The organism is Sneathiella chinensis (assembly GCF_012720115.1).
In the GTDB taxonomy this organism is placed as follows: domain Bacteria; phylum Pseudomonadota; class Alphaproteobacteria; order Sneathiellales; family Sneathiellaceae; genus Sneathiella; species Sneathiella chinensis.
The window spans coordinates 1-111321 of the sequence record NZ_VNWN01000007.1 but is presented as its reverse complement, the minus strand read 5'-3'; the positions used below and the strand labels follow the sequence as shown (position 1 = coordinate 111321).

At 56.7% G+C, this 111321-nt stretch carries 115 protein-coding genes, 1 tRNA gene and 1 pseudogene (1 of these 117 only partly in view); 54 read left to right on the top strand and 63 right to left on the bottom strand.

Features of this window, described 5'->3' with window-relative positions; translation table 11 throughout:
- Nucleotides 1–1086: the 5' portion of a sensor histidine kinase gene (locus FQB27_RS12995; protein WP_169561492.1), read on the bottom strand. Its footprint begins 531 nt before the window's first position; the window shows 1086 of its 1617 coding nt (coding positions 1–1086); its start codon is at nucleotides 1084–1086; its stop codon lies off the left edge, out of view.
- Between the two features lie 56 nt (nucleotides 1087–1142).
- The gene (locus tag FQB27_RS12990; protein WP_169561491.1) at nucleotides 1143–2252 is read right to left on the bottom strand and encodes a DUF2336 domain-containing protein; all 1110 of its coding nucleotides are present in this window, start codon (nucleotides 2250–2252) and stop codon (nucleotides 1143–1145) included.
- 264 nt (nucleotides 2253–2516) lie between these two features.
- Here FQB27_RS12990 and FQB27_RS12985 point away from each other — a divergent pair, with 264 nt between their 5' ends.
- The 3 genes from FQB27_RS12985 to FQB27_RS12975 all read left to right on the top strand — a co-directional run bounded on the left by FQB27_RS12985 (nucleotide 2517) and on the right by FQB27_RS12975 (nucleotide 4305).
- Nucleotides 2517–2747, top strand: a complete 231-nt coding sequence (locus FQB27_RS12985; RefSeq protein WP_169561490.1) for a hypothetical protein — start codon at nucleotides 2517–2519, stop codon at nucleotides 2745–2747.
- 35 nt (nucleotides 2748–2782) lie between these two features.
- Nucleotides 2783–3235, top strand: a complete 453-nt coding sequence (locus tag FQB27_RS12980; RefSeq protein ID WP_206374649.1) for a MarR family winged helix-turn-helix transcriptional regulator — start codon at nucleotides 2783–2785, stop codon at nucleotides 3233–3235.
- A 707-nt stretch (nucleotides 3236–3942) separates the two neighbouring features.
- A complete protein-coding gene (locus tag FQB27_RS12975) occupies nucleotides 3943–4305 on the top strand; it encodes a flagellar protein FlaG (RefSeq protein ID WP_169561489.1) in 363 nt (120 codons plus the stop codon).
- Between the two features lie 179 nt (nucleotides 4306–4484).
- On the opposite strand, the gene FQB27_RS12970 is transcribed toward FQB27_RS12975, so the two are convergent.
- The 4 genes from FQB27_RS12970 to FQB27_RS12955 all read right to left on the bottom strand — a co-directional run bounded on the left by FQB27_RS12970 (nucleotide 4485) and on the right by FQB27_RS12955 (nucleotide 6702).
- Nucleotides 4485–4952, bottom strand: a complete 468-nt coding sequence (locus tag FQB27_RS12970) for a hypothetical protein (RefSeq protein WP_169561488.1) — start codon at nucleotides 4950–4952, stop codon at nucleotides 4485–4487.
- A gap of 5 nt (nucleotides 4953–4957) precedes the next feature.
- Nucleotides 4958–5269: a rod-binding protein gene (locus FQB27_RS12965; RefSeq protein WP_169561487.1), complete on the bottom strand. Its 312-nt coding sequence runs from the start codon at nucleotides 5267–5269 to the stop codon at nucleotides 4958–4960.
- Nucleotides 5269–6429 (bottom strand): flagellar basal body P-ring protein FlgI, encoded by a 1161-nt coding sequence (locus FQB27_RS12960; protein WP_380683348.1) that lies wholly within the window; start codon nucleotides 6427–6429, stop codon nucleotides 5269–5271. Before FQB27_RS12960 ends, FQB27_RS12965 begins: the two co-directional genes overlap by 1 nt.
- A gap of 63 nt (nucleotides 6430–6492) precedes the next feature.
- Nucleotides 6493–6702: a hypothetical protein gene (locus FQB27_RS12955; RefSeq protein ID WP_169561485.1), complete on the bottom strand. Its 210-nt coding sequence runs from the start codon at nucleotides 6700–6702 to the stop codon at nucleotides 6493–6495.
- On the opposite strand from FQB27_RS12955, the gene FQB27_RS12950 reads away from it, so the two are divergent.
- Nucleotides 6701–7117: a flagellar assembly protein FliX gene (locus tag FQB27_RS12950; protein ID WP_169561484.1), complete on the top strand. Its 417-nt coding sequence runs from the start codon at nucleotides 6701–6703 to the stop codon at nucleotides 7115–7117. The two genes, FQB27_RS12955 and FQB27_RS12950, sit on opposite strands and share 2 nt — an antisense overlap.
- Nucleotides 7118–7315: 198 nt before the next feature.
- On the top strand, nucleotides 7316–7732 hold the full coding sequence (dksA, locus tag FQB27_RS12945; protein ID WP_169561483.1) for an RNA polymerase-binding protein DksA: 417 nt from the start codon (nucleotides 7316–7318) through the stop codon (nucleotides 7730–7732).
- Nucleotides 7733–7787: 55 nt separating this feature from the next.
- Here dksA and queF read toward each other — a convergent pair whose 3' ends face one another.
- The 8 genes from queF to flgF all read right to left on the bottom strand — a co-directional run bounded on the left by queF (nucleotide 7788) and on the right by flgF (nucleotide 13571).
- Nucleotides 7788–8249, bottom strand: a complete 462-nt coding sequence (queF, locus tag FQB27_RS12940; protein ID WP_169561482.1) for a preQ(1) synthase — start codon at nucleotides 8247–8249, stop codon at nucleotides 7788–7790.
- Nucleotides 8246–8632: a 6-pyruvoyl trahydropterin synthase family protein gene (locus tag FQB27_RS12935; protein ID WP_169561481.1), complete on the bottom strand. Its 387-nt coding sequence runs from the start codon at nucleotides 8630–8632 to the stop codon at nucleotides 8246–8248. The genes queF and FQB27_RS12935 overlap by 4 nt, the downstream gene beginning before the upstream one ends.
- Before the next feature lie 48 nt (nucleotides 8633–8680).
- Complete coding sequence (gene queE, locus FQB27_RS12930; RefSeq protein ID WP_169561480.1) at nucleotides 8681–9328, bottom strand: 7-carboxy-7-deazaguanine synthase; 648 nt, start codon at nucleotides 9326–9328, stop codon at nucleotides 8681–8683.
- Nucleotides 9325–10035: a 7-cyano-7-deazaguanine synthase QueC gene (queC, locus tag FQB27_RS12925; protein ID WP_169561479.1), complete on the bottom strand. Its 711-nt coding sequence runs from the start codon at nucleotides 10033–10035 to the stop codon at nucleotides 9325–9327. Before queC ends, queE begins: the two co-directional genes overlap by 4 nt.
- 225 nt (nucleotides 10036–10260) lie before the next feature.
- A complete protein-coding gene (gene flgH / locus FQB27_RS12920; protein WP_206374647.1) occupies nucleotides 10261–11022 on the bottom strand; it encodes a flagellar basal body L-ring protein FlgH in 762 nt (253 codons plus the stop codon).
- A 21-nt stretch (nucleotides 11023–11043) separates the two neighbouring features.
- A complete protein-coding gene (flgA, locus tag FQB27_RS12915; protein WP_169561478.1) occupies nucleotides 11044–11997 on the bottom strand; it encodes a flagellar basal body P-ring formation chaperone FlgA in 954 nt (317 codons plus the stop codon).
- Between the two features lie 47 nt (nucleotides 11998–12044).
- Nucleotides 12045–12830: a flagellar basal-body rod protein FlgG gene (gene flgG / locus FQB27_RS12910; protein WP_169561477.1), complete on the bottom strand. Its 786-nt coding sequence runs from the start codon at nucleotides 12828–12830 to the stop codon at nucleotides 12045–12047.
- A gap of 15 nt (nucleotides 12831–12845) precedes the next feature.
- Nucleotides 12846–13571, bottom strand: coding sequence for a flagellar basal-body rod protein FlgF (gene flgF / locus FQB27_RS12905; RefSeq protein WP_169561476.1), 726 nt, complete (start codon nucleotides 13569–13571; stop codon nucleotides 12846–12848).
- Between the two features lie 314 nt (nucleotides 13572–13885).
- Here flgF and FQB27_RS12900 point away from each other — a divergent pair, with 314 nt between their 5' ends.
- From FQB27_RS12900 to FQB27_RS12860, 9 genes are all read left to right on the top strand, one after another.
- Nucleotides 13886–14410 carry a flagellar basal body-associated FliL family protein gene (locus FQB27_RS12900; protein ID WP_169561475.1) on the top strand — a complete coding sequence of 175 codons (525 nt, stop codon included), beginning with the start codon at nucleotides 13886–13888 and terminating at the stop codon, nucleotides 14408–14410.
- Nucleotides 14411–14418: 8 nt separating this feature from the next.
- The gene (fliM, locus tag FQB27_RS12895) at nucleotides 14419–15558 is read left to right on the top strand and encodes a flagellar motor switch protein FliM (protein ID WP_169561474.1); all 1140 of its coding nucleotides are present in this window, start codon (nucleotides 14419–14421) and stop codon (nucleotides 15556–15558) included.
- A 4-nt stretch (nucleotides 15559–15562) separates the two neighbouring features.
- On the top strand, nucleotides 15563–16102 hold the full coding sequence (locus tag FQB27_RS12890) for a DUF6468 domain-containing protein (RefSeq protein ID WP_169561473.1): 540 nt from the start codon (nucleotides 15563–15565) through the stop codon (nucleotides 16100–16102).
- Nucleotides 16103–16108: 6 nt separating this feature from the next.
- Nucleotides 16109–16810 (top strand): MotE family protein, encoded by a 702-nt coding sequence (locus FQB27_RS12885; RefSeq protein ID WP_169561472.1) that lies wholly within the window; start codon nucleotides 16109–16111, stop codon nucleotides 16808–16810.
- Between the two features lie 108 nt (nucleotides 16811–16918).
- On the top strand, nucleotides 16919–17581 hold the full coding sequence (locus tag FQB27_RS12880) for a protein phosphatase CheZ (RefSeq protein WP_169561471.1): 663 nt from the start codon (nucleotides 16919–16921) through the stop codon (nucleotides 17579–17581).
- A 20-nt stretch (nucleotides 17582–17601) separates the two neighbouring features.
- Nucleotides 17602–18279 carry a flagellar motor protein MotB gene (locus tag FQB27_RS12875; protein ID WP_169561470.1) on the top strand — a complete coding sequence of 226 codons (678 nt, stop codon included), beginning with the start codon at nucleotides 17602–17604 and terminating at the stop codon, nucleotides 18277–18279.
- Complete coding sequence (locus tag FQB27_RS12870) at nucleotides 18276–19010, top strand: OmpA/MotB family protein (RefSeq protein ID WP_169561469.1); 735 nt, start codon at nucleotides 18276–18278, stop codon at nucleotides 19008–19010. Before FQB27_RS12875 ends, FQB27_RS12870 begins: the two co-directional genes overlap by 4 nt.
- Nucleotides 19007–22369, top strand: coding sequence for a hypothetical protein (locus tag FQB27_RS12865; RefSeq protein ID WP_169561468.1), 3363 nt, complete (start codon nucleotides 19007–19009; stop codon nucleotides 22367–22369). The genes FQB27_RS12870 and FQB27_RS12865 overlap by 4 nt, the downstream gene beginning before the upstream one ends.
- Nucleotides 22370–22491: 122 nt before the next feature.
- Entirely contained in the window at nucleotides 22492–23619 is a 1128-nt protein-coding gene (locus tag FQB27_RS12860) for an aminotransferase class V-fold PLP-dependent enzyme (RefSeq protein WP_169561467.1), read from the top strand.
- Between the two features lie 34 nt (nucleotides 23620–23653).
- Here FQB27_RS12860 and FQB27_RS12855 read toward each other — a convergent pair whose 3' ends face one another.
- The 10 genes from FQB27_RS12855 to FQB27_RS12810 form a co-directional block, all read right to left on the bottom strand.
- Nucleotides 23654–24463, bottom strand: a complete 810-nt coding sequence (locus FQB27_RS12855) for a DUF6065 family protein (protein ID WP_169561466.1) — start codon at nucleotides 24461–24463, stop codon at nucleotides 23654–23656.
- A 43-nt stretch (nucleotides 24464–24506) separates the two neighbouring features.
- On the bottom strand, nucleotides 24507–25082 hold the full coding sequence (locus FQB27_RS12850) for a hypothetical protein (RefSeq protein WP_169561465.1): 576 nt from the start codon (nucleotides 25080–25082) through the stop codon (nucleotides 24507–24509).
- 648 nt (nucleotides 25083–25730) lie between these two features.
- Entirely contained in the window at nucleotides 25731–26732 is a 1002-nt protein-coding gene (locus tag FQB27_RS12845) for a threonine ammonia-lyase (protein ID WP_169561464.1), read from the bottom strand.
- The gene (locus FQB27_RS12840; protein ID WP_169561463.1) at nucleotides 26710–27567 is read right to left on the bottom strand and encodes an alpha/beta fold hydrolase; all 858 of its coding nucleotides are present in this window, start codon (nucleotides 27565–27567) and stop codon (nucleotides 26710–26712) included. Before FQB27_RS12840 ends, FQB27_RS12845 begins: the two co-directional genes overlap by 23 nt.
- Nucleotides 27568–27622: 55 nt before the next feature.
- Entirely contained in the window at nucleotides 27623–28309 is a 687-nt protein-coding gene (locus FQB27_RS12835) for a haloacid dehalogenase type II (protein ID WP_169561462.1), read from the bottom strand.
- A 133-nt stretch (nucleotides 28310–28442) separates the two neighbouring features.
- Nucleotides 28443–30629, bottom strand: coding sequence for a lytic transglycosylase domain-containing protein (locus FQB27_RS12830; RefSeq protein ID WP_169561461.1), 2187 nt, complete (start codon nucleotides 30627–30629; stop codon nucleotides 28443–28445).
- Nucleotides 30630–30734: 105 nt separating this feature from the next.
- Entirely contained in the window at nucleotides 30735–33332 is a 2598-nt protein-coding gene (gene pepN, locus FQB27_RS12825; RefSeq protein WP_169561460.1) for an aminopeptidase N, read from the bottom strand.
- A gap of 91 nt (nucleotides 33333–33423) precedes the next feature.
- Nucleotides 33424–33933: a TadE/TadG family type IV pilus assembly protein gene (locus tag FQB27_RS12820; RefSeq protein ID WP_169561459.1), complete on the bottom strand. Its 510-nt coding sequence runs from the start codon at nucleotides 33931–33933 to the stop codon at nucleotides 33424–33426.
- Complete coding sequence (locus FQB27_RS12815) at nucleotides 33926–34411, bottom strand: TadE/TadG family type IV pilus assembly protein (RefSeq protein WP_169561458.1); 486 nt, start codon at nucleotides 34409–34411, stop codon at nucleotides 33926–33928. Before FQB27_RS12815 ends, FQB27_RS12820 begins: the two co-directional genes overlap by 8 nt.
- On the bottom strand, nucleotides 34395–35768 hold the full coding sequence (locus FQB27_RS12810) for a pilus assembly protein TadG-related protein (protein ID WP_169561457.1): 1374 nt from the start codon (nucleotides 35766–35768) through the stop codon (nucleotides 34395–34397). The genes FQB27_RS12815 and FQB27_RS12810 overlap by 17 nt, the downstream gene beginning before the upstream one ends.
- A gap of 381 nt (nucleotides 35769–36149) precedes the next feature.
- Here FQB27_RS12810 and FQB27_RS12805 point away from each other — a divergent pair, with 381 nt between their 5' ends.
- Entirely contained in the window at nucleotides 36150–37895 is a 1746-nt protein-coding gene (locus FQB27_RS12805) for a hypothetical protein (protein WP_169561456.1), read from the top strand.
- Between the two features lie 91 nt (nucleotides 37896–37986).
- Nucleotides 37987–39948 (top strand): hypothetical protein, encoded by a 1962-nt coding sequence (locus FQB27_RS12800; protein WP_169561455.1) that lies wholly within the window; start codon nucleotides 37987–37989, stop codon nucleotides 39946–39948.
- A 73-nt stretch (nucleotides 39949–40021) separates the two neighbouring features.
- On the opposite strand, the gene FQB27_RS12795 is transcribed toward FQB27_RS12800, so the two are convergent.
- The 6 genes from FQB27_RS12795 to FQB27_RS12770 form a co-directional block, all read right to left on the bottom strand.
- Complete coding sequence (locus tag FQB27_RS12795) at nucleotides 40022–41539, bottom strand: M81 family metallopeptidase (protein WP_169561454.1); 1518 nt, start codon at nucleotides 41537–41539, stop codon at nucleotides 40022–40024.
- Nucleotides 41536–42531: an ABC transporter ATP-binding protein gene (locus FQB27_RS12790; protein WP_169561453.1), complete on the bottom strand. Its 996-nt coding sequence runs from the start codon at nucleotides 42529–42531 to the stop codon at nucleotides 41536–41538. Before FQB27_RS12790 ends, FQB27_RS12795 begins: the two co-directional genes overlap by 4 nt.
- Nucleotides 42524–43519, bottom strand: a complete 996-nt coding sequence (locus FQB27_RS12785) for an ABC transporter ATP-binding protein (RefSeq protein WP_206374644.1) — start codon at nucleotides 43517–43519, stop codon at nucleotides 42524–42526. Before FQB27_RS12785 ends, FQB27_RS12790 begins: the two co-directional genes overlap by 8 nt.
- A gap of 5 nt (nucleotides 43520–43524) precedes the next feature.
- Nucleotides 43525–44454 (bottom strand): ABC transporter permease, encoded by a 930-nt coding sequence (locus tag FQB27_RS12780; RefSeq protein WP_169561452.1) that lies wholly within the window; start codon nucleotides 44452–44454, stop codon nucleotides 43525–43527.
- A gap of 10 nt (nucleotides 44455–44464) precedes the next feature.
- The gene (locus FQB27_RS12775; protein WP_169561451.1) at nucleotides 44465–45442 is read right to left on the bottom strand and encodes an ABC transporter permease; all 978 of its coding nucleotides are present in this window, start codon (nucleotides 45440–45442) and stop codon (nucleotides 44465–44467) included.
- A 69-nt stretch (nucleotides 45443–45511) separates the two neighbouring features.
- Nucleotides 45512–47101, bottom strand: a complete 1590-nt coding sequence (locus FQB27_RS12770; RefSeq protein WP_169561450.1) for an ABC transporter substrate-binding protein — start codon at nucleotides 47099–47101, stop codon at nucleotides 45512–45514.
- Nucleotides 47102–47281: 180 nt separating this feature from the next.
- Between FQB27_RS12770 and FQB27_RS12765 the strand changes: the two genes are divergently transcribed.
- From FQB27_RS12765 to smpB, 3 genes are all read left to right on the top strand, one after another.
- A complete protein-coding gene (locus FQB27_RS12765) occupies nucleotides 47282–48208 on the top strand; it encodes a LysR family transcriptional regulator (protein ID WP_169561449.1) in 927 nt (308 codons plus the stop codon).
- 203 nt (nucleotides 48209–48411) lie between these two features.
- Nucleotides 48412–49287, top strand: coding sequence for a 4-hydroxy-tetrahydrodipicolinate synthase (gene dapA / locus FQB27_RS12760; protein WP_169561448.1), 876 nt, complete (start codon nucleotides 48412–48414; stop codon nucleotides 49285–49287).
- Nucleotides 49288–49305: 18 nt separating this feature from the next.
- Nucleotides 49306–49764: an SsrA-binding protein SmpB gene (smpB, locus tag FQB27_RS12755; protein WP_169561835.1), complete on the top strand. Its 459-nt coding sequence runs from the start codon at nucleotides 49306–49308 to the stop codon at nucleotides 49762–49764.
- A 63-nt stretch (nucleotides 49765–49827) separates the two neighbouring features.
- Here the strand turns inward: smpB and FQB27_RS12750 are convergent, their stop codons facing one another.
- Together FQB27_RS12750 and FQB27_RS12745 are read right to left on the bottom strand one after the other, a co-directional pair.
- The gene (locus tag FQB27_RS12750; protein WP_169561447.1) at nucleotides 49828–51213 is read right to left on the bottom strand and encodes a phospholipase effector Tle1 domain-containing protein; all 1386 of its coding nucleotides are present in this window, start codon (nucleotides 51211–51213) and stop codon (nucleotides 49828–49830) included.
- A gap of 267 nt (nucleotides 51214–51480) precedes the next feature.
- The gene (locus FQB27_RS12745) at nucleotides 51481–52098 is read right to left on the bottom strand and encodes a LabA-like NYN domain-containing protein (RefSeq protein WP_169561446.1); all 618 of its coding nucleotides are present in this window, start codon (nucleotides 52096–52098) and stop codon (nucleotides 51481–51483) included.
- A 200-nt stretch (nucleotides 52099–52298) separates the two neighbouring features.
- Between FQB27_RS12745 and folK the strand changes: the two genes are divergently transcribed.
- From folK to FQB27_RS12675, 14 genes are all read left to right on the top strand, one after another.
- The gene (gene folK / locus FQB27_RS12740) at nucleotides 52299–52832 is read left to right on the top strand and encodes a 2-amino-4-hydroxy-6-hydroxymethyldihydropteridine diphosphokinase (RefSeq protein WP_169561445.1); all 534 of its coding nucleotides are present in this window, start codon (nucleotides 52299–52301) and stop codon (nucleotides 52830–52832) included.
- 100 nt (nucleotides 52833–52932) lie between these two features.
- On the top strand, nucleotides 52933–53340 hold the full coding sequence (gene rpoZ / locus FQB27_RS12735) for a DNA-directed RNA polymerase subunit omega (protein WP_169561444.1): 408 nt from the start codon (nucleotides 52933–52935) through the stop codon (nucleotides 53338–53340).
- Between the two features lie 109 nt (nucleotides 53341–53449).
- Nucleotides 53450–55603, top strand: coding sequence for a RelA/SpoT family protein (locus tag FQB27_RS12730; protein WP_169561443.1), 2154 nt, complete (start codon nucleotides 53450–53452; stop codon nucleotides 55601–55603).
- Nucleotides 55604–55615: 12 nt separating this feature from the next.
- The gene (gene pyrE, locus FQB27_RS12725; protein ID WP_169561442.1) at nucleotides 55616–56203 is read left to right on the top strand and encodes an orotate phosphoribosyltransferase; all 588 of its coding nucleotides are present in this window, start codon (nucleotides 55616–55618) and stop codon (nucleotides 56201–56203) included.
- Nucleotides 56204–56224: 21 nt separating this feature from the next.
- Nucleotides 56225–56845 (top strand): DUF2062 domain-containing protein, encoded by a 621-nt coding sequence (locus FQB27_RS12720; protein ID WP_169561441.1) that lies wholly within the window; start codon nucleotides 56225–56227, stop codon nucleotides 56843–56845.
- The gene (locus FQB27_RS12715) at nucleotides 56842–57573 is read left to right on the top strand and encodes a pyridoxine 5'-phosphate synthase (protein WP_169561440.1); all 732 of its coding nucleotides are present in this window, start codon (nucleotides 56842–56844) and stop codon (nucleotides 57571–57573) included. Before FQB27_RS12720 ends, FQB27_RS12715 begins: the two co-directional genes overlap by 4 nt.
- A gap of 46 nt (nucleotides 57574–57619) precedes the next feature.
- On the top strand, nucleotides 57620–58021 hold the full coding sequence (gene acpS / locus FQB27_RS12710; RefSeq protein ID WP_169561439.1) for a holo-ACP synthase: 402 nt from the start codon (nucleotides 57620–57622) through the stop codon (nucleotides 58019–58021).
- 79 nt (nucleotides 58022–58100) lie between these two features.
- On the top strand, nucleotides 58101–58850 hold the full coding sequence (lepB, locus tag FQB27_RS12705) for a signal peptidase I (RefSeq protein WP_169561438.1): 750 nt from the start codon (nucleotides 58101–58103) through the stop codon (nucleotides 58848–58850).
- Nucleotides 58850–59554, top strand: coding sequence for a ribonuclease III (gene rnc, locus FQB27_RS12700; protein ID WP_169561437.1), 705 nt, complete (start codon nucleotides 58850–58852; stop codon nucleotides 59552–59554). The genes lepB and rnc overlap by 1 nt, the downstream gene beginning before the upstream one ends.
- Nucleotides 59547–60467: a GTPase Era gene (gene era, locus FQB27_RS12695; protein ID WP_169561436.1), complete on the top strand. Its 921-nt coding sequence runs from the start codon at nucleotides 59547–59549 to the stop codon at nucleotides 60465–60467. Before rnc ends, era begins: the two co-directional genes overlap by 8 nt.
- 104 nt (nucleotides 60468–60571) lie before the next feature.
- Nucleotides 60572–61264: a glutathione S-transferase N-terminal domain-containing protein gene (locus FQB27_RS12690; protein ID WP_169561435.1), complete on the top strand. Its 693-nt coding sequence runs from the start codon at nucleotides 60572–60574 to the stop codon at nucleotides 61262–61264.
- 70 nt (nucleotides 61265–61334) lie between these two features.
- A complete protein-coding gene (locus FQB27_RS12685; RefSeq protein WP_169561434.1) occupies nucleotides 61335–61823 on the top strand; it encodes a YbaK/EbsC family protein in 489 nt (162 codons plus the stop codon).
- A gap of 106 nt (nucleotides 61824–61929) precedes the next feature.
- The gene (locus FQB27_RS12680) at nucleotides 61930–62199 is read left to right on the top strand and encodes an SEL1-like repeat protein (RefSeq protein WP_206374641.1); all 270 of its coding nucleotides are present in this window, start codon (nucleotides 61930–61932) and stop codon (nucleotides 62197–62199) included.
- Nucleotides 62200–62317: 118 nt separating this feature from the next.
- Entirely contained in the window at nucleotides 62318–63145 is an 828-nt protein-coding gene (locus FQB27_RS12675) for a DUF2189 domain-containing protein (protein WP_169561433.1), read from the top strand.
- Between the two features lie 64 nt (nucleotides 63146–63209).
- On the opposite strand, the gene FQB27_RS12670 is transcribed toward FQB27_RS12675, so the two are convergent.
- Complete coding sequence (locus tag FQB27_RS12670; protein ID WP_169561432.1) at nucleotides 63210–64385, bottom strand: sensor histidine kinase; 1176 nt, start codon at nucleotides 64383–64385, stop codon at nucleotides 63210–63212.
- A 388-nt stretch (nucleotides 64386–64773) separates the two neighbouring features.
- On the opposite strand from FQB27_RS12670, the gene FQB27_RS12665 reads away from it, so the two are divergent.
- Nucleotides 64774–64866, top strand: a tRNA-Ser gene (locus FQB27_RS12665).
- A gap of 277 nt (nucleotides 64867–65143) precedes the next feature.
- Complete coding sequence (locus FQB27_RS12660; protein ID WP_169561431.1) at nucleotides 65144–66079, top strand: hypothetical protein; 936 nt, start codon at nucleotides 65144–65146, stop codon at nucleotides 66077–66079.
- Nucleotides 66080–66141: 62 nt separating this feature from the next.
- Here the strand turns inward: FQB27_RS12660 and FQB27_RS12655 are convergent, their stop codons facing one another.
- Complete coding sequence (locus FQB27_RS12655) at nucleotides 66142–67413, bottom strand: hypothetical protein (RefSeq protein WP_169561430.1); 1272 nt, start codon at nucleotides 67411–67413, stop codon at nucleotides 66142–66144.
- Nucleotides 67414–67535: 122 nt separating this feature from the next.
- Here FQB27_RS12655 and FQB27_RS12650 point away from each other — a divergent pair, with 122 nt between their 5' ends.
- Complete coding sequence (locus FQB27_RS12650; protein ID WP_169561429.1) at nucleotides 67536–68306, top strand: alpha/beta fold hydrolase; 771 nt, start codon at nucleotides 67536–67538, stop codon at nucleotides 68304–68306.
- A gap of 35 nt (nucleotides 68307–68341) precedes the next feature.
- On the opposite strand, the gene FQB27_RS12645 is transcribed toward FQB27_RS12650, so the two are convergent.
- Nucleotides 68342–69661: a methyl-accepting chemotaxis protein gene (locus FQB27_RS12645; RefSeq protein WP_169561428.1), complete on the bottom strand. Its 1320-nt coding sequence runs from the start codon at nucleotides 69659–69661 to the stop codon at nucleotides 68342–68344.
- A 283-nt stretch (nucleotides 69662–69944) separates the two neighbouring features.
- Between FQB27_RS12645 and FQB27_RS12640 the strand changes: the two genes are divergently transcribed.
- Nucleotides 69945–70322 (top strand): hypothetical protein, encoded by a 378-nt coding sequence (locus FQB27_RS12640; RefSeq protein WP_169561427.1) that lies wholly within the window; start codon nucleotides 69945–69947, stop codon nucleotides 70320–70322.
- Between the two features lie 43 nt (nucleotides 70323–70365).
- Here FQB27_RS12640 and FQB27_RS12635 read toward each other — a convergent pair whose 3' ends face one another.
- The 3 genes from FQB27_RS12635 to FQB27_RS12625 all read right to left on the bottom strand — a co-directional run bounded on the left by FQB27_RS12635 (nucleotide 70366) and on the right by FQB27_RS12625 (nucleotide 72434).
- Nucleotides 70366–71148, bottom strand: coding sequence for a VOC family protein (locus tag FQB27_RS12635; RefSeq protein ID WP_169561426.1), 783 nt, complete (start codon nucleotides 71146–71148; stop codon nucleotides 70366–70368).
- Complete coding sequence (locus tag FQB27_RS12630) at nucleotides 71145–71768, bottom strand: 2-hydroxychromene-2-carboxylate isomerase (protein ID WP_169561425.1); 624 nt, start codon at nucleotides 71766–71768, stop codon at nucleotides 71145–71147. The genes FQB27_RS12635 and FQB27_RS12630 overlap by 4 nt, the downstream gene beginning before the upstream one ends.
- A 78-nt stretch (nucleotides 71769–71846) precedes the next feature.
- Entirely contained in the window at nucleotides 71847–72434 is a 588-nt protein-coding gene (locus FQB27_RS12625) for a TetR/AcrR family transcriptional regulator (RefSeq protein ID WP_169561424.1), read from the bottom strand.
- Between the two features lie 151 nt (nucleotides 72435–72585).
- Here FQB27_RS12625 and FQB27_RS12620 point away from each other — a divergent pair, with 151 nt between their 5' ends.
- Entirely contained in the window at nucleotides 72586–73551 is a 966-nt protein-coding gene (locus FQB27_RS12620) for an NAD(P)H-dependent flavin oxidoreductase (protein WP_169561423.1), read from the top strand.
- Between the two features lie 47 nt (nucleotides 73552–73598).
- Here the strand turns inward: FQB27_RS12620 and FQB27_RS12615 are convergent, their stop codons facing one another.
- From FQB27_RS12615 to FQB27_RS12580, 8 genes are all read right to left on the bottom strand, one after another.
- Nucleotides 73599–73991 (bottom strand): flagellar basal body rod protein FlgC, encoded by a 393-nt coding sequence (locus FQB27_RS12615; RefSeq protein WP_169561422.1) that lies wholly within the window; start codon nucleotides 73989–73991, stop codon nucleotides 73599–73601.
- Between the two features lie 127 nt (nucleotides 73992–74118).
- On the bottom strand, nucleotides 74119–74712 hold the full coding sequence (locus FQB27_RS12610) for a LysE family translocator (RefSeq protein WP_169561421.1): 594 nt from the start codon (nucleotides 74710–74712) through the stop codon (nucleotides 74119–74121).
- An 82-nt stretch (nucleotides 74713–74794) separates the two neighbouring features.
- The gene (locus FQB27_RS12605; RefSeq protein ID WP_169561420.1) at nucleotides 74795–75124 is read right to left on the bottom strand and encodes a hypothetical protein; all 330 of its coding nucleotides are present in this window, start codon (nucleotides 75122–75124) and stop codon (nucleotides 74795–74797) included.
- An 8-nt stretch (nucleotides 75125–75132) separates the two neighbouring features.
- Nucleotides 75133–75687, bottom strand: coding sequence for an EndoU domain-containing protein (locus FQB27_RS12600; RefSeq protein ID WP_169561419.1), 555 nt, complete (start codon nucleotides 75685–75687; stop codon nucleotides 75133–75135).
- The gene (fliP, locus tag FQB27_RS12595) at nucleotides 75665–76474 is read right to left on the bottom strand and encodes a flagellar type III secretion system pore protein FliP (protein WP_169561418.1); all 810 of its coding nucleotides are present in this window, start codon (nucleotides 76472–76474) and stop codon (nucleotides 75665–75667) included. The genes FQB27_RS12600 and fliP overlap by 23 nt, the downstream gene beginning before the upstream one ends.
- Nucleotides 76471–76881, bottom strand: coding sequence for a FliO/MopB family protein (locus tag FQB27_RS12590; RefSeq protein ID WP_169561417.1), 411 nt, complete (start codon nucleotides 76879–76881; stop codon nucleotides 76471–76473). Before FQB27_RS12590 ends, fliP begins: the two co-directional genes overlap by 4 nt.
- 82 nt (nucleotides 76882–76963) lie before the next feature.
- Nucleotides 76964–77251, bottom strand: a complete 288-nt coding sequence (locus FQB27_RS12585; protein ID WP_169561416.1) for a hypothetical protein — start codon at nucleotides 77249–77251, stop codon at nucleotides 76964–76966.
- Nucleotides 77248–77592 (bottom strand): EscU/YscU/HrcU family type III secretion system export apparatus switch protein, encoded by a 345-nt coding sequence (locus tag FQB27_RS12580; protein WP_169561415.1) that lies wholly within the window; start codon nucleotides 77590–77592, stop codon nucleotides 77248–77250. The genes FQB27_RS12585 and FQB27_RS12580 overlap by 4 nt, the downstream gene beginning before the upstream one ends.
- Nucleotides 77593–78071: 479 nt before the next feature.
- Between FQB27_RS12580 and FQB27_RS12575 the strand changes: the two genes are divergently transcribed.
- From FQB27_RS12575 to FQB27_RS12540, 8 genes are all read left to right on the top strand, one after another.
- The gene (locus tag FQB27_RS12575; protein WP_277346072.1) at nucleotides 78072–78638 is read left to right on the top strand and encodes a DJ-1/PfpI family protein; all 567 of its coding nucleotides are present in this window, start codon (nucleotides 78072–78074) and stop codon (nucleotides 78636–78638) included.
- A 153-nt stretch (nucleotides 78639–78791) separates the two neighbouring features.
- Nucleotides 78792–79193: a flagellar basal body rod protein FlgB gene (flgB, locus tag FQB27_RS12570; protein ID WP_169561413.1), complete on the top strand. Its 402-nt coding sequence runs from the start codon at nucleotides 78792–78794 to the stop codon at nucleotides 79191–79193.
- Between the two features lie 15 nt (nucleotides 79194–79208).
- Nucleotides 79209–79616, top strand: coding sequence for a flagellar basal body rod protein FlgC (gene flgC, locus FQB27_RS12565; protein ID WP_169561412.1), 408 nt, complete (start codon nucleotides 79209–79211; stop codon nucleotides 79614–79616).
- Between the two features lie 28 nt (nucleotides 79617–79644).
- Nucleotides 79645–79974 (top strand): flagellar hook-basal body complex protein FliE, encoded by a 330-nt coding sequence (fliE, locus tag FQB27_RS12560; RefSeq protein WP_169561411.1) that lies wholly within the window; start codon nucleotides 79645–79647, stop codon nucleotides 79972–79974.
- Nucleotides 79975–80011: 37 nt separating this feature from the next.
- Nucleotides 80012–80275 carry a flagellar biosynthesis protein FliQ gene (gene fliQ, locus FQB27_RS12555; RefSeq protein WP_169561410.1) on the top strand — a complete coding sequence of 88 codons (264 nt, stop codon included), beginning with the start codon at nucleotides 80012–80014 and terminating at the stop codon, nucleotides 80273–80275.
- A 12-nt stretch (nucleotides 80276–80287) separates the two neighbouring features.
- Entirely contained in the window at nucleotides 80288–81049 is a 762-nt protein-coding gene (gene fliR, locus FQB27_RS12550) for a flagellar biosynthetic protein FliR (protein ID WP_169561409.1), read from the top strand.
- A gap of 3 nt (nucleotides 81050–81052) precedes the next feature.
- Nucleotides 81053–82126, top strand: a complete 1074-nt coding sequence (flhB, locus tag FQB27_RS12545; protein ID WP_169561408.1) for a flagellar biosynthesis protein FlhB — start codon at nucleotides 81053–81055, stop codon at nucleotides 82124–82126.
- A gap of 3 nt (nucleotides 82127–82129) precedes the next feature.
- Nucleotides 82130–84634, top strand: coding sequence for a hybrid sensor histidine kinase/response regulator (locus FQB27_RS12540; RefSeq protein WP_169561407.1), 2505 nt, complete (start codon nucleotides 82130–82132; stop codon nucleotides 84632–84634).
- Here FQB27_RS12540 and FQB27_RS12535 read toward each other — a convergent pair.
- Nucleotides 84600–85295 (bottom strand): cupin domain-containing protein, encoded by a 696-nt coding sequence (locus FQB27_RS12535; protein ID WP_169561406.1) that lies wholly within the window; start codon nucleotides 85293–85295, stop codon nucleotides 84600–84602. The two genes, FQB27_RS12540 and FQB27_RS12535, sit on opposite strands and share 35 nt — an antisense overlap.
- Before the next feature lie 199 nt (nucleotides 85296–85494).
- On the opposite strand from FQB27_RS12535, the gene def reads away from it, so the two are divergent.
- Nucleotides 85495–85995: a peptide deformylase gene (def, locus tag FQB27_RS12530; protein ID WP_169561405.1), complete on the top strand. Its 501-nt coding sequence runs from the start codon at nucleotides 85495–85497 to the stop codon at nucleotides 85993–85995.
- Nucleotides 85996–86235: 240 nt separating this feature from the next.
- On the opposite strand, the gene FQB27_RS12525 is transcribed toward def, so the two are convergent.
- Nucleotides 86236–86505, bottom strand: coding sequence for a hypothetical protein (locus FQB27_RS12525; protein WP_169561404.1), 270 nt, complete (start codon nucleotides 86503–86505; stop codon nucleotides 86236–86238).
- A 28-nt stretch (nucleotides 86506–86533) separates the two neighbouring features.
- Here FQB27_RS12525 and FQB27_RS12520 point away from each other — a divergent pair, with 28 nt between their 5' ends.
- Nucleotides 86534–89359, top strand: a complete 2826-nt coding sequence (locus FQB27_RS12520) for an autotransporter family protein (protein WP_169561403.1) — start codon at nucleotides 86534–86536, stop codon at nucleotides 89357–89359.
- 92 nt (nucleotides 89360–89451) lie between these two features.
- Here the strand turns inward: FQB27_RS12520 and argE are convergent, their stop codons facing one another.
- The 5 genes from argE to FQB27_RS12495 form a co-directional block, all read right to left on the bottom strand.
- On the bottom strand, nucleotides 89452–90624 hold the full coding sequence (gene argE, locus FQB27_RS12515; protein WP_169561402.1) for an acetylornithine deacetylase: 1173 nt from the start codon (nucleotides 90622–90624) through the stop codon (nucleotides 89452–89454).
- Between the two features lie 233 nt (nucleotides 90625–90857).
- Nucleotides 90858–92138, bottom strand: a complete 1281-nt coding sequence (locus FQB27_RS12510) for a TRAP transporter large permease (protein ID WP_206374637.1) — start codon at nucleotides 92136–92138, stop codon at nucleotides 90858–90860.
- Nucleotides 92139–92166: 28 nt separating this feature from the next.
- Nucleotides 92167–92691, bottom strand: coding sequence for a TRAP transporter small permease (locus FQB27_RS12505; RefSeq protein WP_169561401.1), 525 nt, complete (start codon nucleotides 92689–92691; stop codon nucleotides 92167–92169).
- A gap of 71 nt (nucleotides 92692–92762) precedes the next feature.
- Nucleotides 92763–93794, bottom strand: a complete 1032-nt coding sequence (gene dctP / locus FQB27_RS12500) for a TRAP transporter substrate-binding protein DctP (protein ID WP_169561400.1) — start codon at nucleotides 93792–93794, stop codon at nucleotides 92763–92765.
- 65 nt (nucleotides 93795–93859) lie between these two features.
- Nucleotides 93860–95230, bottom strand: a complete 1371-nt coding sequence (locus FQB27_RS12495; RefSeq protein ID WP_169561399.1) for an MmgE/PrpD family protein — start codon at nucleotides 95228–95230, stop codon at nucleotides 93860–93862.
- 378 nt (nucleotides 95231–95608) lie between these two features.
- Between FQB27_RS12495 and FQB27_RS12490 the strand changes: the two genes are divergently transcribed.
- The 4 genes from FQB27_RS12490 to FQB27_RS12475 all read left to right on the top strand — a co-directional run bounded on the left by FQB27_RS12490 (nucleotide 95609) and on the right by FQB27_RS12475 (nucleotide 99799).
- Nucleotides 95609–96529, top strand: coding sequence for a LysR substrate-binding domain-containing protein (locus FQB27_RS12490; RefSeq protein WP_169561398.1), 921 nt, complete (start codon nucleotides 95609–95611; stop codon nucleotides 96527–96529).
- 194 nt (nucleotides 96530–96723) lie between these two features.
- Nucleotides 96724–97821, top strand: coding sequence for a type I restriction enzyme HsdR N-terminal domain-containing protein (locus tag FQB27_RS12485; protein ID WP_169561397.1), 1098 nt, complete (start codon nucleotides 96724–96726; stop codon nucleotides 97819–97821).
- Between the two features lie 274 nt (nucleotides 97822–98095).
- Nucleotides 98096–99169, top strand: a complete 1074-nt coding sequence (gene recA / locus FQB27_RS12480) for a recombinase RecA (RefSeq protein WP_169561396.1) — start codon at nucleotides 98096–98098, stop codon at nucleotides 99167–99169.
- Nucleotides 99170–99385: 216 nt separating this feature from the next.
- A complete protein-coding gene (locus FQB27_RS12475) occupies nucleotides 99386–99799 on the top strand; it encodes a lipocalin-like domain-containing protein (RefSeq protein ID WP_169561395.1) in 414 nt (137 codons plus the stop codon).
- Between the two features lie 277 nt (nucleotides 99800–100076).
- Here FQB27_RS12475 and FQB27_RS12470 read toward each other — a convergent pair whose 3' ends face one another.
- The 10 genes from FQB27_RS12470 to purC all read right to left on the bottom strand — a co-directional run bounded on the left by FQB27_RS12470 (nucleotide 100077) and on the right by purC (nucleotide 109019).
- Nucleotides 100077–101291 carry an MFS transporter gene (locus FQB27_RS12470; RefSeq protein WP_169561394.1) on the bottom strand — a complete coding sequence of 405 codons (1215 nt, stop codon included), beginning with the start codon at nucleotides 101289–101291 and terminating at the stop codon, nucleotides 100077–100079.
- Nucleotide 101292: 1 nt separating this feature from the next.
- Nucleotides 101293–102297, bottom strand: a complete 1005-nt coding sequence (locus FQB27_RS16900; RefSeq protein WP_169561393.1) for a nucleoside recognition domain-containing protein — start codon at nucleotides 102295–102297, stop codon at nucleotides 101293–101295.
- A 5-nt stretch (nucleotides 102298–102302) separates the two neighbouring features.
- Entirely contained in the window at nucleotides 102303–103334 is a 1032-nt protein-coding gene (locus FQB27_RS12460) for an alpha/beta hydrolase (protein WP_169561392.1), read from the bottom strand.
- A gap of 60 nt (nucleotides 103335–103394) precedes the next feature.
- Nucleotides 103395–104270: an NAD(P)-dependent oxidoreductase gene (locus tag FQB27_RS12455; protein WP_169561391.1), complete on the bottom strand. Its 876-nt coding sequence runs from the start codon at nucleotides 104268–104270 to the stop codon at nucleotides 103395–103397.
- Nucleotides 104271–104407: 137 nt separating this feature from the next.
- On the bottom strand, nucleotides 104408–104746 hold the full coding sequence (grxD, locus tag FQB27_RS12450; RefSeq protein WP_169561390.1) for a Grx4 family monothiol glutaredoxin: 339 nt from the start codon (nucleotides 104744–104746) through the stop codon (nucleotides 104408–104410).
- 31 nt (nucleotides 104747–104777) lie between these two features.
- A complete protein-coding gene (locus tag FQB27_RS12445; protein ID WP_169561389.1) occupies nucleotides 104778–105014 on the bottom strand; it encodes a BolA family protein in 237 nt (78 codons plus the stop codon).
- 16 nt (nucleotides 105015–105030) lie between these two features.
- Entirely contained in the window at nucleotides 105031–107229 is a 2199-nt protein-coding gene (gene purL, locus FQB27_RS12440; RefSeq protein ID WP_169561388.1) for a phosphoribosylformylglycinamidine synthase subunit PurL, read from the bottom strand.
- An 8-nt stretch (nucleotides 107230–107237) separates the two neighbouring features.
- Nucleotides 107238–107927, bottom strand: coding sequence for a phosphoribosylformylglycinamidine synthase subunit PurQ (gene purQ, locus FQB27_RS12435; RefSeq protein WP_169561387.1), 690 nt, complete (start codon nucleotides 107925–107927; stop codon nucleotides 107238–107240).
- A gap of 26 nt (nucleotides 107928–107953) precedes the next feature.
- Nucleotides 107954–108196: a phosphoribosylformylglycinamidine synthase subunit PurS gene (gene purS / locus FQB27_RS12430; protein ID WP_169561386.1), complete on the bottom strand. Its 243-nt coding sequence runs from the start codon at nucleotides 108194–108196 to the stop codon at nucleotides 107954–107956.
- 58 nt (nucleotides 108197–108254) lie between these two features.
- Nucleotides 108255–109019: a phosphoribosylaminoimidazolesuccinocarboxamide synthase gene (gene purC / locus FQB27_RS12425; RefSeq protein WP_169561385.1), complete on the bottom strand. Its 765-nt coding sequence runs from the start codon at nucleotides 109017–109019 to the stop codon at nucleotides 108255–108257.
- Nucleotides 109020–109357: 338 nt separating this feature from the next.
- Between purC and FQB27_RS12420 the strand changes: the two genes are divergently transcribed.
- Nucleotides 109358–109681, top strand: coding sequence for a DUF1476 domain-containing protein (locus FQB27_RS12420; RefSeq protein WP_169561384.1), 324 nt, complete (start codon nucleotides 109358–109360; stop codon nucleotides 109679–109681).
- 411 nt (nucleotides 109682–110092) lie between these two features.
- Nucleotides 110093–111321, top strand: a pseudogene (locus FQB27_RS12415) (hypothetical protein); the annotation flags it as partial.

The window sequence follows — 111321 nt, the reverse complement described above, 5'->3', positions numbered from 1 at the left end:
AAGATGCCGCCCGGAATTCAGGATATCGGTTACATATTCCTGATATTTCTCGCTGAGCGGGCCGAAGGTCTCAAGGCCCATTACTTCGGCAAAGCCGATAATCGCGTTCAGCGGGGTGCGGAGCTCATGGCTCATAGTGGCCAGAAACTCGTCCTTGGCGCGGGCGGCGGCCACCGCCTTCTTGGCGGTCATTTCCAGTTGCAGGTTCTTGTGGGAAATTTCGCGCACCGCCTTTTCCAGATCAGCGCGCGAGGAGGACGCCTCGTTTTCCGCGGCAAGGCGGGCGGTAATATCATCGCTGGTACCGCGATAGCCGACAAAGCGGCCTTTCTCGTTGAAGACCGGGACGCCGCTCAGGTTATAAACCTTGGTTTCCCCATCGATGCTTTCGATGGTCATGGGGACAGAGCGGAACGGCACATGGTTTTCCATGGCGGTTTCGGCCTTGCTGCTGCCGGAGCCTTCTTTTCGGAAGGTGCCAAGGTCGGTCAGGGCGCGCCCTCTCAAAAGCAGGGGCGGCTGGCCCACGGCCTGAACGACCCGGTCCGAAATAAAGGTGATGTTGCCATTGACATCGGTTTCCCAGATCCAGTCAGAGGCTGCTCGGGTAATGTCAAGGAAGCGGCGCTTCTCAAGGCGCAGCTTGCTTTCGGCGTTGACCTGCCGGGTGGAGTTGATGAAGCTGCCGCAAATGGCAATAAAGCCGTCATTCTGGTCATGGATGGGAAAGTGCCGGGACAGATAGTATTCCGTGCCCCGTGCGGTCTCGACCGAGACCTGCCGGGTTTCCACATCCCGCGTTCTGGCAATGCGGGTGACAATGTCCCGATGATCGCTTCGCAGGGCAGGGAGGATCTGACTGCCGGTTCGCTGCGACCGGCCGGTGCCGAAAAGGGAGGCATAGCCGTTATTCGCATAGATAACGGTGCCATCGGGACGGGCGACATACATGGGATGGGATTGTTCGAATATGGCATCGAAAAAATCCCGGCTCACGATGCCCTGAAGGGCGGGTATGGCTGCCGCTGCGCCGCTTTTTACGCCGCTGTGCAAAGATATAACGCTCCCCTGCGATCTATCTGTCATCGTCTGTTCCCCCAACATGCTTTTAGCACGTCGCTGTAATGTAATTCCCGTATCGGCTACAGGGATGCCAGTTGGCTATCCAGTTCCTCCACGGCGTTTGAGTAACCAGCATCCAGTTTCCAGTAATCCAGAACCTTTCCTGCTGTTTCCCCGCTCAAACGGTCATAAAATTTCATGACGGCCTCAAACTCGGCCGGATCAATGGTGTGTTTGCGGTCGCTTCCGGTTGTCTCACGGCGGGTGAGCAGGAAAACGGCCGAAAAACTGTTTCTGTCAAAACCAAGGGTCTTGCAGGTAATGGCCAACGCTTCTGCGTTGTGATCATGGATCAGGCGACTGATGGTCAGGATGTCCAGCCCTGATTTCAGGGACAGACCCGCCACGAACAACCTTATACGTTTGCTTTTCAGGGTCTGGATCAGGAACTTTTCCGTCAATTCATTGCGGCTGGCCATTTGGGCCACCAACCTGTCCGCGTGGGTCTCGCCAAAGTCGGCGATGCTCTGTTCCTTGCGATAGTCGTGGGTCGCGGCCACAATCTGCTGGTCCAGAAGGGTGGTATCGATCTCGAAATTGTTGATGATATGGCGCCGCAGGGCCGCCGAAACCCACCAGAACATCTTGTGGGCCAGATCGGTGGGTATGTCATGCCGGGCCAGCAGGGGCTCCTGAAAGCGGTCCACCCGGCGGGACTCTTCAACCAGAAAGTTCATGGCCTCTTGCGAGAGTTCGGCGTCGTCATTGCGGATCAGGGCCTCGATCACATCCTCTTCCCCAAGGTCGATCAGAAGATCGGTCAGGGTGGCGTCAAGATCATCCCGTTCCGCGATCACCAACAGGTGCTCGTTACTGCGATTGGCGATAATTTCCATCAGGTCCGATTGCAGGACCAGCCGGCTTTGCACCAGAAGGGGGCGGGCCACCTCGATTTCATCATTGGCAAGCAGCAGGACAAGATCGTGAGGGGCATCACCAGAGACGGCGAGCCGTTCCGACAGGGCCTGCCGAATTGATTTTTCAACGGATGAGGTCAGTTTTGTCAGGATATCGCCGATCTGCGCCCGTTCCCGTTCGCTGAGCTTTTCCTTCTCGTCCAGATACAGGTTGCTGATATTTTCAAACAACTGACGACGACCAGCGGCGGACCGATCCCTTGATAGATCCATTAGTTTTTTCTGATCAATCTGGTCAGTATTGTCGTCAATCATGGTTTGGTCCTGTATAGAGGCCTTTTTGAACCTGATAGATAAATACAGCGACTTCTGTTCCAACCCGGCTTTTCGGGCATATGGGCCAAAACAGCGGTACCCGTAGAATTTTTACTATGGAATCAATTACCTGCACTTGGGCAAAGTTATGCAACAAGATTGTATGAAATGATAAATTTTCGGTAAACTGCTTGCTAAAATGTCACACAAATTTTCCTAAAAATGTATTTTCAGTTGTATTTGGGGCGATTCGGCCTCAAAAAATTACTCTTTAAAGTTGAGCTTTTAAGCCCGGTTCCCGAACCGGTCGGCAAGGCTCCTTCGGAATATGAGGCAGGGAGCCCCTTTTCAGGGGGCGGACAGGGCAAAAAGTTGAATGAAATGGAATTGCTTTACATTTCTTTAAGTTTGTTTGGGCACTGTTGCCCGCAAATTGTTTTGGAATTCGTTTAAGGAATGGGCGTTATTTGCGCCGAAAAGGGGAACCTGTGACCGAAAACTATCACGAATTGACCCGGTTGATCGAACGCTTGCATCGTCGGTTTCTGGACGTGTTGCGTGCCGAACTGACGGCAATGGGCATTACGGATATCAATGCAGTTCAGGCCTTGTTGCTGGCCAATATCGGCGATGAGGAAATCAATGTTCGGGAACTGATGACACGGGGGTATTATCAGGGGTCAAACGCGTCCTATAACCTGAAGAAACTTGTGGAGATGGGGTATCTTCTGCAGGGGAAATCAGAACGGGACCGCCGGGCGACCATGATCCGCCTGTCTGATAAAGGGCTTGATCTGGTTCAGAAAATCGCTGAAACCGAGGAAAAGCAGGCTGTCATGCTCAGCCGTTCCGATCCGGCCCCGGATCTGGAGACAACCCGCAAGGCCCTGCGCCAGGTAGAGCGGGTGTGGACCGATTATATCCAGTATGGCACCCGCTAGCGGGCCCGGTCGCTGCCGGTAAAGTAAGCCCTTCCATCAAGAGGGGCGACCCGTCCGGCGGCGTCTTTTCGGGGATCTGTTCAGAACGATCCCCCCTTTCCAAATCATCCAATTCATCCAGATTTCACTGTTTCGGGTCTTGCGGTCTTGTCTTGCCAGAAGATGCTGAAATGGCCGAGGGTGGGCAAATTTTGCCTGTTAGAGGCCGTTTTGGTGGGTAAAATTTGCCGAGGCGGAAAAAAGTGCCTGCCTGTTCTCGCTACCACTTTTTTGCCTTTTCCCCGTTAAAACAATGGATTAGTGCCTTCTTGTGTGCTGGCATGATGCTTGCTTGATCTTTTTGTGGGGTAGAATGCCTCGCTGACATGCCCGGACCCAGAAGGGGCTCCTGCGGAGTGTGTATTTGCCAGACCGGCACCCGATCGGTGCCGCCGTGCAAGATCTCTCCCCGCGTTGTTCGTTGCCGGTGTCCGGGAAGTCGTGCAAGATGTTCCCTGATATTGTTTTATTCTGTATATATTTGCCTTGATTGTTGCTTGATGGTCGTCTGTTGACGCCTGATCCCGATGTCCGGTTGATGTTTGCGGGGCCTGTTTCGCCAAAAACGACAGTCGCGATTTAGAAGTTTACGAATTGGTAATGATTTGTTCGTATTCTTGGGAAGTTTTGAAAGGAAAAGAGGAGTTGCGAAAATGGACGTAACCCTTATGCCACGTATAAATATGCCCGGCGCTGAGAAGCGGCCAGAGGGAACCCCCGCCGGTGCCGGAGATTTCGGCGCTACCAGAGGGGCGTCCGCTGGCAATGTGGACGGTGCGGTCACGCCGACAACGGAAATTCATGATCCGGTACGGCGGGCCGAGCAGACCATTGGGGCGTTCTTCGAGGATGAAGAGACCCCGAATGCCCGTTTCTCCATCGACAGGGACAGGGATAGCGGCCGGTTCGTCTATCGACTGGTTGACTCTTCCACCGGTGAGGTGGTCAAGCAGTTCCCCGGTGACTATGTCCTTCGCCGTGTGGCCTATTACCGCGAGCTGGAAGGGCTGGCGGTCGATAACGAAGTCTGATCAACAGGCGCATTCCCGGTTTTTATGCGCCTGTTTGTGCCTGTGTGCCTTTAAGGCTGGACGCCAGCCTGTATTCCTTCCGCTATTCTCCTTGTTCCATATCTCCTGACCCTTGACCGTCGGTCTTTTTCGGACTTTCGCCAGTCTGGCAGGGCCGGGATGGTTTTCCGCCTTCCGGGTCAGATTACCTGATTGACCGCAATCGCGCTGCTGAGGGCTGAATTGTTGCGGGTTGTGTGGCCTGCGGCAAAACCGGCGGCTGCATTATAGGTCTTGGGCGGGGCTTTCTTGCGCGCGGCCTCGTCCGCGACGGCCTTGACCAGCCCTTCGGTGACGGTTTTTGCCGTGGACAGTTTCCGGAAATGGGCATCCAGAATGTCATAAAACCGCGTGCTGCTGGCCCGAAGGGCGTCGATATCCGCCTGAGGGAACATCTTGAAACGGTCCGGGTCGGCCTTGATCAGGGTCATTTGCTGATTATAGATGGCGACCAGCCGGGATTTTTCCGATTGCTGGTCAGACATGCCTTGCGGATTGCCGTTAGCGATCAGTTCGTTCTCGAATTCCAGAATTTGGGACAGGCGATCGATCTTTCCGGCCAGTTCGACCGGGGAGAGAAGGGCGGGACCTGATTTTTGCTCTGTCATTGTACTTATACCTCCTGCAAGGCCAGAATTTCCCGGTAAACAGCATCGGCAATGCCAACGCCGCCCTGCCGGCTCATGGATTTTGCGTATTCATCGTTCAGCATGGAGCGGAAAATCTTTTCAGACTCGCCGCCGCCAAAGGTGCTGTCGGTCTCGATCCCGGCGGACATATGGTTCAGGAACTGGCTCAGGAAAAAGGCCTCGAATTCCTGTGCGGCAAGGCTTGCGGCCTCCTGCCGGGGGGAGGATTTCGCCTGTCCCTGGGCAGAGGCGTTCTGAACAAGGAAGTTGCCGGATGTGCTGTGAATGTTGCTCATTACATCAACTCGATTTCTGCCTGAAGGGCGCCGGCGGCCTTGATGGCCTGAAGAATGGAAATCATGTCGCGGGGGCCGATACCAAGGGCGTTCAGCCCGTCCACCAGTTCCTGCAACCGTACGCCGGAATTCAGGACGGTCAGTTTCTTGTCGCCATCCTCGGTCACCTGAATGTCGGTGCGCGGAACCACGACGGTCTGTCCCTGCTCGGCAAACGGGGAAGGTTGCGAGACCTGCGGGGTTTCCGTAATGCGAACGGTCAGGTTCCCTTGCGCGATGGCAACGGTATCCACCTTCACATCCTTGCCGATGACAATGATGCCGGATTGTTCGTCAATGACCACGCGGGCGATCTGGTCCGGTTCGACCATCAATTGCTCGATATCTGTCAGCAGGTCGACCATGTCATCCCGCTTGCTGCCATCCAGGTTCAGGACAACGGTGGACGGGTCCGTCGATTTGGCGACCCGGTTGCCGATAAAGTCGTTGATGGCCTTGGCAATGCGGCGTGAGGTGGTCAGGTCGGGGTTGCGAAGGGAAATGCGAAGCGATGTCAGGGTTGCCAGATCAAAGCCAAGTTCCCGTTCCACAATGGCGCCATTGGCGATGCGTCCGGCGGTCGGGACCCCCTTGGTGATAGAGGCCGCTTCCCCGCCAGCGGCAAAACCGGCAACCGTGATGGAGCCTTGGGCAACCGCGTAAACCTCGCCATCGGCAGCCATCAGCGGGGTAACCACAAGGGTGCCGCCCAGCAGGCTTTCCGCATCCCCGATGGAACTGATGGTAACGTCAACCTTGGTTCCCTGACGGGCAAAGGCGGGCAGGGTGGCGGTGACCACAACAGCGGCCACGTTATCGGTTTTCAGGTCCGTATCGCGGGTGTTAACGCCCAGCCGTTCCAGCATGGCTTCGAGGCTCTGTTCCGTGAAAGGAGAGTTGTTGAGGGAGTCGCCGGTGCCGTTCAGGCCGACCACCAGTCCGTATCCGACCAGAATATTTTCGCGGATGCCTTCAAAATCGGCGATATCCTTGACCCGGGATGCGCCAGACGCGGCCTGCATCATGACCGTGGCGGACAGGGCAAGCGCGAGCAGGGTCGTCGCCGCTGCTTTCACGAGGGTAAATTGCTTTGCAATATTCTGAGCCGTTTTCAACGTCATCATTCCTTATTCCATCTCTGGCCCCGGAATTCGCCGGGGCGCTGAAATCGCTGTTGCAACTGGTTATGCGAAAAGTGTGCCAAGATTTTTCATCGGCAAGTCGTTGAATTTGCTGGGCTTTGTCTGAAGCTGTGCGGCAGGAAGGGCGGGGCGCGGGCAAATTTTTCCGGGCGAGAGGGCAAGATTGGCCGCCGCAAAAATGGGAAAAACTTGCAAAATGGCCCAAACAAACCTAAAACAAATGGAAATACAAACCTTTACGGGATATGTCATGAGAGTTTCAGGTCCAGGCCGTTTGGGATCAACCCAGAAGTCGCGAAGCGGTAAGGCTACCTCCGGCACCGGTGAGAAATTCTCCATACCGTCGGGCGGACAGGACACCCTTCCAGCCAGCAATGTCGCTTCTGCATCCCCGATTGCATCCATTGATGCGATCATGGCCTTGCAGGGCGTGGACGATTCAACCACCGGGAACAAGAAAGCCCTGATGCTGGGGCAGGATCTTCTGGCGCGACTGGAAGAGGTCCGGCATGGCCTTCTGTTGGGGTCCATTCCGGTTGAGCGGTTGAAAAGGCTGCAATCCGCACTGGAGGGAATGGATGTGGCCGGGGCCGACCCGAAGCTGGCGGAAATTGTCCGCGATATTGAGGTTCGGGCAGCGGTTGAGCTTGCAAAACTTGGATTCTGATCAGGCTGTTTTCGGCATGGGTTCAGGCCTGAAACGAAGCCTTCCAGCAATCGTTTGCGTTGATCAGGAGACAATTTGAGGGGAATTTCATAAAATTTTACGGTTCTCATTATATTTTTGTCATAGGGGTGTTGCAGAGTGTCCATCACACTCATATAATGCAGCCCGTTGAAAAAGTGTGCTATCCGGAGTAGCTTAATGAACGTTCAACTTCCAAGTGATTATCGCCCGTCTGAGGACGAGCCATTTATGAACCCTCGGCAGCAGGAATATTTCCGCGAAAAGCTGCTGAAATGGCGTAGCGATATTCTGGCAGATGCCAACCAGACTCTGGCCAACCTACAGGAAGAAACTGTCAAGGAGCCAGACATTGCCGATCGTGCCTCCACTGAATCAGAACGTGCTCTGGAACTCAGAACGCGGGACCGTCAGCGCAAGCTGATTGGCAAGATTGATTCCGCGTTGCGTCGCATCGATGAAGGCAGTTATGGATATTGTGACGAGACGGGAGAGCCTATCTCCCTGAAACGGTTGGAAGCCCGGCCGGTCGCAACCCTGAGCCTTGAGGCGCAGGAACGTCATGAACGGCGTGAAAAAATCTACCGGGACGATTGATCCGGGGGAGAGAATAAAAAAAGCCGGCACGCGCCGGCTTTTTTTATGGGGATTTTTATCCGCGGCCCCGATAGGGGGCAACGCCCTGATCAGGCAGCCAGACGCCTTCGGGCGGCGTGCCTGTCTGCCAGAAAACATCAATGGGAATACCGCCGCGCGGATACCAGTATCCACCGATCCGAAGCCAGATGGGCTTGGTCGCCTCGGCGATGCGCTTGCCCACATTGATGGTGCAATCCTCGTGAAAGGCGCCGTGGTTACGGAAACTTTGCAGGAACAGTTTCAGAGACTTGGATTCAACCAGCCTCTGGTCGGGTATATAGTCCACCACCAGATGGCCAAAGTCGGGCTGGCCGGTCACTGGACAGATGGAGGTGAATTCCGGGCAGGTAAAGCGGACAACCGCAAGGGTGCCTGCCTGCGGATTTGGAACCGCGTCAAGAACGGCCTCTTCCGGGGATTGGGGGGCTTTCACATCCTGACCAAGGGTGGTCTGGAATTCCGTGTAATCAGTCATGGTTTGGTATCCTCGGTTTCAAATTCACCGTTATAGTCACATCCTTCCCCGCAGCTGTCGCGATAGACACCCACCTGATACAGACCGGGAAGGGCCGGGGCCAGTTTTCGCCAGATCCATTGGGAAAGGTTTTCAAGGGTGGGCTTTTCCAGCCCCTCGATATCGTTCAGGTAATGATGGTCCAGTTGCTCCCGAACCTCGGCGGCAATTTCCATCATTCGGCCAAGATCCTCGATCAGGCCGGTTTCCGGTGACGGTGCCCCGGACAGGGTGATCCGCACCCGAAAGCTGTGCCCGTGCAGGCGCTGATTGACATGGCCATCGGGAAAGGCATGGGGCAGGTGGTGGGCTGCCTCGAAGTGGAAATCGCGAAAAATTCTCATAGGGGTCACGGGTTCGGTTACTAAAATATACTTGGGGCGGAGGGGTGCTCAGGGAAAGCCGACCAGTTTGTGGGTCTGGACGCTCAGCTTCCACCGCGGATGGGACAGGCAGTATTTCTCTGTCATCCGGGTATGTTCAAGGGCTTGCTCCGGGCGGGACGGGATATCCTTGGGTTGCAGGTAAAAATGGGTGAAGTCCAGTCCGGCAAATCTTTCCGGGTCCGCTTCCGGCTCTGCTTGCGGAAAGACCAGCTTCAATTCGTCCCCAAAGGTCTGCTTCAGGGGCGTTGCCCCTTTCGGTGAAACACAGATCCAGTCGATGCTGTCCGGGACAGGCAGGCTGCCATTGGTTTCCACGGCGACCTCAAACCCCCGCTGGTGCAGGGCGTCGATCAGGGGCGCGTCCAGTTGCAACAGGGGTTCCCCGCCGGTGCAAACCACATACGGCTTGCCGCCGCCCGGCCATTTTTCAAGCACGGCATCGGCCAACAGGTCGGCGGTTTTGAACTTACCGCCGCCCACACCATCCGTACCGACAAAGTCGGTGTCGCAGAACCGGCAGGCGGCTGTTTCGCGGTCCTGTTCCCGTCCGGTCCACAGGTTGCAGCCGGAAAAGCGCAGGAAAACGGCGGCGCGGCCGGATTGCGCGCCTTCCCCCTGAAGGGTCAGGAACATTTCTTTCACGCTGTAGGTCATTGGGGCGACTTCCGATAGGCAGCCCAGCCAGCGGCCCGCAATTGGCAGGCGGGGCAGGTGCCGCAGCCATATCCCCAGTCATGCCGCTGTGTGCGGTCACCAAGGTAACAGGTGTGGGTTTCCTCCACGATCAGTTGTACCAGTGTCTCGCCGCCAAGGGTTTCGGCAAGGGCAAAAGTGGCCGCCTTGTCCAGCCACATCAGCGGCGTTTCCACGGTGCATTTGCGGTCCAGCCCAAGGGACAGGGTAACCTGCTGGGCTTTCAGGGTATCATCCCGGCAATCAGGGTATCCGGAATAGTCGGTTTCGCACATGCCGCCCACAAGGGTTCTGAGGTCCCGCCGATAGGCAAGCGCCCCGGCCAGCGTGAAAAACAGCAGGTTGCGCCCCGGCACAAAGGTATTGGGAAGGCCCGCATCGGTCATTTCGATGGCAATTGTGTCGGTCATGGCAGAGGCTCCGATCTGCTTGATCACCGTGGCATCCAGCATGTGATCGTCCCCAAGGCGATCCCGCCAGTCGGGGAAGCTGTCTTTCAGCCGGTTGCGGAAGGTCTCGCGAACCTCCAGTTCGACCTTGTGGCGCTGACCGTAATCGAAGCCAACGGTTTCCACCCTGTCAAACCGGGACAGGGCCCAGGCAAGGCAGGTGGCGGAATCCTGACCGCCTGAAAAAAGGACGAGGGCGCCGCCGCGTCGTGGGGGCATGGGGTACTTCCTTACTGTCTGTGTCGTGAATGCGGGGGGCCGTCCTGAACCGGGAACGATCCTGCAATATTAGGGTGGCTTCATATCCCAATACCGTAGCGGAAATCAAACATTTAACGGTGTTTCTGCATCATTTTACCCTATGCGTGTGCCGGGCCGGGGGCGGTTCAACAAAAAAGGGCGGCCCGCATGGACCGCCCCTGTTTTTCATCCGGTTCCGAAGGATCAGAACGGGAAGATGATATCGAAAAGCTGCTGGCCATACCGGGCCTGCTGAACATCGGTCAGGTGACCGCGCCCGCCATAGGCGACACGGGCCTCGGCGATCTTGGAGCTTTTGATGGTGTTGTCAGAGGAAATATCTTCCGGGCGGACCACACCGGTCACATAAAGGTCGCGGCTTTCAAAGTTGACGCGGACTTCCTGACGGCCGGAAATGACCATATTTCCGTTCGGCAAAATCTGCATCACAATGGCGGCGATCTCCATCTCGATGGTTTCGGTCCGGTCCACGGCGCCGCTGCCAGAAACCGTGTGGCTGCTGTCGAGATCGGCAAGGGAGCCGGGATCAACGGCTTCGGGCAGCACTTTCGAGAGCTGGGATTCCAGTCCCAACAGGCTGCCAGCCGAGGCCGCCTCGGACGCGGAGCGGGAGGTGGAGGTGGTGTTGCTGAGCTTGGCCTTGTCGGAAATTTCCACAACCACGGTCAGGATATCGCCGATCTGGTTGGCCCGCTGGTCCTTGAAAAAGGCGCGGGAGCCGGGCCGCCACAGGGAGTTGGCCTGCTGAACGGCGGGTTCAGGGCGGGGCATGGGCAGGGCCACCGGGCGGTAATCCTTTGAGGCCATGGGGTTTTCAATCCCGGAAAGCGGGGGTTCGGAACCGATGGAGGCGATCCGGCTGTAAGCGTTGCATCCGGTCAGCAGGGCCCCCAGTCCGAGAACCAGCGTTGCCTTGGCAAGTGTATTTGTCAGTGTGCGGGTCATGATACAGTCTCCACTTCGAGATTACTGAAGGTTGGCCAGGCGCTGCTGGGCGGTGATGATGCGGACTTCTTGTGAGTTGATGACTTCCGCCTGAATGATTTTACGGCTGGCGATATTCTCAACACGAATGATCTCGCCTTCGCCGCCATTTTCAAGGGTGCGGCCGGTGACGGAGAGGGCAATCCCCCCCTGACGGAACAGCACCGCAACCAGTTTCCCTTTTTCCACGGTCACCGGATCCCCAAGGTTGCGGATATTGATCGGTGTGTCCGGGCGAATATTGCGGATTGGGCTTTTGCCGATCAGGACGCTGGCGTCGGCCACGGTGGCCCGGCCAAGCTGGTCCTTGCGAATGGTCTTGTAGGTGATGTCCGCTTCGGTGATTTTGGCGCCGGTCGGCAGGTGACGGGACAGAACCGGAACCTCGATCAGGGCGTGGACATTGCCGCTGATCTTGTACCGGCGTCCGGTTTCGGCATTGGCCGGGGCCAGAACCGTGGCGACAAAGCTCCCCTTCTGACGGCTGTAGGACAGGCTTTCCACGGCAACGGAAGTGGCCTCGCTGGGGGATACGTTGATGTTCGGGTGTTGTGTGGACAGGGCCATGTCAAACATGTCCGTCCCCAGTTCTTCCTGCAGGGTGAAGCGGATTTCCTCGGCAATCAGTTGCTGGGGAACGGCAACACCGGCGCGGGAGACCGTGACACGCTGGATCGGGCGGGTCGGGCGCCAGTCCAGGCCGTGCTTGCGGGCCACAAATGCCACAGAGGTTGCCTTGAAGGTCGTGCTTTTCCCCGGTGCGGGGGCATTGGCAATCACATAGTCCGTTTTGTCGCCAGCGCCTTCGAAAATATCGCCAAAGGTGACGGTGTCGCCATCGATTGTAATATCGGTGCGCAGGTTGACCACATTGGCGGCGGCAAAATCTGCCGACAGGGTGATCAGGGTGACAAGGAATGCTGCAATGTATTTCATAACACGACCTCTTCTGTTCTAGAGAGTTTTATTCCGCCGGACCGGGGTTACTTCAACTGGTTGGTGACGGACATCATCTCGTCAGCGGTGGTGATGACCTTGGAGTTCATCTCGTATGCCCGCTGGGCGCTGATCAGGGAGGTGATCTCGGATACGGAATTCACGTTCGATGTTTCCAGATACCCTTGCCGGATAGAGCCAAAACCAACGGAACCCGGCACACCCACTGTCGGCGCGCCAGAGGCGGGGCTTTCCTTGAACAGGTTGTCGCCCATGGGCTGCAGGCCTGCTTCGTTAAAGAAGATGGCCAGATCGAACTGACCCACGGTCTGCAGGTTCACCTGACCGTCAAGCTGGACCTGAACCTCGCCGCTGGTGTTGATGGTGACGCTGATGGCGTCCTGCGGAACGGTGATGGAGGGAACCACGGTAAAGCCGTCCTGCGTTACGATTTCGCCGGTGGGGCTGACCTGAAAGGAGCCGGCGCGGGTGTAGGCTTCCTCGCCGCTTGGCAGAAGAACGCGGAAGAAACCGTCGCCCTGAATGGCCATGTCATAGGTGTTTTCCGTATTTTCCATGCCGCCCTGATCCATGATCCGGTAGACGGATGCGGTTTTCACACCGATACCGACCTGAATGCCGGACGGGACAACTGTTCCCGCATCGGAAGAGGCCGCACCGGCGCGCCGCAGATCCTGATAGAGAAGGTCCTGGAATTCCGCCCGCTGGCGTTTGAAGCCGGTGGTGGTCATGTTGGCAATGTTGTTGGAAATGACGTCAACATTAAGCTGCTGCGCCAACATTCCCGTTGCTGCTGTTCCAAGTGCACGCATGATTACATTCCTCTCTTACTGAATCGCGGGAAGTTCTTCGATACTTTTCATCTGCAGATCATGCTCCGCATCCAGCAGCTTCTGGGCTGCCTGATAGGAACGCATGACCTCGATCATCGAAGTCATTTCCAGAATTGGATTGACGTTTGATTTTTCCAGAGACCCCTGAAGCAGGCGGGCATCCTGTGTGGGCAGGGGCGCCTCGTCGCCAGCGTTGTAATAGCCGTTCCCGACGGCCTTCAGGTTCTGTTGGTTTTCGAAGGTGATCATTTCAAGTTTCTGGGTCTGTCCGGGGGCGGTGGTGATGGTGCCGTCCGGGGCGATTTCCAGTTCCTTGAATTCAAGGTTCACCTGGATCGGCTGGCCGTCCTCATCCACCAGAAGGTCGCCCGCGGTGGTGACAATGTTGCCATCCGGGTCCAGCTTGAAGTTACCGTTCCGGGTATAGCGAAGGCCGGCGTCTGTCTCGATGGTGAAGTAACCGTCGCCGTTGATGGCAACGTCCAGCGTGCGGCCCGTATTCTGGATCACGCCCTGCCGGACATCGGTATACAGGCCGAAGTCTTGAACATAGGACATTTTGGTATGTGCAGTTTGTTCCTTGATCAGAAATTCCTCGAACAGGGGCTGGGAGCCTTTGAACCCGGTGGTGTTCTGGTTGGCAAGGTTGTTCGCAACGATATCCAGCTGGCGCCGAAGGGCAACCTGTTGTGACAAACCGATGTAAACTGCATTTTCCATTTCTGGCTCCGCCCTTTTGGCAAAAACGTTATCTGCCCCTTACTAAGCAAGAGCCGTGCCAGAAATAAAAGGCAGGTAAATCAAGGGGTTGGTTTTCTTCCGGGGCGGGGAAGGGGCGTTTGGGGGAACAATTGGCCGGGAGGGACGGCAATATTTTCCGGCACCCTTCGGATGTCTAAAATTTTCTGAAAAAGAGTTGAAAAAAATTTCAAAAAAGGAGATGCAAAAGGAGAATTTCAACCTCTTGTTAACCAAGCATCTCTAGTGTCCTAATCTGGAGCAGAATTGATTCTTGATTAAGGGCCCGGTCAGTTATGGCAGATGTAAACGGAGAAGGTGCGAGCGACCTCAACGCGGATGGCACGGAAAAGGTCAAGAAAAAGGGCTTGAGTGGCAAGGTCCTCGTCCTTTTCATCCTGTTGCCGCTTCTTCTTGTGGGCGGCGGCGTCGGCGGGGCGTTCGTTGCGGGTGTGTTCGACGGGGAGGCCCCGGACGAGGAAGTGGTTGAGGAAGAGGAGCCGAAAGCACCGGAGGTTGTGGTCTTTTATGACTTGCCGGAAATGCTGGTCAATCTGGATACCAATGGCGCAGGCAACAGCTTCCTGAAGATTTCGGTCTCGCTGGAGCTGAACGATCAACTTGCACTCCCGGAACTTGAAAAGCTGATGCCGCGTGTTATGGATAATTTTCAGGTCTATCTGCGTCAATTGCGGGCAGAGGATCTGAAAGGGGCAGGCGGGATTTACCGTCTGAAGGAAGAACTGCTGTATCGGATCAACAGTTCTGTCAAACCGATTCAGGTCAAGGATGTCCTGTTCAAGGAAATGCTGGTTCAATAAGGTTTTCTATGGCTGATCTCGACGACGAAATGGATATGGCTGCGGCGATGGCCGCAGAAGCCGGCGACGATGAAATGGACATGGCCGCGGCCATGGGCATGAGCGATGACGACATGGATATGGCAGCCGCCATGGGCATGGAGGACGAGCCGTCCGGCACCAGTATCGAAGAGGCCGCCAGCGGCCAGTCCACCCGTGTCCTGAACCAGGATGAAATCGACAGCCTGCTCGGTTTCGACATGGATGCGGACGGCGGCGGGGACAAGTCCGGTATCAAGGCGATCATCAATTCGGCACTGGTCAACTATGAACGTCTTCCCATGTTGGAAGTGGTGTTCGACCGGCTTGTGCGCATGATGACAACCTCGCTGCGCAATTTCACGTCCGACAATGTGGAAGTCAGCCTCGACAATATCACCTCCATCCGGTTTGGTGACTATCTGAACTCCATTCCGCTTCCGGCGATCCTCAGCGTTTTCCGGGCCGAGGAATGGGATAACTATGGCCTGATCATGGTCGATAGTTCGCTGATCTATTCCATTGTGGACGTTCTGCTGGGCGGACGGCGCGGCACTGCGGCCATGCGGATTGAGGGGCGGCCCTATACCACCATTGAACGGAACCTTGTGGAACGGATGGTGAGCGTCATTCTGGCGGATATGTCCGCGGCGTTCGAGCCGCTCAGCCCGGTCAGTTTCAATCAGGAACGGGTCGAGACCAACCCCCGCTTTGCCACCATTGCCCGTCCGGCCAACGCGGCCATCCTGATCAAGCTGCGGATTGATATGGAGGACCGGGGCGGCCGTCTGGAACTTCTTCTGCCCTATGCCACGCTGGAGCCGGTTCGTGAATTGCTGCTGCAGATGTTCATGGGTGAAAAATTCGGCCGCGACAGCATCTGGGAAAACCACCTTGCCACCGAACTCTGGTCCACCGAGGTGGATATCATGGCCGTTCTGGACGAGCAGCAGATGTCCCTCAACGAAATCCTGTCGCTGGAAATCGGGGATACCATCATGCTGAATGCCTCGCCGAACAGTCCGGTGGTCCTGAACTGCGGCGGGATGAAGATGGTTTCCGGCAAGATGGGCCGGTCCGGACAGAATATTGCCGTCAAGGTGGACAAGACCTTGCGGCATTTAGGGTAAGGGTATGATGGATATGATTTCTGTTCCGCTGATACTGGATGTGCTGTTGATCTGCCTGCTGGGGGCGACCATTGGATATTGCGCCCGGCTGCACAAGAAACTGTCCGTGATGCGCGATGCGCAAAGCGAGCTTCACAAGGTGGCGCGGGAATTTGATCAGGCCACAACCCGGTCCCGTCTCGCCGTTGAGGAAATGAAGATCGCCAGCAAGGAAGCGGGCAAGGACCTTCAGGGCGAACTGGATGCGGCCCGCACCCTGATTGAGGAACTGAAACTGATCAATGCGTCCGGGCAGCGTATTGCGGACCGCCTGCAAGAGGGGGTTGGCGTGGCATCGCAAACCCTGAAAGCAGACGAGGACGAACTGGTTCTTGATCCGTCAGCCGAACTTGTCCGGGACAAGCGGATGGAAAAACAGGCCCGGAAAATGGCGGAAACACTGGCCGAGAAGCGGGAAACCCCGTTCTCTGACGGGTCCGCCAAACGATCCGAGGCGGAAAAGGAATTGCTTCAGATGTTGTCCAGAAAGAATGGGAACGGGTAAGTCGTCATGAAAAACCTCCGTATTCTGCCGGTCACCTTGATTGCCATGGTTTTGGTCTTCGGATTGAAGATCGGGACCGTCTGGACCGATGCGCAAGGGCTGTTTCTGGACCTGAAAGTCCCGGAAGTGCAGGCGCAGGCCGCCAATGACACCACCAGCGACCAGGCCGAAAAGGCCGAGGGGGCGAACCGGGCTGCCGATACGGCCGCAAAGCCTGCCGGGAGCGGGCAGGATGCTGCTGCTGCCCCGTCCGGGCAGCCACAGCCGGTCAGTGCCGCCGACCTGTCCGCCAGTGAAATCGAGGTGTTGCAGCGTCTGGTTGAGCGCCGGGACGAACTGGACCGCCGGGACAAGGAACTGGACATGCGCGACAACCTTCTGAAGGCGACCGAGGCGCGGATTGACGACAAGATTGCCCGCCTGAAGGAAATCGAGGCGACCATTCAGGACCTGCTGAAAAAGCATGACGAGCAGGAAGAACAGAAACTGCTCAGTCTGGTCAGCATCTACGAGAAAATGAAGCCGAAGGATGCCGCCCGGATTTTCAACACGCTTGATATGAGTGTGCTGCTGGATGTGTCCGCCATGATGAAGGAAGCCAAGTTGGCCGGTATTCTTGCCAAGATGGATGACGAGCGGGCCAAGATGCTGACTGTTGAGTTGGCAACCCGCAAACAGTTGCCGCAAGTGGACAGCAAGGAAGGGTAAGGGACGTGGCAAGGGGGGAAGACCCCCTGTCCTTTACGGCGGATTAACCATTGACGGGTAAGTTGAATTAAAACGACCTGAGTAATTATTGGACGGACAGGTGTGGTCATGAATCCAGAAGCTTTCTCAAAACATCTTTCTGACAGGGTGGCCGATATCAAGGCGGCGCAGGGCGATACGGTTGAAATCACCGAGGTTGCCGCCCTAGTTGAAGGACTGATGGGGGGGATCGAAGGGGATATTTCCGCGCCGGAAATCCACATCCAGAACCAGATCCTTGAACTGGTGGATTATATCCGCCGCGCCCGCGAGGAAATCCGGTCCCTGCAACCGCAGGAAATCAGCGAGCAGCATATTCCCGCCGCCGCCGATGAACTGACCGCGATTGTGGAAGCCACCGAGGAGGCCACCAATACCTTTCTTGATGCCGCCGACAAGCTGGGCGAAATCGGAAGCCGCCTTGGCGGGGATGATGAAACGGAAATTACCGACATCATCACCCAGATTTACGAGGCGTCCAACTTTCAGGATATCACCGGTCAGCGGATCAACAAGGTTGTGACCACGCTGCAATATATTGAAGGTAACATCAACAAGCTGGCGGAATCCCTTGGCACCCCGGTCAACAAGGGCGAGACGCGGCGCGATACCCCCGCCGGGATCAAGGAGATGGACACCCGTCCGGATGCAGATCTTTTGAACGGTCCGCAACTGGAAGGCAATGGCAATTCGCAGGATGATATTGACGCCCTTCTGGCCAGTTTCGACTGAGCCGGTGCAGATGGTGTGCAATGACTGATTTTCCCGATATCAAGGAGAAGGAAAGTAAATCCGCAAACGCCACGGCCATGGTGTATGCGTCACTGTATTTCCTGCTGCTGGCCTTTTTTATCTATTTGTATTCCGTGTCCGTCCCACGGGAGGACCGGGTCAAGCAGGTGATCGGCAGTATTGATATCGCGTTCAAGGGCGACCCCAAGCCCAGTTCGAACGAACGGGCACTGGTTGGCGACGAACTGGGCCTGTCCAGCTTCCACGAAGAGGTGCGGCGGGTGTTTGATGCGGAAATCCCGCTGGTGGAAAGTGAACTTTCCGATACCGGGGACTCGCTTCGTTTCCGGGTGCCGGTCAGTCAGATTTTCGCCGATCAGGAACAGAATATCCGGCTGGCCCGGGCAGGCCTGTTCACCGAAACCGCCCGCCTGCTGGTCAAACGGGTTGGTGTGGCACCTACGGACCTTGAAATCCTGATGGACACGGGAAGTGCCTTGCCGACAGCCGATAACATTGCCGAAAACCTGACCGCGCGGCGCCTGAATGCACTGGTCAGCCGTTTTCTGGAGCAGGGGGTTCCATCCCGCAATATTTTCATTGGCCTGACCCAGGAGGGGAACAACCAGATCAGTTTCCGGTTCTATGACCGGGATACGTCGGCCCCGCAGTTCCGCCCGAAAGGAGAGGATGAATGATCCCCTCCGATTTGTATCAACCGCCAGCGCCCAAGCGGCGGAACTCCATGTGGTTGACCTCGCTTGCAGATCTTCTGGCCTTGCTGCTGGTTTTCTTTGTCCTGCTGTTTTCCATGAGCGAGGTGAAGCAGGAAAGCTGGGAAAAAATACTGGATACGCTGGGATACAAGCTGAACGAACAGGTAACCGAGACAGAGGATGGGCCCACGGCTGAAAAGACGGTGGAACTGTTTTCCGAACGGCGGGCCTTTGATCTGGATTATCTGGCCAATATTCTGGGCGAAAAATTCGCCGCCAGCCCGGAAATGGCGGATATCGAGATGTTCAAGGCTTCGGGCCGGTTGGTCATCTCGTTTATCGGGGATTCCTATTTCGAGCGGGGCGGCAACCGGGCAACGGATACCCTGACCGAGATCATGGGCCAGTTGGGCGAGAGTTTGCGCTATATGGAGAACCGGGTCGAGATTTACGGGCATACGGACCCGAAACCCTTCCTCAGCGAGTCTTCGCGTTTTATCAATAACTGGGGCCTGTCTCTGGCGCGGGCTTTGGCCGTGGCGGAACAGTTGGAGCAGGCGGGATATGGCTATCCCATCCGGGTTTTCGGTATGGCGGATTCCCGGTTTTACGAATTGGGTGACATTCCGGACCGGGAAAAAAGATTTTCGCGTGCAAGGAGAGTTGATATTGTCATCCGCGAAGCGGCAGGATGGAAACGGAACCGGTTATGAGTTGGCAGACAGTCAGGAAAAACATGATGATGGGGGCGGCCTTCTGGGGCCTGATGACCCTGTCTGCGCCGGTGCTGTCCGCCGAGAAAGTTGACATTCGCGCCGGTGAACATCCGACTTATGGTCGTCTTGTGTTCGATTGGGGGCGCGCCGTCAAGGCAGCGGCCACGGTGGATGGCGGCTATCTGGTGGTCCGCTTTGAAAAGCCGTTCAGCGCCGATCTGGCCAAGGTGAGCCGGGATCTGGACGGGTATGTCGGGGCCGGTGAATTTCAGGATGATGGTCGTACAGCCCGCTTTCCGTTGAAGGGTAATTTTGATTTAAAAACATCCTCTTACGGAACAGTGTTTGTTGTTGATCTGAAGAAGGGTGCGGGGGCGAAAGCGGCCCCTGCCGTCAAGGTCAGAAGCGGTAATCACGCATCGTTTAGCCGACTGGTGTTCGATTGGCCCACGCAAACCGGCTTTAGCGTTCAGGAAAGCGGAAACGGTTTTGTCCTGTCCTTTGACAAGGCAGGCAGCCTTGATACGGCAGCGGTGAGCCGACGTCTTCCCGATCGCCTGACAGGGCTGAAGGCGTCAACGGCGGACGGACGGACAGAGGTTACCGTTCAGACACGGGGACCGGTTGAGGTGAAATCCTTCCGAAGTGGCAACAGCATCGCCTTTGATTTCAGCGATGAAGTCCCCCGCGCTGAAAACACGCCCAGCGCGAAAGTGATAGCAAGCAAGCCGGCTAAGGACGCGGGGGTTCAGGAGACTGGATCGGCCGCCAGTGCAGGCCAGACGACCGCAAATGCCGCAAATACCGCAGCGGCGGAAAAGCCGATGCCTGCCGTGACGGCCGCCCCGGTGGCCCCGGTCAAGGCCCAACCGGTCGCGCCGCGATCCCTTGTACCCGCACAGACGGCAAAACCCGCCGCACAACAGGCTGTGACACCCCAAGGGGCCGGAGCGGACGTTTTGACGGTGTCCGTTGGCAAGTTGAAGGATGGTTTCCGCCTGATCTTTCCGTGGCAGCAATCCACCGGTATGGCCCTGTTCGAGCGGGCCGGTGCCTATTGGCTGATTTTCGATCAGAAAATTACCCTTGATTTTGATGCCCTTGAAGGGCCGTACAAACTTCTGGTGATGCGGCGCAAGCAACTGCCGCACGCAACGGCGACGCTTGCCAGACTGGATATCCGGGACGGATATGCCCCCGCCGTGGCGCGGGTCGGCAATGAATGGCAGATTGATTTCCGTCTGGGAGAGGCCCCGGTGATCGAGCATCTGGTGGATGTACAGCGCCAGCCTGCCTCCCGCGGCGGTGCCCGTGTTTTCATCCCGGCGGTGAATAATGGTGATCGGATCACCTTTGAGGACCCCGAGGCTGGCGACGAACTGGTGGCGATCCCGCTGTATTCGCCCAGTTGGGGGCTGGATAAAATCCGCCTGTTCTCGCAGTTTCAGGTTCTGCCGTCCGTGCAGGGCATTGCCCTTGACCCGAAAGACCCGTCCGTTGTGGTCGAGGTTGAACGGAACGGTGTTGTGATCAGCGCGGATGGGGGGTTGCAGCTTTCCCGCACCATCTCGCGAGAGGACCTGTTTGCGGACGGCGACCAGACGGATCGGTTCTCGCAGCAGCCCGATCAGGCGCAACTGGTTCGCCTGAACGAATGGGCGCAGGTGTCGAGCCGGGATTTTTGGGACCGCAAGCAACTGTTACAGCGCAAGGTCGCACGGTCACCGGGGCCGGGGCGGAATGCCGCCCGTATGGAGCTGGCAAAATTCCTGGTTGCCCATGATTTCCATGCCGATGCCCTTGGGGTTCTGGCCCGGATACAGGCCGATGATCCGCGGGCGGACGAGGATTCTGTCTATCGTTTGCTGCGGGGTCTCTCCAATCTGGGGATGAACCATACGGAAAAGGCCCGCGAAGACCTGTTCCACCCGGCTTTTAACGGCATCAGCGAGGTGGCCCCGTGGCGGGCGATTGCTGCGGGACAGCAAGAGGACTGGAAAACCGCCCGGCGCGAGATTCTGGACGGGAAGCCGGCCTTTGGGGTCTATAATCAGGATCGTCAGAACCGCTTCCACCTGCTGGAGGCCGAGGCCGCGTTGGCGGACTATGATATCGAGAGGGCGATGGCCGCGCTCGCCAGCCTGAAGGTGGGGATCGAGGGGAAAACCGATCCGGCCTTGCTTGCAAAACGGGAATATCTGGAAGGGGTTGCGGCGGTTCGTGCCGGTAATCTGGAGGAGGGTATCCTGAAATTTGAACAGGCCATGTCCTATAACATTCCCCCGATTGAGGCACGGGCACGCTTTGAAAAGGTCAATGCCGAACTGGCGCAGGGCGTTCTGACAACCGACGAGGCGATTGACGCGTTCAAGCAGATGGATTTCTCCTGGCGCGGCGATGGTCTGGAGTTGGAGATCCGCAAGCGGATCGGCGATTTGCTGATTGCAACAGGACGCTATAGCGAAGGGTTAGAGGTATTCCGCTCTATCGTTTCCACCTTCCCGGAGTCGCCCCGTGCGCGGGATATTGCCCGCGAAATGAACGACCTGTTCAATCGCCTGTTCCTGGAAGGGGAGGCAGACAGCCTGCCACCCATCAAGGCACTGGCTTTGTATTATGAATATCGGGAACTGACCCCGCTGGGTCGGAAGGGCGACGAGATGATCCGCAAGCTGTCGGATCGGCTGGTTGAGATTGACCTTCTGGAACAGGCCGCGCAATTGTTGGACCATCAGGTCAATTTCCGCCTGAAAGGGGAGCAAAAGGCCCTGACCGGGACCAAGCTGGCCGCCATCCATTTGTGGGATGGTCAGCCGCAAGAGGCCCTGAATGTCCTGAAAAAGACCCGCTGGCGATTGCTGAAGGACAGCGTCAAACAGGAACGGCTGCATATCCAGTCCCGCGCCTATGCGGAACTTGCCGATTATGAAGAGGCGCTGGCCCTGCTGACCGAGGATAAAAGCGAGAAGGCGGACAGGCTGCGTCTTGAAATCCACTGGCAGGCAAAGGACTGGCCCAACACGATCAAGGCTCTTGAGGCCCTGTTGTCCCGGCATGGGGCAACCGGAAATGCGGCGCTGTCCAATGAGGACCGGCAACTGGTGATGCAACTGGCCGTGGCCCGCAGCCTTGCCAATGACGCCGCCGGGTTGGCCGCCATGCGCAAGACCTACCGTGCGAAAATTGCGGAAACACCTGACCGGGATGCCTTCGACCTGATCACCGATACAACGGGCGGTGCGGATGTCAATTTCCGCGAACGGTCCTCCGCCATTGCCAAGATCGGCCAGCTTGAAGGTTTCATGAGCAGCTACCGTGAGCAATTGCAGAACGGAGAGTTCTGGGCGACCAACTAGCCCCTGATCCCCCGTGTATCGTCTTTGGGGTGCTGGTGGGGATTAAACTCTTGTGCTTTCTGCCCGATTTCAATAGTGAAATAGGATAAGAAATAATAACGCTGTCGCCAAAGGAGATGGAAATGGGTGGATTGTTGCCGGATGTGGACCCGGATGGACTGATGGAATTTTCCGTGGTTTTCACGGATCGCTCCTTGAATCATATGTCCAAGTCTTTTCAAGGGGTTATGAATGATATCTCCAGCAGCCTGAAAACGGTTTACAACGCGGCATCAGTGGCCGTTGTGCCGGGCGGCGGAACCTATGCCATGGAGGCAGTGGCCCGTCAGTTTGCCGGAGGCAAGAAAACACTGGTCATCCGCAATGGCTGGTTCAGCTATCGCTGGACCCAGATTTTCGACGCGTGCAACATTCCGGCCAGTTCCACGGTGCTGAAGGCCCGCCCGGTCAATGACGGGCGTCAGGCCGCCTTTGCACCGCCCCCGGTTGAGGAGGTTGTCGAGACCATCCGCCGCGAAAAGCCGGATGTTGTGTTTGCCCCCCATGTGGAAACTGCGTCCGGGATCATCCTGCCGGATGACTATCTGAAAGCCGTGGCCGAGGCCATTCACGAGGTTGGCGGCCTGTTCGTTCTGGATTGCATCGCGTCCGGCACGGTGTGGGTGGACATGAAGGCGGTCGGCATCGATATCCTGATCAGCGCCCCGCAAAAGGGGTGGAGTGCTTCGCCCTGTTGCGGTCTTGTGATGCTGGGGGACGAGGCCCGCACAAGACTTGACGGAACCACCAGTTCCAGCTTTGCCTGTGATCTCAAGAAATGGGTGGAGATCATGGAAGCCTATGAGAACGGCGGATATGCCTATCATGCGACCCTGCCAACCGATGCGCTGGCCAGCTTCCGGGATACGGTAAAGGAAACGGAACAGTACGGTTTTGACAAGGTCATGCAGGAACAGTGGGAATTGGGCCGCAAGGCGCGCGCCCTGATGGCCGAAAAGCAGTTCCGCAGTGTGGCCGCACCGGGGTTTGAGGCACCGGGCGTTGCGGTTTTCTATACCGATGACAGTCAGGTTCACAACGGCAAGAAATTTGCCGATATCGGTGTGCAGATTGCGGCGGGTGTTCCGCTGCAATGTGACGAACCGGACGATTACCAAACCTTCCGCCTTGGCCTGTTCGGTCTGGACAAGCTGCATAATATGGACCGCACATTGAGCCATCTGAACAAGGCGCTTGGCGACATTCTGTAACGGAACGTCCTGCCCTTTTGGGGGAAGCCTGATTTCAGCGGCGCGGCTCTTCCGTGCCGCTCGGGCTTCCCTTTTTGGCGTTCTGGCGGGAGGTGCGGGCATAGAGGCCCCGTTCCCGATCCTGCGGGCCGCCCGGCGCGACAAGCGTGTCGTGATAGGCCTGCCAGTCTGATGCGTCCAGATCATCAAGGCTTTCGCCGATCTCAAAACTGTTCAGCATTTTGTCATCCAGAACGGACCGGTGCAGGGGTTGCAACTGGACCAGCGGCATATCGGTACGAAAGCGGATCGGGATATCCGTTTTGGTCAGGCGCAGGTTTGTAAAGAGCGGACCAAACCAGCGGTCCGTCTCGATAATGCCTTCGAAATGCTCAAAATTGAGACTGCGGGGCAGGTTGGCGGGGGCGCGTACCAAAAGGCGCCAGTCGGGTGCGGTGCGGGCAATTAATCCCGTCCAGATTTTCAGCAGCCCCGGCTCTGGCGGGGCGGACAGGAAGGGCGGCGCATATCCGCGCAGTGCTTCCGGGCAGGACGCATCGAATGTTTTCCTGAAATCGGGAAATTGCACTGCATCCAGCGGATACCACGAGTCCGCGTCGGGCCAGGTCCAGAGAATATCCACCCCGTCCCAGACCACACTGAAATCCAGCGGCGCAAAAGCGTACCAGCCAAAGGCCGAGGCCGTGGTCATGGGCTCGCAATAGCGAAAAGCCCGGGTGGGCAACAACCCTCCCGCAGCGCGATCGGCACGCTGCGGAAGCGGACAGTGAGGGATCAGCCGGAAGAATTTGACAATTGTCTCCTGTGGCCGGGTGTCTGGCAGCCGCGGGCTGTCCTGATGCATACAGATCTCCTTGCTGGGAACAGGCTGGGTGTTTACTGTCAGTTTACCGCTTGAAAATCGGGCTCATGTTGCCGATCCGGAGCTTTTCATCATCCCGAACGCTGGCCGGGGCATCGCGAGCGACACGGAAGGCGGGGCTCATGTTGCCGATACGGAGTTTTTCATCATCCCGAACGCTGGCCGGGGCATCGCGAGCGACACGGAAGGCGGGGCTCATGTTGCCGATACGGAGTTTTTCATCATCCCGAACGCTGGCCGGGGCATCACGAGAGACGCGGAAGGCGGGGCTCATGTTGCCAATACGGAGCTTTTCATCATCCTGAACGCTGGCCGGGGCGTCGCGGGAGACACGGAAGGCGGGGCTCATGTTCCCGATCCGGAGTTTTTCATCATCCCGAACGCTGGCCGGGGCGTCGCGAGAGACACGGAAGGCGGGGCTCATGTTCCCGATCCGGAGTTTTTCATCATCCCGAACGCTGGCCGAGGCATCGCGAGAGACGCGGAAGGCGGGACTCATGTTGCCGATCCGCACGGTGCCGGGATCGGCAATGCGGGCGTCTTTCTTGAAACAAGCGTTGGTAGTGGTGGTGGGGGATGTATGAGTATGGGCTTTTGGCATGGTGAAAATCTCCTTTGTGTTAATAAAGGGAGGTTATGGTCATGCCATTAATCTGTAAAGTTGTACTATTTGTTCTTTTTTATTGCGGTGTATTTTTAATTTATTGCGTCAATTTCTTGGTCGTTTTTCTAGTTATTGGGAATAATTCTGGGTGCGCTGTTGTTTTACGGGATTCCATTTAATGTTTTTATTCATTGATTTATTGGGTTTATTTGAAAAGGAACGCCGTTGCGTCCTTTCACATCAATAGGATGTGGGAAAGAGGGCTGGTAGCGTGAGAGAGGTGCTGGCAACCGACCTTCGCCGAAAAAGGGCGGGGCGGTGTGCAAAATGCTTTTCCGCCCGGCATGGCTTTTTAAGTTGCTGGCAGAATAGGGAAAATATCACCCCAAAAGATATAGGTAATTTACTACTTATGTTAGTGTTTACTGTTGGGGTAGGGGCAAGGCGGGCGCATTTTTTTTGCCCCCCTGTCGCAATTTTGGAACAAGTTCTATCAGATGAATAATTCCTGCTATGGCGTGAAAATAACAGGGAAAAAACGGACGCATGATCCAAATGGATCAGGTCTTTTTGCAACAGATCGGGGCCTGATCGGCGGAAAACAGGCCCGGCCCTGATATCCAGAAGCCGGGCCTATGCCGAATCCTAGAGCTTTTCCAGCAGGATATCCGCAAAGAGAGGGGCATCCACGTTCCCGCCGGAACAGACGGCAACCACCGTCTTGCCAGCGATATCCACCTTGCCCGACAGATAGGCGGCAAGGGCGACAGCGCCGCCGGGTTCCACCACGATCTTGAGATCGGTAAAGGCGGTTCGCACTGCGTTTGTTACTTCCCGTTCGGTCAGAAAGACACCGGTGACCCCGTTGCCTTGCAGGATGGGGAAGGTGATCTCGCCGGGCATGGGGGTGACGATGGCATCACAGATGCTGCGGTGGCCGGGCTCATTGCTGACCCGTTCGCCAAGGGCGAGGGACCGTGTGGTGTCGTCGAAATTTTCCGGCTCAGCCGCAATCAGGCGGGTGGTCGGGCTTTCCTTTGCCATGGCAAGGGTAATGCCGCTGATCAACCCCCCACCACCGCACGGGGCGGACAGGTAATCGGCGGTCAGGCCTTTTTCCTTCAACTGCTGGGCAATTTCCAGACCGATGGTCCCCTGACCGGATACAATGGCCGGATTGTCATAGGGCTTGATCAGGGTCAGGCCGTCTTTTTCCGCAATTCGTGCGCCGATTTCCTCGCGGGATTCCGTGTATCGGTCATAGGTGACCACGGTGGCCCCATAGCCGCGGGTGTTGCTGATCTTGATGGCGGGGCTGTCTTCCGGCATCAGGATGGTGGCGGGAATATTCATCATCTCTGCCGCATGGGCGATGCCTTGGGCGTGGTTGCCACTGGAATAGGCGAAGACGCCGCGAGCGCGTACCTCATCGGGCAGCGAGCTAATGGCGTTATAGGCCCCGCGAAACTTGAAGGAGCCGGTCACTTGCAGGGTTTCGCATTTGACCAGCAACCGGGCGCCAATTTTCTTGTTAAGCGCCGGGCTTTCCAGAAGCGGGGTTCGGACGACCACGTCCCGGATCCGGTCTGCGGCCTGACAAACGGTGTCGTAGGTGGGGGTGAATTCAAACTCGTTCAAGAAACTCATCCAATTTTTCCAAGGCTTCCGGTTCGTCAAGCTGTGGCACATGACCCCGGTTTTTGATTGTGACATGCTCCATATTCGGGTGGGCGGCCTTCATTTTATCGAAGACTTCTTCGCTCAGCACATCGGAAAGAGCCCCGCGTATTGCGAGTGTCGGTATGCTCTTTAGTGCCTTAAAAAACGGCCACAGGTCAACCGGATTGTCTTCCTGCACCTGTTCCAGCAGGGCCTTGCCGATGGCAAGATCATAGTTGGGGCGGTAGTTCCCCGCAGCCGCATCCAGAATGAAGGCGGGCAGGGTGGTTTTCATCCATCCCGCATCGACAAGATCGGGATAGGCGGACAGAAACTGGGTTTTCTGGGCCTCCGCTGCCTGTTCCAATGTGTCAAAGCGGATATCCTTGCCCACATAACCGGCAATGCGGCTGCCGCCCGCGGCATTGATTTCAGGGCCGATATCATTCAGGACAACCCCGCAAATCCGGTCCGGTACCATGGCGGCAAGGGCCATGGAGATGATGCCGCCAAGCGAGGTGCCCACCAGAACCGCCCGGTCGATGCCGAGAACGGTCAGGAATTGCAGCACGTCGGCAATATAGGTCTGGGGATTGTAGTTGCGATAATCCGGGTCATAGGCGGATTTTCCCCGTCCCCGATAGTCAAGGGCATAGACCCGGCGATCCCGGCAATATCGATGGGCGAAATCATCAAAATCTCCGGAATTGCGCGTCAGGCCGGAAAGACAGACCAGCGGCGCCCGGTCCGTCTCCTCGCCATAGGTGCGGTAATAAAGATCAAGCCCGTCGGCGCTTTTATAGTGGCATTCCTTGAAAGTCATGGTCTGTGTCACCGCTGGTTATGGTCCGTAAAAAAGAAAGAGGGCATGGGGCTGGTCAAACCCCAAGCAGGGGCAGGATGTCCCGCAAGTTTGTCACCTGATGATCCGGCGGGGCGGGGATGCGCTCTGCTGCCTGATTGAAGCGGTTGCACCAGATAACCCGAAAGCCGAAGTCCCGTGCGGAATAGGCATCCCAGCCGTTGGACGACTGAAAACAGATCTGGCGGGCATCCACATGCAGCCGATCAACAGCAAGCTGATAGACCTTGGGATGGGGCTTGAAGACCTTGACGTCCTGCACCGAGTAAATCCCGTCCAGAAGGTCGGTGAGGCCTGCATTGCGCACGGCGGCATTCAGCATGTCCGGTGATCCATTGGACAGGATGGCGCAGCGCATTCCGGCATTGTTGAGTTTGGTCAGGGTGTCGGCCACTTCTGGATAGGCGGACAGGGTCAGATACAGGTCCATCAGGCGGGATTTCAGGCGCGGGTCTGTCATGCCCACGGATGCCAGCGCAAAATCAAGCGCCTCGCCCGTGACCTGCCAGAAATCCGCGTAATTGTCCTGAAGACTGCGCAGCCAGGTATATTGCAACTGCTTCATGCGCCAGAGGTCGGCAATCTGCTCCCAGGCCTCGCCAAGGCGGTCCTGTTCCTGACGGGCGGCGGCATTCACATCGAACAGGGTGCCATAGGCGTCAAACACGCAGGCCTTGATCCCCGATAATGGCTGGTCTGTCATCGGATTTATGTCCCTTATCTGTTTGTGCCCCTCCCGGCACTGTCAGAATGTGGGTTGAATTTCCCGTTATTGCAAGGGATATCCGGTGGGGCGCAAAACCGCCCCCCGGACGGGGCCGCGGGCGCGCCCCTTGCTAATTCAGGGACCGACCCCGATCAAGGTCTTCGGCAATCTGGACAAGCTGCCGTTCGTTATTTCCCAGAAGCTGCCGGTACACCTGAAGGTTTTCCATCACCCGCTGGACATAGTTGCGGGTTTCCGAGAAGGGGATCAGCTCGATCCAGTCGATATTGTCAATTTCGCCAAGGCGGGGATCGCCCCATTCGCGGATCCACTGGTTTGTCCGACCGGGGCCCGCATTATAGGACGCGATGGCCAGAATATAGGAGCCGTCGAACCGGTCGATCAGGTTGCCAAGATAGGTGCTGCCAAGAAGGGTGTTATAGGCCGGGTCGGCCGTCAGGCGCGACGTGGAATAGGACAGGTTCAATTTGCGCGAAACAGACTTGGCCGTTGCCGGCATCAACTGCATCAGGCCCCGGGCACCCGCATGGGACACCGCATCGGCGGCGAAGGCGCTTTCCTGCCGGGTGATGGCCAGAACCAGCGGCTTTTCAATGGGGGGCTTTTCCGTGGTCGGGGTGTGGGTCGGCCAACTGATATGGGTTAGTTCCGTTCCCAGTTGTGACGCCCGCTTGGCCACGGTCACCGCATAGTCGGGGCGCTCGATGGTATGGGCGAGTTCGCTGAAATAGGCATATTGCTGCGGGGTTTTCGCCTGTTCGGTCAGGGCCAGCAGGAACGGCCTTGAACGGCGTCCTTCGCCAAGTTCTGCCAGATGCCGGGAGATGAGCACCAGTTCGTTTTTCTCGAACGCCTTGCGGGTGGCCGTATCAGGGTGCGGGGTGACCGGAATGCTGGGCATATGGTATTTGCCAAGCTCGCCAAGGGCGACCTGCCCATAGAAGGTGGTGGCGTAGCGGGTGGCTTCCTCATACCAGTACTGGGCAGAGCGTTTGTCCTTCAGGGCCGCATAGGCCCGGCCTGTCCAATAGGCACCGCGCGCCCGGCTGATGGGATAGCTGACATTGTTATAGAAGCGGGTGAAGTGATCCAGCGCCACCTTGTAATCATGCAGGAAGCGGAGCGAAATCCAGCCGGAAAGCCATTCCGCCGCAGCAAAATCGGCCCCGGTCGTCAGGCCATGCTGACTGGCCAGCCGGTACGCCTCGGACACATATCCCTTATGCAGGAGTTTCCGGGACTGGATGTGCCGTTCTGTCCACCATAATTCGGGGTTGGAGGCATCGCCGTTCAGACCCAGAAGAATTTCCTGTGCGCCTTCGTGCATGCCCTTGCGCCGCCGCCAGCGGGTGCGTTCATAGAGCAGGCCCGGATCATTCTGGAATTCGGCGGGGATGTTGTTGATGGCGGCGTCCACATTGCCTTTCATGCGCATCAGGCGAATACGGGCCACGGCCAGTTTCTTGGCGGTGCTGCCGACCCGGTCCAGCATACGGATGGCATCATCGGCGCGGTGATCCCACAGCAACCGGTCCATGCGGGCCTCATGATCCGCCTTGGTTAGCCTGTCCTTGTGGGAGGCAAGAAACTGCTTTTCCAGACCCTCGCTGAAATTTCCTTCCGCCCAGGCCTGTCGGATCCAGTCCTGTCCCTTGTCTTTCTGCCCCACACTCAAGAGGGCTTCGCCATAGCGTAGCATCCCCATGCCGGTAAGCGGGGTCCGGTCCGAGAACCATGACAGGGTCCGGTCCGCCGGGGCGGGATTGACCAGCGCCTCTTCGGCGCGGCGCATCAGGGTGCCCCGATAGGGCCAGTCGGGATTGTCGATCAGGAACGAGGTAATATCGTGAAAACTGGCGCCGCCCTTATAGGCTTTCAGCCACGACCAGCGGATATATTTGGCGGGCAGGTCATATTTGGCGGTATCCGCCAGCGAGATTGCCTTTTGCCAGTTGCGCTGCCGCATTTCCCGGAACGCCTGCGTATAGATTTTCCGGTCTTTCGCGGACATCAGGCCCGTATCAAAGGGTTTCGGCGGCAGGATCAGGCTGACGGGCCGTTCCTTGGGCAGCGGTACATCGGCTGCGGGAAGGGAGGGGGCAATACTGGCCACCACGGTCCCCGGATTGGGACGGGGGACCGGAACATTTCTCAAATCAGGTTTGCTGCGGGGAACGACAGCCCGGCTTTCCCGTTCAATACCATCATCCACCAGAAGGGTGGCTGTTGCCTGACCGGAATTGGCCTGTGCCCCCGGTGCGGTCAACGCGGTCCCAAGAAGCAGGGACCCGGCCAAAAGCAGATATGCACGCCTGATAGAAATGGTGAGCCTCCCCTCAACAGTTAGAAATGATCTTTGGGCCTGAGACGCCCATTATGCCATAAAAACGTTATCCGTCCCTTAATTATTAAGGCTCTTGTTGGTCATTTCAAAGACATGCGGCGACAAATTTTCTGTTTCCAGAATGCGGTTCAGCGCCTCTTTCATCAGGGTTTGCCGTTCCGGGGAATAGCGCCGCCACTGACCGAGAGGCGAGACAAGACGGGCCGCGATCTGGGGGTTGGTCTTGTTCAGTTCCATGATCCTGTCGGACAGGAAGCGATAGCCGCGCCCGGAAATGCTGTGGAAGTGCACCGGGTTACCGGCGGCAAAGGCCCCGATCAGGGACCGCACACGGTTCGGATTCAGCAGGGTGAAGGCCGGATGTTTCAGAAGGCCTTCCACATCGTCCATGGCTTGTGGGCGGGACGCCATGGCCTGCAAGGTGAACCATTTGTCGATGACCAGTTGATCCGTTTCCCAGCGGGCATAGAAATCGGCAAGGGCGGCGTCGTGCTCGGGATGGTCCGTATCCACAAGGCGGCCAAGGGCGGCCACCCGGTCGGTCATGTTGGTGGCCTCGCGATACTGGCGGGCGGCCAGCAGGATATGATCCTCGCTTTCCGTCGCGGTCAGGTAAGACAGGGCCACATTCTTCAGGCGGCGGCACCCCATGTTGTCCTGCCCTGAATTCTGGTTGTAAATCCGGGTCAGGTCGTCTTCAAACCGGGTGCCGATGCTGCGCATGGACGCGGAACGGGCCTCGTGAATGGCATCCACGGCGACAATCGGCATCTGCTGGCCAATATAGTTTTCACCGGGCAGGGCCATGGCGGCGGCCCGGAAGGCCGGGTCCAGATCTTCGTCCGTCAGCAGGGCGGCGAACGCATCCATGAAGGTGCCGGACGGCGCGTTGGGCCGTTCCGGGCTGTCATGCTTTTCCACCATGTCCAGCAGGCAGCGCGTTGCCAGCCGTTGCCCGGCTTCCCAGCGGTTGAACGGGTCACTGTCATTCTTGAACAGGAAATCCAGCCGCTCGTCCGCCGGGTTGCTGCCCAGCTTGACGGGCGCGGAAAAATTCCGGAACAGGGACGGGACCGGCCGCGCCGGGATGTCATCAAAGGTGAAGGTCTGTTCGTGCTCGGTCAGGTTCAGCATGTTGCCGGCGGCCCCCTCCATCAGCTCATGGCCCTGATCATCCAGCAGGCCAAGGGACAGCGGGATATGCAACGGCGGTGCCTTGGGGCCGGCTTTCGGATTGTCCTGCCGCACGGTCAGGCTATAGCGGCGGGTTGCCGGGTCATACTGGTCGGTGACCGTGATTTCAGGGGTTCCGGGCTGGGTATACCAGCGGCGGAACTGTGTCAGATCGACACCGGAGCCGTCCTCCAGCGCGGCGACAAATTCCTCGGTGGTGACCGCCTGTCCGTCGTGGCGGTCAAAATAAAGGTCCATGCCCTTGCGGAACTTCTCCTCGCCCAGCAGGGTATGGATCATGCGAATGACTTCCGCCCCCTTTTCATAAATGGTGGCGGTATAGAAGTTGTTGATCTCCACATAGCTTTGCGGTTGGATCGGATGGGCGAGGGGGCCGGCATCCTCAGGGAATTGGGCGGCGCGCAACCGCTGCACATCCTCGATCCGCTTGACGGCGGCGGAGTTCATGTCTGCCGAGAATTGCTGGTCCCTAAAAACGGTCAGGCCTTCCTTCAGGGTCAGTTGGAACCAGTCGCGGCAGGTAATCCGGTTGCCGGTCCAGTTATGGAAATATTCGTGGGCAATGACGCTTTCAATGCCGTCGAAATCCGCGTCTGTGGCGGTTTCCGGCGAGGCCAGAACATATTTCGAGTTGAAAACATTGAGACCCTTGTTTTCCATGGCCCCCATGTTGAAATCGCTGACCGCGACAATCATGAAGATATCAAGGTCATATTCGCGCCCGTATTTCTCCTCGTCCCATTTCATGGAGTTTTTGAGGGACTGCATGGCGTGGGCGCATTTGTCCTCGTCGCCTTTCTCCACATAGATTTTCAGGTCGATCCGGCGGCCGCTCATGGTCACGAATTCATCGGACACACAGGCCAGATCCCCGGCCACAAGGGCGAACAGATAGGCTGGTTTCGGGTGCGGGTCCACCCAGCGGAAAAACTGGCGTCCGTCCTTCAGGGTGCCGTGCCCGTCCAGATTGCCGTTGGACAGCATGACCGGATATTTCGACCCGTCACCGATAACCGTGGTGGTAAAGGTGGCCATGACATCGGGGCGATCCATGAAATAGGTGATCTTCCGAAACCCTTCCGCCTCGCACTGGGTGCAGAAATTTCCGCTGGATTTGTAAAGCCCTTCCAGTTCCGTGTTGTCCTGCGGCCGGATGTCCGTGACGATCCTTGCCGTGAACTGGTCGGACGGGGCCAGAAAGGTCAGGTCCTTGTCTGTGTGGGTATACTCGGCAGGGGGAATTTCGCGGCCCTCTACCTCCAGCGAGACAAGGGTCAGGTTCTCCCCGTGCAACCGAACCTGCTGTCCGCCGTCCGTATTGCGGCTGAAGGACAGGTTGGAGGTGACCCGCGTTGTCTCTTCCCCAAGTTCGACGGTTAGCTGAACATCCGTGATCCGGAAGGTCGGGGCCTTGTAGTCTTTCAGAAAGATGGTGGCGGGGGTCTGCGATGTACGTGTCACGGAATGAAACCTTGTCTGTTGAGGGTCATGTCAACAGGATACCCGTTATCCCCGCCGGATCAAGTCGAGTGTGGTGTGAGGTCCACCGAAATCAGTACCACTTTCCAAGGGTGCTTGTTTCCGCCGGGTTGAGGGCAAACCCTTGCGGTACACCGGGAAACATGCTGATCAGGGTGAAGTTGTACTGGACCCCATCCAGGCGCACGGTGATCATGGGTTTGTAGCCCACGGAATAGCCGATATTGGCAACATCCTTCACCTCGTAGGTGACGTTGACATCCGCGGTCGTCAGGGCGGGCAGGATTTTCTGCGCATCGGCAATAATGCCGCTGAGGCCGGGGCAGGTTTCCGGGGTGCAGACATGGGGGGAATTGGACAGCAGGGTGGACTGGCTGACCAGCGGGGTTGCCTTGGACAGGTTCCGGGCAATGATCCGCGTGGCCTCATTGGCCTTGTGATATTCCGAAAATACGGCGATGAATTCGATGGCCGCGAAACTGAGCAACAGGAGCAGCGGCAGAATGAAGGCGAATTCAACCGCCCCGGCGCCGCGCTGGCACCGCCCAAGCTGCCGGATAAGGGAGAGTAGCGATCTAGACACCGATATGCGCCTGTTCCTGTGTGAGAGCCATGGTGAATTTCCCGATCCCGAGAAGTGACATCACATCCCCCAGAATGGGTTGGTAGGGAACACTGACGGTCATCTTGACCACCTGCAGCTGGTTACTGCCAAGAACCGACGTTTCCGAAGACAGGGTGTAATTCCCAATGCTCAGGTTCAGGGTCGATGCCTCGTCGGCCCAGCCATCCACCAGATAGCTGCCCGTGCCTTCCGGGTTGCCTTTCTTGACAATATTGGCGACCTGCGTCTTGACCTCTTCTGACAGGGGCAGGCTGGAGCGGGCGGCATAGAGCACACCGGATCGCATGCTTTTCTCCAGAATGACGCTTTGCATCACGGCAGCACTGACCTCGGTCACACCGATGACAAGCAGCAGCAGAACCGGCAGGTAGAGCGCGAACTCGACCGAGGCACTGCCCTTTGAGGCTTTCCTGAATTTCCTAAAAGAGTTCAACATTGGAGTGATACTCGGCATGGTTTGACGGATTCAGGGGACGAATGATTTCTCCGTAAATCGCGGCTTCAGGAGGGTCAGGAACGAATTCCGTGATGAAAATTTCGATATAGTTGCCGTTGGTCGGATAGGTCCCGTTGCCGTGAACATTGTCGGCCACGCATTGCAACTGGGCCACCTGCGCAAAGCGGCGCTTGGCCCCATTGGGGGCGGCTTCCTGACTGGGCTCTCCATCCCGTGTGTTGTCATGGGGGTTGGAGGGCGACCGGGGAACATCGGCGGCGGCCGGAGCGACCTCGACAAATCCTTCCGGGATGGCGGTATCCGCCGGGATGGGATAGATGGTCTGGTTCCCCTTGCGCCAGAAGGTTTCGCCCAGTTCATACAGGTAAACCTGAAGGCGGGAGGTGGGGCGGCCATCATGCTCGGCTAATGCCAGAGGCAACGGATCACCGGCATGGACGGTTGACCAGTAGCTCGCGATATTCCAGTAGCCGTCTCCCAGCTTGATATTGCTGTCGGCGATAATCTGGTTGTCGCGGGGATAGTTGATGACATTGGGGGCCGGATAGGGCCACGGGTTGCCCGGAAGGTCAAAGCGGGCATTCACGCCATCCTTGACCTTGTTGGTCTTGGACCCTTGTGCGGTTTCAACATCAATACTGTAACAGTCTTCGGGTGCGACAGCCGCAAGCGCCCCTTCAATGTCCTTGGCACCGCCGGAACCATCGGGCAGGGACAGCAGGCCAAAGTTCCCCGGTGCCCAACTGCCGCCGCCCTGTGGTTCCTTCAGCACAATCATGCGACCGGCATTGTCCGGGTTGCGAAGGTTGGTGGGTGGGCTGTTTTCCAGAAAATCACAGATCATCAGGGGCGGGGCATGGCAAAGGAACGGTTTCGGGCCAGCGATGGCCTGCGCGGACTGGGTCGCGTTGGCCGGCGCTTCGGGATTGGCCAGCATGTTCAGAACCGGCGCAAAGAACAGGTTCATGTTTTTCGCGTTCAGTTTGACATGGACGAACTTGGCGTTCAAATCCGAGGTGGCTTCGGTCAACGGGCTGAGGGAGCTGTAATAGAGGACGGCAGAAACATCCAGTTCCTCGGCATTGACGCCGCTGATCTGGGTCATGGCGTTCACGGCCACATCCGTTGCAATGGCACGGGAGCCGTCACTGCCATCCAGAAAACGGGCGGCGGCCATGGCCCCGGCATCGGCCCGGTTCTGCATTTCCGCCCGCAGGAGAGTCATGCGCCCGAAATCCAGCGCCAGTGCACCCGCACCAACGGCAACCATTGTAAATAATGTGGCATATACCGTTACAGAGCCGCTTGAGTTCAGAAGAAATTTTCTCAACCGCATCCTTTAAGTCCTTCACGAAAGAAGTGAGCCTTTCGAAACCGGCACTCTCACTTCAAAACCGGTCCATTGGGCCCTACGCTAGCAAGGAGCGGTTTAAGATTTGTAAATAAAAAGGTCGCATTTTAGAAAAACACGCATTTACTTTTCGCCCCGATACCTAACAGCCCGACAGGAGCGCGTGGGGGCGGTAAATCCATCCCACAAGATCAAATTCTGTTAAGACTGGCATTTCAATGTGCATACCCCTGTCGTCACACCCTTGATTACTTGAATAAGGGTGTATTCTTTCTTCTTCATTTTAATGTCTTTAATGAAATTTCAGGTTGTATTGTATGGCGGAATGACAATCTGAAATCCTTCAGGATCGTATGGAGGGTTTCGATGAGTGGTTTGTTCAAAGGCGGGCTTGTCAAAAGCCCCCGCTACTGGTTCGGACGGGTGACACGCCCCCAACACCGGACCGTTTTTACGCAGGATGCTGTCTTCGGTTTCGAGAACCGGAAAAATCTGGAGCGGATGATCCGGTATGAAAAATCCGGCGGGCCCTCCCTTGTAATGAATGCGTCCCGTTACGGCCTGGAAGTTCCCTTTTTCACAGACCATACGAATATTGCGAAAAATGAGGATACGGCGCAGTTGTTCGGATTATGGGATAGCGAGTTGAACCCGCTTTGCTACATTGACTATCCTCGGACAATCTGGAAATCCGTTCGTGATCGAAACGGGCTTCTGGAAATCAGTCTCCAGTATGACAAGGCGCCGTGGAACCCGGATCGCCTGATCACCTATCTGGCCGAGCATGGAACGGGTAAACTGGAAAGACTTCTGACCAGTGACTTGTTTGACACCTATCTGGGAAGGTTAAACCTGACCGATCAGGAAATTGAGAAGATTTATACCCAGCAGATTGATGACACAATCACCGAGATCGCAAAGGAGGATAACTACAAGTCCTATCTGATGATACAGGACTACTTCTCCGGCGGTCTGACGACCAATCCGCTGAAGCCCGAAATTGCCCAGGCGTATATTCACAAGGTCCGGGTTTCAGAAGAGGCGACCCTTTCCTTTACGGATGTGGAATTCGGTTTCTTCTTTTTCATGATCCCACCTGAGGAACGCGGCAATCTGGCTATTGTCCTGAACGGGGGGGGAATTGCCAACACCGCCGATATTTGTGATCGATTGTTGCATTTGTTGCGCCTGAAGGAACGCCATGATGAGCCGACCTATGAGGCGGCCCTGAAGGCGTTTCAGGACAGGATCAGCGGGTCATCAGAAGGACTTCCCGAGGCCGCAGGGCTGATCAACAGTATTCGCGGACTGCCTGCGATTGACGGGTTTCTGCAGCGGGCCAGCGACTTCAAGCGGCGTAATTTTGAAAGCCTGTGCCTGAAAATGGTGGCCCGATACGAAAACAGGCCGTCGGAACGGGCGGGCCTGTTGACGGTTCTGCAATTCCGCCAACCCAAGGGGGCCCCGCCGATTGTGGTGCCGGTCCTGATGTATGACGAAGGGGGCGGGGTGCAGATACAGGAGCTTCTTCCCCCCGCAGGGGAAGGGTCGTTTTTTACGTGGGGACTGGCCACGTATCAGGTGCAGTTGTCGCTGGAAACAGCGACCCCGTCCGCCAACTTTTGCTATGTGGGGAATGTCCGCTCCTTTCTGGAGAAGACGCGGGACTGCAAGCGATCCAGCGACTTCTTGGTGCGGACCCGGCAGTTGTATCAGTTGCTGAGTGTCCTGAGCCACGATATCCGCGACATTGATGGGCAGTCCGTGAGCCTGCCGGTTGGGCCCGGACACTGGCGGAACCTTCTGAAATATCTGGATGCGGGCACGCTTCTGACCTGTGATTTCACCCTCAGGAAGAACCCGCCGCTGGTGGCGGTGGGGCCGGACAGGGCGGATGGGGAAGACGCCCCCTTCGAGACGGTCCTTGTTGATGCGCTAGAGAATTATCATTTCCGGCTGGGACTGACCGGTCCCTTTCCGCATGGATCAAGCACGGGCCGCAAGAAAGACAAACTTCCCGAAGGATATTCCCTGCCCACCATATTCCCTCATCATCTTGGCGCTGCCGAGGATTTGAAGACAGACTTCGGTTTTGCCGTGATTGAGGACTAGCCCGGAAGTCGCCTTTCGGACAAGGGAGGGCGCTGGTCTTGCGCCCGGCCCCCTCTGGTTTTGACTTTTCTGATCTGACAGGATTTAGCACATGCCTTATGTAACACGCACGCTGTCCCTGCTGGGGCGACGACTGGCAGCCTTCAATGGGGTTTCCGGGGTCTTTCGGTCCCAGGTTCGGGGGTATCATTTTACCAGCCTGCCCGATTATGACATGACGCGGGAGGAATTCCGCGCTCCTGACGGGGACAGGTTGGGATGCTATCGGGAGCGGCAGGATTTCCGAACCTATTATCATTCGGTCTGTCGGCGTCTCGGGGTGCGGCCCGAAGTGGATGGTCATGCCGTTCAGGCCATGATGGACGCCTATGGGGATGACATTGACCCGATTGACGATATTCACGGGGCGGTCAGTGCCTCGTCCACCCGAACCGATATTAAGGCGCCGATTGTCAACCGGGGCGGGCAGGACAGGGACGCGCCCTCGGAAATCCGCTGGCCATCTGCCTATGCGGCGCCGGTTGGCCGGGTTGGTGGCCTGATCGAGAATACGGTCTTTGCCTGCCTTGAAAGCGAGGTGGAGAGGAACCTTCTTTTTGCCGAGGAAATGTCCTCCCGCATTGAAGAGGGGGAGGGTGAACTGACCTCCGTCCTGCAATATTATGTGGGGCGGGGCGCGCCGATTTCCTTTCAGGCCATGAATTTCCTGCTGCAGGCGAAAACCGGCCGGGGATTGAGCGCGGCAGACATGAAGGACCGCGAGACGGTGGAGGCCCTGTGTCATGCCTATCTGGAGGGGATCCTGCCCGGCGTCGCCGCAGAGTTCAAGATCGATATGGAACGGCAATGCCTGTCCGCTGTTCATATGCAGTCCCCCCATTCGTCGCTTGTCCTGAAATTCAAGCGCACCGACGGGCGGGATGGCTATCTTGGCGGCGAGGTGGGCCGCCCCAGCTTTACCTATGTGAACGGCAAGCTGGTGCAGAATGCCCATGAGCAGGTTGTTGATCCGGCCGTTTTCCAGTCCATGAACCGGACGCGGGTGCCGGTCCGGGACCTACCGCAGACATTGGAACAGTTTCAGGCGCTGGACCGGAAGGCAGATGTTCATGATTTTGACCACTTTGATGGCCTGCCTGTGGGGGCTTTCAGGGCGGATGATGAACGGGCCCCGCTGGACCCGGCGCTGAGCCTGATTGACAAGGCCGAAGGGAGCCGGACCACTTTCCTGAGCGATGGGGTGCCGGTGGCGCTGGTGTCCCGGCCGGTGCCGGATGCCCGGAACCTTGCGAAGGTTTTATGCTTCCTGACCGGTCGCCATCCGTGGGAGGCCCTTCGTTTCGGGGGCTATTTCGCCCATGACGCAGGGATGGGACAAAGCCGCGCCTGTGAGGCGCTGGTGATCATGGGGGCGGATATTGCGGGCATCCGGCCGGAAGACCTATTTCCAGCCCTCCGCCATGTGCCAGCCTTTGATTTTTCGCAGGACATGCGCGAAACCCTGTATGAAAACTTTCTGCATTGCGAATTGAACGAGCAAGTGGAGGGCAAGGTCCGGCATCAGCTTTTCAGTCTGGAAACAGCCCGGGAGGGGCTTCGCCTGATCGGCAATGCGTTTGTCACCATGCAGGTTTACAAGGATATTCTGGGCGAAGCGGAACGGCGGATCGAGCAAGCCGAGCGGCAGGGGGCAACCGATAGAGAGGCTGAGGAAATTCGGGCGGATATCCTGTCAAAAACCCTTAATTTCGAGCGTCGATACGAACATTTCTGGGCTGTTGCGACGGGCCTTCTGATCAATATGCACCGCAGCTTTGGCCCGGACATATTGCGGGATGGCAAGGGGGACGGGGGCGCGCTTCCGCTTTTGACCGCGACCCGGAAAATCCTTATGGAAAAGATCGAGACCCTGAGCCGCAAACTTTATAAGGCGCGGACCGAGGGGGATGGCACGGCCCAGACCACGGTGCGGCTATCCCTTGAACTGGCGGAACAGGCGCTGGGCTGTCTGTCCGGGATCGAGGCTGAACTGGAACAAAAGGGGACTGGTTAGGCCTGATCCTGTCCTGATCTGGCCTGACAAACACGTCGGACCGATAGACATGCGGAAGCGGCTTTCCAGCTTTTTACGCGCTGGACCGCTGCTGCAGGGTTTGTCCGTTGGGACTGAGGCGCACATCCGGGCGGATGTTCCGATAGGGGATCTGCCCGGGATCAAGGAGCACCGGTCCCGGTGCCAGCGCCACAAGAACCGAATGGGCGATGGGTTCAAAATCGGCCCGGAAATGAACAGAGCTTTTCAGGGCAATGATCTTTTTCCCGGTGGGATCAACACCCAGATGCCGAAACATGGACTGGTCTCCGGTCTGGATGGTCTTGCTGGATACCGCGATCTGGACACCGCCCCGTTCCAACAGGGCACAGAGGCCTAGCTGCATTCGCGCCCCTTTCCACATGGGGCCGGTGCCGGTAAACTCCCCATCCCCAAGGGCCAATACCCGAAAGGTGCCCTGAACGGGCCTGTCCCCCTTGAACAGTTTGCCGCCAAGCCGGGCCTTGATCTCGGCGCCTTCCCCCGCCACATGGGCTTGCAAGGCGGTTTCCCCGTCAGCGATGAACCCGCAAAGGGCATCTTCGGCCCCTGCAGCCAGCAACGCCCTCAGAACCCCGGTGGTATCGCCGCTTCCCCCGGCGCCGGGATTGTCCTGTGTATCGGCAATGATAATGGGCAGCGCGGCATGGCGGGCTTGCCCCATGGCTTCCTCAACGGCGGCGGGTGCGGGCAGGCCGACAGGCTCAAACGCCTGCTCTGTTGTCTTCAGTAACTCAAGGACGTGATCGGCGGTGTTATCGGCGGTTTGCTTGTCTTGGGCATGGACAAGGATGGCGGGGCCAGCCTCGTGGATGTCAGACAGGGCAAATCCCGCCGCGAACGACATATGGGTCAGGTCGGGCAGGTTGCCCCGAAGGGTGTTCAAATTGGCCATCAGTGTCCGGCAGGGTTCGATGGTGGTGCATCCAAGGTTCAGCGGGATCAGGTAATCCGGTTTTCGAAGCGCCTTGTGATAGCGGATATCCCGATCGATCATGTCCAGCAGGATATGGGCCGTGCGATAGCCGGTCTCTGCCATGTCCGTATGGGGATATTCCCGGTAAACATCCAGATAATCCGCATATTCCAGCATCTTTTCGGTGATGTTGGCGTGATAGTCGAGACTGGCCGCGACGGGGACGCCGGACCCGGCCAGCATGGCGATCCGGCGGAGAAGTTCGCCCTCCGCATCCTCGTAATGCTCGCTGACCATGGCGCCGTGAAGGTCCAGATACACCCCGTCCAGTGTGCCCGCCGCCGCCAACTGATCCGTGATCATGCCGGCGATCCGCTCGAACGCATCCCGCGTTACATGGCCGCACGGAACCGCGAAGGCCCATGTCAGGGGAACAATCTCCGCATCCGGCTCTTGTGACAGACGGCTGAGTGCGCCGACCACAGGCAGGTGAAACCCGGCCACTGTGTCCAGCATATCCGGCCCGCTGCAAAGCGGCGGCCAGTCCTTGGTCATGGAGAAGGACTGAAAGTCGGCCTTGTGATCTGCAAAGGTGTTGGTCTCGTGCTGAAAACCGGCGACGGCAATTCGTTTCATAGTCTTTTCTCTTGCACGGCGTGACAGGCGACCCGCGTCGGGCCATGGGTTTGAAGGGTGGGGCGCTCGCTTCTGCAGCGGTCCTCTGCATGGGGGCAGCGGGGATGGAAGTAGCAACCTGTTGGTGGGGTGATGGGGTTGGGAACCTCGCCGGTGATGGTGGGGCGGTTGCTTTTGCCCTGCAGGTCCGGGACCGTTGCCAGCAGCATCCGGGTATAGGGATGGCGCGGGTTTGCAAACAGTTCCGATTTGGGCGTGATTTCGCAGATCCGGCCAAGATACATGACCCCGACCCAGTCGGACATGTGATCGATCACCGCCAGATCGTGACTGATGAACAGGTAGGTCAGGCCCAGTTCATCCTGAAGCTGGGTCATGAGGTTCAGGATTTGCGCCTGAACCGATACATCCAGCGCCGATGTGGGTTCATCACAGATCAGGAATTTCGGGCGGCTGGACAGGGCGCGGGCGATGGAGATCCGCTGGCGCTGTCCGCCGGAAAATTCATGGGGATATTTTTCGCCGTCACTGGCCGACAGGCCAACCTGTTCCAGCAACCGGGCAACCTGTTGCCGTTCATCGGCCTTGTCCCGGGCCAGTTTGAAGGCGCGGATCGGTTCGGCCACAATGTCCCGCACGCGCCAGCGCGGATTGAGGCTGGCATAGGGGGACTGGAAAATCATCTGGACCTGTTCGGCCGCGTCGCGCTGGTCCTGTCGGGCGGCAGGAAGGTCGGCGTCGGTGCCGTTGATGGTGATCTGGCCGTCATGAATGCGGCACAGCCCGGCCACGGAGCGGGCAACCGTGGATTTCCCGCATCCCGACTCGCCCACCAATGAAAAGGTCTGCCCTTTGGTGATCGAGAAACTGAGGTCATCCACCGCCTTCAGATATTGGCGCGGCAGCTTGTTCAGCAGGCGGGTTACCAGCGGCGGCGAGACATCGAAATAGACTTTCAGGCTGTCCACCTGAACGGCGACCTGTTCAGGCATAGGCGGTTTCCTTCCTGTTTTCCTGTTCTGTCAAAAGCCAGCAGGCAACCTGCCGCTGCTCATCCGCAGTGGTGTCAAGTGGAGGGACATGCCTGAAACAGCGGTCCAGGGTTTGTGTGCACCGCGGATTGAAGGCACATCCCTCCGGCCGCGCGTTGAGGCGCGGCATGGCCCCCTCGATATTCGGGAGGGTTCTGAGATTCTGGCCGATCTGGGGAATGGAATCCATCAGGCCCCGGGTATAGGGATGGCGGGGCGTGTCGATCACATCCCGGACCTTGCCCATTTCCACAAGGCGCCCGGAATAGATGACGGCCACCCGATCGGCGGTTTCGGCAATGACCCCCATGTCATGGGTCACCAGCATGGTGGCGACCCCCTTTTCCCGGGCCAGTTTTTTCAACAGGTCGATGATCTGCGCCTGAACCGACACATCCAGTGCCGTTGTCGGCTCGTCCGCGATGATCAGGCAGGGATCACAACAAAGCGCCAGCGCGATCACCACCCGTTGACGCATCCCGCCGGAAAATTCGTGGGGATAGGCGTCAAAGCGGCGTTCAGGGGCGGGGATGCCCACCTCGGATAATAACTGGATGGCCTTGTCCCGTGCCCCGGCGGCGCTCAGCTTTTGGTGGGTCAGGATGGTCTGGGTCAATTGCCGACCGATGGTATAAAGCGGATCAAGGCTGGTCAGCGGGTCCTGGAAGATAACGCCTATCTGTGCCCCGCGAACCCGGCGCATGGCGTTTTCGGACAGATGGGTGATATCCTCGCCGTTCAGGCGGATGGTCCCGCCGGAAACCCGGCCGGGCGGCTCCAGCAGGCCCACAACCGCATTGCCGGTCAGGGATTTTCCCGCCCCGGATTCGCCCACAACCCCCAGAATCTCGCCGGCCTCAATGGACAGGGACAGTCCCTCAACAGCACTGAGGATACCGCGGCGGGTTGGAAACTCGATAGACAGATCGGAAATATCCAGAACAGCCATGATGCTTACCTCAGTTTCGGGTTGAAGGTGTCCCGCAGCCAGTCCCCGATCAGGTTGACCGACAGAACAAGGATGACAAGGGTCAGGGCCGGGAAGAAGGTGATCCACCATTCGCCCGAGAATAAAAAGCTGTTGCCAATGCGAATGAGAGTCCCGAGTGACGGTGTCGTGGGAGGGACGCCAACGCCCAGAAAGGACAGGGTCGCTTCAATAATGATGGCAACAGCAACTCCGATGGTCGCGACAATCAGGGTCGGACCGATCACGTTCGGCAGGATGTGACGCAGCAGGATCAGCGGCACCGGGGTGCGGATCAGCTTGGCCGCAGCGATATAGTCCTTGTTGCGTTCCACAAGGGTGCCGCTGCGGGTGATGCGGGCATATTGGGGCCAGCTTGCAATACCGATGGAGGCCACCAGAACCGGGATCGCCACCACTTCGTGCAGGTCCCGACTGATCGAGGTGCGGGTGATGCCGTCGATCATCAGGGCAATCAGGATCGGGGGAATGGTCAGTTGAATATCGGCAATGCGCATGATCACGGTATCGACCCAGCCGCCGCTATATCCGGCGATGATGCCAAGGGGGATGCCGATCCCGATGGACAGCAGCACACTAAGCAGGCCAACGGTCAGGGACACTTGTGTCCCGTACAGGATGGCCGCGAAAATGTCCCGGCCCTGACCATCGGTGCCCATCACATGCAGGGCGGTGCCGCCGTCTTCCCACGCCGGCGGGATGAAGGCGTCCATCAGGTTCAGGCTGCCCGGATCAAACGGGGTATAGCTGGTGAACAGCGGCGCCCCAAACGCCATGACAAACATCACCAGCGTGACAAGGGCGGCGATGATGGTCGCAGGTGAATGCAGAAAGCTGTAGGTGATGTCATGATCCAGAAAATCGTTCCGAAACTTGATCAGGCCTGCCTTGGTCATTTTCTTTCCCCTAGTGAACCAGATCGGCCCGCAGGCGCGGATCGACAACGAAATAGAGCAGATCGACAATCAGGTTGATGACGACAAAGAACAGGGCCACCAGCACCAGATAGGCGGACATGACAGGCACATCCGCGAACTGGACCGCCTGAATGAACAGGTTGCCCATACCGGGCCACTGGAAAACGGTTTCCGTGATGATGGAGAACGCGATCAGGGAGCCGATCTGAAGGCCGGTGACGGTAATGACCGGGATCAGCGTGTTTTTCAGGGCATGGCCATAGTTGATGTCGCGGCTTTTCAGGCCGCGGGCCTTGGCGAATTTGATAAAATCGGTGCGCATGACCTCCAGCATCTCGGACCGGATGATCCGGAGGATCAGCGTGGTCTGGTACAGGGCCAGCGTGATGGCGGGCAGGATGATGGCGCGCCAGCCACTGCCGGTCAGCAGACCGGTTGACCAGCCATCGGTGATCTGCACGACCTCGCCCCGGCCAAAGGACGGCAGCCAGTTCAGTTGCACCGCAAAGATATAAATCAGCAGGATACCGATAATGAAGGTGGGCAGGGAGACCCCGATCAGGGATGAGGTCAGGGTCAGCCGCGCCAGCCAGTGATTTTTACGAAGGCCCGTGAACAGCCCCCCCGCAACACCGAGGCCGATGGCGATCAGGGCCGAGACAAAGACCAGTTCCAGTGTGGCGGGCATCCGTTCCGCCACCAGTTCCTCCACCGGGCGTTGCAGGCGATAGGAAATTCCGAAATCCCCCTGTACCGCATTGCCGACAAAACGGGCGAACTGGACAAGAAACGGATCGTTCAGGCCCAGATTTTCCCGCAGTTGCTCCATATCTTCGGTCGAGGTTTCTTGTCCCACCATGTTGCTGATGGGGTCGCCCACGAAATTGAACAGAAAGAAACTGATCAGGGCCACAAACAGCATCACCACGGTCGATTGCAACAGGCGCTTCAGGATAAAATTGATCATACAGTCCCCCGATCCGAAAAAAGAGGGCCCGGCTTTTCAGGGCCGGGCCCACCCCCCGAGTGTCCGGCCTTAGCCGTCCAGTTTTGCCCAATAGAAGCGCGGCATGTTGTTGGGTTCGATCGGAATATCGAGGCCCTTCTTCATGGCCCATGCGATCATTTGGTGATGCAGCGGCAGGTACGGGACATCCGCCTGGATCTGGGTCCAGATTTCGTGGATCATCTGGTTCCGTTTTTCTGCATCCACAATGCCGCGAATGGCCTCGATCTTGGCATCCAGTTCCGGTGTGCCGTATCCGCCGGCGTTCCAGGACCCGTCGGAATGCATCAGATAGTCAAAGATAAAGCCGGAATCCATGGTCGGGATGCCCCAGCCCAGTAGGTAGAAATCCGTTCCCTTGCCGGTGATCAGCGGGAAATGCTGGGTTTTCGGTTGGGAATTCAGGTTGGCCTTGATGCCGATTTTCTGCAGCATGCCCACCGTGGCCTGACAGATGGCCTCGTCATTCTGGTAGCGGTTGTTGGGGCAATCAAGCTGCACTTCAAACCCTTGCGGATATCCGGCTTCCGCCAGCAGTTCCTTACCCTTTTCCGGGCTGTAGGGCAGGCGGTTCTTGTCCCATTCCGCGCGATAGCCGTTGATGGGCGGCTCAATCACCATGCCCGCCGGGGCGGACAGGCCGCGCATGACCGCGCGCTTGATGGCCTCGATATCAATGGCGTGATAGAAGGCCTTGCGGACCCGCACATCCTTGAACGGGTTGGTGCCCTTGACGCTGGAATTGCGAAGTTCTTCGGACCGCACGTCAAAGCCGTAGAAAATTGTCCGGATTTGCGGTGTTTTTTCCACCTTCAGGGCGTCATGCCGTCCCAGCCGGTTCAAATCCTGAATGGGCGGATCGGTCAGCAGGTCCACCTCGCCGGACAGCAGGGCCGCCACGCGGGTCGCGTCATTGGCAATCGGTGTCCAGACCACCTTGTCGATATTGTGCTTGTAAATCTCGTTCCCCCACCAGTCGGGATTGCGGACCAGCACGGTTTTCACGTCCGGCTCCCGGCTTTCCAGCTTGAACGCCCCGGTACCGTTGGTGTGGCGCACCGCATAGGTTTCCTGATTGTCCTTGAAATTCTGGGGCTCGGTGACGTTGTGTTCCTCGGACCATTCCTTGTCCATCATGAAGATGTTGATCAACTGGTCCAGCAGGATCGGGTTCGGCTTGTCGGTGACAAGCTGGACCGTATGGTCATCCAGTTTGCGCACCTCGGTAATGGTGTTCAGGTAGCCTTTCATCTGGCTGGTTTCCGCCTGTGCCCGCTTGATGGAGAAAATCACATCATCGGCGGTAAAGGCGTTGCCGTTATGAAACTTGACGTCCTTGCGCAGGTTGAACTGCCATGTCAGCGGATCAATACTTTCCCAGCTTGTCGCCAGTCCCGGCACCTTTTTCATTTCCGGGTCGCGCATGACCAGTGCATCATGCATCTGGATCCCGGCAAGCAGTGTGACCTGCGAGTTCAGCGCATAAGGGTCAAGCGTGGCCGCATCCCCCATATTGGCAAACCGCAGAATATTTTCGGCCTGTGCCGGCGTTGTGGTTGGCAGATACGCCAATCCAAGCGCCAGTCCCGCGACCGCGATGTTCCCAACTCTATACAGCATGATACCTTCCTCCGTGTTACAGAATGGTCATGCCAAGGCAGAACCTGTTGACCAGCGGGGCTGTCCGTCTTCCTTTTCCTGGCATGGGGGTTCTTCCTCCTTGTGAACCCGAAAAAATATTGACACGGGGCAATTCATTCGAAAAATATATTTTTGATATTAATAATATGAGGTTTTCTAATGAACGTATCCCTGAGGGTGATGCGGTATTTTGCGGCGGCGGCCCATCACAAAAGCCTGACACAGGCGGCGCAGGCCCTGAACATCTCGCAATCGGCGGTCAGCCTTGCGGTGGACAGTCTGGAACAGGAAACCGGTCTGACCCTGCTTAACCGCACCCGTTCAAAAGGGATTACCCTGACCACCAAGGGGCGGGAAATCCTGATCCGGGTGCAGGCAATTCTGGATCAGGTGGAAAAGCTGGAGACGGATATTCACGGAATTCGGCAGAATATTTCAGGCGAACTGCATGTGGGCTGCTTCAACGCCATTTCCCCGATTGTTCTGGTGCCGATCCTGAAGCGCCTGCAAACGGCCCATGCGGCCATTCATACCAATGTGGTGGAAGGCAATGTGCGGCATATCTTTGACAGCATCCACCGCGGCGAGGTGGATGTGGGCATTTCCTATGACGAGGCGGATATCAGCGCGGGCCTGAAAACCCGGACGCTGGCCGTGGTCCCGCCGCATCTGGTCCTGCCCGAGGGGCACCCGCTGGCGGCGAAGGCGCGGATATCGCTGGCCGATCTGGTGGACCAGCCCATGATCCTGCTCGATCTGCCAAGCTCCCGCCAGTATTACACGTCGTTATTTGAAAGTGCCGGGTTCGAGCCTAACTTTGTCTATAAGTCGGGGAATTATGAAATGATCCGAAGCATGGTCGGGGCCGGGTTGGGGCTGGCATTGCTGCAATCCAAGCCGCCCACGGACCTGACCCACAGCGGGACGCGGGTGGTGTGCCGGCCATTGGCGGAAACCCTGCGAAAATCCCGTCTGGTGGTGGCCTATATGGAAAGCAGTATCAACAGGAGGACGGTTCGGGCCTTTGTCGATGCCTGCGAGGATTATTTCACCACCCGGCAAAGCATGGACCTGATCGTTTCCTGAGCCGTATTGAGGGGCGGCGGGGCAGGGGTTTTCCCTTTGCCCGCATGGATGTACAGGAAAAATTTGGGGAAATCATCCATTGGCTAAAGATTACATCTTGCCAACAGTGTTAGTCTGCTTATAACTCGTTCTTTCCGGTTGTGGGCAGGGAAGAAAGCCCGGCGGAATTTTATGTGGAATTGCAGTCAATAAAGGAAACTGTCATGTTTAGAGGATCACTTACCGCACTTATCACTCCGTTCGATGGAGAGAGTGTGGATGAGAAGTCATTCCAATCCTTTGTAGACTGGCAGATAAAATCCGGAACAAAGGGGCTGGTGCCGGTTGGCACCACAGGCGAGTCACCGACCCTCAGCCACCCGGAGCATGACCGTGTGATCGAGCTGTGCATCGAGGCCGCTGATGGCCGCGTTCCGGTCATGGCCGGTGCCGGTTCCAACAACACCAAAGAGGCCATCCGTCTCAGCCAGCAGGCACAGAAAGCCGGTGCCGATGCGGTTCTGATCGCCATGCCCTATTACAACAAGCCGACCCAGGAAGGCATGTATGCCCATTACGAGGCCATCAACAATGCCGTGGATATCCCGATCTATATCTACAACATTCCGGGCCGCAGTGTGGTTGACATGACCCCGGAAACCATGGGTGAGTTGGCCAAGCTGAAAAATATCGTTGGCGTCAAGGATGCCACCGGCGATGTGGCGCGGGCATCCCTGCAGCGCCTGCATTGCGGCAAGGATTTCAACCAGTTGTCCGGCGAGGACGGCTCTGCCATCGGGTTCAATGCCCACGGTGGTAACGGCTGTATTTCCGTGGCGTCCAATGTGGCACCCGCCCTGGTTTCCGAAATGCAGGAAGCCAGTCTGGCCGGTGACATGAAGAAGGCTCTGGAACTTCAGGACCTTTTGATGCCGCTGCATCGTGCTTTGTTCTTGTTTGCAAGCCCGGCACCCACCAAGTATGCCTTGTCCCTTCTTGGCAAATGCAAGGAAGATATCCGCCTGCCGCTGGTCAAGGTTACCGAACCGATCAAGCGCGAGGTCGAGGCTGCCATGCGTCACGCGGGGATTTGGAACTAATCCCAAGTGAGTAAGGTTATGGGCAACAGCAAGACAATCGCCGAAAACAGGAAAGCCAGATACAACTATTTCATTACCGAAGATTTTGAGGCTGGAATTATGCTCGTCGGGACGGAGGTGAAAAGCCTTCGTGCTGGCGGTGCCAATATTTCAGAATCCTATGCGTCTTTCGAGAATGACGGATTGTATCTGGTGAATGCCCATATTGCTGAATATGACTATGGCAACCGGTTCAATCACGATCCCAGTCGCCCGCGCAAGCTGTTAATGCACAAGCGCGAACTGGCGCGCCTGCACGCGCAGGTGCAACGGGCTGGCAAGACCCTTGTGCCGCTGACCCTGTATTTCAACGACAAGGGCAAGGTCAAGGTCAAGCTGGGGCTTGCGGCGGGTAAGAAACAGCATGACAAGCGGGCAACCGAAAAAACGCGGGATTGGGACCGCGAAAAGCAGCGCCTGCTGAAGAATAACGGCTAGCAGGCCGGAAGGCGCCCCGCCGTCAGTCCTTGCGCCATACAGGCCGGTCTTGGCGGGGTGTTTCTAGTGAATTCTGACTTGTGTCTGCTGAAGCTGGTTGCGTTCCAGCTCCTGTGCGAATTCCACACCAACAGACTGGTCATGAGACCAGACCACATGCCCCTCCATCCCGGAATCAAACAACAGCGCCGATCGTAAGGTGATGGGCGTTCCAACCGGCAGTTCGCGGGGGGTCCAGATGCGGGCGCCGCCGCGGCTGTAATCAATCAGGTTGCCATTATAGCGTTCCGCATTGACCAACAGGGTAGCCGGGCAATTGACCCGCATGCGCCGGAACCGCCGATGGGATTGGCGGCGTACCTCGATGGCGGCGGCAACGGGCAGGGTGGTTGACGCCGCCGCGTTCAGGGCCAGCGGATGATAGCTGTGATCCTGATTGCGGCGGGTATGCACGGATTCGTGGATTTTCTCGGTATCGGGGATGCGTTGCCGGGTGAAGTGGCTGTCTGCCCGTCCCAATGCCCGCACATAGCGGCGCTTGAACAGGCGGCGCCCCAGATCGCCGATCGTGCGGCGCTTGTAAAGCTGTCCCAACGGGTTGGGGTTCGTCAGGTCGTCAATTTTCTCATGATTGAAGCACAGGCCTTCCTCTTCCGCCTTGTGAACCAGCCACAGGAAGGCGATGTCCGACAGGCGACAATCCCGGCGGCCGCCGATGATATTTTCGTGGCGTCCGGTGAACCAGACCTGTTCCACGGATTTCAGGCATTTCTGGTCGCTGCTGTTTGTTCCAGCCCAGATCATGGCCTCATAGGCGGGATTGTCCTCATCAAGGGCAAGGGCCTGATAGGCCTTTTCCACATTCTCGCAAAGTGTTGGCGGGGTATCCTCTGACCAAAGGCGGGACAGGCGTTGCATGCCAAGGGTCGGGGTCCCCCGATGACCAAGCGAGTCCCAAAGCCCCAGAAAACGGATGCGGGCCGGTTGGCTGGTGAATTTTTTCCGCAATTCCTGGCCTGCGGGCGCATTCCGGGTCTCGTCGTCCAACTTGCTGTACAGATAGGCCTGCTGCAGGCTGGTCAGGCTGTCTGTTGTCAGAATGCCGGCGCGGGCCACCAGCATGGCCAGACAGTGCAGGCTGTAGGCCCCGCGACCCGCCCCGATCAGGTAAATATGGTCGCCGGGTCGATAGTGACGGCCCAGAAACTCATAGGCATGCAGGATTTCGGATTTGATCCCGGTCCCAAAAATCCGCCGCAAGGGGGCCGAGATCAGGGAACAGTCGGTTTTTTCGTTTTGCAGAAGCGCAATCTGGGGGGCGCCGTTGCGATTTTCCGGCATCAGGCATTGATGGGCAAGGGTGGCATTCCCGGTAACGGCACGACGGCCGCTTCTCAATTCTCGATTCGTCCACGAATGATCATTGCAGATAATCAATCGTCTGGTCATGACGTCTCTCCGATTTAGAAGTCGCTGCTCCCTCCGGTCTTGTGGTGTAGGGGCCGGATTCGGAGACGTGGAAATTTACGCTAGAAATACCGCATTCTACATAAAAATTTCCTAATATTCAAGGTTGCGATAACGAGGGGCGGTGCGTTTCGCGCTGTATCATATTGGAAATGGGTTTCAATTCAATGTCTTGCAGGGTGACATTGATCAGAAATGACAAGAATATTTTTTCCCCGGGACAGGGGGGTAGTGGGTCTGTATTACCCGTTATGCGCTTTTTTCGCGGCTGTCATAGTCGTCGAAATCATCGCCGAAATCATCCTCGTAATGATAGTTGTCGTCGTCATTACGCTGGGAAACGGCCCGCCCGATTTTCGGGGCCAGTTCCTTCAGTTCGATGAAAAAGTCGGCCTGACGGCGCAGTTCGTCGGCAATCATGGGCGGGTTTGTGCGGACCGTGCTGGCCACGGTGACGCGGACGCCTTTTCTCTGGATTGCCTCGACCAGACGGCGGAAATCCCCATCGCCTGAGAACAGGACAGCATGATCGATATGACTGCTGAGTTCCATCATGTCGATGGCCAGTTCAATATCCATATTGCCCTTGAGTTTGCGGCGGCCCGTGGCGTCGGTGAATTCCTTGGTCGGTTTGGTGACCATGGTAAAACCGTTATAATCGAGCCAGTCTACCAGCGGCCGAATGGGAGAGTATTCCTGATCTTCCATCAGTGCGGTATAATAGAAAGCGCGGACAAGTCGGGCCTGGGTGGCGAATTGACTGAGAAGTTTCTTGTAGTCAATGTCAAAACCAAGGGCCCGGGCGGCAGCGTAGAGGTTGGCGCCGTCTATGAACAACGCGATACGTTCTTCTGAATAAAATGTCATAGGAGTCCGACAAATCTCATAATTATTAGTTTTTTGTAATTTTTTATCGACAGTGCCGACACCCGCAGATGGTAACAAAGCTGTTTGAAATAAACCAGTATCAATTTAACCGGCACTTTTTGTTTCCCTGTGCTGTTATTCTGGAATATTAGTCTGGATTTTAAGTAGACATGCTGAATATTTAGTTGTGGAGAAGGTGTTTGATTATTATCGGGATGGGCGCAAATCTGATGCACCCGGTTTACGGTGAGCCTGTAAACAGTCTTGCCGCCGCCGTGGAGGAACTGGTCCGGCGGGGGGTGACGGTTGTTGCCCAGTCAAGCTGGTACCGGACGGCGCCGGTGCCCGTGTCCGACCAACCCTGGTATGTGAACGCGGTCCTGAAGGTGGAAACCGACCTGTCGGCGGCGGACCTGCTTGCGCTTCTGCACGAGGTGGAGCGGGAGTTTGGCCGGGTGCGGGAGGTCAAGTGGGAGGCCCGGGTGCTGGACCTTGACCTGCTGGCCTATGACGATCTGGTGACGGACAACCGGGACAAGGACGTCGGGGGCGTGATCCCGCATCCGCACATGCATGAGCGGGCCTTTGTTCTGGTGCCGCTGGACGAAATTGCGCCGGACTGGACGCACCCGGTTCACGGCAAGACGGCGCGGGCGTTTCTGGCCGATCTTGGGGACAGTCAGGTTTTTGACGTTGTGCCCGCAAAGGCACAATTCGTTGAAAATACCGGTTAATCGGCAAAAGGCTTGAATTTGTTGTGGGTTTAGCTTGCCAATTCCGGCGCAAACGCATATGTAGATAAGCAAATTACATACATTTGGAGTATTCATTCATATGGCTCGCGTAACCGTTGAAGATTGCGTCGATAAGGTTCCCAATCGTTTTGAGCTGGTCCTGCTGGCTGCACGGCGTGCAAGAAGTGTTGCCGCCGGTTCCATGATTACCGTGGATCGCGATAACGACAAGAACCCGGTTGTTGCGCTTCGTGAAATTGCCGATGAAACAATCGATCTGGATGATCTGAAGTCCAGCCTGGTTCACTCTTTGCAGCGTCGCGTTGAAGTGGATGAGCCGGAAGAGGACAACATGGCTGCGCTGATGAGCTCAAGCAGTGAGTGGGCCGGTGTGGTACAGGAAGGTGAGCCTGAGGAAACCTTCACTGCATCTGAAGTCGGCGCCACCGACGAGGCTCCAGCGGAAAATGAGGAAACAGAAGCAGACGATCCTTTCGCTGCAAGCTGATATCCTTTACACTCCATCGGGAAGGTCTCCGCGGACAGATTTGTGGCGACCGTCCCGATTTTCTTGTCTTCCTGGCAATCTCTCCGATCGCCCGCCTCGGAAAGTATGAATGTTACGGCAAGTTGAACTTGTAGAACGAGTCCTGAGTTATGACCCTCATGCAGATGAGGATCTCTTAAACCGTGCATATGTTTTTACCATCAAGGCGCACGGCAGTCAGGTTCGGGCATCAGGCGATCCGTATTTTTCCCATCCCATCGAAGTCGCGGGTATCCTGACCGATCTGAAGCTGGATATGGCGACGATTATCACGGCGCTGCTTCACGACACGATCGAGGATACGGTCGCCACCAAGGAAGAGATCGAGAAGAACTTTGGTGAGGAAATCGCCGTTCTTGTGGATGGTGTCACCAAACTTTCCCAGCTTGAACTTCAGTCGGACCGGACCAAGCAGGCCGAAAATTTCCGCAAGCTGCTGTTGGCCATGTCCAACGATATCCGCGTATTGCTGGTCAAGCTGGCGGACCGTCTGCACAACATGCGGACCCTGCATTTCATCAAAAAGCCTGAAAAACGGCAACGCATCGCCACGGAAACCATGGAAATCTATGCGCCGCTGGCAGAGCGGATCGGGATCCAGAGTTTCCGGGATGAACTGGAAGATCTTGCCTTTATCGAACTGAATGACGAGGCCCGGAATTCCATCCTGCGCCGCCTTGAGTTCCTGCGCGAGGAGGGGGAGGATCTTGTCTCCGGCATTGTCGAGACCCTGAAGGACGATTTGCACGAGGCCGGCTTGCAGGCGCAGGTGTCAGGACGGGAAAAACGGCCTTATTCCATCTGGCGCAAGATGGAAAAGAACAACGTTTCGTTTGAGCAACTGGCCGATATCATCGCCTTCCGTATCATCGTCGCGGATGTGGAGCAATGCTATCATGTGCTGGGGCTTCTCCATGCCAAATATTCCATGGTGCCGGGCCGGTTCAAGGACTATATCTCGACGCCCAAGCGGAACAATTACCAGTCGATCCATACCACCATCATCGGGCCGGAGCGGCAGCGCATTGAAGTGCAGATCCGAACCCGCGAGATGCACGAAACCAACGAATATGGTGTGGCGGCCCACTGGCAGTATAAGGAACAGATTGGCGGCGGTATGCAGGAAGGTCAGCAATATCGCTGGCTGCGGGAACTTCTGGAAATTCTGGAGGAAGCCTCCGACCCGGACGAGTTCCTTGAGCATACCAAGCTGAACATGTATCAGGATCAGGTCTTCTGTTTCACCCCGAAGGGGGACCTGATTTCCCTGCCGTCCGGCAGCAGCCCCGTTGATTTTGCCTATGCGGTTCATACGCGGGTCGGGGATACCTGCGTCGGGGCCAAGGTGAACGGCCGCATGACACCGCTTCGGACCGTGCTGCGGAACGGCGATCAGGTGGAAATCCTGCGCTCCAAGAACCAGACGCCGTCGCCCACTTGGGAAAGTTTCGTGGTCAGCGGCAAGGCGCGGTCCGCCATCCGGCGGTTCATCCGCCACCAGCAACGCGACCAGTATGTCGAGCTTGGGAAATCCATCGCGGAAAAGGCATTCCGTCTGGAAGGCAAGCCGTTTACGGAAAAGGCGCTGGCGCCGGTGCTCAAGGTCTGGGGCTGCGAAAATGTGGAAGATGTCTATTGTTGCCTTGGCGATGGCACCCATACGGGCAAGCAGCTTTTCGAAATTGTCTTCCCCGGCGAAAAACTGAAGCAGGCGGCAGACAAGGTTATCCCGCTGAACAAGGCCCGCAGTGGTCGGCGCAAGAAAAACGACAATGCCATTCCGATCCGGGGTCTCATTCCGGGTATGGCGCTGCATCTGGCCGGATGTTGCCATCCGCTGCCCGGCGACCGGATCGTGGGGATTGTCACCACCGGGCGAGGGGTGACCATTCACACCATTGATTGTGATACACTGGAACAGTTCGCGGATGTGCCGGAACGCTGGCTGGATGTTTCGTGGGATGCGGAAATTCAGGAAAACAGCATGCAGGTGGGGCGGATTTCGGTGGTCATGGCCAACGAGGCCGGTGCCCTGTCCAGCGTCACCTCGACCATCGCGTCCAACCACGGGAATATCAGCAACCTTGCCATTGCGAACCGAAGCGAGGACTTTTTCGAGATGCGGATCGATATCCAGGTTCGGGATGTTCGGCATCTGACAAATATCATTGCCGCCCTCAGGGCTGATCCTGTAATCAGTTCTGTTGAACGTGCCAGCGGCTAAAAGGAAGTATTGATGACACCAGAAGAAGTATTGACCCATTTCCGGGAAACGGATGCGTTGCTCGAAGGGCATTTCCTGCTCAGTTCCGGTCTGCATTCCGACCGGTATCTGCAATGCGCACGGGTTTTGATGTATCCGGACCGGGCGGCGGCCCTGTGCCGGGCGCTGGCGGACAAGGTGATTGCCGAGCTTGGGAACAATGCCGTGGATGCGGTGGTGGCCCCGGCCATGGGCGGCGTGATTGTCGGCTATGAAATGGCGCGCCAGTTGGGCGTTCCGGGCATGTTTACCGAGCGGGTGGACGGTGAGTTCACTTTCCGCCGCGGGTTCCATCTTGAAAAGGGCATGCGGGTCATTATGTCCGAAGATATCGTCACCACCGGCAAATCCAGCCGGGAATGTATTGAGGTTATCAAGGCCCATGGCGGTGATGTGGTCGGGGCAACCTGCCTGATCGACCGGTCCAATGGCACCGCCGATGTGGGGGTTCCGTTATTCTCGCTGATGGGGATGGATGTGAAAACCTATGCACCTGATGCCCTGCCAGAGCATTTGCAGGCCCTTCCGGCAATCAAGCCGGGAAGTCGCGACTTGAAATAGCGCCAGCCGAGCCCTATCAGGATGTTTCAGCGCCGCGCCAAACCGAGCTACATAAGAAGAATTGCCGATTTTTTCTGGCCTTCCATCGGTTTTGCGCGTTCCACCCGTTATCTTGGGTATCGACTGGCGCGGCTGCCGGGCACGCCCTATTCGCTGGCGGCGGGATTTGCCTTTGGGGCCGCAGTGTCGGTGACGCCGTTTGTAGGGCTGCATTTCCTCATTGCCGGGTTGCTGGCCTGGGGGTTCCGGGCCAATATTCTGGCATCGGCCCTTGGAACGGCTTTTGGCAATCCGTGGACCTTCCCGCTGATCTGGACCGGGACCTATAATCTGGGATACTGGATCATCGGCAAGGAAACCATGCGCAAGCTGGCTTTTGATGCCGGAACCATGGATACGTTTTTCACCACCTTCTGGCATATGGGCTGGGAAGGGGTGCGGGAACTTTTTCTGGGAGTGATTTTCCCGATGTTTGTCGGGTCCATTCCCGTTTTCTGTGTTATCTGGTGTGTTTTTTTCTATCCATTGCGGCTGCTAATTCGTAACTTTCATAAGAAACGGGCGGATATTTTGACCAACGCCCGCGAGGTTCGCAGTCAGGCCGGAGCAGTCTCTCAAGAGACCGCACGAGGGGAAAAATGAAAGAGTTGAGATTAGGCGTAAATATTGATCATGTGGCAACCATTCGTAACGCCCGCGGCGGTATTCATCCGGACCCGTTGCGCGCGGCCCTGATCGCCGAGAAGGCCGGGGCTGACGGTATTACCGCGCATCTTCGCGAGGATCGCCGCCATATTGCCGACGAGGATATTGCCCGTCTTCGGCGGGATATTACCGTGCCGCTGAATTTCGAGATGGCCGCCACCGAGGAAATGCTGCAGATCGCCCTGCAACACAAACCGAATGCCAGTTGTCTGGTCCCTGAAAAGCGGGAAGAGCGGACAACCGAGGGCGGGCTTGACGTGGCCGGTGCCCGGACCCAGTTACAGGATTATGTATCGGCCCTGAAGGGCGCCGGTATCCGGGTCTCGTTGTTTGTGGAACCGGATGCCCGCCAGCTTGAAGCAGCCGCTGCCCTTGGCGCGGATATTGTCGAGTTGCATACGGGAACCTATTGTGATGTTCCGGCCGGGCCAAAACGGGCGGCGGAACTGGACCGCATTGTCAAGGCGGCGACCATTGCCGGGGAACTGGGGCTGGAATGCCATGCCGGGCATGGTCTGACTTATGAGACCGTGACGGATGTGGCGGCGATCCCCACAATGCGGGAGCTGAATATCGGTCATTTCCTGATCGGTGAGGCGATTTTCATCGGGTTGGAAGCCGCCGTTCGGGAAATGCGCCAGCGCATGGACGCGGCCCGGTCCTGATCCGGTTTGGCCGGATGATCTATTTGTCATCGGAAGGGAAGACGCCGTGATTATCGGCATTGGAAACGACATTATCGATATAACGCGGATCGAGCGCACACTGGAACGGTTTGGGGACCGCTTTATCAGCCGTATCTATACGGATGTGGAAATCGCCAAGTCGGAGCGGCGCAAGAACCGGGTGGAATCCTATGCCAAACGCTATGCGGCGAAGGAAGCCTGTTCCAAGGCCCTCGGCACGGGGTTTCGCAAGGGCGTTTTCTGGAAAGACATGGGTGTCATCAATTTGCCATCAGGCAAGCCCACTTTGGCACTGACCGGCGGGGCGCTGTTGCAGCTTGAGAAGATCACGCCGCCGGGGACCCGCCCTGTCATTCATCTGACCATTACGGATGAACCGCCGCAGGCGCAGGCAATGGTGATCATCGAGGCTTTTCCGTTAGATTAAGCCAAAATTGAAGTTTTAAGCGGTTGCGCGGGCCTGTTGAACGTGCAATTGAATAGTCTGGATTGGGTGGACTTTTTTTATGAAAGAAGATGTGGTGAAAGACGAACGCTGGCTGGGAGAAACAATACGGACCGTCGTGTATGCCGTGCTGATCGCGATGGTCATTCGGACCTTTGCGTTCGAACCGTTCAAGATCCCGTCAGAGTCCATGTTGCCCACCCTTAAAATCGGCGATTACCTGTTTGTTTCCAAATATTCCTATGGGTTCAGCAAGCATTCCTTCCCGTTCAGCATGGGGCCGTTTGATGGCCGCATCCTCGAAGATTTGCCGGAACGCGGTGATGTGGCCGTTTTCAAGAAGCCCAAGGGCGAACCGATTGATTATATCAAGCGGATCATGGGCCTGCCGGGCGACAAGCTGCAAATGATCGATGGCGTGCTGTATATCAACGGCACAGCCGTCAAGCGCGAGCGGGTCGAGGATTATGTGGACCGCGATTTTTACGGCAATTTCCGCCGGATCGCGCAATATAAGGAAACCCTGCCCAGCGGGAAAACCTACATGACGCTGGACATGGTGCGGAATGGCAGCGCCGATAATACGGAAGTCTTTACCGTGCCGGCCGGGCATCTGTTCGCCATGGGCGACAACCGGGATAATTCAACGGACAGCCGGTTCCTGAGCCAGGTCGGTTATATTCCGGTGGAAAATCTTGTCGGCCGCGCCGAAATTATCTTCATGTCCCTGGAAGGGGATACAAGCTTCCTTGAAATCTGGAAGGTTCCCTTCGCTGCCCGTTGGGATCGCGTTTTTGACAGTCTGAATTAATGTCTACAGAAGTAACTGACCTGAAACCGTTGATGGTTGTTCTTGGCCATCGTTTCGCCGCTGAGGAATTGCTGGCGGAGGCTCTGACCCATACCTCCATGACCAAGGGTCGCAAGATGCGCAAGAAAGGCATCCGCGATTTCGAACGGCTGGAATTTCTGGGGGACAGGGTGCTGGGCCTTGTCATCGCCGAGGAGTTGTTCCGCCGTTATCCCCATGCGGAAGCGGGCCAGCTTTCGCGGCGGTTCAATGCGCAGGTGCGCAAGGAAACGCTGGCCGAGATTGCCCGGGATCTGGATATCGGTGCGTATTTGCGCATGTCTGTGGATCTGGCCACGTCCGGCGGGCGGGATAATCCGGCCATTCTGGAAGACTGTGTCGAGGCCCTGATTGCCGCCCTCTATCTGGACGGCGGGATGGAAGCGGCCTCGCAGTTTATTCGCGACCATTGGTGGAAACGCTTCGATTTTCTGGAAGCGGCGGAAAAAGACCCTAAATCATCCTTGCAGGAATGGGCTGCCAAGCGGGGCAAGGCCCCTCCTGTCTATGAAGTGATCAAGTCGGAAGGACCGGATCACAACCCGACATTCACCGTCGAGGTTACCCTTGAAGGGGTGACCCCGTGCCGGGCTGTCGGGGCGTCAAAACGGGTCGCGGAACAAGGCGCGGCCGAGAAAATGTTGAAAGATCAGTTGAATGGATAATTCTGTTTCCGAGGATGTGAACACCCGGTGTGGCTATGTGACCCTGATCGGTGCGCCGAATGCGGGCAAGTCAACATTGCTGAACCAGCTTGTCGGCGCCAAGATCGCCATCGTGACCCCCAAGGTCCAGACCACCCGGTCCCGGATCACGGCCATTGCCCTTGAAGGTCCGGCGCAGATCATTTTTGTGGATACTCCGGGCATCTTCAATCCGTCCCGGCGTCTTGAAAAGGCCATGGTCAACGCCGCGTGGGACGGGACGCAGGATGCGGACAAGATTGCGCTTCTGGTGGATTCCATCAAGGGCGTGACCAAGGATGTGGAGCGGATTATCGCTGGTCTTGAAAAGGCCGGATTGCGGGCTCATCTGATCCTCAACAAGATTGACGCCATCAAGCGGGACACGCTGCTGGGCCTGACGCAAAAGCTGATGGAACGGGGCGTTTTCGACAAGGTTTACATGATCAGCGCCCTGAACGGGGACGGTGTTGCCGACCTCAGGGCTGATCTGGCCAAGGAAATGCCTGAAGGCCCGTGGCTCTACCCGGAAGAGCAGCTTGCCATTGCCCCCATGCGCAACCTGGCCGCCGAAATCACCCGTGAAAAGCTGTTCCTGCGGCTTAATCAGGAACTGCCATATTCCCTGACCGTCGAGACGGAAAGCTGGGAAGAAAAAGCGGATGGGTCCGTTCGGATCAATCAGGTGGTTTATGTCTCCCGCGAGAACCACAAGCCCATCATTCTGGGCAAGGGGGGGCGGACCATCAAGCAGATCGGCGCCATGGCCCGCGAGGAACTTGAGGAAATCATGGAGCAGCGTGTACACCTGTTCCTGTTCATCAAGGTCCGCGAGAAATGGGGCGATGACCCGGAACGCTACCGCGAGATGGGGCTTGATTTCCCGACCGACTGATTTTCTACCAGAAGAAAGCGGAACAATCGTTCTGAAAAACAAGGGCCTTACCCGGCTGTGCCCGGGCAGGTCCATGACAATAAGAAACGAAAAGGACGTTGCAGATGATTGATTTATACTACTGGCCCACACCGAACGGCAGGAAGATCACAATCCTGCTGGAAGAGCTTGAGCTTCCCTATACGGTCAAGCCTGTCGATATCGGCAAGGGGGCGCAGTTCGAGCCGGATTTCCTGAAAATCGCTCCGAACAACCGGATGCCGGCAATTGTTGATCATGCCCCGGCGGATGGCGGCGAGCCGATCTCCGTTTTTGAAAGCGGCGCGATCATGACCTATCTGGCCGACAAGCATGGCCGTTTCCTGCCTGCGGATGCGCGGGGGCGGGCGGATGTGAACCAGTGGCTGTTCTGGCAGATGGGTGGCCTTGGTCCCATGGCCGGTCAGGCGCACCATTTCCGCCAGTATGCACCGGTTCAGGTGGAATACGGGATCGAGCGGTATACCAACGAGGTCAACCGCCTGTATGGTGTCATGGACCGGCAACTGGCAAACCGCGAATGGCTGGCCGGGGACTATTCCATTGCCGATATGGCCGCATGGCCGTGGATTGTTCCGTTTGAACGGCAGGGGCAGGATTTGAACGACTTCCCCAACCTGAAACGCTGGTTCGAGGCCATGGGCGCCCGTCCGGCCGTGCAGCGCGGCGCCGAAGTGGGCGAGGACCTGCGGGAACAGACGAACATCACCTCGGAAGAAAGCCGCAAGGTTCTGTTTGGTCAGACGGCGCGAACCTAGTGCATTGAAATTCTCGTAAATAAAGCCGAAACTCATCCGGGTTTCGGCTTTATTTTTTGGGAGAACGGGAATGTCGGGTTTACTGGAGCGGCCATCGGTCCGTCAGGTGATCGAGACCCTGCAGGCCGCAGGGATTGAGGGGCGGGTACGCGCGTTGGAAAGCACTGCCCGAAGCGCCGAGGATGCAGCCTCCAGCATCGGGTGTAATGTGGGGGCCATCGTCAAGACACTGGTTTTCATGGCTGGCGATCAGCTTCTTGTTGCCCTTGTGGCGGGGGATAAACGCTGTGATACCAAGGCGCTGCGGGCGCATCTTGGCGGAAGTGGCAAGATCCGGCCCGCGCCTGCCGATCTGGTCAAGGAAGAAACCGGGTTCAGCATTGGCGGTGTGGCCCCGGTGGGCATGAAGCGCCAGCTTCCGGTTTTTCTGGATGAAAGCCTTGCCCGGTTCGACAGGATTTACGCCGCCGCGGGGCATCCGCACTGTATTTTCCAGACCAGCCTGACCGAGCTTGAGGCCCTGACAGGGGGGCACACCGCCAGGGATATTTCGCATTAGGGTCTGCTGTTTCAACGCATTGTTAATATTTTTCTGTAAATCATAAATAACGAATATAGGAATTTTCCTTGTTTGATGGCTGCACTTTTCCGGGAAGGAGAGAAAAATGGCAGTATTGGATAAGACATTTCTGGATCAGAAAAATGACCGTGCAATGCTGGATGATCCGATGGAACAGTATCGGGCCGGTTTGCGCTATGCCACCGGGAACGGGGTTCCCCTTGACCTGGTTGCGGCCCACAAGTGGTTCAATCTGGCCGCCCTGAACGGCGTCAAGGAAGCCCGCGAAAACCGGGCCGAGATTTCCATGGACATGTCCCCGGAAGAAATTTCCGCCGCCCAGAAACAGGCGCGGGAATGGGTGCTTGGCCGCTGAATGAAGGGGGCTTTCTGAACGATTTCCGCGTGGCCCTGTCGTTTCCCGATTGTGTAAACGGGACGCCTCTGTATAGAATAAGAGAAAACTAACAGGGCGATACACGCGGGAGGAGCGGGTGAGCGGAAAGACAGGAGACGCGGGGAAACCGCGTAAACCGAAGTCGGACTGGCCGGACGTCAATACTGTCAGTTATTCCGACATACTTGAGGTTCTGGCAGCAGGCCTTGATGATTTCAGGAAGGCCCCCCTGTTCGGGCTTTTCTTCAGCGGCGTCTATGCCCTCGGTGGCTGGATTCTGATCCTGCTGCTATTCTGGTTCGATCTTCCCTTTCTGGTCTATCCGCTGGCGGCGGGCTTTGCCCTGATTGCCCCGTTCATTGCCTGCGGTTTCTATGTGATCAGCTTCCATCTGGAACAGGAGACCCCCCTGACATGGGCGACGGTCTTCTCAAGCGTGCGGGGCATGGTGGGGCGCGATCTGGGGTGGATGGCCCTGATTACCGGGTTTGCCCTCTATATCTGGGTCGATATCGCGGCGATCCTGTATTTCACCTTCATGGGCTTGCGCAAGATTTCCTTCAATGAACTGGTGGCCGAGGTGTTCAGCACCCAGATGGGCCTTATTCTGTTGTTTGTCGGCAATATCACAGGGGCGATGATCGCATTTTTCGTGTTCTCCATTTCCGTGGTGTCGTTCCCCATGCTGTTTCACCGGGACATTGATTTCGTGACGGCCATGGTGACCAGTGTCCGCTTTGTAATCCGCAATCCGCTGCCGCTGGCCTTCTGGTGCTTCCTGATTGCCTTCCTGATCGGGGTGTCGATCCTGTCCGGGTTGGTGGGCTTGTTGGTGATCCTGCCGGTTCTGGGGCATGCGACGTGGCATCTTTACCGGCGGGCCGTGGCGCCGGCCCCAACCGGGGGCGCATCCTCCGCGTCCTGACGGGCAGGGGTGCCGTCCTCCCTTTCAAAGGGGGCTGCGCGCGCGATCTCCTGTTTCCTTGCGGCTATTCCGGGCGCGCTGTCGCTCCGGCTGTCAGAAGGGGCTCCTCCAGCAGGGTTCTGTCCGCCGGGAAGCGCAAGCTCACCGTTGTGCCCTGATCGGGGGCGCTTGTCACATGCAGGCTGGCATCATGGGCGTCACTGAATTTTTTGACCAGTGTCAGGCCAAGGCCGGTTCCCTCGCTTTGCAGGGTTTGCGAGATCATGCTGCGGTGGAACGGTTCGAACAGGTGGGGCAGGAACTCTTCCTCCATGCCGACACCGCTGTCTGACACGGTCAGGCAGACCTGATCGTCCTGCAATCGCCATTCAATGCGGACCACGCTTCCCGGATGGGAAAATTTCACCGCGTTGGAGGTCAGGTTCATCAGGATTTGCTTGAGCCTGATCTGATCCGCATAAAGGCAGAGGGACGGGGGCTCAATCGCCACTTCCATGGCCACATTCTTTTCGCGGGAACGGGCGCTTACCATGGTTTTGACCGATTGGGTCAGGTGCCACAGGCTGGTCTGGCTTTCGTCCAGGCGAATGTTGCCCGCCTCTATTTTTGCGAGATCGAGAATTTCGTTGATCAGGGTCAGCAGATGCTCGCCCGCGCTCTCGATATCGCTGGCATAATCCTGATAGCGGGGGTCGGAATGGGCGCCGTAAACCTCTGACGACAGAAGCGACGAAAAGCCGATGATTGCGTTCAGGGGCGTGCGCAGCTCGTGGCTCATATTGGCCATGAAATCGCTTTTCGCACGGTTGGCAAGCTCGGCGATCTGCTTGGCTTCCAGAAGTTGCCGTTCTTTCTGCTTGGTGTCGGTAATGTCGCTCTGGATACTGACAAAGCCGCCATTGGAAAGGCGTCGGTCGCTGATCTGGATCCAGCGGCCATCCTGCAACCGGCCGATGAACACCCCTTGCTTGCGGTCGTTGCTTTCCTCTCGTTTCTTCAGGTCGCCCATCTTGTCGCTGGGGTCATCATCAACGACGGAATTTCCCCGTTCACTATCCAACTGGCAGAGGGTCTTGAAATGAACGCCGGGCCGCGCTTCCTCCTCGCTATAGCCATATAACAGCCGGAAGTTCCGGTTGCAGGCCACCAGATATCCATCCTTGTCATAAACGACAAAGGCTTCCGAGATCGCCTCTAGGGCGTCAAGCAGGGTGTCTTCAAGATTTGGGCAGCTACTCATTGATTCTCCTCCCCGGTCCGGAAGCACCCGCCAAAGTCGGAGCATTAGGGAACTGAATAAAATAACACTGTCATGTTTATAGCAATTCAGCCGGAATTTTTCAGGACTGAAGAAGAATACACCAATTGGCCTATACCGGATGGCAGAGGGCAGAGGCAGAGGGCAGAGGGAAAGTGCAGGGGTTGAGGCCTATAAAAGGCCCGGCGTGCCCAAAGCCACCGACCGGCAAAGCCGCTCAGAACCGACAGCTAACGCCCGATCCGCTAGGGACACCCCAACACCACCCGACCGATTTTTCCCGTCCCCTGTATGCAGTTTGAAGAATTTGTCGGATCAGAGAATAAAGCCTTTGACATTAAAATGATTTCTGGCCATATTGCGCGCCGACGGTGAAGTGGCCGAGTGGCTGAAGGCGCTCCCCTGCTAAGGGAGTATGGGGTTAATAGCTCCATCGTGGGTTCGAATCCCACCTTCACCGCCATAAATTGCAGTCCCTCTGCAAGGCGTTGAAAAATAAACAAAAATGCAAACGCTAATTTTACAGAATTTCCATAGAATCTGTGCTTAGAGCCATTCGAAGCCGAACATTGCTGTCGATACAAATAAAGCTGTATTTTCTTTGGGGGCAGTCGGCGTGAAATTATCAGGTTTTTCTGATGCTTTCTTTGAGTTTTGTAGTAAAAGCCTAATATTTAAAGTACGGTGCTAGTCACAAGGTTTCGGGAACAAGTATTTTAATACCGAGGTTTGTTATGGGTATGTCGCAGAAAGATATAAAACTCTTGTGGGGGCGCTCGGGAAATCGTTGTGCAATCAGAGACTGCCGCAAAGAGCTTACGCAAGATAAAAAAGCTGTTTCTTCAGCTTATACTCTTGGAGAGCAGGCACATATAGTTGGAGAAAAAGAAGGAGCTGCTCGTGGAAATAGTCCTTTAACTTCAGAGGAGAGAGAAGGGTATCATAATCGAATATTGCTATGTCCAACACATCATACGGATATAGATGAGAATGAGGAAGATTGGCCTGTTGAACGTCTGTATCAGTTGAAGTCAGAGCATGAGTTATGGGTTAGTGAAACACTAAGTGTTGTCAAGGATGACAAAGCTTTGGCTGCGGGTATTACAGTATCCAACATAATTGATGCTGCCGTTACTTTATGCCGTTTTGAAACTTGGTATGACTGGACCCAAAGGGCGTTGTCTCCTACGCCAATATGGAGTGATCAACATATTGAAGATATTGAGTGCTTTGAAATGAAAGTTAGAGCAGCTATATGGCCTGAACAATTTGGAGAGCTTCGTAGAGCAGCGTTGACACTCTCATGTTGTTTGGTTCGGGCGAAAGATGTTTTCTTAAGGCATGGAAGGCTTCAAGATAGCGGAGAAGTATGGAAAGCGTTGCGTTTTTACAAAGCGTACGGACATAATCCTGATTATGATCGCGACTTAGAAAAATTCAACACTTGGGTGCAGGAGTGTTATGACTTGGTTTATGAAGCGACGAAGGCTGCGAACTGGTTTGCCGATGTTGTGCGAAAAGATTTAAATCCGTTCTTTTTTATTAAAGCAGGTAAATTTGTTGTCACCGATAGGCTATTTAGGGACCTTACTGATATGTCAAGTGCTCCTGAATATTCCCAAGAGGAAAGGAAGGGGTTGCCTGCGATCTTAGTCTTAGGTGAGTATGGGAAGTAGGAACTCTCTTTGTATTGGTTCCCTAACTTGAAAAATATCCGAATTTTCAAAACCTCTATCCCTTATTCACTCCTTTCGGTGGTGAGTTTGGGGAAGGTTGTCAGGAGGTTGTTTGAGGGGGCGGCGGTTCCATTTGTGAACTGCTGGATGTCGAAGGGGGAGTAGCCGAGAGAGGCGTCAAAGCAGTCGAAAATGTTCAGGCCATAGGCCTCGCACTCCCTCACGGATCGGTCGAGATCCTTGTTGTTGCTGAGCATGGAAAGACTGACGGTGTGGAATTCGCTTTTCAGTGTTTTGGCGGTCTTCTTGAAGGCCTGATAGGTGGGGTCGTCAGTGCCTGTGGCCTTTGGGGTTTCAAGTTTTTCCGCCGTGGCCCACAGACTTGTCAGGTTCTTGAGGTCCTCTCGGGTGGTTTCGGCGGACTGTTTGGGTTCTGCACGGACATAGAACAGGACATACGGGTTGAACAGGTTCCTGTATTCAGCGGATTGTGGGGCGGGGCAGGAGCCGTTTTTCTTTTCGGCAAACTGGGGCCTGTTAGAGGCTGGATCCACCTTGAAGCAGAGATTGGCCCATACGGCCCTGTCAATTGAGATGAAGTGGTCCCTGATTTTCTTGTCCGTTCTTCCATTGGGTTCAAACAAAAAGAGGGTGTAACCCGTTCTGGCATCATCATAGGGATCGCAATTGTCACCGTTCAGGTTGAACCCCATGCTGACATTGGAAGAGCCAATGACGATGTCCTTCCCCGTATCAGACGCAATGAGACCGTCAATAAACCCGTTGATCACGGTGGCAACCTGTATTGCCGGGGTTGAGTATGGGTTGGGCGGGAACTCGATTGATTTTGCGCTTTCAAAAATATGCTGGGCCAACTGGACCGCGTCTCCCTTTCCGCGGGTTTTGATAACCTTCAGGCCATAGCTAATTCTGGAGACGGTGCCCGTACCGGCCTTCAGGTCAAACAGGTTCATGATTGGCCCTTGGGCACCGCTGTCCTGAATAAAGCCTTCCTCGGCGTTTTTCAGGTCAACTTCCCTGAGGACCGTAAATTCATACGGGGAAAAGCCAATCGTTTGACCGCTGACATGAGGGGTCGCCCCGATTGCGATGCCAATTTTGGTATCCTCGACAAATAGCCCATCCTCTTTCTGGAAGCGGACCCCCTTGAGCAGGAGGCTGAACTTGTCGTCATTTCTGCTGATACAGCGCGAATATTCATTGGAAATGAAAATTGGCTGGTTTGAGAGTTTGTAATCCTTTGCCAAAAGCAGGGTCGGAAAAATACAGGGGAGGGTGATGGCTGCTATGCAGGCGGTAATTTTTCCAATCATCTCTCTGGCTCCGTGGTGGCAGAAGGAATGGGGGAATTATTTTTTCATGATATAACTTCTGGCTGTGCTCCGTAAATTGTTAGTTGGTTGAACGGAAGACGGGGTAATATGAAAAAAGGGGCATGTGCGGTACTGCCGGTACCATGACGCGGCCCTGCCGTTGCGGACAGGTTGGGGAGGGCATGGTGAAGGTTGTTTTTCTGCCGGGGCTTGATGGGACGGGGGCGTTGTTTCCCGCGGCGCTGCTGGATATGCCCGGTGTGACAGCCCTGCCCATGGCCTTGCCGGACGTGGGGGATCGGGGGTATGAGGGGCTTGCCACAGAGATCGTTTCTGAATTGCCGGACGGGGATCTTGTTCTGGTGGCCGAGTCATTCTCGGGGCCAATTGCGGCCCTGATCGCGGCCCGCCTTGGAAGCCGGATCAGGGGCGTGGTTTTTGTGGCGACCTTTCTGACGCCGCCGAACCGCTTTCTTCTTGGAATGGCGCAGATCTTGCCGTTAAGGGGACTGTTGACCTTGTTTCCCGTTCAGGCCATTGCCCGGACCCTTTTGTTTGGGAGACTATCGGACCGGCAGATTTTTGACCGCTTCCTTGAGGTTGTCGCTGCCATGCCAGCGGGCCGGATCAGGGAGAGACTGCGCGCTGTTGGGTGCATTCCCCGAATGGCGGGGCCGATTGAGGTTCCGGTCCTTTATATCCGGGCCGCCAGGGACTGGCTGGTGCCTGCGGGGAAGGGGGAGGAATTCTCGGTGTATTTTCCCCATCTGCGGAGCGTCACGGTGGACGGGCCGCATTTTCTGTTGCAGGCGAGGCCCGAGGAATGCCGCCGCCTGATTGCGGCATTTTTGGAGGTGGTTGGGGATGCGGGGCAGGGAGCGGGACACCGGTAGCGGCTGCTACCGGTCCGTGTCTGTGCCGCCGATCGTTATAGCTTTCCAGCCAGACTGCTGATGCTTTTTTCCACGGCGGCGGCGCGTTGGCCGACCTGTTCGATCAGGTCACTGACCGCGGCGAGGTTGGTGTCCGGGTTGTCCTGATAGAGGCGGACGGCCTTTCGGGCCAGTTCGTGGATTTCCTGATGGGGGACTTCCATGCTGCGGTAGTCCGGGTCGTTTCTGACCTGATGATCCTCGACATTATAGTACCATTTCCCAAGGCGGCAGCTTGTATGCCGGGTCATGGTGTCCGGGTCCATGGTCTCGCCAATCCCCACGAGCATTTCACAGAGGCGCCGTTCCCAAAGCAGGTGGTCGGAGCGGGCGCGGCGGATGCTCTTGGCCGGGATATCGGCGGCATCGAGGGCGTCGAAAATTGTTTTCAGGGCATTTTCCGCATTGAGCAGGTCCGCCCCCAGATGCCCCATTTCCGAGTTATAGCCGGAAATCCGCGAGGTGATGCTTTCCACATCGGACAGCATGTCGCGAATGACCTCGTCCTGGCGGTGGGCATCGGAAACCATGCCTTGCATGGAGGACACAAAGCGGCCCACGGTTTCCACCATGGCGTCCGTGGTGCTGCGGGTGGTGTCAAGCTGCTGGGAGCTTTGTTCAAGTTGCTCGGCGGAGTTTCGGACATTCTCGACGATGCCGGAGGTTTCCGCCCCAAGCTCCTGTATCCGCTTGCGGATATCATCGGTTGCCCGTTCCGTCTGGGTGGACAGGGATTTTACCTCGCCGGCGACAACGGCAAAGCCTTTTCCGGCCTCGCCAGCGCGGGCGGCCTCGATCGTGGCGTTCAGCGCAAGAAGGTTGGTTTGCTTGGCGATGGCCTCGATCTGCTGGATGATGTCGCCAATGCTGTGAGTGAAGGTTGCCAGACGCTCGGTTGATGCCTCGACCGAGGCGATGCTGTCCCGAAAGCTGAGAATACGGGTGGAAAGTTCCTCGATGGCACCCGCCGATTTGCCAACCAGCGCGGCGGCCTCGCCGGAGTCCTGCTCGGCCCCGTGGCGGGATTGGGACATGCTGGCCATGATCTGCTCCAGATCGTCCAGATGCCCGTGAAAGGACTGGATATTGGTATTGGTGCTGTTGGAATGCCGGGTCAGGCGGGCGCTGTGGGTGCCAGAGCGGTTGATGGCGATGGACGCATTGACACATCCTTCCAGAAGGGTGGACATCCGCGCCTGATACGCCTTGCCAATATCCTGAACCCGCTGGCAGGCCGGGTCATCAAACCGGCTGTTCAGCAACTGGTCAAACTGCATGTTTTCAAGCAGGGTAAGGGCGGTGTCCATCTCTGACATGCTTCAGTCTTTCATCTTCAATAAACGGATCGTCAATTGGGCGCGGTTCCGGGATGCGTCCTGTCATGCCATTAGCTAGGGCGAATATGTTTAAAATTGATTTAATTTATGCGGGCTTTTGCAAGGCCTATATCTTTTTTTATTTTAAGATACTAATGTAGATAACCTTTCCGGGTATTGAATTAACCATGCGCTCTTTATAGGGTTTGCCTGGGAAAGAAGAGGGTTGGTTAGGAAGAGGTTGGGCAGAGAGACGAAGATTTTCTGATGAGGAGGAAGAGATATGGAATGTCAGGGTGTTAAGCTGAATATCGATTTTAAGCGGGGAAAGAGTAGGGAAATTCCAGCTGGTCCCGGAATATTGGCAGAAATCTATTGGAAGGAAAAAGGCATTCTTTTTAGGGAGAGTGCCAATATTGGAGGGCTCTCGAAAAGTCACATGAGGTGGGCAGATAGCCACAAAGATGGGGTGCCTCCCGCGAGAGAAGCAGGACGAAATGGAAAGATTGCAAGGTTAGCAAAAGAAAAAGGGGCTGACGGAGCAGAGCATTTCTTGGTGAGTGGGGACAAGCGTTTGACAGATAAAAATTTGCGCTTGGCCTGTAAAAGGCATCTTCAGGAATGGGCTGATAAGAATCCTGATTTCCACAGACTCACCTGATTAAAGAATAGTTCGAAACCGTCAAGGGAAGCGGCCTGACCGATCAGGGTTCCGTCAGTTCGAAAGTGACGCCGCCGCAGTGGAAGGCGGTATCCTCGGTGGGGAGGTTGGCTTCCTGTGCCCGGTTCAGCGTGTCCCGGATGGAGGTGACGGTGAGGGTCGCACGGTCGAGGCGTTCGGTTTCGGTGTCTGTCTCCCCTTTTTGGAAGGTGATATGGCCGTGATCCAGCATCAGGTTGATCCGGTCCGGCCCGTCGTCGTCGGCGGGCTTGCCAAACAGGGGGGACCAGAGCCCGGCGCGGGCCGCCGGGTCCGGCGTCAGGATGGTGATGGATTGCAGGCGGTCCGTATGATCCGTTGAAACGAACGGGTGCCAGTCCCCGCCGGCCCATTCATAACGCCCGAGAAGGTCCGTGCCGCCCTCATGCCGATCAAATTCCAGCATGGTGGCACCGGTGGCTTTTGGGTTCAGTTGCAGAAGGTCAGCGGTGGGGGTTCGGCGCTCGAACGCCGTGGGGATCCCTAGCGCGTTTGCGGCTTGCTGGCGCGGGGTGATGTCATCGCAATCGAAAATGGCCATATAACCGCCACGCCCGCCGGTGCGGTTCAGGAAACGGTGAACGGCAGTATCCGCAGCGGTCGGGGCGACAATCTCGATAAAGGTGCCGTTGAGGGCAAACATGCTGTTCTCAAGGCCGAAATGATCAAGGGCAGAGCGATGACAGGGGGGAAGATTAAGCGTGTGGGCGAGGGCGTCTTCCGCCGCCTTCAGGTCCAGCGACGCCAGACAAATCTGGCGCAACCGGACAAAGGAGGGGCCGTTCATGCGGAGGCCTGATTTTTCTGGCGAAGAATTTCCTCCTCCATATCCCGGAGGATGTCCTTGCCGAAATAGGGCTCGTCACCGACATAGAAGAAGGGGCAGCCGAATGTGCCCATTTCAACGGCGCGGGAGGTGTTATGGACAAGCTGCTTCTTGATACCGTCTTCCTGAATACGGCGAAGGATCAGGTCGGCATCAAGACCGCCCGCCTTGAGGGCCGCGGCGATCACATCGGGATCGTCCATCTTCAGGTCCTGTTCCCAGATCGCGGCGGAGATCACATCCACATAGGGCATCAGAAAGTCTTCCTCGGCGGCGACGATGGCGCCGCGCATGACCTGCACCGTATTGATGGGAAAGTTCGAATTCATCCGAAACCGGTCGAGCCCGTGGGTTTTCAGGAACCGGGCCATTTCCCGGCGCATATAGGCGTTCTTTCCCTTCACGTCCTGAAACTTGATCATGGGAGGCTGGTTATTGGTCAGCTTGAAGATACCCCCCAGAAGAACCGGCAGGTAATCAATGGTGACGCCGGTCCGCTCCTCGATGCCGGGGATCAGTTTGTGGGCGATATAGCAATTGGGGCTGCCGAAATCGAAATGGTACTGCACGATCGGGTTCATGGGGGCGTCCTCCTGTTTTTTGCCTTGTTCTTGTTTTTCTACGATGCCTTGAAAGGGTCTCCCGGACCGGAAAGAATGTCAACCAAGGGATGCAAGGCTGGTGTCGGCAAGGGACAGGGCCAGATCAATGGCCGGGCCTGCCGCGCTGTCCGGGGTTTCATAGGTGAGGGACTGGGCGCTGAGATGTTCCGGCTCGCTGATCCGGGCGACCATGTCCACAAGGGTTTCCAGGAGCGGGGGCGTGGCAACACCAATCCCGGCCATGGTCCTGAGCGCCCGCCTTACGCATTTGCGATGATCCGTATAGGCAAGGCCATACCCTTCGGAGGTGAGGCATTCCGGTCGCATCAGCAGGGCGAGGTTTTCCTTGGAAAAGGCGCGATAGCGATGCAGGTGGCTTTGCAAGGCCTGCCGGGCCGCGGCCGGATCGGCGGCGCTGCGGAGTTCCTCGCGGCTGAGGGTGAACAGGGTTTCATACCCCGAGGCAATGAAGGAAAAGGCGAGGGCGCCGATATCCGGGAAATGCCGGTAAACGGTGCCGCGGCCCAGCCCGGACAGCTTGACGATCTCGGACATGGTCGGCAGGGGCGACGCCTTGATCCGGGTGGCTTCCCGAAAGGCGGTCATGATGAGCTCGCGATTTTGACGGGCGTCACTTCTGGTCATCCGATCCTCTTTTCCTTGATGGCATCATGCTAAACAATAACTGGACAAGTGTCCATTTATCACCTATACGGACAAATGTCCACTTAGTGGGTCGAAATTGTCGCCGTGCGGAAGTCGGGCGGATGGCCTTGACTGTATAAGGAGAAAAAGAATGTCCTTGCCACCAATCTTGCAAAACAGGCTGAGCGTTCCCGTGGTTGGGTCGCCGCTGTTCATTATTTCCAACCCGGACCTTGTGATTGCCCAGTGCAAGGCAGGAATTGTCGGGTCTTTCCCGGCGCTCAATGCCCGCCCGGCAGAAGTTCTGGACCAGTGGCTGAAGCGGATCACCGAGGAACTGGACGCCTATAACCAGGCCAACCCGGACAAGCCGGCCGCCCCGTTTGCGGTCAACCAGATCGTTCACAAGTCCAATGACCGCCTGATGCATGACGTGGAAATGTGCGTGAAATACAAGGTTCCCATCGTTATCACGTCACTGGGCGCCCGTGAGGATGTGAACGAGGCCATCCATTCCTATGGCGGGATTGTCATTCATGACGTGATCAACAACTATTTTGCCAAGAAGGCAATCCAGAAGGGCGCGGATGGGGTTATTGCGGTTGCCTCCGGGGCGGGCGGTCACGCCGGAACCCTGTCACCCTTTGCCCTTATTCAGGAAATTCGCGAATGGTTTGACGGGCTGGTTCTGCTGGGCGGGGCCATTTCCACCGGCGATGCCATTCTGGGAGCGCAGGCCATGGGCGCCGACCTTGCCTATATGGGGTCCGCCTTCATCGCCACCCGCGAGGCCAACGCCGCAGAAGGGTACAAGAACTGCATCGTGGAAAGCGGTGCGGATGATATTGTCTATACCAACCTGTTCACAGGGGTGCATGGCAACTATCTGAAGCCGTCCATCATCAACGCAGGCATGGATCCGGAAAACCTGCCGGTCAGCGATCCCAGCAAGATGAACTTTGGCTCCGGCGGGAATACCAAGCAGAAGGCATGGAAAGATATCTGGGGCTGCGGTCAGGGGATCGGCGCCTTGAAGGAAGTTCCTTCAGCGGGCGATCTGGTGGCCCGTCTTGAGCGGGAATACAAGGCCGCGAAAGAGCGTGTTCTGGCGTCCTGACGGCGGACAGGTACTTGGGAAAAAGCCTCCCTTCGGGGAGGCTTTTTTTATGTCTTGATGTCCAGCAGGGCCTGTTGCATCTGGTCCCACGCATGCAGGGTCCTGATATTGGCCTCATAGGTGTTCTGCGCGATCTTGGAATTGACCAGCTCCTCGGCCACATTCACGTTCGGGCTTTCCACATAGCCCTGTTCTGATGCCCGTGGATGATCGGGGGAGTAGGTCAGGCTGGTTGCGGGATCACGCGGGGTGATCCGGGTTTCCGGGCCGCCGTTCGGACCTGTCACCTGAACCGCATTGATGGCCTTATACGCGGCCTGATCACCGGTGCCGCCCGGCGTCCCAACGGTTTGCGAGTTGGCAATATTGCTGGCACTGACGGAGACTTTCCGTGTTGAGGCCTGCATCCCGGCCAGGGCTGATCCGATAATTGAGGACATGGATTTCCTCACTTCCGTAAAATTTTAAATAAAATTTATGGTTTCATTAAATTTCTATAATGCACTTTTTAGATGTATTTTGTAAAGAAACCCTTAATAGCCGCCGAATGTTGGGTGTCAGAACCCGTCAGTCCAGCAGGATCATGGCAACGGTCCCCACAAGAAGGGTCGCCATTCCCATGTTGAACAGCAGCCGGGACCGGGGTGTGGACAGCAGGCGGCGCAACTGGGTGCCGATCAGGACCCACGCCAGAATGGACGGCAGGCTGACAAGGGCGTGTCCACCCACCAGAAAGGTGGTGTCGGAAAGGCTGACCCCTTCGTTCAGGGTGAAAGCGGCCGGGATGGTGCTGGCCATGATCCACGCCTTGGGATTGATATACTGGAACAGGGCCGCCTCGAAAAAGGTCAGCGGCTTGCCCACGGCGGCCTTGCCCACCTGTTCGGATGTTGCAATCCGGTATGCCAGATAGAGCAGATAGGCGCTGCCGGCATATTTCATGATCGGTTGCAGGATCGGCACATGATGGAAAATCTGACCGAGCCCTAGACAGGCGATGGTCAGCATCAGCAGAAAGCCGAAATAGACGCCCAGAAAATGGGGCACGGTTTGCCGGAAACCGAAATTGACCCCCGACGCGGCCAACATGATGTTGTTCGGCCCCGGTGTGATGGAGCCGATAAAGGAATAGGACAGGAGCGGAACAAGAGCGACAGCCATGGGGTCTTCCTTGTGTCAGGGTTCAGGGAATACCATGACGGCCCTGTCAAATTAAGTCAATAATGTTGTCCTAAATTGACAGTTACAGGCTGTCTTTTCTGTCCATCAGGGATAGCCATTCCCGCAGCAGCGCTAGCAGGTCTGCGGTTTTTCCGGTACAGGTTTCTGTGGGGGAAAACAGATTTTCAATTTTGAAATTATCATTGTTAATCAGTAAATTGTATGAATTTCCTGACAGTTTAAATGAGGTTTCTTCGGCGCCGTTTATGTGATCGATCAGATAGCGGGCATAGGCGGTATCCTGCTGTAATTCGGTGTCCATAAAATCCATCAACGGGCGCAGGTCTTCGGGGCCGGTAAGGGTGATGCCGTGGCGTTCGGGGGTCCAGGCCATGTGAATATCAAGGGGCATGTCCGGCCTCACGGGTCATCACGGTACAGGGGATAGGCGGTGATGATCCGGCCGTCCGGCAGAAGGTATCCCTCAATCTGGAAACCATGGCCCGATGGTCCGCGCCATTTTCGCCGGTCGGGAAGACTGTCCTGCTGATAGGCGTTCAGGATGGCCCCGACCAGTTGATCCCGATTGAAACGGTCGGGGAACAGGCTGGAGAATTTCTGTTTCCAGTGACCGGTGTCGGGATCGTAAATCTCGACAATGGCCGTATAGACGCCTGCCTTGTTGGGGCCGGAAAGTCGTTGTTTCAGGCGCTTGGTGTCCGTATCCCGACCGCCCGCCCGGTGATGAAAACCGGTTGGCTTGCCCGATCGGGAAATTTCCCCATCAAGGATATGCTTGAGGTTGAGGGGCGGCTCGGTTGCGGACCAGTGGGGGGCTGCCTGATCAGGCGCGGCAGGGCCGGGGCCGTTCGCCGGAAGAAGGCCCGCAGCAAACAGGCCCGCGACAACAAGGCTGAGCGCAAGAAGGGTGCTCGCCGCCCGGCGCAGCAGGCTATTGCGGCGGACCGGCGCCATTATAGAAACTTTCGACCAGACTTTGCGAAACCAGGTTCCACCCATCCACCAGCACGAAGAAGATCAGCTTGAAGGGCAGGGCGATCATCACCGGCGGCAGCATCATCATACCCATGGACATGAGGATGGAGGCAACGACCATGTCAATGACAAGGAAGGGAACGAACAGCAGAAAGCCGATCTCAAAGGCCCGTTTCAACTCGCTGATCATGAAGGCGGGAATGAGAACCTTGAGTGGCACCTCCTCCGGGGCGGCGACCTCTTCTGTGGCGCTGAGATCCATAAACAGAAGAATGTCTTTTTCCCGTGCGTGTTTCAGCATGAAGTCCTGAAACGGGGCGGCGATGCGCTCAAACGCGGTCGGCTCGTCGATTTCCTCGTTGATCAGGGGCAGAAGGCCGTTTTCATAGGCCGCCTCGAAGGTGGGGGCCATGATAAAGCCGGTCAGAAACAGCGCCAGCGAAATGATCACCACGTTGGGCGGGGTCGTCTGGACACCAAGGGCACTTCGCAGCAGTGACAGGACCACCACCAGCCGGGTGAAGGAGGTGGTGACAATCAGGATCGCCGGGGCGAGGCTGAGCACCGTCATCAGGACGATGATCTGGACGATGCGACCTGTCAGCGGGCCTGCTTCGTCGCCAAGGTCCAGCGACAGGGTCTGGGCGGCCACATCCCCCGGCGTCAGGGCCAGCAGGATCAGGCCAAGAATGCCTAAGCCCCCAAGAAGAAAGGCAGTGCGGGCAGAAAAGGGTAAGCGACGGGAAAGGGGCACGGTGCGGCTCATTGCTCGGGGTCTTTTTTGAAAGGATTGCGGGCAAAGGTTGGCATGCGTGGCTCATCCGAACTGGTGTCTGTCGTCGTTGACGGGGTTTGCTCTGCCTCGGGGGTGCTGTCCGCAGGGGCGTTTGCCGGTTTTTCCTTTTTGCGAACGGGGATATCTGTCTCGATCACCAGATCCCGTTCCGGGCCCAGCAGCAGAAGATGCTCCCGATCGTCGCGGCGCACCAGAACCAGCCTGCGCTTTGCGTCAATCGCCTGCACGGCCATGACGCCAAGGCGCTTGCGCTCTCCCTTGCGGGTGTCGGCCCGTGGGGTCATGCCAAAACGCCGGGCCAGAACCGTAATCAGACCGATCAGTCCAAGGACGAAAATCAGGCCCATGATGTATTTCAGGTAGGGAAGAAGTTCCATTTACTCGTTTTCCAGCCGGCCCCGATGATGCAATTCATGAGAAACTGCCTCTCAGACTAGCGTTACTTGATTGATTTGAAAACTATTCTTTGTCAGGTTCAAGCACTTGAAGCTGGACATTGATCTTCTGGAAATGATGCTGGATTTCATGGGACAGCCCGTCAAGGGAGGCAAGAACTGCCTGCAGCGCCGTGACAAGATCGTCCTTGTTGTCGAATTGCCCCTGTTCAACCTGTTCGTGAAGATGGGCGAGGCGGTTCGGCAGGCCGGAAATATCAATCACCCGCCCTTCGGTCGTTTCCGCAATATAGGACTGTATCTCCGCGTCCATATCCTGAATGCTGGTCAGCAAGGCGTTGGCGTCGGTCATGGGATTTTGTCCTCTACATCTACATCAAACTCTACTCTGGTCTCTTTCCCGTCCTGCAGGCGATACAGATAGGACAGGATTTCCGACACGGCGGCGAAGGCCTCAAGGGGGATGGGGGTGTCCACATCCACCTGCGACAGGATTTCCGCCAGATCACTGTCCTCGCGTACTTTTACATCATTGTCAAAGGCAAGGCGCAGAATTTGTTCGGCAACCTCGCCGCGCCCGGTCGCCGTGATGGTGGGCGTGTTGGCCCGGTCGCCCTGCTGCGACAGGGCAATGGCGATTGCCGGGCGCTTTTTTCCGGGTTCCGTTTGCGGTTTGTTTGTATCGTCGGGCATTCCCGTCTGCCTGTTTAGCCTGTATCGGACCGGATCAGGATACAGAAGTTTTTCCATCAAGGCTATTCCCTGTTGGATGGCGCCGGGGGAACTGCGGGTTCCCCGCACGGGGCAGGGCAGGCGGAAAAGTTTCTGAAACTCCGGGTCCGGGTTCAGGAAAATCCCCTGAAAAAGCCCTGTTTTCAAGGCTTTCTGACAATTTGGTCAAATCGGCAAACTTCTCTCTTGCAAGTAATGAAGGGAAAGATTATGTTCCGGCTCGCTGGCTGGGATACCACATTCCCTTTTTTGCCGGCGCTATAGCTATTTACGCATGCGAAGCGATTGCTTCACTCTTGCTCTATGCATTCACATTTGAACACAACGCTGGTTTGAGCTGAGACGCTTGGACGGCTTGCGTTTGTAAAGTCCCGATCGAGCGGGCCAAGCAAGCCGTTGCCAAAGTGCGCAACAGGCACCTAGGAAAGGGTTGATATAATATGCAACAGGAAAACACTCTTGTCGGTAAAAAAGTAGCAATTTTGATCGCGAACGGTTTCGAACAGTCCCACATGACCTCCCTTCACAAGTGTCTCGTGGATTCCGGAGCGGAAGTTAAGATTGTTTCTCCCGAAAAGGGTGTCGTGAACAGCTGGCACAACGGAACCTGGGGACATTTCTTCCCGTCCAATGCCTTCCTGCCCACATCCATGTCCTTCCATTTCGATGCCGTGATCGTGCCCGGTGGTGAACGTCATGTGAACCGTCTTTGCTCTGATCCGCAGACCGCCCGCTTCATGCGCGGTTTCATGGAAGACAACAAGCCTGTTGCCCTGTTCGAGGAAGCCGTGAAGGTGATCGCCGTTGACGACCTGCTGGACACCCGCACGGTTGCCGCCGCCGAAGCCGTGGCCGAAAACGTGACCGCCAGCAACGGCATCGTCAAGGACGAGCCGGTGATTGTGGACGACATGCTGGTAACCGCCACCGGGGAAATCGACCCGCTGGTAGAACGCTTCATGGACAATATCCGCGAATACGAACCGGAAGCGTGGGAAGCCGCCTGATTTCCCGCCTTGTCGGCACACTGGAAAGCCTCCGTTTTTGCGGGGGCTTTTTTGTCTCTGCCGTCCTTGGGCATATCAGGGTTTAAACAGTTGTTAACCTTTCCGTTCTAGGGTAGGGATGGATTGGTTTCAGAAGCGTTAGGTAAGTCTTCGATGAGTTTGCAGGATATCCCACTATTTTCCGCACTGACCGAACGGATGAAATGGCTCACCGCGCGGCAAAAGGTGCTGTCGCAGAATATTGCGAACTCGGATACGCCAAATTACATGGCGAAAGACCTGAAACCCCAGAAATTCAAGGATATGGTGGCCCGCCCGGAAGAGGTGAAGGTGCAAATGGTGAAAACCAGCAGTGCCCATATCCAGACGGCGGAAAAGTCTGACTTCACCACCAAAAAGATCCGGGACCCGTATGAAACGACCCCGACCGGCAACGGGGTGGTTCTGGAAGAACAGATGATGAATTTGGCCGAAACGCAAATCCAGTACCAGATGACCACCTCGCTTTATAAAAAGCATGTGGCCATGCTGAAAACGGCACTTGGACGCCGGTAACGAGGGGGACGCCTTATGGATCTGATTAAATCAATGCTGATTTCTTCCTCGGGGATGAAGTCCCAGGGGGAACGGATGCGGGTGATCTCGGAAAACCTGGCCAACAAGGACAGTGTGGGCCGGACACCGGGCGAGGACCCTTATCGCCGCAAGGTCGTATCCTTCAAGAACGTGCTGGACAAGGAAAGCAACACCCGGTTGGTGGAAGTGGACCGGGTGCGAAAAGACATGTCCGACTTTGGCATGAAGTTCGACCCCAACCATCCGGCGGCCAACGCGGAAGGCTATGTGAAAACACCTAACGTGAATTCCCTGATCGAGGTCATGGACATGAAGGAAACCCAGCGGTCCTATCAGGCCAACCTTGGCGCCATTGACGCGTCCAAGAAAATGATCATGCAAACCCTGGATATCCTGCGCTAGGCCGCGGATTTTGAAGACGGAGTAACCGATGGCTGAAACCAACCTGCTTGCCGCTTCACAGGCCTATACCCGGGCGCTTTCCAATGCACTTGAAACAAAGGGCAATGGCGCTACCGTCGGGACGGATGAAGTTCCCGCCGGCCCCAGTTTTGCGGAACTGGTTCAGGATGCCGGTAAAGAAGCCATCGGCGAGGGACTGCAATCCGAGAAGGTCAGCCTGCAGTCCCTGACCGGGGACAGTGGTCTGGCGGATATTGTGACGGCGGTCAGCAGTGCCGAAGTGACCCTTGAAACGGTGGTGTCTGTCCGGGACCGTGTAATTCAGGCTTATCAAGACATCATAAAAATGCCAATCTAGGGGTGAATCAACACACCGGATTGACAAGGGGCAGAACATGACACCCACAGATGTAGTGGACGTAGCGCGAGAGGCGATTTGGGTATTGCTGATTGTCGCGTCCCCTGTGATGCTTGTGGCGCTTGGTGTCGGTCTTGTTATCTCCCTTATTCAGGCCCTGACGCAGGTTCAGGAAATGACACTGGCCTTCGTGCCGAAAATCCTGGCGATCTTTCTGGCCCTGATCCTGTTCTTCCCGTTCATGATCACCACCATGATGGACCTGATGGACCAGATCGCGCAGCGTATCGCGGCTCTCTAGGGGCCAGACCGGATGCTGGAGGAATATCTCACCACCAACGTTTTCGCATTTTTCCTGGTCTTTACCCGGCTGGGAACGGCGTTCATGGTGGTTCCGGGCTTTGGGGAGGGGTTCGTGTCATCCCGGGTGCGCATGGGCATCGCCCTTTCGGTCAGTTTTCTGGTGATGCAGTTTGTCGCCGACCGTCTGCCGCCGGAGCCAACAACCATCGGTGCATTGTTTCTGCTTCTTGGCGGGGAAATCGTGATCGGGCTGATTATGGGCGGGGCGCTTCGTCTGGCGGTCAGTTCCCTGCATGTGGGCGGGACGATCATCGCCCAGCAATCCGGCCTTGCCGCAGCGCAGTTCTTTGATCCGGCCCAGATGACGCAAGGGGCGGTCACCAGCAGCTTCCTGACCATCATGGGCATGACCATGATTTTCGTGACCGACCTGCACCACCTGTTCCTGCAGGGCACCTATGCCAGTTATACCCTGTTTCCGGTTGGCCAGTTGCCGCCGTTCGGCGACATTGCCTTTCTGGTCAGTGATTTCGTGGCGGGCAGTTTCCTGTTGGGGTTCCAGATTTCGGCGCCCTTTCTGGTTTATGGCCTGACCTTCTATATCGGGGTTGGCCTGATCAACCGGTTGATGCCGCAGGTTCAGGTTTTCTTCGTGGCCATGCCGCTGCAACTGGCGGCGGCCTTCGCGGTTCTTGGGCTGACCGTGGGCGGCAGCATCATGTGGTTCCTCGCGTATTACGAGGAAGTCCTGATCCGGTTTCTGGGAGCATAGGGCATGGCGGACGATCAGGATGATGCCCAAAAAACCGAGGAGCCAACCTCGAAGAAGCTGGAAGATGCCCACAAGAAAGGGCAGGTTCCAAAATCCCAGGAGGTTGGCCACTGGTTCATGACCATGGGGATTACGCTGGTGATCCTGATCTTTATGGCCGGGCTTGGAAAGGGCCTGACCTTTGATCTGGTGAAATTCATTGAACAGCCCCATGCCATCAATGTGGACGCCCTGCATCTTCGGAATGTGTTCGGCGATCTGGGATGGGCCGTGATTGCGGTGCTGGCGCCGGTTCTGGGCATTCTGATGCTGGCCGGTCTGGTGGGCACGGTGATCCAGCATCGGCCCGTCCTGTCACTGGAGCGGATCAAGCCGTCGTGGAACAAGGTGTCCCTGCTGGGCGGGTTGAAACGCCTGTTTTCCATGAAATCCTTGAGTGAATTCGTCAAGGGGATCCTGAAACTGGTGCTGGTGGGAACGGTCGCGTTCCTGTTTGTACTGCCGGAAATGGACCAGCTTCCCCTGTTGATGACCTATGACATCCTGTCGTTGTTCAGCCTGCTTCAGACCCAGTTGCTGAGCCTGCTGGCCGGTGTGGTGGCGGTGATGAGCGTGATTGCCGGGTTCGACTATATGTACCAGCGGTATAATCACCACAAGGAACTGCGCATGACCAAGCAGGAAATCAAGGATGAGCACAAGCAGTCGGAAGGTGATCCCATGATCAAGTCCCGCCTGCGCTCCATCCGCATGCAGCGGTCTCGCCAGCGGATGATGCAGGCGGTCCCATCGGCCGATGTGGTGGTCACCAACCCGACCCACTTTGCGGTGGCGCTGCGATACAAGCAGGATACGGATGGTGCGCCGGTTGTGCTGGCCAAGGGAACTGATAACATTGCCCTGAAAATTCGGGAAATCGCCAACGAGAACAATATCCCCATTGTCGAAAACCCGCCGCTTGCCCGGGCGCTTCACAAGTCCTGTGAACTGGACGAGGAAATCCCGTACGAGCATTATCGGGCCGTGGCGGAAATCATTGGCTATGTGATGAAACTGAACAAGAACAAGAGGCGCTGATCCATGGCGGTGAATTACAAACCGGGAAGTACAAAAAACCGGCGTTTTTTCGTGGGCGTGGATGCCCGCCAGTTGGCGGCGGCCTATTTTCTTGTGGCGACCCTGATCTGTATTGCCGCGATTTTGGGGCAGGATATGAGCCTTATCAACCTGCTGATCCTGAGCGGCATGGTACTGGCGGCCATGGGGATCGGGCTTTGGTACCTGATTTTCTATGGATTGCGGCGGGCGGCCTCCGGGGATCTTGACCTGATCGCGGAATTTGTGTCCTCCAGCCCGGAAGGGCGGCTTGTCACCTCGCGGGAAGGGGAGTTTATCCTCGCCAACAATGCCTATTTCAAGGTGATGCGCATGCCCGAAGGCAGCCGTCAGACCCTGATGGACGGGATGGGGGATGATTTCGTTGCCCGCGAACAGCTTAAATCCATCCAGAACGGCGCCACCAAGGGCAGCGGTCACAGTGCCCGGGTCGAACTGCGGATGGAGGATGGCCGCTGGCTGGCCATTCTGGCCCACCCCATCAAGGCGGTCCCGGATTGCATCATCTGGTATGTTACGGAAACCACCACCCAGCATAAAATCGAGGAAGTCGAGCGCAGCGAGCGGGAAAAGCTGACCGAATATTTCAACAACGCGCCGGTTGGCTTCTATTCACTGGATGCCAAGGGCCGCATTCTGTTCGTGAACCGAATTCTGGCGGAATGGTTGGGATATCATCAGCGCGACCTGTCGGAAGCCAACATCTTTTTCACCGACCTGCTGGTCAAGGGGGACGAGCGGCAGCTGAGCCTGATGGACAAGATGACCGAGATGGGGCACCGCTTCGAGGGCGAGGTGGAACTGAAACGCCGCGACGGCACGATCATCCCGGTTCACATCACCCAGACCATTGCCCGCAATGAAAAGGGCGAGATTATTGGCTCGCGCAGTGTGGTGCGGGAATTGTTGCAGGAACAGGAATGGCGCGAGCGGGTGGAGAATGCGGAACTGCATTTCCGCCGCTTCTTCGAGGCCGCGCCCATCGGGATTGTCCTGCTGGATGATCAGGGCATCATCGTTGAGGGGAACCCCGCCTTTCGGGTCATGACCCAGACGGTCATTGATCAGGCGGTCGGGTGTCATGTCTCTGAACTGGTGATGGACGGGGATCGGGAGCGGCTGAATGAAACGCTGGCGTTATCCTCGGCCAATGACATGTCGCCCACATCGGTGGAACTGAAATTCCTGGATGGGGAGCGGGTGGCCAACTTTTACGTCAGTGCGGTTGCCGGGTCAGAAGGCCGGGCCGACAGCCTGCTTGTCCATATCATCGACACATCGGCCCAGCGGCAATTGGAAATCCAGTTCGCACAAAGCCAGAAAATGCAGGCTGTGGGTCAGCTTGCGGGCGGTATCGCCCATGACTTCAACAACCTTTTGACGGCCATGATCGGGTTTTGCGACCTGTTGCTGCTGCGCCATCAGGTTGGCGATCAGTCCTATTCCGATATCAGCCAGATCAAGCAGAACGCCAACCGGGCGGCGGGTCTTGTGCGGCAGTTGCTGGCCTTCTCGCGCCAGCAGACCCTGCGCCCCAAGGTTACCGACCTGACCGAGGTGCTGGCCGAATTGTCAAACCTGTTGCGCCGCCTGATCGGGGAGGCGATCGGACTGGAAATCAAGCACGCCCGCGACTTGTGGCTGGTCAAGGTAGACCAGAGCCAGTTCGAGCAGGTGATTATCAATCTGGCGGTGAATGCCCGCGACGCCATGTCCGGCGAAGGGCAGCTCAGTTTCCGGACGGAAAATTATGTGGTGCGGCAACGGGGTGTTGATGCGGACAAGCTGGTCCCGCCGGGCGAATATATCCTGATCCGGGTCAGTGATACGGGCACCGGTATCCCTGAAGATGTTCTGGCCAAGATTTTTGATCCGTTCTTCACCACCAAGAAAGTGGGTGAGGGAACGGGGCTGGGCCTGAGTACGGTATACGGGATCATCAAGCAGACCGGCGGTTTCATCTTCGCAGAGAATAATCCGGACCGGGGGATTACCTTCAAGATTTACCTGCCCCGATATGCCGAAGTGGCGCCCGCCGAAGAGGATGGCAAGGGCGAGGCCGCGATTGCACACCGGGATTTGTCCGGTGTGGGGACGATCCTTCTGGTCGAGGATGAAGACCCGGTTCGCATGTTCGCCGCCCGTGCCCTGCAAAACAAGGGATATGAGGTTCTGCAGGCCGATTGCGGCGAGTCAGCCTTGGAAATCGTCAAGGATTATACGGGCAAGATTGACCTGTTGGTCACCGACGTGGTCATGCCCAGCATGGACGGGCCGACCCTTGTTCGCCATATCACCAAGACCATGCCGGACCTGAAGGTGATTTTCATTTCCGGCTATGCCGAGGATGCGTTCCGCAAGGACCTTGATTTCGATGTGGAGAAAATCGAGTTCCTGCCCAAGCCTTTCTCGCTGAAGGAAATCGCGGAAAAGGTCAAGGAAGTCCTGATGCAGGAACCGGTTGGCTGATCGGGGCAAGGTGCCCGGTCTTGACATAGATCAGGGCTCCATCTGCACCGGTATGCGGCGTGTGGCGACTGGTGTGGGGATTTCTGATCCAGCTTCCGGCGGGATAGCTGCCGCTTTCATCGTGAAAGGTGCCTTCAAGAACAAGGATTTCCTCTCCTCCGTCATGGGTATGGGGCAGAAAAACAGTGTTTGGTGCCCAGCGCACGAGGGCCACCTGTTCTGACCTGAAGTCATGCAACGGCATCACCGACAAGCCGTCCACAAGACCGGCAAGCCAGGGCGTCTTGTTGGTATCCATGACGACGCGGTGGGTGTCCCGTTTGTCAAACTGGTGCAGTTTTACGAAAATGGTGGCCCCTTCCGGCCCGACACGGGGGGTATGCCGGGTCCCGATCGGGTTCCGCACATAAGTCCCCTTGCCATAGTCGCCATGTTCGTCGGAAAAGACGCCCTCAAGGACCAGAAATTCCTCGCCGCCGTCGTGGGTGTGGGGGGAAAAGGCGCTGTTGGGGGCGTAGCGAACAATCGAGGTGGCGCGGGCGACCTCGCCGCCGATCCGGTCCAGCATCATGCGTTCCACACCGGGCATGGGGGACGCAACCCACGCATAGTCATTCGGGAAAACGGTTTCCTGCTTGCTGAAATCGGCGCGAATTTTCATGGGACACCTTTTTCTTGACCTGCTGACATGTTGCCCTGATTTTACGGGGCAGGGGGCCATGATAGCATATCCGGGCCGCGCGTCGTCAGCAGAGTGTCAGAAAAGGACGCCGCCGCCCTGCGGTCGGCTGATCCGGGAAAGAGAGAAAGAAAAAGACCATGAAGCAGGAAAAGAACCACTGGGATGGAAAGGGGTGCTGATGTCGAGCCTGTCCCTGGTCATCGGGCCGCATCCCGTGTTTCGCCAGAAAGCCATCCCCGTTGCAGAGGTGGATGACACGGTACGCCGCGAGGTCGCCGACATGTTTGATGTTCTTTACCGTCATCAGGGGGTTGGCATCGGCGCCAATATGGTGGGCCTTCTGAAACGGATCATTGTCATTGACCTGCAGGAAGGCGGACAGAAAAAACCGCTTGCCATGATCAACCCTGATATCCTTGAAACTTCGGAAAGTACACAGGAGTTCGAGGAAGCCTCGCTTAGTTTTCCGGGGATCGCGGCAAAAATCCGCCGACCCGCCAGCATCACCGTTCGGTATCTTGACCTTGAAGGGCAGGGGCAGGAAATCACCGCCGAGGGATGGCTTGCCACCGTTATCCAGCATGAAATGGACTATCTGGACGGGGTCCTGTTCTTTGACCACCTGTCCCGCCTGAAACGCGACGGCCTGCTGCGGAAATACCGGAAAATGCAGGGCTGATCGTTGTTATCTGTGACCTGATCCGTCCAGTACTCTTTAATTCCTATTCTTTATTCTCGCCTTCTTTTCTATTGATCTTCTACCCCGGATTTACCGATTACCTTTCAGGGCGTGAGGAGGGGGCGCGTTTGCTCTGTTGAGTGTATAGCAAAAAGCTATGACTCTCGGAATTATTGTTTGTTTAACTGTGGTCCGTGCTTTGGCATTGTGGGATGCAAGCAGTATTCATATGGATCAAGGTTATTCAATCATCAGGTGAGGGCACGGTTCAGTACAACCGCCCGGATTGATGGGGGAGGCCTTGGGAAGAGAATTGGTAGAGTAAAGCAATATGGCCCAGACAGAGACTTCATCCTCGGTTAAATCCGGTATACGCATCCATGCAAAATCATCTGCCAGTTGTTTGGCGATCCTTGCGGGGCTGGCCACAGCGGGAATGGGTGTCAGTGATGCAAAGGCGGCAGCAAATTCCTGTCCGCCCGCGGACATTGTGGTGACCACTCCATCCATAGGAGCCTTCAATCTGAATACAGAAAGTTTGCTCGTTACATCCACAGGGACCTTTGACTATGGGGTGATAGCCCTTGGCGGGTTGACGATTGATGGATGTGTCGTCAATGAAGGCGCTATCGGACTTGGAACGACAGCCCCTGAAAGTGGCATTCGTTTCGATAGTGGAACTACTGTCACCGGAGGGGTAGAGAACCACGGGCTTCTCAGGGGTGACCTGTTTGGTCTGAATTTTCAGATGGGCAACGTTCAGGGATCGGTTCTGAATTCTGGAAATATCTTTATTGAAAATGTAACCGGATTTGGAATGGTCCTGAATGGGCAAACCGTGGGCGAGGATATTGAGAATAGCGGCAACATCGACAACGGGATAAATCTGTTGAATTCAACCGTGGGCGGGGATTTGGTGAATACCGGTCTGCTGCAAAAGGGTCGCTGGGGCCTTCGGATGAGCCAGACATCGATTGCGGGAGCAGTCCGGAATGACGGGGATATCAAACACATGGGTGGCAGTGCCTTGCGAGGTATTTCCATTGAGAATAACAGTAGTGTCGATGCGCTGATCAATACCGGGACAATTGAGTATAGTATCTATATCGATGCTGCCACGATCAGAAGCGCCATTACAAATAGCGGCCTGATCACGGATGGAAACAGCAACAACGGTTATGGTGTGCGGATTTCCAATGGTGCCTCGGTGAGAGACATCTTCAATGACGCAAGCGGGGAAATTAACGGGGCGCTTTTTGGTCTGGTGATTGCACACGCCGCCGTTGACAACAATATAACCAACAGGGGCGATATTGTTGGGGAAGATGCCGCTATGGGCACCGGCCTTCAACTGGATGATGCAACGGTGGGCGGTTCCCTTGTTAACGAGGCGAAGGGGGAAGTGAATGCCGCAGTCAGGGCGGTTTCGCTTGTCGATTCGTCCAGCATTAGCGGATCCCTCGATAACCGGGGCAGTATTGCGGGCTATGATACCGGGATCTATCTTTCATCGGATTCAACGATTGCACAGGGTATTAACAACTGGGGCATCATCGCGGGTGGTAAATATGCCCTGTTGTTGGAAAATGCTGTCAATGTCACGATCCAGGGGACAGAGGCGGAACTGGTTGGCGATGTGGACGCCGGTCAGGCAACAATGACCCTTGTGGCAGGGTCCGATTTGATGACACGAAATGCGTTCAGGCTTCAGGACCTGACCGTGGAGGATGGGGCTGCTTTGACGCTTGCCGATATGGTCAGCAGCAGTGGAATGGTGCCAGATGGCCTCACCGTTTCGGGGGGCTTTTCCAATGCGGGTCTTGTCGTCATTCCTGTTGGGGCGACTGCGGTTGTTGACGGGGGTTTTACTCAGTCCGGCGTTCTTAGGATTGGCGTGAAAAGCGCCTCTGACTACGGACAACTACAGGTGTCCGGTATCGCTGATATGGGCAGTCACATGAAAATTGACGTGGATGTCAGCCCGGCCAATACCCTGAATATCGGCGATGGCCTGACGGATGTGGTCACTGCGGGCACCCTTGTGGGGGCTGACAGCTTTACGGTGACGGACAATTCCTATCTGTTTGACTTTGAGGCCGTAAAGGATGGGAATGCCATTGATCTTTCGGTCCTGAAAGGGACCGGTCCGGTCGATCCTACTGATCCGGTTGATCCTGCCGATCCGACGAACCCGACGGACCCGACGGACCCTTCCGCCGGGGGCGGTACCGTGGATGATGCTGTTCGTGGCGAGAAGAACAGACCGGCCAGAGGCGTCGCCCGAGTGATGGACCGGCTGATCGACCGGTTTGTATCTGATGGGACGACGGGCAACGGCAAGATGGATCAAGTGATTGGCAAGCTCGGAGCTCTTGGCACTCGTAAGGATGTATCGGAGGCAGCCAGCCAGTTGTTGCCATCTCATAATGGCGGATCCTCACAGGCGACCGGCGGGGCCATGCAGGGGACAAGGCGGGCGATCCACAACCGTTTGCAAGACGGGACAGGGCGCGCCAGCGGGGATGTGATGCTGGATGACAAGCGCTTTTGGGTTAAGCCGTTCGGAAGTTGGGCGGATCAGTCCGATCGTCAGGGTGTGTCCGGCTATTCTGCCCAAAGTTATGGGCTTGTCTTTGGGGCGGATGCGGAAATTCAGGATGGCGCGCGCCTGGGCGTGGCTTTTTCCTACAACACCAGCCTTGTGAAGGGCAATTCAGGGGCGGCCCCGCAAAAGGCTCATGTTGACAGCTATCAGGCGGTGTTTTACGGCGCCCATGCCTTGAATGAAGCGACTGAGGTCACTTTTCAGGCGGATGCGGGCCTGCATGCCAATGACAATTCTCGCCAGATCGCCTTTCTGGGTCAGACCGCCACGGCCGATTACAACAGTTGGAGTGGTCATGTGGGCGGCGGCGTTACGCATCGGTTGGACCTTGCGGATGGTACTACCTTCACACCGGGTATCCGGGCGGATTACAACCATATCTATGATCCGGCCTATCGGGAAAATGGGGCCGGGGCCGTCAATCTGAATGTGGACAGCAATCATACCCGGCAGTTTCTGCTCTCCGCCGAGGGGACGTTGGAGCATGATCTGACCGACCGCGTGTCGGTGTCGGCCAATGTGGGGGTGTCCTTTGATGTGGTCAACGAGCGGACCAGTATTACCTCTGCTTTTGCTGGAGAGCCGGGAGCGGCCTTTACTACCGAAGGGATGCAAACAGGGCCTTGGATCGGTACCGGGGGCTTTGGCGTTGCGGCGAAACTGACTGACAGCATGACCCTGAACGTCAACTATGATCTTGAGGTGCGGGAAGGTTTTACCAACCAGAGCGCCTCGGCGAAGGTTCGCTGGGCGTTCTAAAAGGTCATCAGAACATGCCGGCGGGGCAAGGCATCAGGGGTTACGGTCTTTCGGATCGTAACCCTTTTTCGTTGCCGCAGCCTGTTTGTCCGTTATGGCTGTGTTGACAGTTCGCGGGCGAGGGTGGTCAGCATCCGGTCACAGCCTTCCAGTTGCGACAGGGCGATGAATTCATCCGGTTGGTGGGCCTGTGCGATGTCGCCCGGCCCGCACACCACGCTGGAAAAACCGGCGGTTTGGAAACGGCCGGCCTCGGTACCGTAATTGACAGCGCCGTCATTGTTCGATCCGGTCAGGCGTCTTGCCAGAACGGCGGCGGGGGACTGGAAATTCCCTTCAAACGCCGGATAGCTGAGCGTTTCCGTACAGGTGGCGCCCGCCGCCGGGTTCCGATCCTTCATGGGGCGGTTGGCCACGTCCTCCACAAGGGCGGGAAGCGCCTCGGTGAAGAAGGTCGGGCTTCCCCCCGGCGGGTAGCGGCACTCTACCTCGAAGGCGCAATGCTCGGCGACAATATTGACCGCCTTGCCGCCCTCGATGGTGCCGATATTGATTGTGGGGTGAGGATATTCAAAACGATCGTCCCCGATGGTCATGGATTTGGCCTTGTTTTCAAGGTCATTGATCCCGGCAAGGACGGCCGCCGCATAAGAAATGGCATTGACCCCGCCGGGCGCCAGTGAGGAATGCATGGGGGTGCCGTGAAATTCACACCGGAAACCGTGTTTTCCTGTATGGGCCGTCACCGGTTTCAGGGACGATGGCTCCCCGATGATGCAGGCCTCGACCGGAGTGCCGGTTTCCTGCAGGAAGTCGATCAGGTGGCGGACGCCAACGCAGCCCACTTCCTCGTCATAGGACAGGGCGATATGCACCGGACAGGAAAGGTCGGTGTTTCTGAACAGGGGCGCCGCCGCCAGAACCGAGGCAATGAACCCCTTCATGTCACAGGTGCCGCGGCCAAAGGCCTTGCCATCCTCGATATGAAGTTTGAACGGGTCACGGGTCCAGTTCTGGCCGTCGATCGGCACAACATCCGTATGGCCGGACAGAAGGATTCCCGGTTTGCTGCTATCCCCGATGGTGGCCAACAGGTTCGCCTTGTTCTTTTCCTCGTTATAGAGGACCTTGCAGGGGATATCGAAAGACGCCAGATAGTCGCAGACATAATCGATCAGGTCCAGATTGGACCGATAACTGGTCGTATCGAAGCTGATCAGCTTTTCCAGAATATGCAGGGTTGAGCCCGTCTCTGTTTTTTTCATTTTCCAACAATGTCCTCAGTAATAACAGCGACCCATTAAAAGGGGCCGCCTGATCCTGTGCCAGCCTTGTGGTTCGGATTGCGTTTGATGCCGTGGAACCTACCCCGATATGGGGTTTGCATCCACGGAAATCGTGTGTTGCTTGCCGGGGAAAGCCCGATCACCAGAGGGCAGCCCGGGGTTCCCGCCTGAAAGGAAAGGTGGCACCCTTTCAGGCGGGTGGTGTATTCCGGTCAGGACCCGTAGACCAGGTTCGGAAGCCACAGGGACAGTTCCGGAATATAGGTGACCAGCATCAGGAAGATGCCCATCAGGATGATAAAGGGCAGGGTGCCCTGTATAACCTCGCGGATGGGGGCCTTGGTGATGGACGTCAGGACGAACAGGTTCAGTCCCACCGGCGGGGTTAGCAGGCCCAGTTCCAGATTGACCGTAACAACCACCGCGAAGTGAACCGGATCAATCCCCAGCGGCTCCAACAGCGGAAGTACCAGCGGCACCACAACCAACAGCACGGCAAAGTTCTCAAGGAACATCCCAAGAAAGATCATCAACAAGTTGATAAGCAAAAGGAATTGCCATCCTGAGATATTGTAGTCCGTCACCATTTGGGTCAATGAGCGGGTAAAGCCTGACCCGGTGATCCAGTGCCCGAAGGCCAGTGCCATCATGATGATGAAGACGATGGTTCCGGCCCGCTTGATGGACTCGCCAATTGTCGGGATGATCTCGCTGTAGGAGCAGCCCTTGTAGAAAAACACACTGACAAGGATGGCAACCAGCGCGGACAGGGCTGCCGCCTCGGTGACGGTGACAAGCCCGCCATAGATGCCGCCAAGAACAATCACCGGAAGGGACAGGGCAGGGACAGCCTTCAGGTTGGTGGACCAGAATTCTTCCCGGCTCATGGGCTCGCCCACCTCATAGCCCTTGCGGGAGGTGTAGTAGATGCTCCAACCGATGAACAGGGCCGCCTGGATCAGTCCCGGAATGACACCGGCCAGAAACAGCCGGGGGACGGATTGTTCGGCGATGATGGCATACACGATAAAGGCCATGCTGGGCGGGATCAGGATGCCCAATGTTCCTGAGGAGCCAACGATCCCCGTTGCAAATTTCAGTTCGTATTTTCGCTGGATCATGGCCGGGATCAGGATCGTTCCCATGGCCATGGCGGTGGCCACCGACGAGCCGCAGATGGCGGCAAAGACGGCGGTTGCAACCACGCAGACAACGGCCATTCCGCCCCGGTAATGCCCGACCCAGGCATAGGCGCAATTGACCAGTGCCTTGGCGATGCCGCCCTTTTGCATGAAGGTTGCGGCCATCACAAAGAACGGAATGGCCAGAAAGGTGATGGAGTTGAGATGATCGACGACCAGTTGCGGCAGGCCGACCAGCGGGGTTCCTTCCTCCCAGAACAGCAGGATGCTGAGGAAGCCAAGGGCAAGGAATATGGGCATTCCTGTCGCCAGCAACCCGAACAGGCCTGTAAAAACAGTTGGAAAAAGCATGGTGAATATCTCCCGATCCCGAAGGCCGCTAGTCGGCGTTCTCCAGGTCCACTTCTGTTGTTGTCATTGTTTCCCGGTCGAAGGCCCAGATATATCGGCAGAGGCGTGCCACATAATGCAGCATCATGATGCCAAACCCGAGCGGAACGAAGGCGTAGTAGAGATACATCGGGAACTGAAGGGAGCTGTCGCTTCTCTCGTCCAGACGATAGGCAAACTCCACGATACCGATGCCCTTGCCCGCCATAACGGCACAGACGAAAATGCCAACAGCACAGAACATCATTTCCAGAATGCGTTGTTGTGATGGACCGGCCATCCGCAGGAAGATGTCGGCGTTCACATGCCGGTTTTCAGAAACCAGCCGTCCCCCCGACAGAAAAACCGATGCCGTGATCAGGTAAACCACCACCTCGGCGGTCCAGTCGGGCAGGCTGCTGGCAAAATAGTAGCGCATAAACATTTCAACGACCGCCAGCACAAGGGAGGCACTTGCCAGAACGGCGATCAGCCCATGTTCTATGGCTTTGAGTGTTCTTGCTATTTTTTCCATTACTTGTCCCCCGGTTTGAAAGGGGAAACGGGACGGGTTTTCGTCCGCTGCGTTTCCCCTTGGCCCAGAATTTACAGGGCGGCCTTTTCGACGGCTGCCTGTGTACGCTTGGCGAAGTCCGGGTCAATCCGCAGTTCCTCGATCACGCTGTCCTGAATGGGGTAAAGGCTTTCCCGCAGGGTATCGAGATCCTTGGCGCTGGCATCAAACACGGTGATCCCGTTCTGGATGGACTCGGTGCGCGCGTCGCTGTCCCGGTCGGCGGTGAATTCCCGCTGCGGGCCCACGGCCTCATCCCAAGTGGTTTCCATCAGGTCCTGAAGTTTCTTCGGCAGGCTGTTCCACAATTCCATGTTGATCATGGGGACATACTGGTGGAAGGCATGCTGGTCCACATAGGCGTATTTGATCCCGGAATCCCATAGCTTGGCGCTGCGCACGGATTCAAAGGCGGTCATGACGCCGTCAACCATACCGGTTTGCAGGGCTTGCGGGACATCGGGCCACGATACCTTGACCGCGTTGGCACCAAGAGCCTCATAACGGCGGGCATGGGCCGCACTGCCGGCAATGCGGATCCGTTTCCCCTCATAGTCGGTCGGGGACTTGATCGCTTCTGTCTTCATGAAGGTGATGGCCGGTCCGATATCAATGAAGCGGCCCAGAATTTTGACATTCAGCTTCTGTTCCGTCTTGGTGACCAGTTCCTTGCCGATCTCGCCATCCATCACCTGATAGGTCACCTGACGATCCCGGCCAAAGAACATGGGCAGGAAGATTACGCCATATTCCGGAATGAATTTTGTCAACTGCCATGTGCCCGGAACGCCCATGTCCAGCGTCCCCTGCGCCAGAGCCGTGGGAACGGCGGACCCCTTGAATTTGGAGGCGCCCTCGAACACGTTGATTTTCAGTTCGCCATTGGATTTGGCGTTCAGGACATCGGCCCATTTTTTGATGCTGATATTGCGGATATGATTGGGGCCTGTATCCAGTGCCACATCAATCTTGTATTCCTTGGCCTCTGCGCTTGCCGCCGACAGCATGCCTGCAGCGGTGATCGCTGTCAGGGCTGCCTTGATCACATATCTTCTTGTTTTCATGTCTCTCTCCTCTCGTTAGACTCCTGATCTTTCCCATCAGGTGACGGACCGGGCCGCCGCTCACGCTATACTGACAAACTCCTCAAATACGATGCTATCTGCCGGACATTGTGTCCCTCGATCCCGCGCAGAATTGCCAGCAACCCCTCACTCTGCTGCGGGGGGAGTGACCGGCTGGCGCAGGACCTGAATTTCTGCTCCAGATCCTCCTCCTGCAGCGGGGCGTGGATTGTCCCCACCGGTTGCAGGATTTCCCGAACCAGAACACGCCCGTCACAGGTTGCGATGGTGGTCATGGCCGGCATATCCCAAATGCCTTCGCCCCTGTCAGACTCCGGGCCGGCTTCCAGCATGGTGATCCGGGGCATGAAGGCCCGCACGTCCGGGCGGTGAAGGGCTTCTTCTGTAAAGTCCTCCAGCCCCAGCGTGCCCCCGACGGCCAATGCCGCCGCGGTATAGGTCATGGAAAACCGTGCCTCGTTGACCGTTGTCGGGCTGTCGAAGCGCAGGTTTCGGGCGTTGGAATCCGGGATGCGGGTTTCAATCCTTGCGATATCTTCCGCGGTCAGGTCGTTTTCCCTCATCAACTGGTGGATGGCGTCCAGTGTCCGGTGGGCGCTGGCGCAGCAGGGCCATCTTTTCCGGGCCAGTCCATGATCGATGATGGCAAGGCTGGCATTGCGCCGGTTGCCGGGTCGGGCTGGGGCATGATGCAGGGACAGGAACCCCCACGGGCCTTCAAACGGGTCCGGGTGAGCCTGAACCCCGGCGGCGGCCAGTCGGGACGCGGTAATGCCGGCCCGCGCCGCAAGTCCGGCATGAAGGGGCTTGGTCATGCTGCCAAACTGGATCTTCGATCCGCAGGCCATACTGGTGGCCATACTGAGGGCGGACCGGGCGGTTTCCGTATCAAGGGTCAGCAGCCGCACGCAGGCGGCCGCCGCGCCGATCGCCCCAATGGTGGATGTGGCATGCCAGCCAGCGGCGTAATGGGCAGGGATCATGCGGTGACCCAGCCAGGCCTGAATTTCCAGTCCGACAATATAGGCGTCCAAAAGAAGGTCACCCGATGCGCCGACTTCCTCGCCCAGCGCCAGAAGGGCAGGGACAAGAACAGCTGAGGCATGGGTGACCGCAGGGAGAAAGTTGTCGTCGAAATCCAGCGCATGGGCGGCGGTGCCGTTCACCAGTGCCGCATTTTCCGCTGAAAGTGTTTCCGTCCGCCCAACGACCGAGCACAGTCCGCCGCCGGACCGGTGCAGGCCCTCAAAGACTTTCTGGACCACTTCCTCGGATGTGGCGGCGAGAATACAGGCAAATGTATCGATGAACGCCTCGCGCGCCCGCTGGCGGGCGACAGGATTGCAAATGGTGGCGGTTTCTGAAATCCAGATCGCAATTTCATCGGCGGTGTTCGGGGCGGTTATGGTGTTCATTGGCAGCACCATCCGGCCAGTGCTTCTCCGGACATGCCTGAAAGGGGGCCACCTGAAGAGGGGCTGGCGGCGTCCTTCGCGGCCAGAAAGGACACTGAATATTGTTTAAAAAATGAAACCGTAGGGTGGTAATTGTATGATTTAATATTTGTAAAATTTAGGAATATTTGGCTGTAAGTCCTTTTCGAAAGGGAAAAGTCCAGACAAATTCGTGTCTTATATGCTTTAAAAACTCGTATTTTATTGGTGTTTTCCATGGTTTTTCAAAGCTCTGAAACTAATCGACAAGTTATCCTGTGTTGTTTAAATTAGGCAACTATTAAGGGTAAATGAATTTAAAACCCGTGTTTTTGTGTTTACTTTTTCTAAAGGTGGAACATGAGGGACCAGCTTCCGCCTCTCAATGCGTTGAAGGCGTTTGAAAGTGCCGGGCGGTACCTGAATATCGGGCGGGCCGCCGAGGCGCTTGGCGTTTCCTCAGGGGCGGTCAGCCAGCAGGTTCACGCCCTTGAGAAATGGATTGGGTGTCGCCTGTTCCAACGGACCAACAAGGGGCTGGAATTCACCGAACCCGGACGGGTTTATTTTGACGAAATATCCCGCTCCTTCGAGGCGATCCGCGTTGCCACCCGGTGCGCCGGGCGCCCGGATGTGCGCAAGGGGTTGGTCATATCGGTGACCGCCTCCTTTGCCATGAAATTCCTGTTGCCCCGCCTGACCCGGTTTCGGGATTTGTGGCCGGATGTGGATATATCGGTTTCGACGGTGGAGCTGGTCAGCGAATATCATGCCGCAGATGGGGATGTAGGCATTCGTTATGGCATGGCCCGCCAATCGGGCATGTGGAGCCGGGAAATCCTGCGCGACGAGCTGCTTCTGGTGGCGGCGCCGCATCTTCTTGACCCGTCGGCAGAGGGGTTTGATCTTGACAGATTGCGGGACTATCCACTGTTGTTGGACAAGCATCCCCGGGTCATAAAGGATTATCCGTCTTGGGAAACCTATCTGTCCAGCAACGGGCTGGCCGATGTTTCGCACCTGACCATGCGCGAATTTTCCCAGCAATGGATGGTCATTGAGGCCGCCGTCAACGGGGAGGGGGTGGCCCTTGCCAAGAAGTGCCTTGTCCAGAATGACCTCGACAGCGGCCGTCTTGTCGCCCTCAGCGGAACGGAACTGGCTCTGGAATCCGGCTATTACCTCCTGACCCTGCCCGAAAACGCCAATGACACAGTCATCCGAAGTTTCCGCAACTGGCTCGCCACCGAAACCGCAAAGCTGCGCGGCCCCACACCCTGAAAACCGCAGCCCCACCGGGTGGACCTTTCTGTAATCGGGGTCAGGCTATGTTTGTTTTTCTTACCATTTTACCACAATCACCCTCCTGAACAGGAGGCGGGGTAACAACGGAGCACCCGTTTGCCGATAAAATAAACTTATACTATTTTCTTTTTTCAGTATTATGTTTTTAAAATGTTATCGGGAGGAAGATAATGGATTTGATTGATCGTTTGCAGGAACTGTCCGCACGGATTAAACGCCAAAAAGACCATGTGTTGACTGAGGAGGCTGCCAAAACAGCTTTTGTTCTGCCTTTTGTGCAGGCTCTTGGCTACGACGTCTTTAATCCTTCTGAGGTCGTACCTGAACTTACCGCTGATCATGGGATGAAAAAAGGCGAAAAAGTCGATTATGGCATCAAACAGGATGATGGCATTGTCATGCTGATTGAATGCAAGCCTGTCGGCTCGCAACTTGCCGCAAGTCATGCGGGTCAGTTGTTTCGGTATTTTTCGGTTACAGAGGCCCGGTTTGGTGTCCTGACGGATGGTGTCAGATATCTTTTCTATACCGATCTGGATCGGCCCAATCAGATGGATGAGCGGCCTTTTTTCGAGTTCGATATCCTCAATTTTGGAGGGCAGGAAATTGAGGAACTGAAAAAGTTCACCAAAACAAGTTTTGATATCGAGACCATAGTCAGTACGGCCAGTAACTTAAAATATCATCGAGCGCTCATGGTGGAAATTGGTCTTGAGTACAACAATCCAACTGAGGAGTTTGTAAAAATTTTCACGAACCGTGTGTATTTGGGCAGGTTTACCCAACAGGTAAGGGAACAATTCACGGAACTGGTGCAGCGCGCATTTGAAGATTTCGTTCGGGAAAAAGTGAATGCCCGTCTGAAGTCTGCTCTTGAAACAGGAGGGGCAACAAAGAGTGAGACTTCGGATGTAAAGAAACCCACCGCTGCTCTGGAGGCTGTTGTGCAAGAGGGGGACGACGGGATCGTTACAACAGAAGAAGAAATCATGGCATTCCGTATCGTTCAGGCAATCGGGGCAGAGGTTGTTGATGTTGACCGGATTTACATGCGGGATGCGAAAAGCTATTGCGCCATTCTTCTGGATGACAACAACAGAAAATCAATATGTCGGCTGATTTTCCTTAAAACGAAGATGTCAGTTCTTGTTTTTACCCCCGGGGGCGAAACACGTCAGGATATTGGAAAAGTGGAAGATATATTTGCTTTGCGGGAACAGATACAGGCTGCCATTCGCCAGTTTGATGAAGTGGCGCAACCGGCTTGATTGCTGCAGTTTGCTAATCCGAGGTGTGCCGCATTCCTCCGTTAGGCATTTGAGGTGTTTTTCCAGTGGGGAATGCCCCGGATTGGTGGACTGATTCAGGGGAATCGGGAATGGTGAAAAGGCGAATCGAAAGGTAGATCGCCGGAACAAACTTGGAACAAATAAAAATATACTATTAAAATCAAGGTATTAAAAATATGTTGCCAATGAGAACAAAACATGTACATTGACTGTATTGCATCCTTGGCGGACCTATGAAATAAGTGGGGAACGAATGGTACAAACAGCACTGAAACTCGTCGAAGCAGGTGGCATGGACAAGAAAAAAGCTCTGGAAGCAGCAATGAGTCAGATCGACAGGGCCTTTGGCAAGGGCTCTGTGATGAAACTGGGCCAGCAGGAAGCGCTGGACATCGCTGCGATCCCCACAGGATCCCTCGGACTGGATATCGCCCTTGGTATTGGCGGTCTGCCCAAGGGGCGTATTATCGAAATTTATGGTCCGGAAAGTTCCGGGAAAACCACGCTGGCCCTGCATGTGGTCGCGGAAGCGCAGAAAAACGGGGGCACCTGTGCCTTTGTGGATGCGGAACACGCACTGGACCCGATTTATGCAAAGAAGCTGGGCGTCAATATTGACGAGTTGCTGATTTCCCAACCCGACACCGGGGAACAGTCCCTTGAGATTGCCGATACACTGGTTCGGTCCGGGGCCATTGATGTGCTGGTGGTTGACAGTGTGGCGGCTCTGGTGCCGCAGGCGGAACTGGAAGGCGAGATGGGCGATACCCATGTGGGTCTTCAGGCCCGACTGATGAGCCAGGCCCTCCGCAAGCTGACCGGGTCCATTTCCCGTTCCAACTGCATGGTCATTTTCATCAACCAGATCCGGATGAAGATCGGCGTCATGTTTGGAAGTCCCGAGACAACAACGGGCGGTAACGCATTGAAATTCTATGCATCTGTCCGTCTTGATATTCGCCGGATCGGGCAGATCAAGAACAAGGACGAGGTGGTCGGCAACCAGACACGGGTCAAGGTGGTCAAGAACAAGGTGGCCCCGCCGTTCAAGGTTGTTGAATTTGACATCATGTATGGTGAAGGGATTTCGAAAACCGGTGAAATCCTTGATCTGGGCGTAAAGGCCGAGGTCGTGGAGAAATCCGGCTCCTGGTACTCCTATGACAGTCAGCGGATTGGTCAGGGCCGGGAACAGGCGAAAACCTTCCTCAAGGAAAACCCGGAAATGGCCAAGCAGATCGAAACGAAGATCCTGCAGAATGCGGGCGTCATTGCCGAAGCCATTCAGGGCAACCCGATTGAAGAGGAAGAAGAAGGCGCTTCCTGATAAGGCGCTTTCGAATAAGGTGATTTTCAGTCGATTTGCTGCCAGAGGCCAATTCATGGCGCTGGCAGCAATGGATCAGGCCTAAAGCCCAGTACCAAGCCTAAGCCTAAGCCTAAGCCTAAGCCTAAGCTCAGGCACAGAACCCGAAACCGGCATTCTTGTTGATGCCGGTTTTTTTGTTGTTATGCTGATAAAAACAAAAAAAGGGAGAGGGAGATGAGCGGGAAAACAGATCGGGAGGATCTGGTCGGGACATGGCGCCTGCTGGACTGGAAATCATTCAAGGATGGCGAGTTTTACAAATATCCCATGGGTGAGGGATCGAAAGGGCAACTTGTCTATACGTCAGCGGGGCGCATGTCCGGCTTTCTGATGCGCGCCGATTTTGGCGATGAGGCCCCCGGTATCGATACCCCGGCAGCCAAATGCCTGTCCTATGCGGGGGATTTTCGGATTGAGGGGGACGAAGTCATTCACGATGTCGATCTGGCGACCATCCCCGAATGGATCGGTTCGCCCCTTGTACGGACCATCGGTTGGGATGGGGATCGGCTTTTGCTGACAACCGGGCCGGACATGGCCAGAAACGGTCATGCCTATTCCAACGCTCTGTTGTGGGAACGTCTGTAGGCGGTCCCAAACCGCTAGCGGTAGTCTCAAGTACGGGAAACGACCGCGATCATTATTGTAGTTGCGGCTGTGCTTGTGCTTGTGCTTGTGCTTGTGCTTGTGCTTGTGGCTGTGCCTGAGCCTGAGCCTGAGCCTGAGCCTGAGCCTTTGGAACCGATCTGGTGAATGGTATTGCTACAGATACTGGTGCCGGCCCGTTGCCTTTGTGCGATCCGCTTGTGATCGTTGGCGGGGGCGGGGTGGAAAGGGCACCCGGCGGGGCTTTGGTGTCGCTGGTTTAGCGGCGGCCGTTGGCCATCTTGATTGCGTCGGGATGACGGCGCAGGCGCCCCATGGCGATAACCCCGAGAAACGGGCCGATGGCCAGCGCGGCGAAGGCATGGGTCCAGCCGAACATGGATACCACATAGGGCATCAGGTGGATGGCGCCCAGCGTCAACAGAAAACCGGTGGCCGTCTGGATGGTCAGCATGGTGCCGACCCGGTCACGGGGGGAAAGTTCGGCGATGCTGGCGGAAAACTGGGCGGAATCGGCAATAATGGAAATGCCCCAGATCAGGCAGATCAGAAACACAAGCAGCGGTGAGGCGCCAAAGAAAAACCCGACCACAAGGGCGCAGGTGCCGCTGACAGTCATGGCGGCCATGGTGAGCGTGGTGCGCCCCAACCGGTCGGCCAGCCCCCCGGCCAGCAGACAGCCGAACGCACCGCCAAGGCCGATCACTGCAAAGGCGGCAAGGCGAGACCAGAGACCGGCATCCCCGTCCTGCATGGACAAACGGAAGCTGGCATCCAGAAACACCCCGATCCATGCCCACATGGCATAGAGTTCCCACATATGGCCAAGATACCCGAAATTGGCCAGCCGAAGACTGGGGATGGAGAAGGCGCTGAGGGCGGCCCGTGGATTGAAGGGGGCGGACGGGGCCATGTTGGGGCCGATCTTCGACAGGTTGATCAGCAGGGACCCCACAGCGGCGGCAAGGGACGCACTGATAATGGTAAAGCGCCATTCCAGCCCGCCGAAGGCGTTGAACAGATGCGGGGCCGAGGAGCCGAGGGTCAGGGCGGCCACCAGAATACCCACCAGTAGCCCCAAATCCCCCTTGGCCCATGAGGTGGCGAGCTTCATGCCCACCGGATAGACCCCGGCCATACAAAGACCGGTCAGAAAGCGCAGCAGGACGATGCTGACGGAATCCGGCGGGACCCACAGGATGAACAGGTTGGCAACCGCCGCCACCAACCCGGAGGCCATGATGAAGCGGCGCGGGTCAATCCGGTCGGCCATGCCCAGAAAGGCGCTGAGAACCGCGCCCGCAACGAACCCGGCCTGAACCGCACTGGTCAGCAGAGAAACCTGTTCCCCGGAAATCCCGAACTCTGCCTGCAGCGAGGGGGCAATGGCCGAGGCGGAGAACCACAGCGCCATGATGCTGACCTGTGACAGGGCAATGAGGGTCAGGGACAGTCTTTTTTCCGGTGCAGGCATGTCACTTTTCTGTTTTTTGGTCCGGAATGTCTTTATTTGCCTTGAACAGCAGGGAGTGGAAAATCCGGTCCGGCATTTTCAGGATACAGTAGCTGATGGGAAGGATCAGCAGAATGGCAACAACAATCCTTCCGACGAACACCCCGCTCCAGTGCCCGCCAAAGGCAATGGCAATCAGGGTGTCTTCTATCAAACTATGGCAGAAACCCATGAAAACCATGGAAAGAAAGATACTTTTCGGATTGAGACCGGCCTTCTGGATTTCCCGCAGGATCAAGGCCCCGCCAAAGGACAGGCCCAACAGAATACCGACCATGGCCAGCGGGGCCGCGTTGGGCCCAATCCCGATGAGGCGGAGGACGGGCGTCAGCATCCGGGTCAGGAAGTCCGTCACGCCGGTTTCCTTCAAAATGCGCAGGAATACGATCAGGAACAAGAGAACCCAGTAAATCCAGAACAACCCGATGGCCGAGGATTGTATCCAGCTTATCCATGAGCCATCACCGTTGTCGGTGCCGGCGGCGATCAGGATGGTGGCCGGTTCGTTAAAGCCGTCCATCCCCCGATAGATCAGGTGCAGGAGCCAACCATAGAGGAAAGCCGCGCCAAGCCGGGTGAGCAGGGAAACCAGCAGGCTGCACCCGGCTTTTTTGACGATTGTCACCTCGACAGGCAGGGCATGGGCAAACAGCATCATACCCGCCAGCACGGTCATGTTACCGATGGTCAGGGAGACATCCCCCTGAATACTGACCAGAACAGCCCCGGCGGCATAGAGCCCCACAACCAGATTGGTGGCAAGGACAATGGCGGTCTCGGCGGGCAGGCCGACAAAGGCCATGACCGGCTCACACAGGTCGCTGAGCATCTCCACCAGCCCGATCCGGGTTCCGGCTTCCACCAGCACCATGACCGGCACCATGATCTTGAGAAGGCCCCAATAAACGGCCAGACTTTCAACAAACAGTTCCCGGCCGATTTGCCGAAGATGCGGGAGAGGGGTCACATCGGTTACTCTGTAAATAAACGGTTTTTGAGGGTTTCTGCGGCGGTTTTGAGGGCTTTTTCTGCTTCGGGGAACAGGCCGGTCAGGGACATGAAGCCGTGAACCATGCCTTCAAAACGGAGGATGCCCATGGGAACGCCCGCCTCTTTCAGGGCACGGGCGTAACTTTCCGCCTCATCCCGAAGAGGATCAAATCCGGCGGTGATCACCAGTGCCGGGGCAAGACCGGCCAGATCGGTTTCAAGACCGGGGGAGGCGCGCACTTCGTTGATCTCGGCGGGGGCGGACAGGTAATTGTCCCGGTACCAGTGCATGCGGTCTTTCGTCAGGAAAAAGCCGTTGGCAAAGCGGTCATGGCTTTCGGCTGTGAAATTGGCATCGGTGGTGGGATACATCAAAAGCTGGCAAAGGGGTTGGGGCGTGCCGTGGCGCTTGGCATCCTGACAGGCAACCGCCGCCAGATTGCCGCCGGAACTGTCGCCGCCAACGGCCACCCGGTCTGGATCAAGGCCCCGCTCGGCGCCATGTTCCTGCACCCAGCGAAGCGCGGCATAGGCATCATCCACTGCTGCAGGATAGCGATGTTCCGGCGCAAGGCGATAGTCCACCGACAGAACACAAAACCCGCCATAGGCCGCCAGCCGCCGGAACAGGCCGTCATGACTGGCGATAGAGCCGCGAATGAAGCCGCCGCCGTGATAGCCCACCAATACAGGCGAGGGAGACGGAGCGGAAGCCGGTCGATACAGCCGCACCGGGATATCCCCGGCCGGACCCGGAATGCTGAAATCCTGAACGTCGGCCATATGGACCGGATCGCCAGCCAGCAGGGCGGACAGGTTTTCGATCTGTTCACGGGCGTTTTCAACGGTTTCCTGTTCGATGGGAACGGTTTGCTTTTCCACCACCCGGCACAGGAACTGCGCCTTGGTATTGAGGATGATGCCATCGCCCCGGACGCGCCGCCCAAGATAGACAAGGTTAAAGACGCCGCCCGGAATGGAGGACAGGATTTTGACAAGAAGCTGCTGACTCATGAGTTCCCCGGATAAACGATGCGATAGCATGCCGAGCATATCCAAATTGGAAAAACGCGCCTAGTCCTTTTGCAGGGTCTCGATCACCCGGGCCCCGTTGGAGTTGCCGAACCCGTCATCCACCAACTGTTGAAGCCGGTTCAGTGTCTCGATCCCCAGGCCGGGGTTGAAGCCAACACTCTTTTCAAAATCAACGGCATAGCGCGTATCCTTGAGACGCCACTTTGCTGCAAAGGTAACGTTCTCATCAAACTTTCCGGCCAGCATGACGGGGCCGTTTCGTTTTACCTGATCGCTGCCGCAGGCACTGTCGCCGAGGGTCTGGACCACGGTTTCCAGATCCAGTCCGGCCTTGTCCGCCGCGTACAATCCTTCGGCAAGGGCCTGTATCTGAACCGAACTCATCAGGTTGACGATCAGCTTGAACGCGGTCCCGGCACCGATGCCGCCGAAATGCCGCTGGCTGGAGGAAAGAGGCTTCAGAATATCCTGAAGGCGGGCAATCAGGTCCTTGTTCCCGCCAAGAAGCAGCATCAAATCCCCGCTGACCGCTTGCGCCGGGACACCGTTTACAGGGCAGTCCAGAAAAGCCGGGCCGGCCTTCTCAACAAGGCGGGCATGTTCCAGTATCCACTCGTAAGACAAGGTGGAGCATTCAATGGCGACAGCATCGGGGCGGAGCGGACCGCTGAGAATACCATCCTCGCCGTGCCAGACGGTGCGGCAGGCGTCGTCATCCCCGAGCATGGTCATGATGACCTCGGCATCTTTTGCGGCGTCATGGGGGCTGCTGGCCAGTCGGGCGCCGGCCTCGACCAGCGGGGCGGCCTTTTCCGCCGTCCGATTGTAAACCGTCAGGTCATGGCCCGCGTCCATCAGGCGGGACGCCATGCCAAACCCCATATTGCCGATACCGATAAAGGCCACCTTTGTCATTGCGTGTCTTTCTTTTCTGGGGAACAGGGATGTTCAGGGAATTGTCGATCCGGGGAGTATGGATCAGGAGGCGGGTGCCGTAAAACGGAAACGGCGCCACAGGGGCGCCGCTTCATCGCATTCGGAACCGGAAGAAATCAGGCAGAGGCCAGAGCCACGTTCTTTTCTTCCAGAAGGGACTGCAATTCACCGGTTTCAAACATTTCGCGCATGATATCGCAGCCGCCAATGAATTCACCCTTCACATAAAGCTGCGGGATGGTAGGCCACTGGCTGAAGGCCTTGATACCTTCGCGAATGCTCGGATCACTCAGGACGTCGATACCGTTGAACTTGACGTTGAGGTGAGAGAGGATCTGCACCGCGGTTGCGGAAAATCCGCATTGCGGGAAAATGGCTGTGCCCTTCATGAACAACACAACATCATTCGAGGAGATTTCCTGTTTGATGCGTTCTTCAGTCGCTTGATCAAGCATTTACACGTCCTTTTTAATCTAAAAATTCAGTTCAGTCTTTTGGAACGGATGTCTGCAGCGCCAAGGCATGGAGGTCATCCCCCATCTTTCCTTTCAGCGCTTCATACACCATCTGATGCTGACGCACACGGGGAAGGCCTTCAAAGGCCTCCGACACGACAAGGGCGGCGTAATGATCACCATCACCACGAAGATCGGTGATGGTGACTTTTGCACCGGGAATGCCCTCGCAAATCATGCGTTCAATTTCACCTGCGTCCATTGCCATGCACTCATACTCCTGCTTAATGGCCCGGCACGGTCATCAGGTCTGGCAGCCATTGACTGTGAACCTGACGAATATCTGATACAGATATGGCCAGCATGCCTGTTACTTTCAATTCATTATGACCGGTTGTCCCGAGAATTTGAAGGGGGACATCCGCCTTTTTCGCGTTTTCAAGCAGAGTTTGTGCGTTTTCCGCGGTTGCGGTGATCACATAACGGGCCTGATCCTCGGCAAAAAGGGCCGCATGGGCAGGCAGGCTGTCCTCAAGAGTGATCGTGGCACCCCGGTCCCCGGCAAGAGCCATTTCAGACAGGGCGACCGCGAGGCCGCCGTCGGAAATGTCATGGCTGGCCGTCACCAGACCGGCCTGAATGGAGGCCCGGACGAAATCGCCGTTGCGACGTTCCTGTTCCAGATTGATCGCCGGAGGGGCCCCTTCCTCGCGGCCTTCAATTTCGCGAAGATAGATGGTCTGACCCATGTTATCGGTGGTCTCGCCAACCAGCAGGATGGTTTCCCCGTCCGCCTTGAAGGCGATGGTGGACATGTGGCTGGACTGTTTCAGCAGACCAATACCGCCGATGGCAGGTGTCGGGTGAATGCCGGTGCCGTTTGTCTCGTTGTAAAGAGACACGTTGCCGGACACGACCGGGTAGTCAAGGGCGTTACAGGCCGCCTTCATGCCGGCAATACAGCCGACAAACTGCCCCATGATCTCGGGGCGTTCCGGGTTGCCGAAATTCATGCAATCGGTGATGGCCAGCGGATCGGCACCGGTGGCGGTCAGGTTGCGCCATGTTTCGGCCACGGCCTGCGCACCGCCGGTTTCCGGATCGGCATAGCAATAACGCGGGGTACAGTCGGTGGTGATGGCAAGGGCCTTGTCGGTCCCGTGCACACGAACAACCGCCGCATCGCCGCCCGGCCGCTGGATGGTGTCCCCCATGACCATGTGGTCATACTGTTCCCAGATCCATTTACGGCTGGCAATCTCGGAGGAGCCCATGAGGTTAAGAAGGGTTTTGCCAAGGTCCGCCGGAACGGGCAGGGTATCTGCCTTCAGCGGGGCGGGAGCCTCTGTCTTGACCCACGGCCGGTCATATTCCGGGGCGGAATCCGCAAGCGGTGCCACTGGCAGGTCAGCCACAATGTCACCATGCATGGTCAGAACCATTTTACCGGTGTCTGTCACCTTGCCGATGACGGCGAAATCCAGTTCCCATTTTTCGAAAATGGCACGGGCTTCGTCCTCGCGGCCGGGTTTCAGGATCATCAGCATCCGTTCCTGACTTTCGGACAGCATGATTTCATACGGGGTCATGCCTTCCTCGCGCATGGGAACATTGTCCAGATCGATCTGGATGCCCACGCCGCCCTTGTCGGCCATCTCGAAGGAGGAGGAGGTGAGACCCGCTGCGCCCATGTCCTGAATGGCCACAATGGCGTCCGTTGCCATCAGTTCAAGGCAGGCTTCCAGCAGCAGTTTTTCGGTGAACGGGTCACCGACCTGCACGGTAGGACGCTTTTCTTCGCTGTCATCGTCAAATTCCGCAGAGGCCATGGTGGCCCCGTGAATGCCGTCACGGCCGGTTTTGGAGCCCACATAGACAACCGGGTTGCCGATACCGGCAGCGGCGGAATAGAAAATCTTGTCCGTATCCGCAATACCGACGGTCATGGCGTTGACCAGAATATTCCCGTCATAGGAGGCGTGGAAGTTGGTTTCGCCGCCCACGGTGGGAATGCCCATGCAGTTGCCATATCCGCCAATGCCGGACACAACACCGCTGACCAGATGGCGGGTTTTCGGATGATCGGGACGGCCAAAACGCAGGGCGTTCATGTTGGCAACGGGGCGGGCGCCCATGGTGAACACGTCACGCAGGATGCCGCCAACGCCGGTTGCCGCGCCCTGATAAGGCTCGATATAGGAGGGGTGGTTGTGGCTTTCCATCTTGAAAATGGCAGCCTGACCATCGCCGATATCGACCACACCGGCATTCTCGCCGGGGCCGCAAATGACCCACGGGGCCTCTGTCGGCAGGGTTTTTAGCCATTTCTTTGAGGATTTGTAGGAGCAGTGCTCGCTCCACATCACGGAGAAGATGCCCAGTTCTGTCAGGTTCGGTTCGCGGCCCAGAATTTCCAGAACCCGCTCATACTCGCTTTCCGACAAACCATGCTCAGCAACGATTTCTTTGGTGATTTCCGTCATTTTTGCACTCAATTCAGGGAATTAACGAGATTGTCGAAGAAGAGTTTGCCGTCGGTGCCGCCAAGCTGTTCGCTGATCAGGCGTTCCGGGTGCGGCATCAGGCCAAGGATATTGCCCGCCTCGTTATAGATACCGGCGATATTGTTGCGGGACCCGTTGATGTTGGTCGCATCGGAAACCTCGCCGTTTGCATCGGCATACTTGAACGCCACCAGTCCTTCGCCTTCAAGGCGGGCCAGTGTTTCATCATCGGCGAAATAGTTGCCGTCATGATGGGCGACCGGGAAACGGACAACCTGACCGGAGGCAAAGGCACCGGAAAAGCGCTTGTTCTCGCCAACCACTTTCAGGTCCACATCCTTGCAGATGAATTTCTGGTTGGCATTGCGCAGCAGGGCACCCGGCAGCATGCCGGTTTCGGTGGCAATCTGGAAGCCGTTGCAGACCGCAAGAACAGGTGTGCCAGAGGCGGCGCGTTTTACCACTTCGCGCATGATGGGGGAATTTCCGGCAATGGCGCCGCAGCGCAGGTAGTCGCCATAGGAAAAACCGCCCGGAATGGCAATCAGGTCCACATCGGGAAGGTCGCTGTCACCGTGCCAGACCATGTGTGCCGGGGTGCCGAGGGACTGTTCGATCGCCACCTTCATGTCGCGGTCGCAGTTCGATCCCGGAAAAACAATTACAGCCGCTTTCATATCGTCTGTCTCCTTGACAAAAAGCGTTAGTCCAGCAGTTCGAATTCGTAGTTTTCGATCACTGTATTGGCCAGCAACTGCGTACACATTTTCTCGACTTCCGCCGGAGCGTCCGCGGCGGCAATATCCCCAAGGTCCAGTTCAATCACTTTCCCCTGACGGACCTCGCCGACATTGTCAAAACCAAGGCCGTGCAGGGCATGCGCAATGGCTTTCCCCTGTGGATCCAGAACACCGTTTTTCAAAGAAATGGTTACACGAGCTTTCATTTGTTCTCTACCTATGTAGACAAGAAAAAAAAGGCGCAATTGCTGCGCCTTGAGGAGTTTATTGGATTGAAGAAGGGCCCTTCAGGTCGCCGGGGCCGCCTTCGGGCAGAATACCCAAGCGCCGCGCCACTTCCTGATAGGCGTCCTCGACACCGCCAAGGTCACGTCTGAAGCGGTCCTTGTCGAGCTTTTCATTGGTCGCCATGTCCCACAGACGGCAGTTGTCCGGGCTGATTTCGTCGGCCAGGATGATCTGCACTTCGTCACCATCATAATAGCGACCGAATTCCAGCTTGAAGTCCACCAGACGAATGCCGATGCCGGTGAAAAGACCGCTCAGGAAATCGTTGACCCGCAGCGACAGGTTCATGATTTCATCCAGTTCCTGCGGCGTGGCCCAGCCAAAGGCGGTGATATGCTCTTCGGAAACCAGCGGATCGTTCAAATCGTCGGACTTGAAGCAATATTCGATGATGGCCCGGGGCAGCGCGGTTCCCTCGGTGATCCCGAGGCGGGAACAGATGGAGCCGGCAGCAATGTTGCGGATGATCACCTCAACCGGAATGATTTCCACTTCCTTGATCAGTTGCTCGCGCATGTTCAGGCGGCGGATGAAGTGGTTCTGGATTCCGATTTCGCCAAGGCGGGACATCAGGTGTTCGGAAATACGGTTGTTCAGGACACCCTTTCCGGTCACGGTTGATTTTTTCTCGCCATTGAATGCGGTGGCGTCATCTTTGAAATACTGGACGAGTGTGCCCGGTTCGGGACCTTCGAAAAGGACCTTGGCCTTGCCTTCGTAGACGCGTCTACGGCGTGTCATGGATGCGACTCCAACAAGAGGGACCGGAATACCAGCCGGCCCCGTATATCAACAGGACGAACAGTGAATTTTCGTTCAGGATCGGGCCTGAAATGTCCCTGTTCGGCAGGATCGCCAGCGTTCCCGGCGATTTCATGCGGAACATAGTTCAGTTGCGCTGCAAACACAACATTTCCTGTCAGGAAATAGTCACTTAAATATAAAAAAAAATCCGTGTAGGCTCTCGCATCGTTGCCATGTAAGATGTATATAGCATTATGAAGCCGTTGACAGGGGTGTTTGTCAGGCAAAAAGCTGTTATATTACAGTGATATTAGAGGAATTTTGAGGGCTCAAATATGTCAGGTTTTGATGATCGCGAGAAAACACAAGAGAACAAGTTCGTCCATGACAGTGATCTGGAATTCAAGGCGACCGCACGGCGGAACAAGCTTCTGGGGGCATGGGCGGCCGAGTTGATGGGCCTGAGCGGCGAGGCGGTTGATGCCTATGCCAAGGAAGTGATCATCGCTGATCTGGAAGAAAAAGGCGACGAGGATGTGTTCCGCAAGATCCGTCAGGATCTGGATGCCAAGAATGTGGAAATGTCCGATCACCGCATCCGTCGGCAGATGGACGAGTTGCTTGATGTTGCCCGGGAACAAATCCAGAAGGGCAACTGATCGTCAGATCATTTGATCAGACAAGGATCAGGAAGGGTCGGCTTTGCCGGCCCTTTTTTATTGCGCGTTATTAGGCCCGCAGGGCGCAGGGACGCAAGGCAGGGCTGCAACCGGACAGCGGTTTCCTGATCAACGGGCCGGACCGGTCCCGCAACCGGGCGCGGCTTGGCGCCGGGGTGACGCTCGGCCTCAATGCGGATACCGCGCTTGATCTCTCCTATCAGGGGGATGTGGCCTCGGATGAGATTTCCCACGCGGTGGCCGTGACCATTCGCTGGGCGTTCTAGGGGGCGGAGGGCCCCATCAAAATGATGGTTTTCTAACAAACAACAAGAAAATCGTTTGAAGGGTTTTTCGTTATAGTGGTATTTATTGGTGAAATTTTCGCCAATATAAGGAATGCGATTTTCCATGAAAAAAGCATCTGTGATCTTCTCAAACCGTCTTGCGTCCATTCACACGCGTCATTGCCTTGCCTTGTTGGCAACCGTGAGCATTCTTGGATTATCCTCTCCTCAATATGCGCTGGCAGGTGGTGGTGCCGGTGGGGTCGGTGACCAAGTCGGGGTAGATGACGGCGGGGACGGCGGGCAGGGCGGGGAGATTGGCCTGGCAGGTCAAGCCGGCGGGTTTAGTGACTCTGGAGCCCCAGGGGGGGCCGCTGGTACAGCCGGGACCGATGGAGCCAAGAATGGCGGACATGGGGGCGATGGGCAGAGTGACCCCGTAATGGGTAGCGGCGGCGGCGGCGGCGGCGGCGGCGGATATATTGGTGTCAACCTCCCCACGGCGGCAGCGGCTTATGGAAATTATGGCGATCAGCGGGGCGGTGATGGAGGAAATGGTGGCCAAGGGGGATACGGAAGTCATGTAGCTTTAGCAGGCGGCGGCGGCGGCGGCGGCGGTGCCGGTGGTCATGGAGTCTATTCAAGCCATCAGATGTATGTGACAAACTATGCCGCTGGTGTTTTTCGCGGTGGGCGCGGCGGTGATGGGGGCTGGTCAGCGATCTCGGGCGGTCAGGGCGGCGATGGCGGTGCCGGTCTTTTACAGACCAATGCTGGTGCTTTCGAGAATTACGGTCAGATCATTGGCGGCGACGGTGGTTTTGGAAATGCCGGGGGGCGTGATGGCGATGGCGGCGCCGGGATTGTCCAGACAGGCGGAAGCATTGTCAACGAAGATGGTGCCTCGATATATGGGGGGGACGGTGCCACTGGCGGGACTGGAATTGTCGCTGACAATATTGTCATTAACAACCAGGGCAGTATCACCGGCGGGATGAGCCGGGAAGCGAACGTCCCGGGCGGCGCGGGCATCGTGGGGCAAAACCTTCGGGTTCATAATTCCGGCACCCTTAAGGCGAGCGTGAACCTTGGTGGAATTGCGGGTGGTAACGGCCGTGGTGATGCTGTCCGTTTTACGGGCGGGGTTAATGAGTTCCATCTGTATTCCGGGGCGACTGTCACAGGGCGGGTGGTTGCCCACGACACTCCTGATACATTTGCTCTGAACGGCGGTACGAATGACAGCTTCGATGTTTCCCTGATTGGGTCCCAGTATGTCGGCTTCGGTGTTTTTAGGAAATATGCGGGGTCGAACTGGACCCTGACCGGAACGGGCAATCAGGACTGGGTGAT

What these genes read in the sequence shown, in the direction of transcription:
- lepB (WP_169561438.1), top strand. Translation starts at nt 58,101, where the DNA reads ATGAAAGAAGATGTGGTGAAAGACGAACGCTGGCTGGGAGAAACAATA.
- FQB27_RS12885 (WP_169561472.1), top strand. Translation starts at nt 16,109, where the DNA reads ATGAAAAACCTCCGTATTCTGCCGGTCACCTTGATTGCCATGGTTTTG.
- flgC (WP_169561412.1), top strand. Translation starts at nt 79,209, where the DNA reads ATGGATCTGATTAAATCAATGCTGATTTCTTCCTCGGGGATGAAGTCC.
- FQB27_RS12785 (WP_206374644.1), bottom strand. Translation starts at nt 43,519, where the DNA reads ATGGCTGTTCTGGATATTTCCGATCTGTCTATCGAGTTTCCAACCCGC.
- recA (WP_169561396.1), top strand. Translation starts at nt 98,096, where the DNA reads ATGGTACAAACAGCACTGAAACTCGTCGAAGCAGGTGGCATGGACAAG.
- FQB27_RS12935 (WP_169561481.1), bottom strand. Translation starts at nt 8,632, where the DNA reads ATGAGAATTTTTCGCGATTTCCACTTCGAGGCAGCCCACCACCTGCCC.
- FQB27_RS12645 (WP_169561428.1), bottom strand. Translation starts at nt 69,661, where the DNA reads ATGTCAGAGATGGACACCGCCCTTACCCTGCTTGAAAACATGCAGTTT.
- pyrE (WP_169561442.1), top strand. Translation starts at nt 55,616, where the DNA reads ATGACACCAGAAGAAGTATTGACCCATTTCCGGGAAACGGATGCGTTG.
- dctP (WP_169561400.1), bottom strand. Translation starts at nt 93,794, where the DNA reads ATGAAAACAAGAAGATATGTGATCAAGGCAGCCCTGACAGCGATCACC.
- FQB27_RS12780 (WP_169561452.1), bottom strand. Translation starts at nt 44,454, where the DNA reads ATGACCAAGGCAGGCCTGATCAAGTTTCGGAACGATTTTCTGGATCAT.
- FQB27_RS12635 (WP_169561426.1), bottom strand. Translation starts at nt 71,148, where the DNA reads ATGAACGGCCCCTCCTTTGTCCGGTTGCGCCAGATTTGTCTGGCGTCG.
- FQB27_RS12485 (WP_169561397.1), top strand. Translation starts at nt 96,724, where the DNA reads ATGGATTTGATTGATCGTTTGCAGGAACTGTCCGCACGGATTAAACGC.
- FQB27_RS12670 (WP_169561432.1), bottom strand. Translation starts at nt 64,385, where the DNA reads ATGAGTAGCTGCCCAAATCTTGAAGACACCCTGCTTGACGCCCTAGAG.
- FQB27_RS12615 (WP_169561422.1), bottom strand. Translation starts at nt 73,991, where the DNA reads ATGTCCTCAATTATCGGATCAGCCCTGGCCGGGATGCAGGCCTCAACA.
- FQB27_RS12775 (WP_169561451.1), bottom strand. Translation starts at nt 45,442, where the DNA reads ATGATCAATTTTATCCTGAAGCGCCTGTTGCAATCGACCGTGGTGATG.
- FQB27_RS12420 (WP_169561384.1), top strand. Translation starts at nt 109,358, where the DNA reads ATGTCAGGTTTTGATGATCGCGAGAAAACACAAGAGAACAAGTTCGTC.
- rnc (WP_169561437.1), top strand. Translation starts at nt 58,850, where the DNA reads ATGTCTACAGAAGTAACTGACCTGAAACCGTTGATGGTTGTTCTTGGC.
- queE (WP_169561480.1), bottom strand. Translation starts at nt 9,328, where the DNA reads ATGACCTACAGCGTGAAAGAAATGTTCCTGACCCTTCAGGGGGAAGGC.
- flgB (WP_169561413.1), top strand. Translation starts at nt 78,792, where the DNA reads ATGAGTTTGCAGGATATCCCACTATTTTCCGCACTGACCGAACGGATG.
- FQB27_RS12845 (WP_169561464.1), bottom strand. Translation starts at nt 26,732, where the DNA reads ATGAGTTTCTTGAACGAGTTTGAATTCACCCCCACCTACGACACCGTT.
- FQB27_RS12535 (WP_169561406.1), bottom strand. Translation starts at nt 85,295, where the DNA reads ATGAAAATTCGCGCCGATTTCAGCAAGCAGGAAACCGTTTTCCCGAAT.
- dapA (WP_169561448.1), top strand. Translation starts at nt 48,412, where the DNA reads ATGTTTAGAGGATCACTTACCGCACTTATCACTCCGTTCGATGGAGAG.
- FQB27_RS12880 (WP_169561471.1), top strand. Translation starts at nt 16,919, where the DNA reads ATGAATCCAGAAGCTTTCTCAAAACATCTTTCTGACAGGGTGGCCGAT.
- FQB27_RS12445 (WP_169561389.1), bottom strand. Translation starts at nt 105,014, where the DNA reads ATGGCAATGGACGCAGGTGAAATTGAACGCATGATTTGCGAGGGCATT.
- FQB27_RS12850 (WP_169561465.1), bottom strand. Translation starts at nt 25,082, where the DNA reads ATGCCAAAAGCCCATACTCATACATCCCCCACCACCACTACCAACGCT.
- FQB27_RS12815 (WP_169561458.1), bottom strand. Translation starts at nt 34,411, where the DNA reads ATGTTGAACTCTTTTAGGAAATTCAGGAAAGCCTCAAAGGGCAGTGCC.
- FQB27_RS12475 (WP_169561395.1), top strand. Translation starts at nt 99,386, where the DNA reads ATGAGCGGGAAAACAGATCGGGAGGATCTGGTCGGGACATGGCGCCTG.
- FQB27_RS12855 (WP_169561466.1), bottom strand. Translation starts at nt 24,463, where the DNA reads ATGCATCAGGACAGCCCGCGGCTGCCAGACACCCGGCCACAGGAGACA.
- purC (WP_169561385.1), bottom strand. Translation starts at nt 109,019, where the DNA reads ATGACACGCCGTAGACGCGTCTACGAAGGCAAGGCCAAGGTCCTTTTC.
- FQB27_RS12805 (WP_169561456.1), top strand. Translation starts at nt 36,150, where the DNA reads ATGAGTGGTTTGTTCAAAGGCGGGCTTGTCAAAAGCCCCCGCTACTGG.
- FQB27_RS12490 (WP_169561398.1), top strand. Translation starts at nt 95,609, where the DNA reads ATGAGGGACCAGCTTCCGCCTCTCAATGCGTTGAAGGCGTTTGAAAGT.
- flgA (WP_169561478.1), bottom strand. Translation starts at nt 11,997, where the DNA reads ATGAAATACATTGCAGCATTCCTTGTCACCCTGATCACCCTGTCGGCA.
- FQB27_RS12650 (WP_169561429.1), top strand. Translation starts at nt 67,536, where the DNA reads ATGTGCGGTACTGCCGGTACCATGACGCGGCCCTGCCGTTGCGGACAG.
- FQB27_RS12955 (WP_169561485.1), bottom strand. Translation starts at nt 6,702, where the DNA reads ATGACATATCCCGTAAAGGTTTGTATTTCCATTTGTTTTAGGTTTGTT.
- FQB27_RS12750 (WP_169561447.1), bottom strand. Translation starts at nt 51,213, where the DNA reads ATGACCAGACGATTGATTATCTGCAATGATCATTCGTGGACGAATCGA.
- purL (WP_169561388.1), bottom strand. Translation starts at nt 107,229, where the DNA reads ATGACGGAAATCACCAAAGAAATCGTTGCTGAGCATGGTTTGTCGGAA.
- fliP (WP_169561418.1), bottom strand. Translation starts at nt 76,474, where the DNA reads ATGAGCCGCACCGTGCCCCTTTCCCGTCGCTTACCCTTTTCTGCCCGC.
- FQB27_RS12730 (WP_169561443.1), top strand. Translation starts at nt 53,450, where the DNA reads ATGTTACGGCAAGTTGAACTTGTAGAACGAGTCCTGAGTTATGACCCT.
- FQB27_RS12960 (WP_380683348.1), bottom strand. Translation starts at nt 6,429, where the DNA reads ATGACGTTGAAAACGGCTCAGAATATTGCAAAGCAATTTACCCTCGTG.
- flgF (WP_169561476.1), bottom strand. Translation starts at nt 13,571, where the DNA reads ATGGAAAATGCAGTTTACATCGGTTTGTCACAACAGGTTGCCCTTCGG.
- smpB (WP_169561835.1), top strand. Translation starts at nt 49,306, where the DNA reads ATGGGCAACAGCAAGACAATCGCCGAAAACAGGAAAGCCAGATACAAC.
- FQB27_RS12640 (WP_169561427.1), top strand. Translation starts at nt 69,945, where the DNA reads ATGGAATGTCAGGGTGTTAAGCTGAATATCGATTTTAAGCGGGGAAAG.
- FQB27_RS12800 (WP_169561455.1), top strand. Translation starts at nt 37,987, where the DNA reads ATGCCTTATGTAACACGCACGCTGTCCCTGCTGGGGCGACGACTGGCA.
- FQB27_RS12900 (WP_169561475.1), top strand. Translation starts at nt 13,886, where the DNA reads ATGGCAGATGTAAACGGAGAAGGTGCGAGCGACCTCAACGCGGATGGC.
- FQB27_RS12970 (WP_169561488.1), bottom strand. Translation starts at nt 4,952, where the DNA reads ATGACAGAGCAAAAATCAGGTCCCGCCCTTCTCTCCCCGGTCGAACTG.
- grxD (WP_169561390.1), bottom strand. Translation starts at nt 104,746, where the DNA reads ATGCTTGATCAAGCGACTGAAGAACGCATCAAACAGGAAATCTCCTCG.
- FQB27_RS12680 (WP_206374641.1), top strand. Translation starts at nt 61,930, where the DNA reads ATGGCAGTATTGGATAAGACATTTCTGGATCAGAAAAATGACCGTGCA.
- FQB27_RS12470 (WP_169561394.1), bottom strand. Translation starts at nt 101,291, where the DNA reads ATGCCTGCACCGGAAAAAAGACTGTCCCTGACCCTCATTGCCCTGTCA.
- FQB27_RS12690 (WP_169561435.1), top strand. Translation starts at nt 60,572, where the DNA reads ATGATTGATTTATACTACTGGCCCACACCGAACGGCAGGAAGATCACA.
- FQB27_RS12865 (WP_169561468.1), top strand. Translation starts at nt 19,007, where the DNA reads ATGAGTTGGCAGACAGTCAGGAAAAACATGATGATGGGGGCGGCCTTC.
- FQB27_RS12875 (WP_169561470.1), top strand. Translation starts at nt 17,602, where the DNA reads ATGACTGATTTTCCCGATATCAAGGAGAAGGAAAGTAAATCCGCAAAC.
- flhB (WP_169561408.1), top strand. Translation starts at nt 81,053, where the DNA reads ATGGCGGACGATCAGGATGATGCCCAAAAAACCGAGGAGCCAACCTCG.
- FQB27_RS12575 (WP_277346072.1), top strand. Translation starts at nt 78,072, where the DNA reads ATGCAACAGGAAAACACTCTTGTCGGTAAAAAAGTAGCAATTTTGATC.
- FQB27_RS12835 (WP_169561462.1), bottom strand. Translation starts at nt 28,309, where the DNA reads ATGACAGACCAGCCATTATCGGGGATCAAGGCCTGCGTGTTTGACGCC.
- FQB27_RS12790 (WP_169561453.1), bottom strand. Translation starts at nt 42,531, where the DNA reads ATGCCTGAACAGGTCGCCGTTCAGGTGGACAGCCTGAAAGTCTATTTC.
- FQB27_RS12870 (WP_169561469.1), top strand. Translation starts at nt 18,276, where the DNA reads ATGATCCCCTCCGATTTGTATCAACCGCCAGCGCCCAAGCGGCGGAAC.
- FQB27_RS12685 (WP_169561434.1), top strand. Translation starts at nt 61,335, where the DNA reads ATGTCGGGTTTACTGGAGCGGCCATCGGTCCGTCAGGTGATCGAGACC.
- flgG (WP_169561477.1), bottom strand. Translation starts at nt 12,830, where the DNA reads ATGCGTGCACTTGGAACAGCAGCAACGGGAATGTTGGCGCAGCAGCTT.
- FQB27_RS12495 (WP_169561399.1), bottom strand. Translation starts at nt 95,230, where the DNA reads ATGAACACCATAACCGCCCCGAACACCGCCGATGAAATTGCGATCTGG.
- FQB27_RS12720 (WP_169561441.1), top strand. Translation starts at nt 56,225, where the DNA reads ATGTTTCAGCGCCGCGCCAAACCGAGCTACATAAGAAGAATTGCCGAT.
- FQB27_RS12630 (WP_169561425.1), bottom strand. Translation starts at nt 71,768, where the DNA reads ATGAACCCGATCGTGCAGTACCATTTCGATTTCGGCAGCCCCAATTGC.
- FQB27_RS12460 (WP_169561392.1), bottom strand. Translation starts at nt 103,334, where the DNA reads ATGAGTCAGCAGCTTCTTGTCAAAATCCTGTCCTCCATTCCGGGCGGC.
- FQB27_RS12585 (WP_169561416.1), bottom strand. Translation starts at nt 77,251, where the DNA reads ATGACCGACGCCAACGCCTTGCTGACCAGCATTCAGGATATGGACGCG.
- FQB27_RS12525 (WP_169561404.1), bottom strand. Translation starts at nt 86,505, where the DNA reads ATGGATGGAGTGGTCACCACAATGTCCGCGGGCGGACAGGAATTTGCT.
- dksA (WP_169561483.1), top strand. Translation starts at nt 7,316, where the DNA reads ATGAACGTTCAACTTCCAAGTGATTATCGCCCGTCTGAGGACGAGCCA.
- FQB27_RS12770 (WP_169561450.1), bottom strand. Translation starts at nt 47,101, where the DNA reads ATGCTGTATAGAGTTGGGAACATCGCGGTCGCGGGACTGGCGCTTGGA.
- FQB27_RS12540 (WP_169561407.1), top strand. Translation starts at nt 82,130, where the DNA reads ATGGCGGTGAATTACAAACCGGGAAGTACAAAAAACCGGCGTTTTTTC.
- FQB27_RS12610 (WP_169561421.1), bottom strand. Translation starts at nt 74,712, where the DNA reads ATGGCTGTCGCTCTTGTTCCGCTCCTGTCCTATTCCTTTATCGGCTCC.
- FQB27_RS12990 (WP_169561491.1), bottom strand. Translation starts at nt 2,252, where the DNA reads ATGGATCTATCAAGGGATCGGTCCGCCGCTGGTCGTCGTCAGTTGTTT.
- FQB27_RS12510 (WP_206374637.1), bottom strand. Translation starts at nt 92,138, where the DNA reads ATGCTTTTTCCAACTGTTTTTACAGGCCTGTTCGGGTTGCTGGCGACA.
- FQB27_RS12600 (WP_169561419.1), bottom strand. Translation starts at nt 75,687, where the DNA reads ATGGCGCCGGTCCGCCGCAATAGCCTGCTGCGCCGGGCGGCGAGCACC.
- fliM (WP_169561474.1), top strand. Translation starts at nt 14,419, where the DNA reads ATGGCTGATCTCGACGACGAAATGGATATGGCTGCGGCGATGGCCGCA.
- FQB27_RS12745 (WP_169561446.1), bottom strand. Translation starts at nt 52,098, where the DNA reads ATGACATTTTATTCAGAAGAACGTATCGCGTTGTTCATAGACGGCGCC.
- FQB27_RS12890 (WP_169561473.1), top strand. Translation starts at nt 15,563, where the DNA reads ATGATGGATATGATTTCTGTTCCGCTGATACTGGATGTGCTGTTGATC.
- FQB27_RS12860 (WP_169561467.1), top strand. Translation starts at nt 22,492, where the DNA reads ATGGGTGGATTGTTGCCGGATGTGGACCCGGATGGACTGATGGAATTT.
- FQB27_RS12840 (WP_169561463.1), bottom strand. Translation starts at nt 27,567, where the DNA reads ATGACTTTCAAGGAATGCCACTATAAAAGCGCCGACGGGCTTGATCTT.
- argE (WP_169561402.1), bottom strand. Translation starts at nt 90,624, where the DNA reads ATGAAAAAAACAGAGACGGGCTCAACCCTGCATATTCTGGAAAAGCTG.
- fliR (WP_169561409.1), top strand. Translation starts at nt 80,288, where the DNA reads ATGCTGGAGGAATATCTCACCACCAACGTTTTCGCATTTTTCCTGGTC.
- flgH (WP_206374647.1), bottom strand. Translation starts at nt 11,022, where the DNA reads ATGACCCGCACACTGACAAATACACTTGCCAAGGCAACGCTGGTTCTC.
- FQB27_RS12580 (WP_169561415.1), bottom strand. Translation starts at nt 77,592, where the DNA reads ATGCCCGACGATACAAACAAACCGCAAACGGAACCCGGAAAAAAGCGC.
- queF (WP_169561482.1), bottom strand. Translation starts at nt 8,249, where the DNA reads ATGACTGATTACACGGAATTCCAGACCACCCTTGGTCAGGATGTGAAA.
- fliQ (WP_169561410.1), top strand. Translation starts at nt 80,012, where the DNA reads ATGACACCCACAGATGTAGTGGACGTAGCGCGAGAGGCGATTTGGGTA.
- FQB27_RS12965 (WP_169561487.1), bottom strand. Translation starts at nt 5,269, where the DNA reads ATGAGCAACATTCACAGCACATCCGGCAACTTCCTTGTTCAGAACGCC.
- FQB27_RS12660 (WP_169561431.1), top strand. Translation starts at nt 65,144, where the DNA reads ATGTCGCAGAAAGATATAAAACTCTTGTGGGGGCGCTCGGGAAATCGT.
- FQB27_RS12985 (WP_169561490.1), top strand. Translation starts at nt 2,517, where the DNA reads ATGTATTTTCAGTTGTATTTGGGGCGATTCGGCCTCAAAAAATTACTC.
- FQB27_RS12620 (WP_169561423.1), top strand. Translation starts at nt 72,586, where the DNA reads ATGTCCTTGCCACCAATCTTGCAAAACAGGCTGAGCGTTCCCGTGGTT.
- FQB27_RS12505 (WP_169561401.1), bottom strand. Translation starts at nt 92,691, where the DNA reads ATGGAAAAAATAGCAAGAACACTCAAAGCCATAGAACATGGGCTGATC.
- purQ (WP_169561387.1), bottom strand. Translation starts at nt 107,927, where the DNA reads ATGAAAGCGGCTGTAATTGTTTTTCCGGGATCGAACTGCGACCGCGAC.
- FQB27_RS12655 (WP_169561430.1), bottom strand. Translation starts at nt 67,413, where the DNA reads ATGATTGGAAAAATTACCGCCTGCATAGCAGCCATCACCCTCCCCTGT.
- queC (WP_169561479.1), bottom strand. Translation starts at nt 10,035, where the DNA reads ATGCCCCCACGACGCGGCGGCGCCCTCGTCCTTTTTTCAGGCGGTCAG.
- FQB27_RS12590 (WP_169561417.1), bottom strand. Translation starts at nt 76,881, where the DNA reads ATGGAACTTCTTCCCTACCTGAAATACATCATGGGCCTGATTTTCGTC.
- fliE (WP_169561411.1), top strand. Translation starts at nt 79,645, where the DNA reads ATGGCTGAAACCAACCTGCTTGCCGCTTCACAGGCCTATACCCGGGCG.
- FQB27_RS12625 (WP_169561424.1), bottom strand. Translation starts at nt 72,434, where the DNA reads ATGACCAGAAGTGACGCCCGTCAAAATCGCGAGCTCATCATGACCGCC.
- def (WP_169561405.1), top strand. Translation starts at nt 85,495, where the DNA reads ATGTCGAGCCTGTCCCTGGTCATCGGGCCGCATCCCGTGTTTCGCCAG.
- FQB27_RS12950 (WP_169561484.1), top strand. Translation starts at nt 6,701, where the DNA reads ATGAGAGTTTCAGGTCCAGGCCGTTTGGGATCAACCCAGAAGTCGCGA.
- rpoZ (WP_169561444.1), top strand. Translation starts at nt 52,933, where the DNA reads ATGGCTCGCGTAACCGTTGAAGATTGCGTCGATAAGGTTCCCAATCGT.
- purS (WP_169561386.1), bottom strand. Translation starts at nt 108,196, where the DNA reads ATGAAAGCTCGTGTAACCATTTCTTTGAAAAACGGTGTTCTGGATCCA.
- FQB27_RS12765 (WP_169561449.1), top strand. Translation starts at nt 47,282, where the DNA reads ATGAACGTATCCCTGAGGGTGATGCGGTATTTTGCGGCGGCGGCCCAT.
- FQB27_RS12455 (WP_169561391.1), bottom strand. Translation starts at nt 104,270, where the DNA reads ATGACAAAGGTGGCCTTTATCGGTATCGGCAATATGGGGTTTGGCATG.
- FQB27_RS12605 (WP_169561420.1), bottom strand. Translation starts at nt 75,124, where the DNA reads ATGCCCCTTGATATTCACATGGCCTGGACCCCCGAACGCCACGGCATC.
- FQB27_RS12810 (WP_169561457.1), bottom strand. Translation starts at nt 35,768, where the DNA reads ATGCGGTTGAGAAAATTTCTTCTGAACTCAAGCGGCTCTGTAACGGTA.
- FQB27_RS12975 (WP_169561489.1), top strand. Translation starts at nt 3,943, where the DNA reads ATGCCACGTATAAATATGCCCGGCGCTGAGAAGCGGCCAGAGGGAACC.
- FQB27_RS12715 (WP_169561440.1), top strand. Translation starts at nt 56,842, where the DNA reads ATGAAAGAGTTGAGATTAGGCGTAAATATTGATCATGTGGCAACCATT.
- era (WP_169561436.1), top strand. Translation starts at nt 59,547, where the DNA reads ATGGATAATTCTGTTTCCGAGGATGTGAACACCCGGTGTGGCTATGTG.
- FQB27_RS12795 (WP_169561454.1), bottom strand. Translation starts at nt 41,539, where the DNA reads ATGAAACGAATTGCCGTCGCCGGTTTTCAGCACGAGACCAACACCTTT.